Below are 110178 nucleotides of genomic sequence, written 5' to 3' on the forward strand. Positions count from 1 at the left end.
CTTGTCCCACCAGATGGTGCTTTCGGTGGCGGCATCGCGCACAATGAACTTGTCGTTGGCGGAGCGGCCGGTGTGCTTGCCGGTTTTCACCACCAGCGCGCCATGTTCGGACAGCAGGCCTTCGCCGCGCTGCACGGCCAGCTCGACGAGGGCGCCGGTGAGCAGATTCCAGTGGAGATTGGCGGGCGTGTCATAGCCCTGGGCCGCAAGGCTATGGCTGGAAATCACGGTCGACGGCACGGCTATTCTCCTTAATCGGGGCCCCCACGCCCCACCCGCGGCTGTGCGCTGCGCATAACCCACGCATACGTATTCGTCAAAAGCGGCGATGCCATCCTTTCGGACAGGGCAGCCATGCAGCGCATGCAGGAGCAGCCTGTGGGCAACCGGGGCGCACCCCTTGCCAGCGGGGCGCGCGCGTTCCACATAGGCGGGCGATGGACAGCACCGCGCCGCCCGCCCCGACGATCGCCCTGGTGGATGATGACCGCAACATCCTCACCTCGGTATCGATTGCGCTTCAGGCCGAAGGCTTTGCCGTGCGGCTGTATTCCGATGGTGACAGCGCGTTGAAGGCGCTGCTGGAAAACCAGCCCGACCTGGTGGTGCTGGACATCAAGATGCCGCGCATGGACGGGATGGAGGTGCTGCGCCGGTTGCGCGAAAAGGTGCAGGTGCCGGTGATTTTCCTGACCAGCAAGGACACCGAGATTGACGAGGCGCTGGGCCTGGCCATGGGCGCCGATGATTATATTGGCAAGCCGTTCAGCCAGCGCCTGCTGATCGAACGCATCCGCGCCGTGCTGCGCCGCACAGCCAACCGCCGAGCCGCCGAGGAGCAGCCCGATCAGCCGGCCGCCGAGCCCATCGTGCGCGGCCGCCTGACCATGGACCCCGCCCGCCACCGCGTGTTCTGGGATGGCGGCGATGGCCGGCGCGGCGATGTGGCATTGACGGTGACCGAATTCATGATCCTGGAAACGCTGGCCAGCCGGCCCGGCTTTGTGAAATCGCGCGACCAGCTGATGGATGCGGCCTATTCCCACGATGTCTATGTGGATGACCGCACCATCGACAGCCACATCAAGCGGCTCAGGAAGAAGTTCCGCGTGGTGGACCATCAGTTCAAGGCGATCGAGACGCTGTATGGCGTCGGCTACCGTTTCAACGAGGAATAGCCGCGCCGAGGAAGCGGTGCAGGAATGGCGCCGCAACCTGGGCTTTGGCAGCTTGCGGGCCCGCATCTTTGCGGTGAACGTGGTGGCGGTGATCGTGCTGGCGATCATGCTGCTGTATCTGGACAATGTGCGATACCGGCTGCTGGCCGAACGCAGCGATGCGCTGGCCAACGAGGCGGCAGCGGTGGCGCATCTGCTGGCTGACCGGCCGCCCCCGGAACAGGCGGCGGCGGTGGCCGGCATGGGCCTGGCGCGCGGCGCGCGGCTGCGCCTCTATGATGGCGGTGGCCTGGCTGTGGCCGACAATTGGCAGAGCCCGAAAAACCCGCGCTTCGTCGTGGAGGACCCGGCCGCCTATGGCTGGCGGCGGGCGGCGGCCAAGCTGATCGACAGGGCGCTGGATGCGGTGCTGGGCTTTCGCGATCTGCCGGCCTATGCCGAACCGGCGCCGGGCCGGGCCGGAGACCGGGCGGCGCGCTGGCGCGAGGTGGCGCGGGCGCAGGCCGCCGGCCAGCCGGTGACCGATCTGCGGCGCGCGCGCGATGGCACGCTGATCGTGTCGGCCGCGGCGCCACTGGCCAGTGGCGAAACGGTGTTGCTGATCGATTCGGCAGAGGATCTGGCCGAGCTGCTGCGGCGCGAGCGGCTGACATCGGGCTGGCTGCTGTTGAGCGTGACGGGGTTGACCCTGTTCCTTTCGGTGTTTCTGGCCCGCACCATCGTGCGGCCGCTGCGCCTGCTGGCGGTGGCGGCGCATCGGGTGCGGCTGGGCCGCAGCCGCGAGGTGGTGGTGCCGCGCCTGCCCGACCGTCGGGACGAGATCGGCGCGTTGGCGCGGGCGATTTCCGACATGTCCATCGCGCTGCGCGGCCAGATCGATGCGACCGAAGCCTTTGCCGCCGATGTGGCGCACGAGCTGAAGAATCCGCTCGCCTCGCTGCGTTCGGCGGTGGAGGTGCTGGAACAGGTGGAGCAGCCCGAACTGCGCGCCCAGTTGCTGGCGGTGATCCGCGACGATGTTGCCCGCATCGACCGGTTGATCACCGACATCGCCGATGCCAGCCGGCTGGATGCCGAACTGTCGCGCACCGGGTTTCAGCCGGTGGACCTGGCGCGGCTGTGCAGCGGGCTGGTGCAGGCCTATGGCGTGGCCGGCCTGCCGCGCGGCGTGGCTGTGGCGCTGGCCCCGGTGCCGGCGCGGCTGCCGGCGATCGAGGGCGATGCCGCCCGCCTGGCCCAGGTGCTGCGCAACCTTATCGACAATGCCATCAGCTTTTCGCCCGACGCAGGCCAAGTGAGCATCGCGCTGGCCGCAGCCGGGGACCGGGTCGAGGTGACGGTGGCCGATCAGGGCCCCGGTGTGCCGGCCGCCAACCGCAGTGACATTTTCCGCCGTTTCTATTCGGAGCGGCCGGGGCATGAGGATTTTGGCCGGCACAGCGGCCTGGGCCTGTCGATCGCGGCGGCCATTGTGGCGGCGCATGGCGGCAGCATAAGCGTCGAGGATGCGCCGGGTGGCGGCGCGCTGTTCCGTCTGGGCTTGCCGGCGGCATGACGGGCGCGGCCACCATTCATGCCACGGCGGTGGCGCTGAACGGGCGCGCCGTGCTGTTGCTGGGCCCGGCGGGCAGCGGCAAATCCGATCTGGCGCTGCGGCTGGTGGCGGCCGGCTGGACGTTGGTGGCCGATGACCGGGTGGTGTTGAGCCGCGATGGCGAGGCCCTGATCGCCAGTGCGCCGGCGCGGCTGGCCGGCCTGATCGAAGTGCGCGGTGTTGGCATCGTGCCGGAGGCGACCCAGCCGGCACCGGCGGCGCTGGCGCTGGATCTTGGCCGGCCGGCGGAGCGGTTGCCTGCGGCGGACTGGGCGGAATATCTGGGCGTGGCGGTGCCATTGCTGGCCTTTGATCCCTTTGGCGCATCGGCGCCGGAACGGGCAGCCCGGGCCTTGGCGAATCATGGCCTGGCTGGCAGCAGTGCAGCGGTGCAACCGATCCTGATCGTTACCGGCCTGTCGGGTGCCGGCAAATCCACCGTGCTGAAGGCGCTGGAGGATGCCGGACATGAAGTTGTCGACAATCTGCCCATTGGCCTCCTGGATGGGTTGCTGGCGGCCGCCGCGCTGCGACCGATCGCACTGGGGCTGGACAGCCGCACCCGCGCCTTTGATGCCAAGGCGTTGAGTGCCCGGGTGGCGGCGCTGCGCGACACCGGGCGCGATGTGCGGCTGGTCTACCTGGACTGTGCCGATGATGTATTGATCCGGCGCTTTTCCGAAACCCGGCGGCGGCATCCGCTGGCGCAGGACCGGCCGGCCATTGATGGCATCCGGGCGGAGCGCGACCTGTTGGGCGCTTTGAAGCGCAGCGCTGACCTGGTGATTGATTCGTCGGACCTGTCGGTGACCGATCTGCGCGCCCGGGTGACGGAGCGCTTTGGTGGGGGCTTTTCGCCGGGGCTGACGGTGACGGTGATGAGCTTTGGCTTTTCCACCGGCCTGCCGCGTGAGGCCGATCTGGTGTTTGACATGCGCTTTCTGGCCAATCCGCATTGGGATGCCGCGTTGCGGCCGCTGACCGGGGAAGATGCGGCGGTGGCGGCTTATGTGGCGGCTGATCCGCTTTATGCCGGCACGCTGGACCGGATCGACGATCTGATCCAGAGCCTGCTGCCAGGCTATGCCCGGGAGGGGAAATCCTATCTCACCATCGCCATCGGCTGCACCGGTGGGCGGCACCGCAGCGTGGCGGTGGCGCGGGCGCTGGCAGCGCGGCTGGCGGATGCCGGGCAGACCGTGGCGCTGGTGCACCGGGACATCGCAAAACAGGGGGGTGATGCCGCCGTGGTGGCAGGCCCCCCATTGACAGACTCAGGCAAAGCGGGTGAGGCCAGCAACCAATGATCGGATTGGTTTTGGTGACGCACGGCAATCTTGCCGTGGAGTTCAAGGCGGCGATGGAGCATGTCGTCGGCCCGCAGACGTGCGTGCAGACGATCTGCATCGCGGCCGAGGATGACATGGAGCTGCGCCGGGCCGACATTGCCGCGGCGGTGAAGGCCTGCAACAGCGGCAGCGGCGTGATCATCCTGACCGACATGTTTGGCGGCACGCCATCGAACCTGGCCATTTCCCTGCTGGGGCCGCAGGTGGAGGTGATCGCCGGGGTGAATTTGCCGATGCTGATCAAGCTGGCGAGCGTGCGCAAGAGCTGCACGGTGGAGGCGGCGGTTCAGGCCGCCCAGGATGCCGGGCGTAAATATATCGCGGTCGCCAGCCGCATGCTGGGCGAAGCGGCTTGAGCGCGACCGCCGGGCCCGTGAAGGTTCCGATCACCAACCGGCGCGGGCTGCACGCGCGCGCCAGTGCAAAATTTGTCACCCTGGCATCGGGTTTTGATGCCGAGGTGGTGGTGAGCCACGATGGCTCTGATGTGACCGGCACATCGATCATGGGCCTGATGATGCTGGCAGCAGCGATGGGTGACGAGATCGAGATCAGCGCCACCGGCCCGCAGGCTGAGGATGCGGTGGCCAAGCTGGCCGGGCTGGTGCTGGACAAGTTTGGCGAGGATTGAGTTTTCCGGCCAGCCGGGCAAAGTCAGCCCCATGCGCCGGATCCTGCTGCTCACCGCCCTGATTGCCACCTCTGCTTTGGCCAAGCCGGATGCCGACACCAGCGCCTGGTTGGCGCGGACGGCGGAACTGTCGAGCGATGCGATGGAGGGCCGCGATGCCGGCAGCTCTGGCCATGCCCGCGCCATTGCGCTGGTGGAGAGCTGGTTCAAGCGGGCGAAGCTGCAACCGGCGGGTGAGAATGGCACATACCGCCAGATGGTGCCGCTGCACGAGGTGCAGGTGACGGCGGCCAGCATGCGGGTGGTGCAGCCCGACGGCAGCGCTATGCCGCTGAAATTCCTGCACGAGGTGACGCCGCGCGCTGCCGTTGATCTGCCGGCCCGCCTGTCGGCCCCGATGCGTTTTGCCGGCTATTGCAGCAAGGCGGAGGCCGGGCCGGAGCTGAAGGGCAAGATCGCCATCTGTTACGGAAGCCGGCGCACGGGCCGGGCCGCGGCGGCGGAGCGGCTGGCAGCGGTGACGGCCGCGGGCGCGGTCGCGGTGCTGACCATCGATGATGTCGGGTTCAATATCGAGCCGCCGCGCTGGCCCGATGCCTATGCGCGCAGCGTGGCGCATGACGGCGCGCCGCTGCCCAGCGGCCTGCCGCAGTTTCGCGTGAACGGCGCGGCGCTGGCGACGCTGATCGCCGGCACCGGCCGGCTGGCGTCGACCATCCTGACCGAGGGCACCTACCACCGCGATCTCGACCGTTTCGATGTGCCCGGCCGGTTCGAGGCCAACCTGACCACGGCGACCCGGCGCTTTGCATCCGAACAGCTGATCGCGCGCTTGCCCGGCACCGACAAGGCCAAGGCGGGCGAGCATCTGCTGCTCGGCGCCCATATCGATGGTTATGGCTTTGGCGAGCCGGTGAACGGCGATGCGTTGTACAATGGCGCGCTGGACGATGCGGCCTATGTCGCGTTGCTGGCGCAGCTGGCGGAACGGCGCCGGGGCAAGGGCTATGCCCGGCCGATCCTGTTTGCGGTGTGGACGGCGGAGGAGAAGGGCCTGTTGGGCGCGCGCTGGTGGCTGCAGCATCCGACCGTGCCCAAGGGCGAGGTGGCCGGCGTGATCAACCTGGATCAGTTGCGGCCGCTGTTCCCGTTGAAGGCGCTGACCATGCACAGCAAGGAGCCGACGACGCTGGCCGAAGCTGCCAAGCAGGTGGCGCAGGGGTTGAAGATCCAGATCCGCCCCGACCTTGAGCCGGAGCGCAACCTCATTCGCCGGGTGGACAGCTGGCCGTTCATGGAGGCCGGCATTCCGGGGTTGAACTTCGTGTTCGCTTACGACCCGCGCACCGAGGAGGAACGGATTTACCGGGACTGGTATCAGCGCCGCTATCACCGGCCGCAGGATGACATGACGACGCCGATGGACCTGACCGCGGCGCGCGATTTCAACCGGTTTTTCTATGCGCTGGTGGAGCGGGTGGCCAATGATCCGGTGCCGCCAGCCTTCACGGTGGCGCCGCGCTGAGGCGGGATCAATCCAGCTTCAGGCCATGTTTGGTCAGCAGCGGCGTCTGGGCGATGGTGAAGGCGAAGATGGCGACGGTGACGCCCCAGACCTTGAAGCTGAGCCAGTCGTCATAGCTGAGGAAGCGGCGCGCGGCTTCGTTGGCGGCGAGCAGGGCGAGGAAGAACAGGGCCCAGTTGCGGGTGAGCAGCCGCCAGCCGCGATCCGTGAGGCCGGGCAGCGCGTCGCCCATCACCAGCTGCAGGGTGGGCCGCCCGGTGAGCAGGCCGCCAAGCAGCAGGGCGGCGAACACGCCATAGATGATGGTGGGCTTCAGCTGGATGAACGCCTTGTCCTGCAGCCAGATGGTGAGGCCGCCGAACAGCACGACGATCACCGTGGTGAAGATCATTGCGGGCGGCAGATGCCGGGTCTTGGCCCAGTGCCACAGCGCGGCGATCAGGCTGGCAACGATGAACACGCCGGTGCCGATCATGGCGCTGGCCATGTCGGCGTCGCGCAGGCCGGGCAGCTGCCCGCGTTCAAACATCGCCTTGCCGGCCTTGCTGGCGGCAAAGAACAGCAGCAGCGGGCCAAAATTCACAGCCAGATTGCTGGAGGTGGACAGTTGCGGACGATCGGCAGGGGGCATGATCCGCGCCATAGCCTGAATTGCCGGGCTTGCCCAGTTGCGGGCGGCAGGGCCGGCGGTTAAGCCTGACCGGGTGAGCGAAGCGCTTGAAATCACCGATCTGGCCTGCCGGCGTGGCGGGCGGATGCTGTTTGAGGGGGTTTCGGCCCGCGTGGCGCCCGGCGGCGCACTGCTGCTGGTCGGGCCCAACGGCACCGGAAAATCATCGCTGTTGCGGCTGCTGGCCGGGCTGTTGCCGGCGGCGGCCGGCAGTGTGGCTTTTGCTGGCCGGCGCGCCTTTGCCGGGCACGAGGTGGCGTTGAAACCGCGCCAGAGCCTGGGTGCGGAACTTAGCCACTGGGCGCGGCTGGATGGCGGGCTGCCGCGGCTGCCGGCGGCGCTGGAGGCGATGAACCTCGCGGCGCTGGTGGATGTGCCGTGCCGCATGCTGTCATCCGGGCAGAAGCGGCGGGCGGCGATTGCCCGGGTGATTGCCGCCGGCGCGGAGCTGTGGCTGCTGGATGAACCGACGGCGGGGCTGGACACGGCGTCGGCCGGGCTGCTGGCGCGGGCGATGGCGGCGCACCGGGCGGCGGGCGGCCTGGTGGTGGCGGCGGTGCATGGCGATATCGGCCTGGATGATGCCGCAACGCTGAGGCTCGGCTGATGCTGTGGGCCTTGTTCCGCCGCGATCTGCTGCTGATCGCCCGGTCGCCGGCGATCTGGCTGCCGGTGATGTTCTTCGTGCTGGTGGCGGCGCTGTTCCCCTTTGCCGTGGGGCCGGATGCGCGGCTGCTGGCCCGCATCGCGCCGGGGATCATCTGGGTGGCGGCGCTGCTGGCCAGCCTGTTGCCGGTGGAGACATTGCTGGCCCCCGACGTGGAGGATGGCAGCATCGATCAGCTGATCGCCCGCGGCATCGCGCTGGAACTGGTGTGCGCCGCCCGCATCGCCGCGCACTGGCTTGGCTTTGCCGTGCCGTTGCTGGCGGCGCTGCCGGTGGCCGGCGTGCTGCTGGGCCTGGATGCGGCGACCGGTCTGCGGCTGGGGCTGGCCTTGCTGCTTGGCACGCCGGCGCTGGCCAGCCTGGCGGTGGTGGCCGCCGCATTGACCGCCGGGTTGAAGGGTGGCGGGGCGCTCGCCGGGCTGATCGTGTTGCCACTAGCGTTGCCGGTGCTGATCTTTGGCGTGGGCAGCGATGTGGCTGGCGCCTTCCGCCTGCTCGGTGCGGCCAGCCTGGTGGCGCTGGCGGTGGGGCCCTTTGCGGCGGCGGCGGCGCTGAAGCCGGACTGAGCCGGCACCATTGTTATGGCCGCAGGCTTCATGCACTATTGATTGCGAAATTGCTGCGAGGGTTCAGTGATGATTCGAATTTTGCCAGCGGCTGGACTGTTGGCGCTGGCGCTTGCCACGGCCGCCTGCGGCGCAAAGAAGGCCGAAGAGAAGGAGGCTGCGCCCGGCGTGCCGACGCTGGCCAAGCCCAACACGATCGGCCGCGATTTCACCAATCTGCCGCCGCTGCCGCCGCCGGACACCGGGCCGGCCAAGCCGGAGGATCAGCCGGCCAAGCCCGCTGGCTGAGGCGGTTCAGAACGGCCCGTTCAACTCGACAATGGCGCGGTTGAGCATGGCGGCGAAGCTGACCCAGGCCCAATAGGGCAGCAGCAGCAGCGCCGCCGGGCGGGAAAAGCGCCAGAGCACGAAGCACAGGATGCCGATGCTGCTCCACAGCACGCCCACTTCCAGCGCGGCATAATCCGGCCGGTGCAGGCGGAAGAACAGGAAGCTCCAGAGCAGGTTGAGAAAGCCGTTGAGGGCAAACAGGCCAATCACCGATTCGGCCTGGGAGCGGGTGCGCGCCGCCAGCCAGGCAGTGGCGCCCGACATGGTGCACAGACCAAAGATCAGCGTCCACGCCGGGCCGAACAGCCAGGTGGGCGGCGCCCAGTCCGGCTGTTTCAGTGCCATGTACCAGGGGCCGATATCGGTGATGGTGGCGCCGACCGCGGCCGTGAAGCTGGCCGCCACTGCCGCAACCGCAGCGGGCAGCACCCACGCCTGTTCCGACAATCGCGCCATCATGCCTCCCCTTTTGCCGGGGCGGCGCGGCCGGGGTGTCAGACCTGCGCGCGCTTGCCGGCGGTGTTGCCTTCGCGGATGCCGCCACCCGACAGGATGCCCGTCACCAACTGCACCGAATCCTTCAGGAAGATGCGGACATGGGCAAGCGGTTTCCGCTTGACCAGTTCCTTGTTCATATAGGCTTCCCAGGTCAATTCCTGGATGTCCTTGTCCATGCACAGCTTGACGAATTTCTCGCGCATGGTGTCGGACCGGTACCACCACCATTGCATGATGCCGAGCACGGTGAACACGGTGCCATGGCCCTTGAGGAAGCGCTTGCGGGCCAGCGCCAGTTTGGAGGCATCGCCGGTCTTCACCGCTTCGGCGGCGGCGCGGGCGGCCTCACGCCCGGCGGTCATGGCATAGAAAATGCCTTCGCCGCTGGCCGGGGCGACGGTGCCGGCGGCGTCACCGGCCACCACGACATCCTTGCCATTGTCCCACTTCTTGCGCGGGCGCAGCGGGATGGGGGCGCCTTCAACGCGCACGGTCTTGCACGTGTCTTCGGCCATGCCCAGTTCGTCGCGCAGCTTGGCGACGGCCTTTCTGAGTTCAAAGCCCTGTACAGCGCTGCCGGTGCCGATGCTGGTCTTGGAGCCGTGCGGGAACACCCAGGCATAGAAATCCGGGCTGTGCTTGCCCTGGTAGAAGACATCGCAGCGATTGCCTTCAAAGCCCTTGAATCCTTCAGGCGGGCTTTCGACCACCTCGTGATAGGCGGCGACGAAGGGCAGCTTCTCATCGGGCAGGGCAGCGCGGGCAACGGCCGAGTTGCAGCCGTCGCAGCCGATCAGAATCCTGGTCTTCACCTTCACCGGGTCGCTGCCGCGCGGGGCGCCCTTGGGCCGGTAGCAGACGATGGCGGTGCCATCGGCATCGCGTTCCAGCGCCTCGAACGTGCCGTCGCGGCGATCGGCGCCGTTCTTCGCGGCGCGGGCGCGCAGCCATTCGTCGAACACGTCGCGATCGACCATGCCGACCCAGCCGCCTTCGCCCACCGGCATGTCGACCTTGTTGTCCTTGGGGCTGATCATGCGGGCGCTGTTGGCCGTGGTGCAGAGCAGATCCAGCGGCACGTCGAAATCCTTGAGCAGGCGCGGCGGCACGGCGCCGCCGCACGGCTTGATGCGGCCCATGCGGTCGAGCAGCATGACCTTGAAACCCTGCAAGGCCAGATCATTGGCCGCCGTGGCGCCCGACGGGCCGCCGCCCACCACCACCATGTCGAACATCTCGGTCATGCCATTGCCTCCTGCGTGTTCGGCCTGCCCGCCTGGTTTGCCATGCTGTCGTTGAGTTTCAGGGCGATGAGCGCTGCGATGATGAACAGCCCGCCTTCGACCCAGAACACCAGTTCAAAGGCCTGGCCGGTGCTGGCCACCAGCTTGCGCAACGTGTCCACCGCCAGCGCGCCAACAAAGCCGCCAATGCCGAAGGCAGCAGCCTGCGACGCGCCCCACAGGCCCATGCGGATGCCTTCGTGGCCCGGCCCGCCGCGCCCGGCGAGTTCCAGCATCGAACCGATCGCGGCGACCGCAAACATGCCATTGGCAAAGCCGAGCAGGCCGACATTGAGGCTGAGCGGCCAGCCGGGGCCGGCGCGGGCGGCGAGCGCCAGGCTGGCCAGCGCCAGGCCGGAGGCGAGGCAGCCGCCGACGATCCAGCGCTTGAGTTTCAGGCCCTGGCGGCCGCCAAAGGCATGGCCGCCGACGCCGACCAGGATCATGCCGGCCAGCACGCCCTGGTGCTGCACGCCCGACAGGCTGGTGGATTGGCCGGGCGTCATGTTGAAGACGAGGCCGGCGAAGGGCTCGAGGATGAGATCCTGCATCGAATAGGCCAGCATCGAGAAGAAGACGAAGATGCTGAACAACCGGGTGAGGGGATCGCCCCAGATGGCGGCGATGGCCTCGCCAAAGGGGGCAGCCTCGCGCTTTTCCTCAGCCATCGGCGTGCCTTCGACGCCCCAGACGGCAAGGCAGGTGAGGGTGAAGGCGACCGCCACGACGCCGGCCGCGACCGTCAGCAGCCGTTCCGGTGTGAAGGGATCGAGCAGGGCACCGGCGGTGCCGGCCGAAATGACGATGCCGATGATCATCATGATCCAGGTGAGGCTGGCAGCGGCGGGGCGGCGGGCTTCCGCGGTGCGGGTGGCGAGCAGGGCGAGCAGCGAGGTGCCGGCCGCACCGACGCCGATGCCGATCATGGCATAAGCGAGCACCAGCGCCGCCAGTGCCGGCCCGAACGGGCCACCAAGTTGGGTGGTGGTGAAGGTGGCGAGCAGGCCGCCGGCGCCCAGCACCGCCATGCCGCCGATGATCCACGGCGTGCGGCGCCAGCCGGCATCGCTGCCATGGCCCCATTTCGGGCGGGACAGCTGCACGCCATAATGGAAGGCGACCAGCCCGGCCGGCAGCGCAGCGGCAGTGGCATATTCCACCACCATGATGCGGTTGAGCAGGCTGGAGGCCAGCATGACGATGGCGCCCAGCGCGCTCTGGACGAGGCCGAGGCGGGCGATGCCTGCCCAGGAAAGCGGTTGCATCACACGATCACCGACAGGCCAAAGGCGGATGTGAGCATGCCCAGCACATAGAGGGTGGTGCCGGTGGCGTTGTAGAAGGGGGCGTTGGCGGCCGGCGCGGCGAGCACGCGCTGCATCAGCACCACCTGCATGCTGAGCGAGAAGGCAACCATGGCGGCGGGCCAGGCGAGGCCCCAGCGGGCGAGCAGGATGATCACCACCACCTGCGGCAGCGCCATGGTCCAGCAGGCGATTTCGGCGGCGTTGCGCTCGCCGAGTTGCACCGGCAGGCTGTTGACGCCGGATTGGGCATCACCCTTCACCGCCTTGAAATCATTGAGCACCATGATGCCGTGGGCGCCGAGCGCATACATGCACAGCACCCAGATGATGCGGCTATCGGGCACGCCGCCGGCCATCACGGCGGCCCCGGTGAACCAGCTGACGCCTTCATAGGCGGCGGCGCAGACCAGCGGGCCGAGCCAGCCTTCGGCCTTGAAGCGCAGCGGCGGCGCCGAATAGGCCCAGGCCATGGCGACCCCGACGATGGTGGCGATGCCGACCACCGGGCCGATGATGAAGCCGATGGCGAGGCTGATGATGCTGCCCAGGATGGCGATGTAGAGGCCCCAGCGGCCGGGGATGCGGCCCGACGGGATCGGGCGTTGCGGTTCGTTGATGGCATCGACATGGCGATCGAACCAGTCGTTGATGGCCTGGCTGTTGCCGCAGACCAGCGGGCCGGCGAGCAGCATGCCGGCAATCAGAAAGCCAACGCGGTCGGCCAGCGGCACGCCCGAGGAGACGACGCCGCACATGAAGGCCCACATTGGCGGAAACCAGGTGACGGGTTTCAACAGCTCGAGCACGGCGCGCGGGCGCGGAAGCCCGGTGGCGGGCAGCACGGCATCGGCACGCGGCGGGGGGACATGTTCCATGCTGTAAACTAGTCTTGACGCCGCCGGGGCGTCAACGCCGCGAGACACTTGGGCCGGCGCGCGCCACCTTTTGCCGCGCCGGGATCAGCCGCCCGAACTGTCGTTATTGTCGTTGCTGCTGTCGTTGTCGCCCAGGTTGCCGAGGCCGTGGCGGTGGAGCTTGGAATAGAGGCTTTGCCGCGACAGGCCGAGGATTTCGGCGGCCGAGGCGCGGTTGTCGTCGGTGTAGTTGAGCGCGGCTTCGATACAGAGCCGTTCGATGAGATCGGTGGATTCGCGCACGATGTCCTTCAGGGAGACGCGGCCAACCAGATCGGTGAGCTGGCTCATCGGCAGGGACGCGCCGGCGGCCTGGGCGGCATCGCGGCTGGCCGGGCGGATCGAGAAGCCGTGACGCAGCTGGCCGATCTCGCTGGAGGACACGGCGGAGACTTCAACGGCCTCTCCCTCGCTGCTGGCCGGATCACCGGCGCCCGAACGCACGATGGTGGCAAAGCCGCGCACGGTGCCATGATCGCGCAGGGCGATGGTGAGCACGCCCAGATCGATGCCGGGGCGGCCGAGATAGCGGCTGATCGGCTGGCCGACGAGATCGGCGGCGCGGGCGAGGCCGACCAGATCGAGGAAGGCGCCGTTGCCGGCGATGATGTCGAAATTGTCGTCGGTCAGCACGAACGCATCGGGCATCCGCTCCATGGCATCGGCCAACGGCTCACTGGCGGCCGGCGCGGCAAGGTCGAGCGGGGTCAGCCGGATGAGCAGCCGGTTGTCGCGGTCCTGCCGGAACAGGCTGGCGCTCATGGCAAAGCTCTGGCCGCCGGCAAGGCGCAGGCGGGCGGGGTGGCGCTGCTCGCTGGCGGTGAGCGCGCCGAGGACAGCGATGGTGCCATCATGATCGTCGGGATGGACGAGGGCAGCGAAATTCTGGCCGTCCAGCGCGTGGGCGGTGAGGCCGGTGGCGCGGCGGGCGGCGGCATTGGCCTCCAGCACACGGCGGCTGGCGGCGTCGATGATGAAGATCGGCTCGGCCGCGGTGTCGAACAGCAGGCGGTGGCGGGTTTCCAGCTGGCGCAGGCGCATCGAATCGCGCTCCATCGCCTGCTGGGCGCGCACCAGCCGCTGCTGCAGGCTGGCAGCGACGCGCTGATCCCGGGCGATGGCGAGACGGCGGTTGCCGGGCAGCGGCAGGGTGAGCCACTTCATCGGCAGCTCGCCTTCGCTGCCGTGATGATTGGCCTCGCGCCAGCGCGGCGCGATGGCATCGTTCATCAGGGCATCGATCTTGCCCTGGCTGTCGGGCAGGGCGGTGGCGCGCCAATCATCGCCTTCCCAGCCAGCCACTTCGGCCGGATCAATATCGCCGCTGCCAACATGCACCTGATCGATGCGGCCGGCAGCGCTGATCACCAGCACCAGATCGGCGGCGGCGAGCAGGGCAGCCAGCGCGCTGTCGGGTCGGCTGGCGACCAGGGCCGCCAGATCAATTGCCCCATCGCTGGGCAGGGCACTGATATTGTTATAATTTCTTGCATCCATGCCGTATTACTCCGGCCCCCAGTTCATCCCTGCCGCCCTCATGCTGTCGCCACCACCGCCCGCACTGGCGGTTGGCCCGCCAGGTGCAGTTCCGCCAGTGCCACCGCATGCGCCGCATCGCGGGCGGCGCCGTCTGCCCCGATCCGGCGCGCCACCGCCGCTTCGCCCGCCACCGCCGGGCCACCGACCAGCACCAGGATCGGCCGCCCGGCCGCCCGGCGCAGCGCCGCGATGGTGCGCGTCAGGCCGGCGAGCACGCGCTGGCTGCCCGCCGACAGGCCAATCAGGTCAAACCCCTCGCGCGCCACCAGGCTGACCAGCGCATCCTCATCCAGCGCCGGGCCGGAGTGGGTGGCCCAGCCGGCGCGGCGGAAGGCATCCTCGACGATCATGGCGCCCAGCACATGCTGTTCGCCCGGCGCCGGCAGGATCAGGGCGTGACGCTGCATCGCGGCGGGAGCGGCGCCGCCGGGGTGGCGGGCCGACAGGGCGTGCACCAGCATCTGGCAGCGCCACAGGCCCATGGTGACGTCCACGAAATCAATGTCATCGGCCAGCCACCAATCGCCGAGCAGGCGGGCGGCGGGGCCGATCAGGTCTTCCATCAGCGCCTGCGGGGCATGGCCCTTGGCTTCCAGCGCCTCGATCTCCTCCACCAGCACGGCGGCATCATCATCCAGCAGGGCCCGCGCCAGCCGCGCCACCAACCCGGCCGGAAGGCGCACGCCGTCGCTGTTGGCCTGGGCCTGGCCGTGGCCGGCGAGCAGGCGGGGAATGATGTCCGCCTCGATCAGGCGGGCGAGGGCGGAAGCATCGGGCTGGGCGGTGCCGGGCGCAGCGGAATCGCCGCCGTTGCCGCCAAATGCAGCACGCCGGGCGCGATTCCAGCCCTTGGTGGCGGCGCTGGTCGCGTCCGCCACAATGTCCATCATGGACGTCATCACCTGTTCCCGTCGCCCTAGAGGCGGCGGCTCCCACGTCTGCCGGTTGGTTTTGTTCCACCTGTCGCGACAGACTGACACAGGCTAGGCCACTCCTGACCGGCTGGCAACCGCCTGATGTGGGCATTTCACGATGATTTCGCAGCCGCGTTGCTGCGGCGCAACGCAAGCCGGGCTGACGGGGCCTGTCGCGCCCGTCGCGGCATCGGCGCTGACAAGCCGGCATGACAGCCGGGGCGCAATCCCGGTTGACACCTAGGGGGGTGGTGATAGGGAAAATTGCGTAGCATTTGAGGGGTAAGGGGTTTGTCAGCAGCAGCGTCAGACGTGGTGTCGGCGACCGGGGAGCGGCCGCTTTACACGCCTGAGGAACGCGTCCGCCGTGACAGCACGAAATGGACCCTGGTGCAGGGCCTGCTGGCTCCGGTGCAATTCCTGATCTTCGGTGTCAGCCTGTATCTGGTGATTGATTACCTCAACACCGGCAACAATTATGAATGGGCGATCTGGTCGGTGGTGATCAAGACGATCGCGCTCTACACGATCATGATCACCGGCGCGATCTGGGAAAAGGTCGTCTTTGGCCAGTATCTTTTTCACGAGAGCTTTTTCTGGGAAGATGTGTTCTCGATGCTGGTGATCATCCTGCACACGCTGTATTTGGTGGGACTGTTCACGGGCATTGCCGATGATGGCGTGCTGTTCGGCACGGCGCTGGCTGCCTATGTCGCCTATGTCATCAACGCTGCCCAGTTCGTGTGGAAATTGCGGCAGGCCCGGCTGTCGTCGCAGCCGGCCGCGCAGGCCGTGCACGCCGCCGACTCGGATGTGATGGCCGGCGCCCATCCGGTGGCCCAGGCGGCATGAGCGGGGCTGGCCCCAACGCCTGTGCCGCGCCCCCCGTGGGGGCTGACGGCATTTTGCGCGAACGGGGCCAGCGCGAGGTGTTCTGCGGGTTGACCGGGATCATCTGGCTGCACCGCAAGATCCAGGATGCGTTTTTCCTGGTGGTGGGCAGCCGCACCTGCGCCCATCTGCTGCAATCGGCGGCGGGGGTGATGGTGTTTGCCGAACCGCGCTTTGGCACAGCCATCATTGAGGAAAAGGATCTGGCTGGCCTGGCCGATGCCAATGAGGAGCTGGACCGGGTGGTGACCCGCCTGCTCGCGCGCCGGCCTGACATCCGCATGCTGTTCCTGGTCGGCTCCTGCCCGTCCGAGGTGATCAAGCTGGACCTGAGCCGCGCGGCGCAGCGGCTGAACCAGCGTTTTGCGCCCAATTGCCATGTGCTCAATTATTCCGGTTCGGGCATCGAGACGACCTTCACGCAGGGTGAGGATGCCTGCCTCGCCGCGCTGGTGCCGGAATTGCCGTTCAGCGACGCCAGGCAGCTGATGGTGGTGGGCAGCCTGCCCGATGTGGTGGAAGACCAGTTCCTGCGGCTGTTCGCCGATCTGGGCATCGAGAAGGTGGTGAGCCTGCCGGCCCGCCGTGCCGGGGCGATGCCGGGCGTGGGGCCCAACACCCGCTATCTGCTGGCGCAGCCGTTCCTGGCCGAAACCGGCACCGCGCTTGACAAGCGGGGGGCGGTGCATCTGCCGGCGCTGTTCCCGTTTGGCGCCGAAGGCACCACGGCCTGGCTGCATGCGGCGGCCCAGGCCTTTGGCGTGAGCGAGGACCGGTTCGAGATGGTGACGGCGCCGCCGCGCGAGCGGGCGCGCAAGGCGCTGGCCGCGCACCGGGGCAAGTTGGCCGGCAAGCGCATCTTCTTCCTGCCCGACAGCCAGCTGGAGGTGCCGCTGGCGCGCTTCCTGGCCGGCGAGCTGGGCATGGGGCTGGTGGAGGTTGGCACCCCCTATCTCCACAAGGGCCATTTGATCGATGAACTGGCCGCCCTGCCGCCCGGCACGCTGATTTCGGAAGGCCAGGATGTGGAAAAGCAGCTTGACCGTGTGCAGGCCAGCCGTCCGGATCTGACCGTGTGCGGGCTGGGCCTGGCCAATCCGCTGGAAAAGACCGGGCTTTCGACCAAGTGGGCGATCGAACTCGTGTTCTCGCCCATCCATGGCTATGAACAGGCGGGCGATCTGGCTGAGCTGTTTGCCCGGCCGCTGAACCGCCGTGATCTGTTGCGAGTGTAGCGGCCATGCAGCTGACCGTCTGGACGTATGAAGGCCCGCCCCATGTCGGGGCGATGCGGGTCGCAACCGGCATGAAGGGGCTGCATTATGTGCTGCATGCCCCGCAGGGCGACACCTATGCCGATCTGCTGTTCACCATGATCGAGCGGCGGGATCATCGCCCGCCGGTGACCTATACCACCTTCCAGGCCCGCGATCTGGGCAAGGACACGGCCGAGCTGTTCAAGACGGCGGCACGCGAAGCCTATGACCGGTTCCAGCCGCAGGCGATGATCGTCGGCGCCAGCTGCACCGCCGAGCTGATCCAGGATGATCCGGCCGGGCTGGCCGAGACCATGGGCCTGGCCTGCCCGGTGATTCCGCTGGAGCTGCCGAGTTACAGCCGCAAGGAAAACTGGGGCGCGTCGGAAACCTTCTATCAGCTGGTGCGCGGCCTGGCGGACAAGGAGCGGCGGCCGCCGCCGGCGGTGGGCGAGGCTGGACCGCGCCGGCCGCGCGCCAATATCCTGGGCCCCACCGCGCTGGGCTTCCGCCACCGTGATGATGTGGTGGAGATCAGCCGGCTGCTGGGCCAGCTGGGCATTGATGTGAATGTGGTGGCGCCGATGGGCGCGACGCCGGCGGATCTGGTGCGGCTGGGCGAGGCGGATTTCAACATCTGCCTTTATCCCGAAATCGCTGCCCAGGCCTGCAGCTGGCTGGAGCGGACGTTCCGCCAGAAGACGGTAAAGACCGTGCCGATCGGCGTGAACGCCACGCGCGAATTTGTCTCCGAAGTCTGCCAGGTGGCCGGGGTGATGATGCCGGGCGCGGTGGACCAGGGCCGTATGGGCTGGTGGTCGCGGTCGGTGGACTCCACCTATCTGACCGGCAAACGCGTGTTCATCTTTGGCGATGCCACCCATGCCGTCGCCGCCGCCCGCGTGGCCAGCGAGGAGCTGGGCTTCAAGGTGGTGGGCCTGGGGTGTTACAACCGCGAATTCGCCCGCGAGATCCGCGCCGCCGCCGAGAAATATGGCGTCGATCCGCTGATCACCGACGATTATCTGGTGGTGGAGGAGGCGATCGAGGCCGCCGCGCCGGAACTGGTGCTGGGCACGCAGATGGAGCGGCACATCGCCAAGCGCCTGCGTCTGCCGTGCGCGGTGATTTCGGCTCCGGTGCATGTGCAGGATTTCCCGGCGCGTTACAGCCCGCAGATGGGGTTTGAAGGCGCCAATGTGCTGTTCGACACCTGGGTGCATCCGCTGGTGATGGGCCTGGAGGAACATCTGTTGACGATGTTCCGCGAGGATTTCGAATTTTCTGACGCGGCCGGGCCCAGCCATCTTGGCCATGCATCGGCGGCGCATGCGCCAGGGCCGGCCATGGCCGAAGCGGCGGCCCCGGCTGCTGCTGCGCCCTCGGTTGCTGTGGCGGCAGAGGGCGCGCCTGCGACACCGCAGCCCGGGGGCTGGACCGACGAAGCCCTTGCCGAATTGGGCAAAATCCCGTTTTTCGTGCGCGGCAAAGCCCGCCGCAACACCGAACGCTATGCCGCCGAGCATGGCGTTGCCACCATCACCCGCGAGACCTTGTACGAGGCCAAAGCCCATTATGCGCGCTGATACCCCGCCTTCCAAGCAGGACCGGCCCGATCATTGCCATGTCGTGATCGTCACGCTCGACAACCATCTGTCGGGCGCGATCGATCGGGCCCGGGCGCGTTTCCAGAAGCTGGGGCTGCCGGTGTCCATCGGGTTCCACGCCGCGGCCGATTGGGACAAGCCGGGCAAGCTGGAGATGACCCGCGCCGACATCGCCCGGGCCGACATCGTGGTTGTCACCATGCTGTTCCTTGATGAGCAGATCCGCATGATCAAGGACGCGCTGACGGCGCGCCGCGAGGAATGCGACGCGATGGTGTGCCTGATGAGCCAATCCGACGTCGTGAAGATGACGCGGATGGGCGATTATCGCATGGATGTGCCGCCCAAGGGCCCGCTGGGCTGGCTCAAGAAGCTGCGCGGCAGTTCCAAGGATGGTGCCGCCAACAGCGGTGCGGCCCAGCTGGCGGTGCTGCGCCGCCTGCCCAAGCTGTTGAAGTTCGTGCCGGGCACGGCGCAGGATGTGCGCGCCTATTTCCTGACGCTGCAATATTGGCTGTCGGGCAGTGACGACAATGCCTTCCAGATGGTGCAGGCGCTGGTGGACCGTTATGCCGACGGCCCGCGCAAGGCGTTGCGCGGCAAGGCGAAGATCGAGCCGCCGCAGGAATATCCGGACGTGGGGGTGTATCACCCCGATTTGCCGCAGCGCATGTCGGAAAAGCTGACCGATCTGCCGTGGAAGAAAGACGCCGTGGGCACGGTCGGCGTGCTGATGCTGCGCTCTTACGTGCTGGGCAAGGATGCCAATCATTATGATGGTGTGATCCGGGCGCTGGAAGCGCGCGGATTGAACGTGATTCCGGCCTTTGCCGGCGGGCTGGATCAGCGCCCGGCGATCGAGGCGCTGATGATGAAGGACGGCAAGGCGACCGTCGATGCCGTCATCAACCTGACCGGCTTCAGCCTGGTCGGTGGCCCGGCCTACAGCGATGCCAAGGCGGCCGAGGAAATCCTGACCAAGCTGGATCGGCCTTATATTGCGGCGCATCCGGTGGAGTTCCAGACGCTGCAGCAATGGGGCGCCAACCGCCAGGGCCTGCTGCCGCTGGAAGCGACGATCATGATCGCCATTCCGGAACTGGATGGCGGCACGCAGCCGATGGTGTTTGGCGGCCGCAGCGATGCCAATGGCGAGGCCTGCACCGGTTGTGAGCGCAAGTGCAGCTGGGCGCCGTCGGACGGGGTGCGCGCCATGCAGTCCTGCCCGGAACGGGCCGAGGCGCTGGCCGACAAGATGTTGAAGCTGGTGCAGTTGCGCCGGGCGGCCAAAAAGGATCGCAAGCTGGCCGTCGTGCTGTTCAACTTCCCGCCCAATGGCGGTGCGGCGGGCACGGCGCAGTTCCTGGCGGTGTTCGATTCGCTGCACCGCACGCTGAAGCGGCTGAAGGCCGAAGGTTATGACGTCGAGGTGCCGGCCGATGCCGATGCGGTGCGCGAACGCGTGCTGAACGGCAATGCCATGCAATATGGCCAGGAAGCCAATGTGCACGCCTTTGTGCCGGCCGACCGCATTGTCGCCACCGAGCCTTATCTGAAGGAAATCGAGGCGGAGTGGGGCCCGGCACCGGGCAAGTTCCAGTCCGACGGTCGCAACGTGCTGATCACCGGCGCGCAGTTCGGCAATGTCTTTGTCGGCATCCAGCCGGCCAATGGCTATGAAAGCGACCCGATGCGGTTGCTGTTCGATGGCCGCTTTGCGCCGACCCATGCGTTCATGGCGTTCTATCGCTGGATCCGGAATGATTTCGGCGCCCATGCCGTGGTCCATTGGGGCACGCACGGCAGCCTGGAGTTCATGCCCGGCAAGCAGACCGGGATGACGATGAGCTGCTGGCCGGAGCGGATCATCCAGGACCTGCCCAACATCTATCTTTATGCTGCCAACAACCCGTCGGAAGGTGTGCTGGCCAAGCGGCGCTCGGGCGCGACGCTCGTGTCCTATCTCACCCCGGCGCTCACCAATTCGGGCCTGTACAAGGGCCTGTCGGACATCAAGGCCAGTGTGGACCGCTGGCGCTCGACCGAGCCGGGCAGCCCGGAGCTGCCGGGGCTGGAGGAGATCATCCGCGAGCAGGCCGAGGCGATGGACCTCGATGGCAGCGATGTTTCAAAGCTGGCGGCCAAGCTGTATGAGATCGAGCAGGAGCTGATCCCGCAGGGCCTGCACGTGTTTGGCGAGGCGGAGAGCGAGGAGGCGCGCATCGACATGCTGTTCGCCTGTGCCAGCGCGCGCGGTGAGAGCATTGATCGCGACACGATCGAGAAACTGATCAAGGGCCGCATCGTGCCCAACACGCCGGTGCTCCGCGAACTGGCCAACATCAACGCGGCGTTGATGACCAACCACGAGATGGATGGCCTGATCCGCGCGCTCGACGGCCGCTATATCCAGCCGGTGGCGGGTGGCGACATCCTGCGCGATCCGGAAATCCTGCCCACCGGGCGCAACATCCACGGCTTTGACCCGTTCCGCCTGCCCTCGGCCTATGCCTGCAAGGACGGCGCGGCGCAGGCGCAGCGCATCCTGGACCGCGCCATGGAAGATGCCGGCAAGCTGCCGGAAACCGTGGCCATGGTGCTGTGGGGCACGGACAATCTGAAGAGCGAGGGCGCGCAGGTGGCGCAGGCCATGGCGCTGATGGGCGCCAAGCCACGCTTTGACAGCTATAACCGCCTGTCGGGCGCGGAACTGATCCCGCTGGAGCAGCTGGGCCGGCCGCGCATCGACGTGCTGGTGACCATGTCGGGCGTGTTCCGCGATCTGCTGCCGCTGCAGACCAAGATGCTGGCCGAAGCCGCGCTGCTCGCCTCCGAAGCGGATGAGCCGCTGGAGATGAACTATATCCGCAAGCACAGCCTGGCCTATCTGGAAGAGCATGGCTGTGACATGGCAACGGCATCCCTGCGCGTCTATTCCAACGCTGAAGGGGCTTATGGCGCCAACGTCAACCTGCTGATCGACAGCGCCAACTGGACCGATCCCAACGAGCTGGCCGACTGTTATGAAAAGCAGAAGGGCTATGCCTATGGCGTGGATGGCAAGCCCAAGCGCCAGCCTGGCCTGCTGGCCAGCGCGCTGAAGACGGTGGATTGCGCTTATCAGAACCTGGAATCGGTTGAGCTGGGCATCACCACCATCGACCAATATGTCGACACGCTGGGCGGCATCAGCCGCGCCGTGACGCGCGCCAAGGGTGAGGCGGCGCCGGTCTACATCGGTGACCAGACGCAAGGCAGCGGCAAGGTGCGCAGCCTGCAGGAGCAGGTGGCGCTGGAAACCCGCACCCGCACGCTCAATCCGGTGTGGATCGAGGCGCAGCTGAAATATGGCTATGAAGGCGTGCGCCAAGTGGAAGCGGCGGTGACGACGACCACTGGCTGGTCGGCCACCACCGGCCAGGTTGATCCCTGGGTCTATCAGCGCATCACCGAAACCTATGTGCTGGATGACGCCATGCGCCAGCGCATCGCCGAAATGAACCCGCGTGCTGCGGCCAAGATCGCCAACCGGTTGATCGAAGCGGCCGACCGCCAGTTCTGGCAGCCGGATGCGGAAACGCTGGCTGCACTTTATGCCGCCACTGATGCCATTGAGGATCAGTTGGAAGGTGTCGCCCCGGCTGGATCCATGGCCGCCTGAAGGAGTCTGCCCACATGACCCTCATCATCGACAAGACCAAGCGCCCCGGACCCGGTGACGGCGAAGGCAGCGTGCAGGTCAGGCTCGACCCGAGCCAGAAGATCGAGGGCGCCAAGGTGTTCGCCGTCTATGGCAAGGGCGGCATCGGCAAGTCCACCACCTCGTCAAACCTGTCGGCGGCCTTCTCGCTGCTGGGCAAGCGGGTGCTGCAGATTGGCTGCGACCCCAAGCATGACAGCACCTTCACGCTGACCAAGAAGCTGATGCCCACCGTGATCGACGTGCTGGAACAACATGAATTCCATCATGAGGAGCTGCGGCCCGAGGACTATATGTTCGAAGGCTATAACGGCGTGATGTGCGTGGAGGCGGGCGGCCCGCCGGCCGGCACCGGCTGTGGCGGCTATGTCGTGGGCCAGACGGTGAAGCTGTTGAAGCAGCATCATCTGCTGGAAGACACGGATGTGGTGATCTTTGACGTGCTTGGCGACGTGGTGTGTGGCGGCTTTGCCGCGCCGCTGCAGCATGCCGAACGCGCCATCGTGGTGACCGCCAATGATTTCGACAGCATCTTCGCGATGAACCGCATCATGGCCGCGATCCAGGCCAAGGCGAAGAATTACGAGGTGCGGCTGGCCGGCTGCATTGCCAACCGTTCGGCCAACACCGACGAGATTGACCGTTTCTGCGGCGCCACCGGCATCGAGCGGCTGGCGCATCTGCCCGACCTGGATGCCATCCGCCGCAGCCGGCTGAAGAAGTGCACCATTTTCGAGATGGGTGACGAGCCGGAGATCATCGCGGCGCAGAATGAGTACAAGCGGCTCGCCGCCCTGTTGTGGGCTGGTGTGGAGCCGTGCAACGCGCATCCGATGAAGGATCGCGACATTTTCGATTTCCTGGGTTTCGAATGAACGCACACACGCCCAAGCATGCCCCCGGTTGGGAAACCAAGCGGGCGAAGCTGGAACATTATTTCGACCGCACCGCGCTGGACGCCTGGGCGGCGATGACCAGCGACGCGCCGGTTTCGAAGATCCGTGCCACGGTGCGGGCCGGGCGCGACGAGATGCGCAATACGCTGCTGGACTGGCTGCCGCAGGATTTGCGCGGCCGGCGCATTCTGGATGCCGGGTGCGGCACCGGCATGCTGGCCATTGAAGCGGCGCGCCGCGGTGCCGAGGTGGTGGGCATTGATGTGTCGCCACAGCTGATCGAGATTGGCAAGCAGCGGCTGCCGGACGATGTGAAGGGCCGCATCAGCCTGCATGCCGGCGACATGCTCGACCCATCTTACGGCCAGTTCGATCATATCGTCTCGATGGACGTGCTGATCCATTATGAGAGTGACCAGATCGCAGCGGCCACGGCCCGGCTGGCCGAGCGCGCCAATCATTCGTTGCTGTTCACCTTTGCGCCGGGCACGCCGTTGCTGCGCACCGCGCGCGCCATCGGGCAGTTTTTCCCGAAGAGCGACCGGTCACCCAGCATCATTCCGGTGGCGCATGATCTGTTGAAATCGCGCCTGTCGCGCAGCGTGCCGCATGCCAAATTGGGCCGCGACCGCCGGGTGAGCCGGGGTTTTTACACCAGCCACGCCCAGGAGGTGCTGCTGGGATGAGCCGTGCTGCCGCCTGCGGCATCTGGCCACAGGGTGTGGCCAAGGGCCGGGCACAGGCGCAGGGCAGCAGGGGGAATTTGCCGAGACTGGCAGGAAACATTGCGTTTCTGTCATGCTCTGCACTAACAGGTCTGGCGAAGCGCATGTTATGGGCTTTGTCAGGGAATCGCAGGGCCATCCCGCAGGCGCGGCGGGTGCTGGCCATGATGATCGCGCCGGTTCGCCGCGGCCATGCGCCGGTCGTGGCGGGCTTTGGTTCTTGAGGGGAGACGCCTCGCATGTCGAATGTTCACCTGGTTGGCGGCCTGGATATCGCCGAACTGACCTTCTTTGCCTTCTTCCTCTTCTTCCTGGGCCTGGTGTGGTACCTGCGCGGGGAAGATCGCCGCGAAGGCTATCCGGTTGAGGATGATCTGACCGGTGCCGCCCATGGTGGCGTGGAAACCGATGCGCTGTTCTTCAAGCCGGCGAAGACCTTCAAGCTGCCGCACGGCCTGGGCGAGGTGACCACCCCGACCGCCAATGCCCGCGATCCGCTGCCGACGAATGTGCTGCCGCGCGCCTGGGCCGGTGAACCGCTGGACGTGACCGGTGACAAGCTGACCTCGGGCGTGGGCCCGGCCTCGATCGCGCAGCGCGCCGATCGGCCCGACCTCGACATGCACGGCCAGCCGCGCATCGTGCCGACCCGCGTGATCAGCCACCCGGTGACCGTGCACGAGAATGACGTGAACCCGGTGGGCCTGGTGGTCTATGGCCTCGACGGCGCTGCGGCCGGCACGGTGAAGGACCTGTGGATGGACCGCGCCGAATCCTGCCTGCGCTATATGGAAGTGGAGCTGACCGCTGGCGGCACCATCCTGATGCCGATCACCATGTCGCGCGTGACCCGCGCTGGCGTGATGACCGATGCCATCACCGCCGCGCAGATCGCCGGCGTGCCGCGCACCAAGAGCGCCGACCAGGTGACCCTGCTCGAGGAAGAGAAGATCACCGCCTATTTTGGCGCCGGTTATCTGTGGGCGACCCCCGATCGGGCCGAACCGCTGATCTGATCCGGTTTCCGGCTGCGATAAGGGTCTCGCGGCCGGCACGGAACGGAAACGGACGGAGCTGCTTGTGTCGATGGAGTATGAAGACGAACCGATCCCCGGCCTGCCGGGGCGGTTGCCGCCGGGGGAGGAGATCCTTTGGCAAGGCACGCCGGATTGGCGGGGCGTGGCGCGTGGCGTCTTCCACACGCGCCTGGTTGCCGCCTGGTTCGTGTTTGTTGCCAGCCTGGCGTTTCTGGCTGGCGGCACCGGCCTGAAGGGTGCGGGCATCACGCTGGCTGTGGCGGTGCTGGGCCTGGCCATATTGGGTGTGCTGGCGCGGGCGCAGGCGATGTCGACGATCTACACGCTGACCAACAAGCGCGTTGTGCTCCGCTTTGGCGTGGCGCTGCCGAAGTGCGTGAACGTGCCGCTGTCGCTGGTGGGCAAGGCCGATGTGAAGCCGGCTGGCAATGGCCTTGTGGACGTGTCGCTCACGCCCACCGTGCGCTTCCCGCTCGCCTATCTGCAGATGTGGCCGCATGTGCGGCCGTGGAAGTTTGGATCGCCGCAGCCAATGCTGCGCGCCGTGCCAGATGCGTTTCTGCCGCTGCTGGCCGATGCGCTGGCGAAGGCTGATCCGGCGCGCGCCACTGGGGTTAACCCGGATGCCGCCAACGCTGGCGCCATGCTAGGGGCTGCGGCATGAGCGGGGAGTTCACCAACGAGCGTTTTCCCAAATCGGCCCTCTATGCGGCCGGGGCGCTGATTGGTGTGTCGATCCTGACCGTGGGCAGCATCCGGGCCGGTTTGCTGCCGGCGCCGGAAACTGCGCCGCAATCGCGCGAGCGCCGGCAGGTGGCGATCGTGGCGACCCGGGATTTCCGTTTCGAGGACCGGGCCGATGGCGCGCTGCTGGTCTATGACATTGCTGCCAGCAAGCTGGTCTTCGTCTTTCCGGCCGGCAGCAACACCGGCTTCATCCGCGGCGTGATGCGCGGCCTGATGCGGGAACGCCGCCTGCACGAAGTGGCGCGCACCGGCCCGGTGACGGTGGCGCAATGGGCGGATGGCGCGCTGACGCTGACCGATCAATCAACCGGGCGCATCATTGAGCTGGGCAGCTTTGGCCACACCAACCGGGCCGCCTTTGCCCAGTTGCTTGTGCCTTATGCTCCCGGTGGCCCCGGCGTGCCGGAACAGCCGATCGTGGCAGCCATTCCGGCAGCCAATTCGGCCTCGCCGTTTTTCGGTGGGGCCTGAGCCATGGGCCTGTTCACCCGCGACCGGTTTGACACCAAGTGCACGATCGAGATCGAGCACACGTTCGACAATCTGCATGCGCATGTCGAACTGGATGGCGACATTGAACTGGGCCCGGGTGACCAGGTGAAGGTGCATGGTGCCGCCGTGAAGCTGCCTTTTGGCGAGCGGTTGACCCTGCGCCGCGACGTGACGGTGTGGAAAGCCACCCCCTTTGAGCGGCTGTGGACCAAGTTGAAGGCCCAGCTGGAACTGACCGAATTGTACGAAATCACCTTCAGCTCGGAGAAGCCGTGATGAACGCCGTGACCCCGATCAGCGCCGGTGGCGCCGTGGAGATCACCAAGGAAGACGCGATGGCCATCGCCCGTCAGGAGACGGTGCTGAGCCCGCGTTTCTACACGACCGATTATGATGCGATGGACCGTATCGACGTGTCCCGCGTGCGCGCCGAGTGGGACAGCCTGATCGCCGAGATGCAGGCTGATCCCAACAAGAAGCATTTCAAGCGGACGCCGGAATTTGATGGCGTGATCGCGGCGATGGACCCGGAGCTGAAGCCGGAGTTCATCGATTTTCTGGTCTCGTCGATGACGTCGGAATTTTCCGGCTGCATTCTTTATGCCGAAATCACCAAGCGCATGAAGAACCCGGATGCCAAGGCGCTGTTCAAGCTGATGGCCCGCGATGAAAGCCGCCATGCCGGTTTCATCAATGACAGCCTGAAGGATGCCGGCATCGGCATCGATCTGGGTTTTCTGACCAAGACCAAGAAATATACCTATTTCCGGCCGAAGTTCATCTTCTACGCCACCTATCTGTCGGAAAAGATTGGCTACGCCCGCTATATCACCATCCACCGCCACCTGGAGCAGCATCCGGAGCGGCGGTTCCACCCGATCTTCAAGTGGTTCCAGGAATGGTGCAACGACGAGTTCCGCCATGGCGAAGCCTTCGCGCTGCTGATGCGGTCTGACCCCAAGCTCACCTCGGGGCTCAACGTGCTGTGGATCCGCTTCTTCCTGAACGCGGTCTATGCCACCATGTATGTGCGCGATCACAAGCGGCCGGCGCTGTACAAGCATTTCGGCATCAACCCGACCGATTTCGGCTTCAAGGTGTTCCGCATCACCACCGATATCACCCAGCAGGTGTTTCCGATCGGCCTGCAGACCGATGCACCGAGCTATCGCGCGCTGCTGGAAACCATGCGCACCACCAGCGACGCCATCGACGCGGCGGTGGCGCAGGGTGGCGTGGTTGGCACCATCAAGCGCATTGGCCTGTCACTGAAGGCGGCGGTGACCTTCGCCCGTCTCTATCTCCACCCGGTGGACAAGATGGAGGTGACCCCCAACGTGCGCATGGCGCCGGTTTGGTAAGCCAGCGGGCGTAGCCGTGAGCGAGTTTGCGCTGCCTCTGCTGTTTGCGACCGTGCTGTGGTTTGTCGCCACCGGCTTCGTGCTGTGGCTCGACAAATTGCCCAGCCACACCTGGCCGGTGAGCATCACCATGGCCACGGTGGCCTCGGGCTTTGCCATGGGCGGCATCATTGCGACCGCCGAAGAGACCAGCCCGTGGGCGGCCTATGTCGCCTTTGCGTGTGCGCTGGTGCTGTGGGGCTGGCACGAATTGTCGTTCCTGATGGGCTTTGTGACCGGCCCGAACCGTGAGCCGTGCCCCCCGGGTGCGCGCGGCTGGCAGCGGTTCCGCCTGGCGGCGGCAACGCTGATCTATCATGAAGTGGCGATGTTCCTGTGCCTGATCGCTTTGGCCGCAGCGACGTGGGGCAAGGCGAACCAGACGGCGACCCTGACCTTCCTGCTGCTGTTCGTCATGCGCCTGTCGGCCAAGTTCAACATCTTTGCCGGGGTGCCGCATCTTTCGACCGAAATGATGCCGGATCACATGCGCTATCTCGCCAGCTATTTCCGCATCGCGCCGCCGCGCTGGTTCTTTGTTGCCTCGGTGTCGGGCATTGCCGTGCTGGCGGCCTGGCTGGCCGATCAGGCGTTGAGCAGCCGCGATGGCATCGCCACCGGCTATGCGCTGGCCTTTGCCCTGGTGGCGTTGGCGTTCCTCGAGCATGGCTTCCTGGTGGTGCCCTGGCAGGACACGGCCATGTTCCGCTGGGCCATCCCCGAACATCTGCGCCAGCCGGCGCGGCCGACTGTCAGCCCAGCGATGACAGAATCCAGCAATGTGTCAGGCCAGACTGACACGAATCCGCTTGCGGTGCGACAAAACGCCGTGCAATGAACGGCGCCGGGAGAAGATGAATGAACTTTGAAGCTCATTTCCAGGCGGCGCTGGACGGCTTGAAAGAACGCGGCAACTACCGCGTGTTTGCCGAGCTGCAGCGGCGGCGGGGCGACTATCCCCACGCCACGCGCTACCTGCCCGATGGCAGCACCCAGGATGTCACCGTGTGGTGCTCCAACGATTATCTCGGCATGGGCCAGCACCCGGATGTGCTGACCGCCATGCATGAGGAGCTGGACCGTTCCGGCGCTGGTTCGGGCGGCACCCGCAATATTTCCGGCACCATGCACGTGCATCGCCTGCTCGAAAGCGAACTGGCCGATCTGCACGGCAAGGAAGCTGCGCTGCTGTTCAACTCCGGCTACATGTCGAACTGGGCGGCGCTGTCGACGCTGGCCAGCAAGATCCCGGGCTGCGTGGTGTTTTCCGACGCGCTGAACCATGCATCGATGATCGAAGGCATTCGCCACAGCCGCGCGAAGTTCCATGTCTTCAAGCACAATGACGTTGAGGATCTCGACCGGCTGCTGAGTCAATATGGCCCGGACGTGCCGAAGCTGGTGGCGTTCGAGAGCGTCTATTCGATGGATGGCGATATCGCCCCCATCAAGGAAATCTGCGACGTCGCCGACAAGCATGGCGCCATGACCTATATCGACGAAGTGCACGCCGTGGGCATGTATGGCCCGCGCGGTGGCGGCGTTGCCGAGCGTGAGGGCCTGATGGGCCGGCTGACGGTGATCGAAGGCACACTAGCCAAGGCCTATGGCGTGGTGGGCGGCTATATCGCTGGCTCGAAGGCGCTGTGCGATTTCGTGCGCAGCTTTGCCTCGGGCTTCATCTTCTCGACCGCGCTGCCGCCGGCCATTGCCGCTGGTGCGCTGGCCTCGGTCAAGCATCTGAAAGAAAGCCCGTTCGAGCGCAAGCGCCAGCAGGAGCGGGTGCAGAAGGTGCGCGCCGCGCTGCGCGCCACCGGCATCCCGCAGATGGAAAACCCCAGCCACATCATCCCGGTGATGGTGGGCGATGCCAAGAAGGCCAAGATGATCAGCGACTGGCTGATGGAGCATCATGGCATCTATGTGCAGCCGATCAATTATCCGACCGTTCCGGTGGGCACCGAGCGGCTGCGCATCACGCCCGGCCCGGTGCATTCGGACGATGATATCGACCGGTTGGTGAAGGCGCTGTCCGACATCTGGGGCCAATGCGCCCTGCATCGCGTGGAAGCGGCGGCCTGAAATCGGCCTATCCGGTGACACGAAACGGCCCGGCGGTGACACCGTCGGGCTTTTTCGTGGCGGCAATGCGCTGCTTGTCTGCCGTTCCGGGACAGGTTACGGCGCGTTCATGTTGACCCTGCAGGAGCGCCGTCTTGGCCCTTGATGCCCTGTTGCAGCCCGTGGTGCTGTTTTTCCTGCTCGGCGCGCTGGCGGCGTTTGCGCGGTCTGACCTGGCGATTCCGGAGGCGGTGGCCAAGGGCATCTCGCTCTATCTGATGATGTCGATCGGCCTGCGGGGCGGCGGCGAGGTGGCCGAAACCGGCTTCACGCACGACATGCTGTTGGCGGGCGGTGCCGGCCTGGCCTTGAGTTTCTTGCTGCCGTTGCCGGCCTTCTGGTTGCTGCGGACGGCCGGCAAGCTGGACCGAACCAACGCTGCGGCGGTGGCGGCGCATTATGGCTCGGTCAGCGTGGTCACCTTTGCCACGGGCAGCGAGATCCTGCGCCATGCCGGCATGGCACCCGCCGGGTTCATGGTCGCGGTGCTGGCGGTGATGGAAACGCCGGCGATCATCACCGGCCTGCTGCTGGCGCGCGCCCAGGGCAAGGACAGTCTGGCCCCGCGCGGCGGCCTGCTGCACGAAACCTTCCTCAACGGCTCGGTGATCCTGCTGCTCGGCAGTTTCCTCATTGGACTGGTGGCGGGCAAGGGCGGCATGGCGCCGATTGCGCCGGTGTTCGATGTGCCGTTTCGTGGCATGTTGTGCATCTTCCTGCTCGACATGGGCCTGATCGCCGCCCGGCGCCTGATGGACCGGCGGGCGCTCACCGTCCGCACGGCCGCGCTGGCGCTGCTGCTGCCGCTGCTGAACGGCAGTCTGGGCGTTATCCTCGGGGTCGAGCTTGGGCTTGATGCCGGGTCGGCGGCCGCGCTCGGCATCCTGGCCGGTTCTGCCTCCTACATTGCCGTGCCGGCGGTCATGCGCCTGGCGCTGCCCGCTGCCGATCCCGGGCTCTATCTTGGCATGAGCCTGGCCGTGACCTTTCCGTTCAACCTCACCATCGGCATCGGCTATTATGGCTGGGTGGCCGCCCATGTCTGGCCGCTGATCCGGGGATAAGAGAGCAGGGATGACCATCACCACCCATCGCCGCCGCATCGAGGTGCTGGCCGACGAGCCGCTGATCCCGGTGATCATCCGCCTCGCGGCCGAGGCCGGGATCATCCATTACACCTTGTTGCCAACGTTGGGCGGGGCCGGCGCGCATGGCCGCTGGCGGGATGACCAATTGTCGGGCGCGACCGCCAAGGTGATGTTTCTGGCCATCACCGGGCCGGAGCATGCCGATGCCTTCATCGACCGGCTGGCGCCGCTGCTCGAAAGCCATCACCTGATGCTGATGAGCAGCGATGTGGAAGTGGTGCGCAGCCGCAAGTTTGATTGATGCAGTGTTGCCATCCGGCAACGTCTTGAAAGTGCAAAACATCTGACATGGCTGTGCCATCGTGGCGGCATCTGCCTGCAACATTCTCCTGTGAAGGGGCAGCGTCCTTTCCATTGGAGACTGTTCATGAATCTGTCTGCCCTGCGCCTGGCCCTGCTGGCCAGCACCCTTGTCGCCGTGCCGGCCCTGGCTGCCATGCCGGCCGATGCCGCCGCCGATCCTGCAGCCGACGTTGCCGCCGCTGAAGACGCCGAGATTGTGGTCTATGGCAAAGGCGAGGTGCGCCAGGTCACCGAGATCAAAGCCGAGGACATCAAGCTGACCGTGGCCGGCGCCAGCCCGTTCGTGGCCATCCAAAAGCTGCCGGGTGTCAATTTCCAGTCCGCGGATCCGTTTGGCGTCTATGAATGGTCCACCCGTATCACGTTGCGCGGCTTCAACCAGAACCAGCTCGGCTTCACGCTGGACGGCGTGCCGCTGGGCGACATGAGCTATGGCAACACCAACGGCCTGCACATCAGCCGCGCCATCATCGCTGACAATATCGGCAGCACCCGCGTTTCGCAGGGCGCCGGCGCGCTCGGCACTGCCTCCACCTCCAACCTGGGTGGCACGATCGAATTCCGCAGCCGTGACCCGCAGAAGGAATTGGGTGTGGCCGGCAACGCCACCTATGGCAGCAACAACACCTGGCGCCTGTTCGGCACGCTCGACACCGGCGACCAGGGTGGCGTCTCGGCCTATGTCAGCGCCGCCCACATAAGCGCCGACAAGTGGAAGGGTTTTGGCGTGCAGCGTTCGACGCAGGTCAATGCCAAGGCGGTGGCCGAGCTGGGCGGCGATACAACGCTCACCGCCTTCGTCAACTTCAGCGACCGCAAGGAAAATGACTATCAGGACCTGAGCCTCGGCCAGATCAGCCGGCTGGGCTATAACTGGGACAATATCTCCAACGATTGGCCGCTGGCTGTGCGCATCGCGACGATCGGCGCCAACCGCGGCGAGACCGGCGTGGTGGTCGCGCCGAATACGCTCGGCACCACCTATCCCGGTGCCATCACCAGCGTTGACGATGCCTATTATGATGCCGGCGGCCTGCGCCGCGACTGGCTGACTGGTGCCCGCCTGGCCGGCTCCCTGGCCAGCAACGTCAAGGCCGGCATCCAGACCTATTATCACACCAACAAGGGCCAGGGTTCGTGGATCACGCCCTATGTTGCCAGCCCCGGCGGCGTGCCGCTGAGTTTTCGCACCACCGAATACAGCATTTCGCGCTGGGGTGTGCTGGCCGATCTGACGGCTGCGCTGGGCGATCACACCGTGCGTGCCAATCTCTGGTATGAAAACAACGATTTCGAGCAGGCCCGCCGCTTCTACACCATGGGCAGCAGCGCCACCGTGCCGGCGACCAATGCGTTGACCTACCAGTCCAACCCGTTCTTCACCCAGTGGAACAACGCCTACAACACCAAGACCTTCCAGTTCGCGCTGCAGGACCAGTGGAATGTGACCGATGCGCTGTCGATCAGCCTTGGTTTCAAGGGCCAGAGCGTGAAGCTTTCGGCCAGCGCGATCAACCCGGTGCCGGGCCCGCTCGCGCTTGGCAAGATCGACGCTGAAGACCTGTTCCTGCCGCAGGCCGGCATCCTCTACAAGCTGGGCGGTGGCACCGAGCTGTTCGCCAGCTTCACCCAGAACCAGCGCGCCTTCACCGCCGCGGCCACCAGCGGCCCGTTCGCCACCTCGGCGGCCGGTTTCGCGGTGATCAGCAGCAGCCTGAAGCCGGAAAAGACCAACAGCTATGAAGCCGGCGTGCGTTTCGGCGAAGGCGCGCTGCGCGGTGTGGCGGCGCTCTACCTCGTCGATTTCTCCAACCGCATTCTCGCCATCCCGCAGGGGCCGGGCATCGTCGGCAATGCCGCGCTGCTCTCCAACGTTGGCAAGGTGCGCTCGATCGGCGCGGAACTGGGGCTGCAGTGGCAGCCGGTGAAATGTTTCACGGTTACCGCCAGCTATGCCTATAACGAAACGACCTATCGTAACGACGTCATCAACGGCCAGGGCACGGTGATCCAGGCGATCAAGGGCAAGACCGTGCCCGACGCGCCGCGCAGCATCGCCAACCTGGAACTCGCCTATGATGATGGCGGCTTCTATGCCCGCGCCAACGCCAATGCGATGAGCAAGCGCTATTTCACCTACTCCAATGACAAGTTCGTGGATGGGCGCGTGCTGGTCGATGCCAAGATCGGCTATCGGATCCAGAGCGAAAATCGCTGGCTGAATGGCCTGGCGGTCGAAGCGTCGGCCACCAACCTGTTCGACAAGCAATATGTTGCCACGATCGGCTCCAACGGCTTTGGCTTTGCCGGCGACAACCAGACCCTGCTGACCGGCGCGCCGCAGCAGTTCTTCGTCACCCTGCGCAAGGATCTCTGAGGCCCGCTCCGCAGCGAAGACCCCGCGGTGCCCGCACGGCACCGCGGGGTCTTCATGCCCGGGCGGCATTGCAGCAGGCCGCGACACGGCGACCGGCTTGCAGCGCCGCGCACCGCCGCTTAAGGCAGCGCGCATGGCAAACCCGGCTCGCATTCCCTTCCCGTTCACTGCCATCGTCGGCCAGTCCGAGATGAAGCAGGCCCTGCTCCTCGCTGCGGTCGAGCCGCGACTGGGCGGCGTGATGGTGTTTGGCGACCGCGGCACCGGCAAATCCACCGCTGTGCGCGCGCTCGCCGGCCTGTTGCCGCCGATGAAGGTGGTGCCGGGCTGCCGCTATTTCTGCGCGCCCGATGACCGCAGCCCCTGCATCGAGGGCTGCCGCGACAAGGCCGGCAAGCGCACCGAAGAGGCCAATGTGCCGTTCGTCGATCTGCCGCTGGGTGCGACGGAAGACCGGGTGGTTGGCAGCCTTGATCTGGAGCGCGCGCTGGCGACCGGCGAGAAGCGCTTCGAGCCCGGCCTGCTGGCCAAGGCCAATCGCGGTTTCCTTTATATCGACGAGATCAACCTGCTGGAGGATCATCTGGTTGATCTGCTGCTCGATGTGGCGGTTTCCGGGACCAATGTCGTCGAGCGCGAGGGCCTGTCGATCCGCCACCCGGCCCGCTTCATCCTGGTGGGCAGCGGCAACCCGGAAGAGGGCGAGCTGCGCCCGCAGCTGCTCGACCGCTTTGGCCTGTCGGTTGACGTGCGCACACCGACTGACATGGGCGACCGCATCGAGATCGTGAAGCGCTGTGACCGGTTTGACCGTGATCCGGCCGCCTTTGTCGCCGAGTTTCAGAACAGCGAGCAGGCCACGCTGGAGGCCATTGCCAAGGCGCGCAAACTCCTGCCCAAGGTGCAGGTCGCCGACGAGATGCTGGGCCTGGGTGCGCAGCTGTGCTCAGCGGTGGGGGCTGATGGCCTGCGCGGGGAATTGACCCTGCTGCGCGCCGCCCGCGCCCAGGCCGCGCTCGCGGGCAAGAAGGAGGTGAAGCCGCATCATGTTGCCGAGGTGGCGACCATGGCGCTGCGCCATCGCCTGCGCCGCAACGTGCTGGATGACACCGGTTCGACCAGCCGCATCGCCCGCGCCATCGCGGAGCTGATCCCGGCATGACGCCCGATGGGGCGGCGGCAGAGGAGGCGTCGGGCGAGCGCTGGGCGCTGGCGCTGAGCGCCATCGACATATTGGTCGCGGCCGGCAATGCGATTGGCGGCATATTGTTGCGCGCCCGGCCCGGCCCGGTGCGCGATGCTTGGTCCGACGCGCTGAATCTGGTGATCCCCACCCGGCGGCTGCCGGCCAGCGCCGATGCCGAGGCGCTGGATGGCGGGTTGGACCTGACGGCGACGCTGGCCAGCGGCAAGCCGGTGCAGCGCGCCGGCATCCTGGCCGATGCGGCCGGCAAGATATTGGTGGTGCCGATGGCGGAGCGGCTGAATCCGGCGCTGGCCGCCCGGCTGGCGACCGCGATTGACGAAGGCTGCCCGCCGCTGGTGCTGTTTGACGAGGGCGATCCCGACGATCCGGAGCGGGAGCGGGTGCCGCAGGGCCTGGCCGAGCGGTTGGCCATCCACATCGATTTGAACAGCGTGCGCCTGCCCATGGCGGAGCTGGTGGCGGGCGAGGCACCGCCGCCGCCGCTGGAAATGCTGGCCGAGCCCGGCGCCATCGCCAAGGACCCGGAAACCGCGCTGGCGGTGGGCGCAGCGGCGCTTGGCATCGCCTCCATCCGCGCGCCGATCATGGCGGTGCGGGTGGCACGCGCCCATGCCCGGGCCGACGAGCGGCCGGACGCCATCGAGCAGCTGCGTGAGGCTGACATGGCCGCTGCCGGCGCGCTGGTGCTGGGGCCGCGCGCCACCCGCCTGCCGCCGCCGCCGGAAGAGGAAGAGCCGCCGCCGCCAGACGAGCAGCCACCGGACGAGCCGCCGCCCGAAGATCCGCCACCCCCGCCGCCGCCATCGGATGACACGCCCGGCGATGATCAGGAACAGCCGGAACCGCCACCCGTGGACCCGACTGACATGATCCTGGATGCGGCGCAGACGGCGCTGCCGCCGGGCCTTTTGGATGCGTTGGCGGCCGGCACCATCAACAAGGCACCCAAGGCCAGCGGATCATCCGGCGCCAAGCAGAAGAGCATCACCAGCGGCCGCCCGGCCGGGGTGCGGCCCGGCATGCCGGGCCGCGGAGCGCGGCTGGCCCTGATTGAAACCATCAAGACGGCAGCGCCCTGGCAGAAGATCCGCCCGGTGCGCGACGATGGCCGGCTGGCGATCCGGGTGGAGGATCTGCGCATCCGCCGCTTCATCGCGCAGACGCAATCCACCACCATCTTTGCCGTGGATGCCAGCGGGTCCGCCGCGTTCGCGCGCCTGGCCGAAGCCAAGGGGGCTGTCGAACTGCTGCTGGCTGAAGCCTATGTGAAGCGGGCCGAGGTGGCGCTGGTGGCATTTCGCGGCACGGAGGCGGCGTTGGCGCTGCCGCCCACCCGCAGCCTGCCGCGCGCCAAGAAGGAGCTGGCAGGCCTGGCCGGTGGCGGCGGCACGCCGATTGCCTCTGGCCTCGATCTCGCCCGCAAGGTGGCGGAAGGCGAAAAGGGCCGGGGCCGCAGCCCGCTGGTGGTGGTGTTGACCGATGGCCGCGCCAATGTGGGCGGCGGCGATGGCGTGAGCCCGCAGGAGGCGGCGCTGGCCAGCGCCCGCGCCTATCGCGCCAATGCCATCCCGGCGGTGTTCATCGATTGCTCGCCGCGCCCGCGTCCGCAGGGGGCCGAACTGGCGGCAGCGATGGGCGCGCGGCTGGTGACCTTGCCGCGGGTGGATGCAAAATCGGTGGTGGCGGCGGTGAAGGCCGCATCGGCAGGGACGATCTGATGCGTTGGGATGTTGATTCGGCCCATGTGCCACACCGCGACTGGAGCCGTTTTGTGACGGCCGGCGGATTGAAGTGGCATGTGCAGGAAGCCGGCCCCGCCGATGCACCGGTGCTGCTGCTGATCCATGGCACCGGGGCGACCACACACAGCTTTGCCGGGCTGGCGCCGCTGCTGGCCGAGCGTTTCCGGGTGATCATTCCTGATCTGCCCGGCCATGGCTTTACCCAGAAGTTGAACGCGCCCGATCCTGATGCGGTGGCCAAGGCCATGGCAGCGCTTGTGACCGAACTGGGGGTGCGGCCGGCGATCATCCTGGGCCACAGCGTGGGCGCGGCGATTGCCTTCATGATGGTGGCGCGCGGGCTGGTGGCGCCGCAGGTGGTGGTGTCGCTGGGCGGGGCGCTGTTGCCCTTTGCCGGTGTGGGCAAGGTGTATCCGGGCCTGGCCAAGGCGCTGTTCGTCAATCCGTTCATGCCGGCCTTCTTCAGCTTCACGACGCGCTTCCAATCGATGACCGACCTGTTGGCCCGCTGGACCGGCTCCCGCTCCACCCGCGAACAGGTGGCGCATTATGAGCGGCTGTTCCGCAATTCGTCCCACACCGGCGGGGCGCTGGCGCTGATGGCGCATTGGGATCTGGACACGATCGAGCGCAGCATTGCCCATGTGAAATGCCCGGTGCTGCTGCTGCATGGGGAACGCGACCAGACGGTGCCGCCATCGACCAGCCACACGGTGGAGCGGCGGCTGGCCAGCCACGGCGTGACGGTGGTGCACCGCGCGCTGCCGGGCCTGGGCCATCTGGCGCATGAGGAATCGCCCGGGGTGCATGCCCAGGCGGTGATCGAGTTCGCGCAGGGGCTGGGTGTGCTCAGCGCCCCCTGAACACGGGGCTGCGCTTTTCAACGAAGGCCTTGGCGGCGTCCTTGTGATCGTCGGTCAGGCCGCAATGGACATGGTGGGTGGCTTCGAGATCGAGGCAATCATCCATGTCGCCGCCGGAAAAGGCGCGGTTGAGATTTTCCTTCATGTAGGCCAGCGCCACGCGCGGACCGTTGGCGAGGCGGGTGGCCAGCGCCTGAGCCTCGGCCGGCAGGGCATCGGCCGGCACCACACGGTTGGCCAGCCCCAGCCGCTGTGCTTCGGCGGCATCCACCCGATCTGACAGGAAATAGAGTTCGCGGGCCTTGGCAGCGCCAACCAAACGGGTGAGGAAATAGGTGCCGCCATAGTCGCCGGAAAAGCCGACTTTGGCGAAGGCGGTGGTGAGGAAGGCCGTATCGGCCATCACCCTTAGGTCGCAGGCCAGCGCGATGGACAGGCCGGCCCCAGCCGCCGCGCCCGGAATGGCGGCGATGGTGGGCTTGGGCATGGCGTGCAGCCGGCCGGAAATGGCGCGCTGGTTGCGGCGTTGGCGGGCGATGGCCTGATCGATGGGCTCAGGCTCCCCACTTTCATTGCGGGCGGCCATGCCCTTCACGTCGCCACCGGCGCAAAAGGCCCCGCCGGCCCCGGTGATGACGATGGCGCCGATGGCGGGATCAGCCTCGGCCTGTTCCAACAGGCGGGCCAGCGCATCGAGCATGGCGCGTGACAGGGCGTTGCGGGCAGCGGGCCGATTGAGGGTGAGGGTGAGAACGCCCCCCTCCACCGCTGCGATCAGATCATCGGTTTCGGGGGCATAGGCGCTCATCAGCCATCCTCGGGCAACAGGTCGATGCCGCAAGCATGCGCTGGCGCGGCAAGGCCCGCAACCCTGATTGCCGACAGGCCTTCGCCGCGATCGTCTGTCACTGGACCGATGTCGATGCGGCCATGATCAAGGCTGATGGTGAACAGATCGCCGTGTCGTTCCGATGGGCGGGCAAGCAGCGCGCTCCAGCGGCCGGCGAGGGCCACGGGATCATCGGCGGCCAGCAGGGCCCCGGTGATGGCCAGATCCGGCCGGCAGGCGCGCTGCCAATCGGGGCCAGCCCAGGCATAGCTGCCCAGCATGGCCGGGTTTGGGCCGTGGCGATCGATCGAGAGCAGGCAACCGCCGGTGTCGCGCGGGTGCAGGTGCAGGGCGGTGGCCTGTTGGCCGTGCAGATCCACGGACAGATCTTCGACAATGCGGGTGCCCAGCATGGTCATCCGCAGCCGCACAACGGTGATGTCGTCCGTGTCGACGATCAGCATATATCCGGTGGGGCCACCACGGCGATCAAGATAGCGGCCAGCGGTGGTGCCGGGGCGCGTCGGGGCAAGCGCCTCCAGAAAGGTGCCGCCAAGCGCCCAGAGCGCATTTTCCAGGCCATATTTGCCCACGCCGGGATCACGGTAGCAAACCTCTGCCCCCAAGATCCGTGTGAAATCCGCCACTTGCGGGGCCAATTCACTGGCCACCACGGCAACCTGGCGCAAGCGCAGCACGACCCTCTCCAATCCGGTGATTGTTTCCCTCGCAACGCGCCTTACGCAGGACGGGCACACTGCCCTCATGGGGGATGATCATGAGCCTGGATGGCATCGATGTCAGCCGCTTGAATCGCAACTTGCTGATTCGGCTGAACCGACCGGAGCGGCTGAATGCCTATACCGATTCCATGGGCCGGGCGCTGGCGCGTGCAGTGCGCGCCGCCAGCCAGGATGATGATGTGCGCGCCATCATCATCACCGGGGCGGGCCGGGCCTTTTGCGCCGGTGCTGATGTGTCGGCCGGCGCCGACAGTTTCGACATGGCGGGGGATGGTGCCGGCAATTTCGGCTCTGGTCGCGGCGGCCGGCACGACAGCTTCATCCATGCCCTGTTTGACAGCACCAAGCCGGTGATTGCCGCCATCAATGGGCCGGCCGTGGGCGTGGGCATCACCCTGACCTTGCCCTGCGATGTGCGCATCGCGGCCGAGGGGGCGAAGATCGGCTTTGTCTTTGCCCGGCGTGGGCTGGTGCCAGAAGCCGGCAGCGCCTGGTTCCTGCCGCGCCTGGTTGGTCTGCCCCAGGCCTTGCGCTGGTGCCTGTCGGGCCGGCTGATCAGCGCCGAAGAGGCCTTGGCCGGCGGTCTGGTGAGCGAGGTGGTGCCGGCCCACGCGTTGCTGGAACGGGCGCAGGCCATTGCCGCCGAAATGACCGAGGGCACGGCCCCGGTGGCCGTCGCCATGGCGCGGGCCATGTTGTGGCGGCTGGGCAGCACGGCCAGCCCGGATGATGCGCTGAAGGTGGATGCCGCGTTCAACATGGCGCTGGGCGGCGGGCCGGATGTGAAGGAAGGCGTGGCCGCCTTTCTGGAAAAGCGCCCGCCCGATTTTCCCGGCCGCGTGAGCCGTGATCTGCCGCCGGGTTTCCCGTGGTGGGATGATTGACGCCGCCCGGCGGTGCTGCCACGCTTTGGGCATGAAATCTTTGGGGAATGATCGCATGAAGACCATCCGTTGGGCCGGTGCCGGCCTGCTTGCGCTTGCCAGTGCCGCTGCCATCGCCAGCCCGCAGCGCTTGCTGCAATCGCCGGTGATGAGCGCCACGCATCTGGCCTTTGTGTCCGGCGGCGATATCTGGGTGGCGCCCAAGGCCGGCGGCAAGGCGGTGCGCATCACCACCGGCATTGGCATCGAACAGGCGCCGAGCTTCTCGCCCGATGGCCAGACCATCGCGTTTACCGGCGAATATGATGGCAACACCGATGTGTTCACCGTTCCGGTGGCCGGCGGGGTGCCCAAGCGCATCACCTTCCACCCTGCGGCTGACAATGCCGTGGGCTGGAGCCCGGATGGCGCGAAACTGATCTTCCGGTCCAACCGCGATTCGGCCAGCCGTTACACAAGACTGTGGCAGGTGAATGCCGGTGGCGGGGCGGCCACCGCGCTGCCCTTGCCGATGGCCGCGGCCGGCATGATGGCGCCCGATGGCAAGTCCATCGCCTACAACCCGCTGGAGCCGGGCTTTTCCTTCAACCACACCCGCTACACCGCCTGGGGCAATTATCGCGGCGGGCTGACCGGGGCGGTGTGGATCACCCAGCTGGACGGGCTGAAAACCCAGAAGGTGCCGCAGGATGGCGGCGCGGATTTCTCGCCGGTGTGGCTGGGCGGCCAGGTCTATTTCCTGTCGGGCCGCAAGGGGCCGGTGAGCGTGTATCGCTTTGATCCCGCTTCGGGCCAGACGGCGCTCGTTTGGCAGAACCGCGGGCCCGATATCCGCAGCCTGTCGACCGACGGCAAGGCGCTGGTGTTTGACCGGCTGGGCACGATCTTCACGCTGGTGCCGGGCGAGGAGCCCAAGGCGATCAGCATCGATCTGGATGGCGACATGCCTGATGTGCGGCCGCGGGTTGCCAATGTGGGCAGCGAGGTGCGCACCGCTGCCATCTCCCCCACCGGCCTCAGGGTGGCGGTGGAGGCGCATGGCGAGATCATGACGCTGCCGGTGAAGGAGGGGATCACCCGCACCATCACCGCCACCGCCGGCACCATGGAGCGCACCCCGGTGTGGAGCCCCGATGGCCAGTCCATCGCCTATTTCAGCGATGAAGGCGGGCTGTATGCCCTCCACGTCGCCAGCCAGCAGGGCGCCGGGAAGGCGGTGAAGAAATATGCCCTGGCGCCTGAGCCGGCCTATTATTTCAGCCCGAAATGGTCGCCCGATGGCAAGCGCATCGCCATGCAGGACAATCGGCTGAACACCTGGATCCTGGAGCTGGCGACCGGCAAGCTGACAGCAGCTGGCCCGGTGGATGAATATGGCGGCTTTTCCGCCGGATCGAGCGGCATGGCCTGGTCGCCCGATTCGGCCTGGTTCGTCTATGCCCGCACCAGCGGCAATCATTTCCCGGTGCTGATGCTGCACGAGGTGGCGACCGGGAAGGTGACCCAGATCACCGATGCCATGGCGATGGCCAGCGAGCCGGCGTTCGACCGCGATGGCAAATATCTTTATTTCCTGGCCAGCAACAACGCCGGCGGCACCATCTATCCGCTTGATATGTCGAGCGATGTTTATCAGCCGACGCGCAGCGTGTGGGCGATTGCCCTGAACGCCGGCACCGCTTCGCCGCTGGCGCCGGAACTGGGCGACGAGAAGGCCCCACCGCCGCCGGCCGCGCCGGAAAAGGCCGATGCGAAAAAGCCCGCCAAGCCTGCCGCCGCGCCGGCCACCCCGGCCATCAAGATCGATCTGGCCGGCCTGACGCTGGATCAGATCGCCCGGCGCATGGTGGCACTGCCGCTGCCGGCTGCCGATTATCGCAATCTCGAAGCCGGCAAGGGCGGGGTGCTCTGGCTGCTCAAGGCCAATGAAGCGCTCGACATCGATGCCGATGAGGCACCGGGCGCGTCGCTGATCCGCTGGACGCTGGAGGGCAAGAAGAGCGAGACCCTGTTCGACAAGGCGCAGGGCTTCGAACTTTCCGCCGATGGCAACAAGCTGCTGGTGCGCACCGCCGGGGGCAATGGTAGCTGGCTGGTCGCCGATGCCACCAAGCCGATCAAGCCCAGCGACCCGGATGTGAAGCTGAAGACCGAAGGCCTGATGGCCCGCATCGATCCGGCCGCCGAATGGGCCCAGATGTATCGCGAGATCTGGCGGGTGCAGCGCGCCTATTTCTATGATCCCAATTTCCACGGCTATGATGTGAACGGCGCCGAAAAGGCGCTGGCGGCCTATCTGCCCGGCATCCAGTCCCGCGGCGATCTCAACTATCTGTTCCACGAAGCGCTGACCGGCTTTTCCATCGGCCATCTGCGCGGCGGCGGCGGCACCATCCCGGCGGCGAAGCGCGTGCCGGGCGGCCTGCTGGGCGCGGATTACACCATCAAGGATGGCCGCTGGTGCCTGGCGCGCATCCACGATGGCGGCACCTGGACGCCGGACATCAAGGCCCCGCTCGCCCGCCCCGGCCTGGATGTGAAGGTGGGCGATTGCATCACCGCCATCAATGGCACCGAGGTGCGCGGCGACGAGGATATCCAGCGCCACCTGGAAGGCACGGCCGACAGCGCGGTGATCCTCACCATCGCCCGTGCTGGCCAGCCGGCCCGCGACGTGACCGTGGTGCCGATTGCCAGCGAGGCGCGGCTGCGCAACCTCACCTGGATCGAGGACAACCGCCGCCGGGTGGACCAATTGTCGGGCGGCAAGCTTGGCTATGTCTATCTGCCCAACACCGGCGGCGGCGGCTTCACCAGCTTCAACCGCTATTATTTCGCGCAGACCGACCGGCAGGGCATGGTGATCGATGATCGCTTCAACGGCGGCGGCCAGGCGGCGGATTACATGATCGAGGTGATGAACCGCCGCCTGATCAGCTGGTGGCAACCACGCTATGGCCGGATCGACCGCACGCCATCGGCCGCCGTGCTGGGGCCCAAGGTGATGCTGATCAACGAAGGCTCGGCCAGTGGGGGGGACATGCTGCCGTGGATGTTCCGCGATTTCAAACTGGGGCCGCTGGTGGGCAAGCGCACCTGGGGCGGCCTGGTCGGCATCGGCGGCATCCCGCCGCTGATGGACGGCGGCAATCTCACCAGCCCTTCCGTCGGCTTCTTCTCGCCCCAGGGCGAATGGGCGGTGGAAAATATCGGCGTGCCGCCCGACGTGGAGGTGGACCAGGATCCCGACAAGGTGATGGCCGGCGGCGACCCGCAGCTGGAAAAGGCCGTGGCGCTGGCGCTGGACGCGCTGGCCAAGAACCCGCCGCCACAACCCAAGCGCCCGCCCTTCCCGCTCTATGGGCCGGACGGACCCATTCGGCGCTGAGATGGAGATCCCGGTTGAATATTACGGCCTGATCGAAGGCGGGGTCAGCCTGTTCGCCGTCCTCGCCTTCGCCGGCTGGCAATTGTGGTCCCTGCGGGAAAAACCGGGCGACACGCCGGACGCGGGGGATGACGACGCGCCCAAGGGCGGTTGAATTTTGACACAATTGACGGATTCGCCGGGATTCAGGATTGTTTTTGCTGGCCTTTGCGGCGGCCGGGGCGCGATTCGCCATGTCCTGCCGGTCATGATGCGACACATGTGACGTATCGCGCGCCCGTGGCGCGGCTGGTGGTGGTGCTGGCGGTGGAAAGAGCGGGGTCAGTGTAACCCCATTTGCCCTGTGTAGGACAGGGCGGCGTGCCGAGGGCGGCAGAAGAAGGGGAAGCCTCCGGCGGCAAGGGGCGAGGCCCCTTGACCCGTTCGTCTCAGCGCAGCCCTGCCGGTGCGTGCCGCCGCTCTCTTCAACCCCACGTCACCCCGGACTTGATCCGGGGTTCGGCTTCCTTCCCCTCCTCCCGCCCTCGCGGCACAGAGAACAGCCAAACCCCGGATCAAGTCCGGGGTGACGGGCTTGGGGGCGTGGCTGGTATCACTCGCCGCAGAGCCGCTCGTGCACACCCGCCCTACCCGCACCCATGCCGCCGAATTACGCGAAATCGAAAGCCTGTGGGGCGCGGCCGAAGGCACCGAAGCCGGCGACCGGCTCGACGTGCTGGTGACGCTGGTGGCAGTCTATGAAGCCCGCTGCTGGCCGATTGATCCTCTCGATCCGGTGCAAGCCATCGGAGCCACCATGGGCATGGATGGCCACACCCGCGTCGCTCTGGCAGCGACTGCGAGTTAATCCCATTCCACAGAAATCTTAGCTGTAGAACAGTCGTAAACTATCACTGCTTCTTCTAAAGAGGTCGCGCGGAATATCTCTAAATCATTGATTATGTTGAATTTATTGCTAAAGAGTCAAGATCGTCATATTACATTTCTTGTCGGTCCTGGAGTTTAAAATTGACATATTTTTGAGCAGATGATCTCATTATGCGTAAATCATAAGGAGTAGCTTCCAATGGCTGCCCATTTCCGCGCCAAAATGTCGCTGATATTGCTAATCGTTTTGACGGGCGCCGCAGTGCCTCAGGTTATTGGCGAGTGGCCGACTCCGTCAAAAACAGTCAATTCTGGTGGAAAATTTTGGGATCAAAATTACAATGACGGGGTTGATAAAAAATACTGGGCTCAGCACATTGGAGTTGATCTGAAAGCCTCCACAAAGGACAACGTCTATAGCCCAGTAGAAGGGTATGTAATATTTAATAATACTAGAGACTATGGAGTTACGCAAGGAAAGGCATATTTGATAATTAAGGACATTTCTACTGGATGGGAGCATGTAATCGGACATATTAGGAGCAGTTATCCTACATGTGCGCCATCACATTATCCCAAGAAATGTAGCCAGAAATCGCGGGTTTACAAAAACGTCTCTTATCTCGGTTACCCGGCTCCAAGAGATGAATTTCCTGTTCATATTCACTGGGGTTTGAATAAGAACGGAGTTGCGAAGGCAATGGGATTTTTTACAGGCGCCCAATGGAAGAAAGCTAGTGGCAAACAATGGGGTTGGGGGCGTGCGCCATTTGAAGCGGAAAAATCAATGGCCTGCGGTCTGGGTTGGGCTGACCCGACAAATTACGGCAGATGTTAGTGCGGAAATGCTAATGCATTAACTCTTTTTGATAACATTTTCTGTCTCGGACGCACTATCAGATGCGATCAAGCTGCCGTCTTGCTTACCCTCAAACCTTCCGCGGCATCCGCCACGGCAGCATCCACTGCACCGCGCCCGTCGCGAAGCGTTTCATGTTGAGCGATTCGTGCACGGCGACCACGTCTTCGCCCCAGAGGCGGGTGGCCAGGGCGGTGCGGCTGTAGAAGGGGGTGTCTTCCCAGGTGGCGCGGATGCGGGCGGTGTAGCCGGCGTCGGCGCGGGTCATGCGGTCGAGGCGCCAGGCGGTTTTGGGGAGGACGACGGGGGCCGGCATTTCCATCACTTCGGCCTGGCCGTCGGGCGTGATCCTGAGGGCCATGCCGAAGTCGCTGCCGTCGGCGAGCTGGCCTTCGTACATCACGGCGGTGGAGCCATCCTTCAGGTGGGCGCGGCTCCATTGCCAGTCGGCAAAGCCGTCTTCCAGGGATTCGCTGCCGTGGTTGGCATCGAGATAGCCGGTGCCGGACCATTTGATGGCGGGATCGGTGAAATTGGCTTCGACGCGGCTGCATGGGGCCAGCGGTTCCCAGACGTGGCGGCCGCCGGGATCGAGGCGGAAGCGGCGCTGGCCATAGACCATCGGCGTCACGCGGACTTGGCCGCGCACGTTCAGCGGCAGCACGGCGCCATGCTCCTCGATATCGATGACGAGCGTCTGCCCATCCCAGCGCACCTGGCTGGGGCCGATGCGCAGCGTGTGGCGGTCGCGCCAGAGGGCGCCCTGGCCGCGCTCCGTCATCGTCCAGCGGCGGGCGCCCTTGCCATAGAGGGCGACGTTGAGGCTGACATGATCTTCCGGGGCCTGGCGGCCGGCGGCCTTGTAATAGGGGGAGAAGACCGAGCCGATGAAGGCAATGATCGTCAGCCCATAGTTTCCGCAGTCGCTTTCGGCGTCGACATACCACCAGCGGTAGCCATGGGCAGGAACGTTCTGGTCGAAGCGCGGGCCTTGAGGATCGCTGCGCTCGCCAAGCGGCCGGACAAGGCCGCCATCGGCACGCCCGCCCCCGGGTGCGCGCTGCCCGATGCGACCCACAGTCCGGGCAGCTTCGTCTTGCTGCCAGGCCGGCGGAAGCTGGCCTGCCACCCGTGCGAGGCCCGACCATAGAGGGCCCCACCGCTCGAAGGGAAAAGTGCCTCGAACATCTTCGGGCCGACCGGATGCATCGCGTGCGGTTTCAGATTCAGCCCGCAGCGGGCCAGAACGGCCAGGGTTGCTGTCTGACATTGGGCCATCTCCTCGTCGGTTGGGGGTGCCCCGTCGCCTGTGGGTGGGGCATTGACGATCAACTGGAAGCGCTCAAGCCCCGGCGGGGGCGGCGTGATGCCGCGGTCTTGCGCGCAGATGTAGATGCTGGGCTCCACCGGCAGGCGGCGTTCACCGAATATTTGCCGGAATTCGGCAGCATAGTCGGTGGAGAAGAAGACATTGTGCCGGTCCATCTCGAAGCCGCTGGCCTCTGCCGTCATCATGGTGACGAGGGCGGAGAGCGAGCGTTCGTGGGGCTTGACGCCGGTGACGGCGCGGGATGCGGCGGGGCCGAAGCGGCCATCGGCAATCGCGGAAATGTCGCTGTTGGAGAGGACATCGCCGGCCGGGATCTCCTCCCCGCTGGCCAGCTTCACTCCGGCAGCGCGGCCGTTTCGCACCAGGATTTCGGACACATGGGCGTTATAGTGGAATTTGGCGCCGAGCCGGGTGGCCAGCGCCGCCATCTGGCGCGCCACCTCGTGCATGCCGCCATCAACCAGCCAGACGCCGCGCGCTTCGAGGTGGGCGATGAGCATCAGGGTGGCGGTGGCCTTGAAGGGATCGGCGCCGGTGTAGGTGGCGTAGCGGCCATAGAGCTGGCGCAAGCGGGGATCGCGGAAATAGCCGCCCAGTGCGCCCCACAGCGTGGCGAACGGGTTGATCGCGAACATCTCGTGCAGGTGGAAGGGGGCATATTTCAGCGTGAGGCCGAGCGGGCCCATCGCCGGACTTTCCATGAAGCGGGTTTCCAGCGCGCGGAAGATGCGGGCGGCCTCGGCCTGGAAGCGGGTCCAGCCCGCTGCCTCGGCGGGGCCGGCGAACCGGGCGACGGCATCGCGGCTGCGGGCGTGATCGGCCCAGAGATCGAGGGTGGAGCCATCAGCCCAGGCATGGCGGGCGAGGCGTTCGGACTGAACAAGGGTGAGATGATCGTCCAGCCGGGCGCCGGCATCGGCGAACAGCCTCTCGAACACCGGGCGGTGGGTGAAGACGGTGGGGCCGGCATCAATGGCATAACCGCCAACATCGACGGTGCGCAGCTTGCCGCCGGGGTGGGCCATGCGCTCGACAATGGTCACAGGCAGGCCGCGCGCCGCCAGCAGCACGGCGGCGCTGAGGCCGCCCATGCCGGCTCCGATGATGACAATGCCGTTCTCGCCTGCCAAAGCCCGTATCCGAATCAATCCTGCCGGGCGGTGGGGAGGCCATGGCCAAACCCGACCGTCAAGGTCATGATTGACCTTTGGACAGTGACTGTCCACATGTTTTGACACTATCGGGCGTAACGATGACGACAGGTGGGGGCGAAAAGGGTCGACAGAGCCTGCGGTTGCGCTGGCTGAATGCGCGCAACCGGATGCTGGCCAGCCCGGCGTTCCAGCGCTTTGCCATGCGCAACATCTTCTTCCGGCGGACGGCGCGTTATCATGCCAACAGCATGTTTGCCGTGATCACCGGCTTTGTGCAGACCAAGGCGTTGACGGCGGCGGTGGATGCCGGGTTGATCCGCCGGCTGGCGCAAGGGCCGGCGACGACGGCCGATCTGGCGGCGGTTTCGGGGCTGGAGTTGAAGGCGCTGCAGCGGCTGCTGGGGGCGGCCAAGGCGATCGATCTGGTGGAGCTGGCCGAGGATGACCTGTGGGTGCTGGGCCAGCGCGGGGCGGCGCTGTCGACCAACCAGGGTGCGCTGGCCATGATCGAGCATCACAAGATTTTCTATGATGATCTGGCCGATCCCATCGCCATGCTGAAAGGTGGGCGCGGGCAGGGCAAGCTGGCGGCGTTCTGGACCTATGCCCCGGCCGCCGGCCAGGGGCAGCCGGCCACCGCCGATGATGCCAGCTGGCAGGGCGGTGGTGATGGGGCCGTGGCGCCCTATTCTGCGCTGATGGCGGCCAGCCAGCCGATGGTGGCCGAACAGGTGCTGGATGCCTATGATTTCCGCAGGCACCAGTGTTTGATGGATGTGGGCGGCGGCCATGGCGCCTTTCTGGCCGAGGTGGCCGGGCGACATCCGGGGCTGGCGATGAAGCTGTTTGATCTGCCGGCGGTGGTGGAGGGGGCGAAGGCCAAGCTGGCGGCGCGCGGGCTCAGCCATGTGGCGCTGCACGGCGGCAGTTTCCGCGATGATCCGCTGCCGCAGGGCGCTGATGTGATCAGCCTGGTGCGCATCTGCCATGATCATGATGATGCCGTGGTGCGGGCGCTGCTGAAGAAGGCGCATGCCGCGCTGCCGCCGGGCGGGCGGCTGCTGATTGCCGAGCCGATGGCCGGCACGCCGGGGGCCGAGGTGATGGGCGATGCCTATTTCGGCCTCTATCTGTGGGCGATGGGATCCGGCCGTCCGCGCACCGCGGCGGATTATCTGGCGCTGCTGGCCCAGGCCGGCTTTGCCACGGCGCGGGAGGTGAAGACGGCGCTGCCGATGGTCACGCGGCTGGTGGTGGCGGAGCGCTGAGGCGGTCCGGCGGGCGAAATCGGACTGACTTCGTCCAATTTTTTTCTTCCCGTATCGTCAAGCGCGCTTTACAGGCGAGTGTCGGGTTGGATAAACGGGCCGGCAGACGGAGCAGCGCCACGGGCAGGGGTGGCTGTGTGCCGATGAGGGGTTGATTGCATGGAAACGATGGCCGTGGTTGTGGAGGCGCCGGAACAGGTGACACTGCGCGCGCTCGCCCTCACGCCGCCGGGTGATGATGATGTGGTGGTGCGGATCGATTGGTCCGGCATCTCCATGGGCACCGAAAAGCTGATGTACAACGGCACGATGCCGATGTTCCCCGGCATGGGCTATCCGCTGGTTCCCGGCTATGAGGCGGTGGGCACGGTGGTGGATGCCGGCACCAACCAGAAGGCCATGATCGGCACCAGCGTGTTCGTGCCGGGTTCGTCGAAATTCGAAGGTGCGCGCGGGCTGTTTGGCGGCCAGGCGCGCACGTTGATCACCGGCGCGGCGCGGGTGATTCCGGTGCCGGCCGGCTGGGATGAAAAGGCCGTGATGATGAGCCTGCTCGCCACCGCGCAGCATGCGGTGGTGGGAGGCGAAATGCCGGATCTGATCATCGGCCATGGCGTGCTGGGTCGGCTGCTGGCGCGCATCGCGCTGGCCGCCGGCGTGGAGCCGGTGGTGTGGGAAATCAATGAGGCCCGCATGAGCGGGGCCGAGGGTTATCGGGTCATCAGGCCCGAGACCGACGAGCGGCGGGATTACCGCTCGATCTACGACGCGAGCGGTGACCATCGCATTCTCGACCAGGCCGTCATGCACATGGCGCGCGGGGGCGAGATCGTGCTGGCCGGCTTCTACAGCGAGCCGCTCTCGTTCCAATTCGCGCCCGCGTTCCGCCGCGAAGCGCGCATCCGCATCGCCACAGAGTTCCAGCCTGACGACCTCGCGACTTCGCTCGCGCTGGTGGGCAGCGGTAGGCTGTCGCTCGAGGGCCTTGTGACGCACAAGGTTCCGGCCACTGAAGCGCCGACCGCTTATGGTCAGGCCTTTTCGGACCCCAATTGTCTCAAGATGGTCTTCGACTGGAGAGATATCGCATGAGCATCAATCAACTTCTCGATCAGGTTGCCGCCCTTCGTGAGGAGGCCGCCATCGAGCCCGATCCGGTGCACACCGGTGAAGTCACCAAGGAAACGCAGATCATCGCCATTTATGGCAAGGGCGGTTCGGGCAAGAGCTTCGCGCTCGCCAACCTGTCCTACATGATGGCGCAGCAGGGCAAGCGCGTGCTGCTGATCGGTTGCGATCCCAAGAGCGACACCACCAGCCTGTTGTTTGGCGGCAAGGCGACGCCGACCATCATCGAGACCAGCTCCAAGAAGAAGCTGACCGGCGAGGAGCTGACCATCGAGGATGTCTGCTTCCAGCGCGACGGCGTGTTCGCCATGGAACTGGGCGGCCCGGAAGTGGGCCGTGGCTGCGGCGGCCGCGGCATCATCCATGGTTTCGAGACGATCGAAAAGCTGGGCTTCCACGATTGGGGCTTCGACTATGTGCTGCTCGACTTCCTGGGCGACGTTGTCTGCGGCGGCTTTGGCCTGCCGATCGCGCGTGACATGTGCCAGAAGGTGATCGTGGTCGGTTCGAACGACCTGCAGTCGCTCTATGTCGCGAACAATGTCTGCAAGGCGGTGGAATATTTCCGCAAGATGGGCGGCAATGTCGGCGTGGCGGGCATCCTGATCAACAAGGATGACGGCACCGGCGAAGCCCAGGCCTTTGCCAAGGCGGTGGGGATTCCCGTGCTGGCCAGCATCCCGGCGCACGAGGAAATCCGCCGCAAGTCGGCAAATTACCAGATCATCGGCACGCCCGATGGCCCGTGGGGCCCGCTGTTTGCCGAACTGGCCCAGAATGTCGAAACCGCGCCGCCGGTGCGCCCGACCCCGCTGGATCAGGATGGCCTGCTCGGCCTGTTCAAGCCGGAAGACACCGGCGGCAACTTCACCCTGAAGCCGGCGACCCAGGCCGACATGCGCGGCGGCGTCTATGAGACCAAGCCGAGCCTGGAAGTGGTGTACGACAATGTCTGAGGAACTGGCTGCTCCGCCGGCCGAAGGTGCCGGCTGCCACGCCGGCGCCGACACGATGCGCGAGGCTGCGGCCAAGGCCGGCAAGTCCGAGGTGCTCGACCGTTATGCGGCCGATTATCCCAAGGGCCCGCACGACCAGCCGCAGTCCATGTGCCCGGCCTTCGGCTCGTTGCGCGTTGGCCTGCGCATGCGCCGCACCGCCACCATCCTGTCGGGCTCGGCCTGCTGTGTTTATGGCCTCACCTTCACGTCGCACTTCTATGGGGCGCGGCGCACGGTGGGTTATGTGCCGTTCAATTCGGAAACGCTGGTCACCGGCAAGCTGTTCGAAGATATCCGCGACGCCGTGCACGCGCAGGCCGATCCGGAGAAATATGACACGATCGTGGTGACCAACCTGTGCGTGCCGACCGCTTCGGGCGTGCCGCTGCAGCTGTTGCCCGACACGATCAACGGCGTGCGCATCATCGGCATCGACGTGCCCGGCTTTGGCGTGCCAACCCATGCCGAAGCCAAGGACGTGCTGGCCGGCGCCATGCTGAAATATGCCCGTGAAGAGGTGATGGCCGGCCCGGTCGCGGCACCCGCCGTGATGCCCGACAAGCCGACCGTGACCCTGCTGGGCGAAATGTTCCCGGCCGACCCGGTGGGCATTGCCATGCTGCTGGAACCGCTGGGCCTGACCACCGGCCCGGTGGTGCCGACCCGCGAATGGCGTGAGCTTTATGCCGCGCTGGCCTCGCCAGTGGTGGCAGCGATCCACCCCTTCTACACCGCCGCCGTGCGCGAATTCGAAGCCGCCGGCCGCACCGTGGTCGGCTCCGCCCCGGTGGGCCGCGATGGCACCGCCGCCTGGCTGGCCGCGATTGGCGATGCCTTTGGCCTGCCCGCCGACAAGGTTGCGGCTGCGCAGAACAAGTGGCTGCCGGCGATCAGCGGCGCGCTGTCGGCGATGCCGATCAAGGGCCGCATCACCGTGTCGGGCTATGAAGGCTCCGAACTGCTGGTGGCGCGTCTGCTGGTCGAATCGGGCGCCGAAGTCCCCTATGTCGGCACTGCCTGCCCGCGCACCCGCTGGTCTGATCCGGACCGTGAATGGCTGGAAGCCCGCGGCACCCGCATCCAGTATCGTGCCAGCCTGGAGCAGGACATTGCGGCGGTGGAGGAATTCCAGCCCGACCTGTCGATCGGCACGACGCCGGTGGTGCAGCACGCCAAGACGCGCGCCATCCCCGGCCTCTATTTCACCAACCTCATCTCGGCCCGTCCGCTGATGGGCCCGGCTGGCGCTGGCAGCCTGGCGCAGGTGATCAACGGCGCGCTCCGCAACAAGAGCCGCTTTGATGCGATGAAGGGCTTCTTCAACGGTGTGGGCGAAGGCCATGCCGCCGGCATCTGGGAAGATGTTCCCAGGGACCGGCCGGAGTTCAAGAAGAAGTTTGCCGCCAAGATGATCGCCGCTGCCAAGGCGGAAGAAGCGGTGGGGAACTGAGATGCTGGTTTTGGACCATGACCGCGCCGGCGGTTACTGGGGCGCGGTGTACAGCTTCACCTCGGTGAAGGGGTTGCAGGTGGTGATCGACGGCCCGGTGGGCTGCGAGAATCTCCCCGTGACCTCGGTGCTGCACTATACCGATGGCCTGCCGCCGCACGAGCTGCCCATCGTCGTCACCGGCCTTGCCGAAGAGGAACTGGGCAAGACCGGCACCGAAGGCGCGATGAAGCGGGCGTGGAAGACGCTGGACCCGGCGTTGCCGTCGGTCGTCGTCACCGGCTCCATTGCCGAGATGATCGGCGGTGGCGTGACGCCGGAAGGCACCAGCATCCAGCGCTTCCTGCCGCGCACCATCGATGAGGACCAGTGGCAATCGGCCGACCGCGCCCTGACCTGGCTGTGGAAGGAGTTCGGGCCGAAGAAGATGCCGGCGCCCAAGGTGCGGAAAGAGGGCGAGAAGCCGCTCGTCAACATCATCGGGCCGCAATATGGCACCTTCAACATGCCGTCGGACCTGGCGGAGATCCGCCGCCTGATCGAAGGCATCGGCTGCGAGGTGAACATGGTGTTCCCGCTGGGGACGCACCTGGCCGACATCCGCCGTCTCGCCGATGCATCCGTGAACGTGTGCATGTATCGCGAATGGGGCCGCAACCTGTGCGAAGCGCTGGAGCGCCCCTATCTGCAGGCGCCGATCGGGCTGAACAGCACCACCGCCTTCCTGGAAAAGCTGGGCGAGCTGACGGGCGTGGACCCGCAGCCGTTCATTGAAAAGGAAAAGCACACCACGCTGAAGCCGCTGTGGGATCTGTGGCGGTCGGTGACGCAGGATTTCTTTGCCACCGCCAGCTTCGGTATTGTCGCGACGGAAACCTATACCCGTGGTATGAAGGTGTTCCTGGAAGACGATATGGGGATGCCGTGCGTGTTCGCATACCAGCGCAACGCCGGGGTGAAGCCAGACAATGAGGCGGTGCGCGAATCGATCCGCACCACCAGCCCGCTGATCGTGTTCGGCAGCTACAACGAGCGCATGTACATGGCGGAAACCAACAGCCGCTCCATCTACATCAACGCCAGCTTCCCCGGAGCCGCCATCCGGCGCCACACCGGCACGCCCTTCATGGGCTATTCCGGCTGCACCTGGATCATGCAGGAAGTGTGCAACGCGCTGTTCGATGCGCTGTTCTTCATCCTGCCACTGTCCACCCAGATGGACAGGGCCGATGCAACGCCGTCGCGTCTGCTGGAAGCGGTGATGTGGGCCGATGACGCCCGCTCGGAGCTGGACCGGATTGTCGAGAAGGAGCCGGTTCTGGTGCGCATTTCGGCCGCCAAGCGCCTGCGCGATGCGGCCGAACGGGCGACGCGCGACGCTGGCGAGAAGCTGGTGACGCTGGACCGTCTGCACGCCGCCGTCCGCCTTTATGAAACGCAGGCGGCCTGAGCTGTGATTTCCCTCTTTTCACATGGTTACAAAATTGCCATGGAGGGTTTCGGAGGAATTTGGCTTGACGGACGCCTGTCCAGAGAGCTTGACAGTCTTTGCGGTGGAATCATCCTACGCCGCGAAGCCGCCGGTCGGGCGAGGCCATAACGGCCCCGTGCGGCGGAACCATCGGAGGAAAAGGCATGAGTGACAACAAGATTGGTCCGGGTACCTACCTGACCGACGCCGAAGCGAAGGAGTTCCACCGGGGCTTCGTCGTGTCGATGGCGTTCTTCGTGATCGTGGCCGTGATCGCCCACTGGCTGGTGTGGGTGTGGCGCCCGTGGCTGGGTTCGAAGCGCGCGTTCGCTGCGACCGAGATCCACCAGATCCAGCAGGCCGACGCCGCCAGCGTCGCTGCGCCCCGGGCTTAAGGAGCGACGACAATGTGGAAGATCTGGCAGACCTTCAATCCGCAGCGCATCTGCACTGCCTTGGCCGTGTTCCTTTTCACGCTGGCCATCCTGATCCACTTCATCCTGCTCAGCACCGACCGCTACAACTGGCTGGACGGCGCCGAGCCGAAGTCGGCGGCGGCCGTCACGGAAGCGTCCCAGGCCGCCTGACATCCGTCAGGCTGCCCGGACTGCTCCGGTCAAGCGCGCGATGGGCGGGCTGGCTCCGCCACCCGCCCATCCGCACCCTTGCAACGGGCCCGTTCCGGTGATCACGGCGGCAATCGCCCTGATCAGCGGTTACCTGGGGGAGGTGCGCCATGGCAGTGTTGAGTTTTGAACGCAAATATCGAGTCCGGGGAGGCACGCTGATTGGCGGCGATCTCTTCGACTTCTGGATTGGTCCTTTCTACGTCGGGTTCTTCGGGGTCACGACGATCTTTTTCGCTGCCCTGGGTACGGCACTGATCCTGTACGGAGCCGCCATCGGCCCGACCTGGAACCCGTGGCTTATCAACATCGCGCCGCCTGATATTTCCTATGGGCTGGCGCTGGCGCCGCTGAAGCAGGGCGGGTTGTGGCAGATCATCACGATCTGCGCGCTCGGGGCCTTCATCAGCTGGGCGCTGCGCGAGGTGGAAATCTGCCGCAAGCTGGGCATGGGTTACCATGTGCCGGCCGCCTTCGGCATGGCCATCCTGGCCTACACCACGCTGGTCGTGTTCCGCCCGCTGCTGATGGGTGCCTGGGGCTATGGTTTCCCCTACGGCATCTTCCCGCACCTCGATTGGGTGTCGAACACCGGCTATCAATATCTGCACTTCCACTACAACCCGGCCCACATGCTGGCGGTGAGCTTCTTCTTCACCACCACGCTGGCGCTCGGCCTGCACGGCGCCCTGGTGCTGTCGGCCGTGAACCCGGCCAAGGGTGAGACGGTGAAGTCGCCGGAATATGAAGATACGTTCTTCCGCGATCTGATCGGCTATTCGGTCGGCACGCTGGGCATCCACCGTGTGGGCCTGCTGCTGGCCATGAACGCCGGCTTCTGGAGCGCGGTGTGCATCATCATCTCGGGTCCCTTCTGGTCGCGTGGCTGGCCGGAGTGGTGGACCTGGTGGCTCAACCTGCCGATCTGGCGTTGAGGACGGACACGCACCATGGCTTATCAGAATCTCTTCACGCAGGTTCAGCTCCGCGGTGAGCTGGAAGCCGGCGTCCCGCTGGGTCCCAACAACGACTCGCGTTTTGGTCCGTTCGGCACGTCGTGGCTGATGGGCAAGCTGGGCGGCGCCCAGATTGGTCCCGTCTATCTCGGCACGCTGGGTGTGGCCTCGCTGCTCTGCGGCTTCATCGCGATCGAGATCATGGGCCTGAACATGGCGGCCTCGGTGAACTGGGATCCGGTTCAGTTCGTCCGCCAGCTGTTCTGGCTCAGCCTTGAACCGCCGCCCGCCAAATATGGCTTCACCTTCAACGTGCCGCTGAACGAAGGCGGCTGGTGGATCGCCGCCGGTGGCTTCCTCACCGCCTCGATCCTGCTGTGGTGGGCCCGCACCTATGTCCGCGCCAAGGAGCTGGGCATGGGCACGCACGTGGCCTGGGCCTTTGCCTCGGCCATCTGGCTCTATCTGGTACTCGGCTTCATCCGCCCGATGATGATGGGCAGCTGGGCCGAAGCGGTGCCGTTCGGCATCTTCCCGCACCTGGATTGGACGGCCGCCTTCTCGATCCGATACGGCAACCTGTTCTACAACCCGTTCCACGCGCTCAGCATTGCGTTCCTTTATGGTTCGACCCTGCTGTTCGCCATGCACGGCGCCACCATTCTGGCCGTTGGCCGCTATGGCGGTGAGCGCGAAATCGAGCAGATCACCGATCGCGGCACTGCTTCGGAGCGCGCGGCCCTGTTCTGGCGCTGGACCATGGGCTGGAACGCCACGATGGAATCCATCCACCGCTGGGCCTGGTGGTTCGCGGTGCTGACCACCCTGACCGGTGGCATCGGCATCCTTCTCACCGGCACGGTTGTCGACAACTGGTATCTGTGGGCTGTGCAGCACGGCTTCGCGCTGGAATATCCCGCCACCGGTGTTGTTGATCCCGCCACTCTTCCGGGAGCGCCGCAATGAACAGGCTGAACAAGCTGGTTGCCATCGCCCTGCCCGCCCTGCTGCTGGCCGGCTGCGAACTCGGCAAGAAGGAGCAGCAGCAGATCGGCTATCGCGGGACCGCGATGGTGCAGATCAACGATCCGGACTCCAAGGCCAAGGTGGGTGAGATCCCCGCCCCGCCCTATGAGCTTACCGCCGAGATGATCGGTGGCCAGAAGGCGAGCACGGCTTACGAGAACGTCCAGGTTCTGGGCGACACCTCCGTGGACGAGTTCAACTATCTGATGCAGGCCATGACGACCTGGATCGCGCCGGATGGTTCGAACATCAAGGATGCCGGCTGCACCTATTGCCACAACCCGGAAAACATGGCCTCGGATGAGAAATACACCAAGGTCGTGGCGCGCAAGATGTTGCTGATGACGCGCAACATCAATGCCAACTGGCGTCCGCACTTTGCCAACAATTATGGCGAGACCGCGGGCCAGGAAAATGCCGGCGTGACCTGCTGGACCTGCCACCGCGGCAACCCGGTGCCGGTCAACAACTGGTCGACCGCGGTTCCGGACCCGGCCAAGATCACCGGCAACAAGCATGGCGGCAACACGCCGGCGGCTTCGGTGGCCTATGCCAGCCTGAACTATGATCCGTTCACCGGCTATCTGGCGGGCAAGGACAATATCCGCGTTGGCGGCAAGGCCTTCCCGACCGCTGGCAGCAACGCCGCGATCCAGACCACCGAAAAGACCTATGGCCTGATGATGCACATGAGCCAGGGTCTGGGTGTGAACTGCACCTTCTGCCACAACTCGAACAATTTCGCGAAGTGGTCGGACAGTCGCGCCCAGCGTGTGAACGCCTGGTACGGCATCCGCATGGTGCGTGACATCAACAACAATTACATCAGCGCGCTGGGCGATGTGTGGCCGGCCAACCGGCGTGGCCCGCACGGTGATCCGTACAAGGTCAACTGCGCCACCTGCCACCAGGGCGTGAACCGTCCGCTGGGCGGCTACAAGATGCTGAAGGATTATCCGACGCTGAAGGGCGCGGCTCCGGCTCCGGTCGTGGCGGCAACCCCGGCGCCGGCCGAAACGGCGGTGGTTGACCCGGAAGCCATGATGGCGGCCGCTCCGCCGGCGGGTGGTGCCTCCCGTCCGCGGGTTACCAACGGCGGTTGATTTCAGCCCACTGGCATCGAAAACAGGCTCGGCAGCATCCGCTGCCGGGCCTTTTTCTTTGCCCTCGGCGCAGTCTGTCGCACTCAATAGTCCCAGCTTGGCCTGTCTTGGGCCCGTGATAGCGTGACAGCGATCGGCCTGCCGGGGAGGGCGGCCATGGGGAGACGACAATGACCGATCGTGTGGACGTCCTGATCGTCGGCGCCGGCTTTTCCGGCATGTACATGGCCCTGAAGGCGCGTGAGCAGGGCCTGAGCCATCAGGTGATCGAGGCCGGCAGCGGCGTGGGCGGCACCTGGTACTGGAACCGCTATCCGGGTGCCCGTGTCGACATCCAGAGCCTGGAATATAGTTTCGGCTTTGATGAAAAGCTGGAACAGGAATGGCGTTGGACCGAGCGCTATGCGCCGCAGCCGGAACTGCTGGCCTATGCCAATCATGTCGCCGATCGCTTTGCCCTGCGCGATGCCATCCGTTTCAACACGCGTGTCACCGCCGCGCACTGGGATGCCGCTGCTGATGGCTGGAATGTCACGCTCGACAGCGGCGAGGTGATCCCCGCGCGCTTTGTCGTGCTGGCGACCGGCTGCCTGTCGGTGCCGACCGATGTGACCTTTGCCGGCCTCAGCGATTATCAGGGCACCATCTACCGCACCTCGCGCTGGCCGCATGAGGGGGTGGATTTCAGCGGCCAGCGGGTCGGCATCATCGGCACCGGATCATCGGCCATCCAATCCATCCCGATCATCGCAGAAACCGCAGCGCATCTGACCGTGTTCCAGCGCACGCCCAATTACAGCATGCCGGCGCATAACGGCCCGATCCCGGAGGCGGACTGGCAGGAATGGCTGGCGGACCCCCGCGCCTATCGGGCGCGCAGCCGGGCCACGGTGGGCGGCTTCTGGAACGAGGCGCGGGAGGATGCGATTGCCATCCACACCCCGCCCGACGAGATCAAGGCGGAGCTGGAGCGGCGCTGGGCCTGGGGCGGCTTCCGCATCCTGTCCGGCTTTGCCGACCAGGGCATCGATCCGGCCGCCAACAAGATCATTGCCGATTTCGTCGCCGCCAAGATCCGGGAACAGGTGAAGGACCCCAAGGTCGCCGAACTGCTCACCCCGAAGGATCACCCGTTCGGCACCAAGCGCCCCTGTGTCGACACCGGTTATTACGCCACCTACAACCGCGACAATGTCGAGCTGGTTGATCTGCGCGCCGACCCGCTGGAGACCTTCACCGCCACCGGCATCAAGACCGCCAATCGGAGCTTTGATTTCGACGCCGTGGTGCTGGCCACCGGCTTTGACGCCATGACCGGCGCCATCGAGCGCATCGACATCCGCGGTGTGAACGGCGAGACCATCAAGGAGCATTGGGCCGCCGGGCCGGAAACCTATCTGGGCCTGATGGTTGCCGGTTTCCCCAATCTGTTCATGATCACCGGGCCGGGCAGCCCGTCGGTGCTGACCAACATGATCCACAGCATCGAACAACATGTCGAATATGTCGCCAGCATCATCGCCGATCTGAACGCCAACCAGGCCGGCCGCATCGAGGCGACCCGCGAGGCGGAGCAATTGTGGACCGACCATTGCGACCAGACCGCCGCCATGACCCTGCTGCCCCAGGCCAACAGCTGGTACATGGGCGCCAACGTGCCCGGCAAACCGCGCCGCTTCATGGCCTATGCCGGCGGCCTGCACACCTATACCGACATCTGCAACGCCGTGCGCGACAAGGGCTGGGAAGGCTTCCGCATCGCGCGTGGTGACCAGGTGCTGCACGACAGCGCCACCTTCACCTCCTACCCGCCACCGCCGGAGAATATGGCGCCGCACCTGCTGGAGATGGCGACCGGGCGGGTGATGGCCTGGATGCAGGAGCATGGGCGGGTGTGACGACTGATCCTCCCCAAACTTGTTTGGGGAGGTGGCGTGCGGAACGCGCGACGGAGGGGCGCGCGCTGGCCCCTCCACCATGCTGCGCATGGTCCCCCTCCCCAATCAGAGATTGGGGAGGACCTGACATTGCTCAGGCCCGCGCGGTGCCGGCGCTGGCCCACAGCCGCGCGATGACGCCGGCGAGCGTGGGGTGGTTGCCGCCGTGATAGGCATTGCCGGCCGGCAATTCGGCGGCGAGGCGGCGATGGGCTTCCGGCAGGGCATGATAGGGCAGGCCGGGCAGCAGATGGTGCAGCGCATGGTAACGCAGGCCCACTGGCGCCCAGAGTTCGGGCAGCAGCGCCGGCGGCGGCACGTTCACGCTGTCCAGATACTGGCCGGTGATGGTCATCACCTTGCCGTCATTCTCCCACAGATGCGCGGCGAGCGTGCGGATCTGGTTGATGGTCATGCTGGCCGACAGCACGGCGAGCCAGATGCCGAAGGCGCGGAGCGGGATGAGGCCGGCGACGACACCGGCCAGCACGGCGAGCACGAAGACGGAAGTCGCCGCCTCCATGATGTTCCAGCGGGCGGCGTGCGGCCCCACCGGGGCATCGCGGCGGAAGTCCGGGTTGATCGACAGCGCGGAGAAGCGGGCACGGACGAAGGCACGCACCGGCGGCAGCAGCGACAGCGGCGCCAGCAGGCCCCAGCGGATGAGGAGGCCAATCGGCCCGAGGGCAGCCACCGCCACGAACAGCGGCACGCTCAGCTTGGGCTTCAGCGCGAGGGCCATATATTCGGGATCGCGCACCGTGCCATAGCGGTTGCGGGCGTGGTGGAGATTGTGGACGCCTTCATACATGAAGCTGGGGATCATCAGCGGAATGCCGGCGATCAGGTTCCAGCCCAGGCGATAGCCGGGCACGCTGTCGTCCTTCATGTGGGTGATTTCGTGGATGAAGCTGCCCAAGCGATAGAGCGCCAGCACGGCGACAATGGCCAGCGCTGCGGTGGCGGCCACGGGCAGGCCGGGCAACAGGATCAGCGCCGCGAGAGCGCCCCAGCCAAATGTGGCGCTGGCCAGCGTGTCCGCCCAATAGATGGCGGGCTTGTAAGCGCCCAGCTCGCGGCCCAGCGTGGCAGCGAGCTTGATCATCGCCACGTCCTCGCCAGCCATCGACCCGGCATTCTCACGCGGGGCGGCGGATTCGGAAACACGGGCGGCAGTCTTGAGGCTCATGGCACCGGTTATGGCAGAGGATTGCGACCGGTTAAGGGCAGAAAGCGGGCAGGGCTAGTCCGGGATTTGCCGCAGTTGGTGAACTGCCCAACAAACCCGAGGTCATGCTGAACTTGTTTCAGCATCCATGGGAGTGCGCCCCAGAATGCGTGCCTTGCGTGGCACGCACCCATGGATGCTGAAACAAGTTCAGCATGACAAGGGTTGGAAGACGGTCGTGCCCTTCTCAGATCGTCCGCGCCACCACCAGCTTCATGATCTCGCTGGTGCCGCCGTAGATCCGCTGCACGCGGGCGTCGCGCCACAGGCGGGCGATGGGATATTCGTTCATGTAACCGGCGCCGCCGTGCAGCTGCAGCGCCTCGTCGCACACGCGGCCCTGCAGCTCGGTGTGCCACAGCTTGGCGGCGCTGGCTTCGGCGGCGGTCAGCGTGCCTTCGATTAGTTTCTGGAGGCCCCAGTCGATATGGGCCCAGCCGACTTGCAGTTCGGTCTTCAGCCCGGCCAGCACGAACTGGGTGTTCTGGAAATCCCAAACGGTCTTGCCGAAGGCCTTGCGATCCTTGACGAACTTCACCGCCTCATCAAAGGCGCGCTGGGCGCCGGCCTGGGCGGAGATGGCGATGGACAGACGCTCCTGCGGCAGCTGGCTCATCAGATAGATGAAGCCCTTGTTCTCCTCGCCGAGGCAGTTGGTCATCGGCACGCGGACATCGTTGAAGAAGAGTTCCGAGGTGTCGGCGCTGTTCTGGCCGATCTTGTCGAGGTTGCGGCCGCGGCTGAAGCCCTCGCGGTCAGCCTCCACCAGGATGAGGCTAGTGCCCTTGGCGCCGGCGTCGGGATCGGTCTTGGCGACGACGATGATCAGATCGGCGTTCTGGCCGTTGGTGATATAGGTCTTGCTGCCGTTGATGACATAATGGTTGCCATCCTTCTTCGCCGTGGTGCGCACGCCCTGCAGGTCGGAACCGGCGCCGGGTTCGGTCATGGCGATGGCAGTGATCAGCTCGCCGCTGATCATCTTGGGCAGATATTTCTGCTTCTGCTCTTCGGAGCCATAGGCGACGAGATAATCGGCAATGATGTCGGATTGCAGGGTGATGCCGGCCGACGAGCCGGCATAGCTCAGTTCCTCGTCAACGATGGCGTTGTAGCGGAAATCGAGGCCGAGGCCGCCATAGGCTTCCGGCACGGTGGGGCAGAGCAGGCCGGCCTCGCCGCAGGCGCGCCAGAATTTGCGATCGACAATGCCCTCTTCCTCATAGCGGTCGAGGTTGGGGATCAGTTCCTTTTCGAAGACCTTGCGCACCGTGTCGCGAAAGGCGACCTCGTCGGGGCCAAAGACATTGCGGTGGGCAGTTTCGAGCATGGTTGATCCCTTTCGGCAAACAGATGACACGCCATGTATGTGGCGACACTGCCGGGCCCGTCACCTGTCTTGCAAGAGAGGGCGGCAGGGTGCCACAGTGTGGCCATGACCATCGCCCTCACCGCCCTGATGTTCGCTGCCGCTGTGCCGGCCACCCCGCCACCGGTTGCGCCGGCCGAGCAGCGCTTTGCCATCGGCACCACCGGCATCATCCTGCCGACGCCGCCCGGCTATTGCGTGCCGCAGGGCAATGCCGAAGCGGCAATTGCCATGGTCAACGCGGCGGACACGATGAACGACACGCCGGCGGCGCTGGTGTCGTGCCGGCCCGGCGTGCAGCCGCTGGCGGACTATTATCTGTTCAAGAGCCCCAAGCAGGCGGTGGCGGCCGAACTGTCCCGCCCGGTGCTGCTGGCCGGGCTGGGGCCGGCGTTCAAGGCGCTGGACATGAACCAGGTGATGGACAAGGTGAAATCATCACTGAAGGACGGGTTTGGCGATGCCATCACCATTGGCGAAGGCAGCATGGCCCCGGCCGGGCAGGATGGGGTGTGCGGTTACCTGTTGGGCAGCTTCACCGTTGCCGCCGCCGGGCAGCAGGAACGGCTGGTGGTTGCGCTGTGCGTGACGACGATCAAGCGCAAGGTGATCAACATCAACCATTATGAGCCGGCAGCAGCCGGGCGCAGCCAGGCCCAGATGCTGGCCGATGTGCGCGCCGTGGCCGACCGGATGATCGCGGCCAACGAGAAATAGGGCGGTTTTCGGCCCGCATTTGGCTGCTTGGCGCGGCCTGTCAGCCGGCGTAGCATTTGGCTGTTCCATTGGGGGAGGACGGGATGAAGCGCGTGATGCTGATGGCGGCCATGGCCCTGGGCGTGATCACCCTGCCAGCGAAGGCGGCCGATCCGGCCGGACCGGCGCGGGCGGTGATCGAGACATTCGTTGCCGGGTTCAATGATCCGTCGCTGCTGGAGGCGGCCAAGGCCACCCATGTTGCCAGCCCGGTGATCATCGATGAGCCGCCGCCGTTCCTGTGGACCGGCAAGGACGCGATGAACAATTGGCTCGCCGATCAGCACAAGGAAGCGCTGGCGATGGGCCGCAGCGAGGAGAAGGTGACGCTGGGCCGCACGCAGCGGGCCGAGATCAGCGGCACCAACGCCTATGTGATCGTGGGCGCGACCTACAGCTATGTTGAAAAGGGCGTGCCCAAGGCCGAGCCGTCGCGGATGACGTTCGTGTTGAAGAAGCTGGCCAGTGGCTGGAAGATCGCAGCGTGGACCTGGACGGGGCCGCGCGGCATCCCGGTGAAGGTTCAGGCCCCCGCTGCCCCGTAACGCCCGCCATTCACCCGATTGCCGGCCCGGCCGGCGCCGCCAAGGTTGTTGCCCATGATGTTGAACCGCGCCCTGATTGCCGTCCTGCTCGCCACCACCGTTGCCGCTCCGGCGCTGGCGCTGGATGATCCCTGGATGAAGCGGGCTGAAGCCGTGCTGAAGCGCCAGCCGGTGATCGATGGCCATAATGACTGGCCGGGCGCGCTGCGCGGCAGCTTTGGCGAAGGCTGGTGGGCGCAGGATCTCAAGGCCGACTCTCGCGACTTCAAGCGGCCGTTGATGACGGACATTCCCCGCCTGCACCAGGGCCGCGTGGGTGGGCAATTCTGGTCGGTCTATGTGTCGGCCAATGTCACCGGGCCGGCAGCGGTGAAGCAGACGCTGGAACAGATCGACATCGTGCGCGGTTTCGTGGCGAAATATCCTGACGATTTCGCGCTGGCCAGCACGGCGGCCGATATCCGCCGCATCCAGAAGACCGGCAAGGTTGCCAGCCTGATGGGGGTGGAGGGTGGCAGCCAGATCGACAATTCGCTGCCCGTGCTGCGCATGTATCACGCACTGGGCGTGCGTTACATGACGCTCACCCACGTGAAGCACAATGACTGGGCCGACAGCGCCAACGAGCCGGCGCGGCCGCAGCCGTTGAGCGATTATGGTAAGGCGGTGGTTCACGAGATGAACCGGATCGGCATGCTGGTTGATCTGTCGCACGTTTCGCCGGGCACGATGAAGGCGGTGCTCGGCGTGGCGAAGGCGCCGGTGATCTTCTCCCACTCCTCGGCCCGCGGCATTGCCGATCATGTGCGCAACGTGCCCGATGATGTGTTGCCGCTGGTGGCGGCCAATGGCGGGGTGGTGATGGCCACCTATGTGCCCGGCTTCATCAACGGCGCCCGCCAAGCGTGGGAGGCGGCGCGCAGCGGCGAACGCGCCCGGCTGGCCGCCCTCTATATCGGTGATCTGGCGCGCCAGGGTGCCGCCATGGCGGAATGGGATGCGAAGAACCCGCGGCCGGAGGTGGGCATCAAGGATGTGGCCGATCATATCCAGCATCTGGTCAAGCTGGCCGGCATCGATCATGTCGGCATCGGCGGCGACCTGGATGGCATTGATTCCACCCCGACCGGCCTTGAAGGCGTGGAAACCTATCCGGCGCTGATCGCCGAGCTGCTGCGCCGGGGCCTGAGCGAGGCCGATTGCGAGAAGATCGCCGGCGGCAATCTGCTGCGCGTGCTGGAGGCGGCGGAGAAGGTGGCGGCCGGCCTGGCGGGCGAGACGCCGCCGGATGTGAAGCCCTGACCCACGCCGGTCCTGGCCCGGCGCCGGGAATCGCTTGCAATCGCCACTGCCTTGCCGCATAGGCGCCGCTTCACCGTGCCGGGGCAGCCTGTGCGCGGTGAATGACGCCAGCCGGAGGGGCGTGGGCATGGGGCCCCGTCAACGATCGGCACAGGAGAGTGATATGCCGTTTTACGAGCATGTCTTCCTTGCGCGCCAAGACCTGACCGCTGCTCAGGTTGAGACGCTGACGGAAGGCTTCACCAAGGTTCTCGCCGAAGGCAAGGGCCGGGTGGAAAACAGCGAATACTGGGGCCTGCGCACGCTGGCCTATCGCATCGCCAAGAATCGCAAGGCCCATTATGTGATGCTCAACATCGACGCCCCGGCCGCTGCCGTGGCCGAGCTGGAGCGCCAGGTTGGCCTCAACGAAGACATCATCCGCTTCATGACCGTGCGGGTTGATGCCCTGTCCACCGAACCGTCGGCGATGACCCGCCGTGGTGACCGCGCCGAGCGTGGTGACCGCGAAGCTGGCCGTGATGGCGGCCGTGAAGGTGCTGGGGCCCGCGAAGGCCGGCCCGAGCGTCCGCGCCGCGAACCGCGCGCTGCCGCGTAAGGAGAGGCCAAGATGGGACGTCCGTTTTTCCGCCGCCGCAAGTCGTGCCCCTTCTCGGGCCCGAATGCCCCCGCCATCGATTACAAGGATGTGCGTCTGCTGCAGGGCTTTGTCTCTGAGCGTGGCAAGATCGTGCCGGCACGCATCACCGCCGTTTCGGCCAAGAAGCAGCGCGAGCTGGCCAAGGCCATCAAGCGCGCCCGTCACCTGGGCCTGCTGCCCTATCTGGTCAAGTAAGGAGCAGCTGCCATGCAAGTGATCCTGCTCGAACGCGTTGAAAAGCTTGGCCACATTGGCGACATCGTCAATGTGAAGCCGGGTTTTGCCCGCAACTTCCTGCTGCCGCGCGGCAAGGCGCTGCGCGCCACCGAAGCCAACAAGGCCCGGTTTGAAGCCGACCGCGCCCGCATCGAGGCGGACAACGCCAAGCGCCGCGACATCGCCCGCGCCGAAGCCCGCGAGATCGAAGGCGCCAGCGTGGTGATGATCCGCGCTGCCTCCGGCACTGGCCAGCTTTATGGTTCGGTCGCCGCCCGCGACCTGGCCGAAGCGCTCACCCACGGTGGCCACAAGGCCCACAAGAACCAGATCGTGCTGGACAAGCCGATCAAGACCCTGGGCGTGCACGACGTGAAGGTCGCGCTGCACCCGGAAGTCGTGGTGATGGTGAAGGTCAACATCGCCCGTTCGGCCGAAGAAGCCGAACTGCAGGCCAAGGGCGTCGATGTGACCGCCACGGCCGAGCGCGAGGAATCGGGCTTCACCGAGGCCTTTGATCCGAACGCCGAACCGGGCACCCTGCCGACCGACGAAGCCGCCGAAGGCTGATCCGGTTTGCACGTTGGAAAAACGGGGCCGCTGGCACATGCCGGCGGCCCCTTTTTCTTGCCCGCAGCGCGGCCACAGCCTATGAGCGCCAGCATGACCGAAACGCCTGAAACCGCCCCCGCTGCCGACACGCCGCCCGATCGCCTGTCGGTGAACCCGCGCAGCGACCATTATGACTGGGATCTGCTGAGCCGCGGCGTGGGCATCAAGTTCAACGGCACCGAGCGCACCAATGTCGAGGAATATTGCATTTCCGAAGGCTGGATCCGTGTCGCCGCCGGCAAGAGCCTGGACCGCAAGGGCAATCCGCTGACCATCAAGCTCAATGGCACGGTCGAGGCCTGGTTCAAGAGCTGAACCACCGCTTGCATGATTGCCGGCTTGGCCTGAAAAACAGCCATGGCCGATCTGTTCGCCAGTGATGATCCCGCTGCCGGCACCGCGCCGCTGGCTGAGCGGTTGCGCCCGCGCAGCCTGGCGGAGGTGGTGGGCCAGGCCGCGCTCACCGGGCCGGATGGCGCCATCACCCGCATGGTGGCATCGGGCAGCCTTTCCAGCCTGATCCTGTGGGGCCCGCCCGGCACCGGCAAGACCACCGTTGCCCGCCTGCTGGCCGATGCGGTCGGCATGCGCTTTGTCGCCATCTCGGCGGTGTTTGCCGGGGTGGCCGATCTGAAGAAATTGTTTGGCGATGCCCGCGAGGCGGCCCGTGCCGGCCAGCGCACGCTGTTGTTCGTGGACGAGATCCACCGTTTCAACCGGGCGCAGCAGGATGGATTCCTGGGGCCGATGGAGGATGGCACCATCACCCTGGTGGGCGCGACCACGGAAAATCCCAGTTTCGAACTGAATGCCGCCATCCTCTCACGGGCGCGCGTGCTGATCGTCAAGCGGCTGGACGAGGCGGCGCTGGCCGAGCTGCTCATCCGGGCCGAAGCATTGGCCGGGCGCGTGCTCCCGGTGACGGAGGATGCCCGCGCTGCCCTGATTGCGTCGGCCGATGGTGATGGCCGCTTCCTCCTCGGCCAGGCCGAAACCCTGCTGGCTTTGGGCGATGTTGCAGCGATGGACCCGGCGGCGCTGGCCGCGTTCCTGCACCGCCGCATGCCGGTGTATGACAAGGACCGCGAGGGCCATTATGGCCTGATCTCGGCCCTGCACAAAAGCTTGCGCGGTTCTGATCCCGATGCTGCGCTTTATTGGCTGGCGCGCATGCTGGTGGCCGGGGAAGAGCCGCTCTATGTGCTGCGCCGGCTGGTGCGCTTTGCCAGCGAGGATGTGGGCCTGGCTGACAGCAATGCCCTGCGCGTCTGCCTTGATGCCAAGGATGCATATGATTTCCTGGGCTCGCCGGAAGGCGAGCTGGCGATTGTGCACGCCTGCCTCTATCTGGCGACGGCACCCAAATCCAACGCGGCCTATGTTGCGCAGAAGGCGGCGATGAAGCTGGCCAGCAGCACCGGCTCGCTCACGCCGCCAGCCCATATCCTCAACGCGCCGACGCGGCTGATGAAAGACCTGGGCTATGGCCAGGGCTATGCCTATGACCATGACGCGCCGGATGGTTTTTCGGGGCAGAATTATTGGCCGGATGGCATGGCGGCGGCCACGCTTTACACCCCGTCCCCACGCGGGTTCGAGGCGCGCATTGCCGAGCGGTTGGCGGAGTGGAACCGGCGCCGGGCAGCGCTGCGGGGCGGCGCATGACCTGGGATGAGGTGGTGGCCCTGGCGCTGGCGCTGCCCGGCGCCACGCGCGGCACCAGCTATGGCCGCGATGCCGTGCTGGTGCGCGGCAAGATGTTCGTGGTGACGGGCAAGGAGCCTGACCATATCGTGCTGCGCGCCGGCCTGGATGAAGTGGAGATGCTGATCGCCACCGATCCCGGCTGTTTTTACCAGACCCCGCATTATGTCGGCTGGCCGGCGGTGCTGACCCGGTTGGCGGCGGCCGATCCGGAGCGGATTGCCGTGCTGCTGGAACGCGCCTGGGCCGGCCATGCCTCGGCCGCGCAGCGCAAGGCGCGGGGCCTGTGAGATTCACCCGTTTTGTCGGCATCGATTGGTCGGGCGCCAAGGGGGTTCGGCATCCGTCGGTGCAGGTGGCGCTGTGTGAAGCGGGAGACGGCCCGCCCGCATTGGTGCTGCCGCCATCGGGGGTGTGGTCGCGCGCCGGCGTGCTTGACTGGCTGGGCGGCCTGTCGGGCGATGTGCTGGTGGGCATGGATGCCGGCTTTGGCTTTGCCACGGTGCCGCCCTTTGGCCAGCCGGCCCGCGACCTGTGGGCCGAGGTGGAGGCGGTGTGCGCCGGTGAGGACGATCTGGGCGGGCATGGCTTTGTTCAGCATCGGCGCGGCGCCTTCTGGCTGGGCAAGGATGACGGCCCGCGCCATTTGCGGGCTCATTTGCGGGTGACGGAGCAGGTCTATCGCGACAGCGGACTGGGCGTGCCGACATCGAATTTCGTGCTGCTGGGCGCCGCCCAGGTGGGCAAGGCGACGTTGACGGCGATGCGGTTGCTGCACCGTCTGCAATGGCCAGTGTGGCCGTTTGATCCTCTGCCCACGACGGGCCCGCTGATCCTGGAGATTTATGCCCAGGCCTTTGCCCGGCTGGGCGGTTTTCGCGGCAAGTTGCGCGATGTCGCCAGCTTGAACGCGGCGCTGGCCCGCCATGGCAGCCGGCCCATGCCGGGCGGCTTTCCGGCGGCGTTTCCCGACCATGTTGGCGATGCCATCGTGACCGCCGCTGGCCTGCGCGCCATTGCCCATCAGCCGCACTGGTGGCAGCCGTCGGCGCTGACGCCGGCCATCGCCGTCAGTGAAGGCTGGACGTTCGGGGTGGCTTGAGCCGGCGCTGCCGGTTGAGGATCAGGATGCTGAACAGGGCACAGACGGCAATGACGAACAGGCCGGCATCATAGCCGCCGGTTGCATCGCGGCTGACGCCAAACGCGCTGGTGCCAAGGAAGCTGCCGAACTGGCCGAAGCTGTTGACCGCGGCGATGCCCACCGCCCGGTGGCGTTCGTGCAGCTGTTCCGACACCAGCGCCCAGAACACCGTGTGGGAAGGCAGGTTGAACGCCGCAATCACCAGCGCCGCCGCCATGGCCAGGGCGGGCGACAGGTGCAGCGCCAGCACGACGAAGGCCAGGCCGACCAGCGCCCAGGGCACCAGCACATGCCAAAAGCGTTCCTGCCGGCGATCGCTGTGCCAGCCCAGCACCAGCAGCACCAGCGCCCCGGTGATCCCGCCAAGCGTGACCAGTTGCCCGACGGCGGCGGTGTCCAGCCCGGTCTGTTCCCCCAGAACCTGCGGCATCGAATAGAGATAGGCATTGACCGGGCCAGCGATCAGCAGCCAGGCGCAGCCGAGACCGAGGATGGTCGGGTCGGCGAGGGCGCGCAGCAGGCTGCCGTGCTGGGGGCCGTTGATGGCAGCGGCATCCGTGGCGAGCGCGCCGGTGAGCCAGGATTTTTCGGCCTGGTTCAGCCAGGAAACCTGGTCCGGGCGATCGGGCAGCCAGCGCCAGATGACCAGGCCAGTGATGATGGCCGGCCCGGCCTCCAGCAGCAGCAGCCATTGCCAGCCGGCAAGGCCCAGCGTGCCATCCAGCCGGAGCAGCGGCGCCGACACCAGGCCCAGCACCGCCTGGGAGGCCGGCTGCGCAATGTAGAAGCGGCTGACCACGCGGCCCCGCCACTGCGCCGGAAACCACAGGCTGGCATAGAAGAGGATGGCCGGGAAAAAGCCGGCTTCGGCGGCCCCCAGCAGGAAGCGCAGGACATAATATTCCAGCGGTGTCGTCACCAACATCTGGGCGGCCGAAATCAGGCCCCAGCTGATCATGATGCGCGTGACCCAACGGCGCGTGCCAAAGCGCATCATCAGCATGTTGGACGGCACTTCCAGCAGGGCATAGCTGACGAAGAACAGCCCGCCGGCAAAGCCATAGACGCTGGCCGTGAAGCCGAGATCGCGGTTCATGGTCTCGGCGGCAAAGCTGATGTTGATGCGATCGATGATGGCGATGAGATAGGCGGTGAACAGCAGCGGCAGCAGCCGCCACTGGGCGCGCTGCATCACCCGGTCTGGCAGGCCGGGATCGGCGGGATCAGATGCCATGCGTGGCCGGAATGGGCGAAGGCGGGCCATCGGGCATGGCAAGCAGTTCCGCCTCGCTGGCGCCGGCTTCGGCGCGGGCCAGCAGCACATCGGGATCCCAGCTGACCCCCACCGGGTTGGCGGCCATCGCCGGGCCGGCCATGAAGGCGTTGGCTTCTGCCACGGTCAACGCGTCGGCCTGGAATTCCATGCGATTGCCATCCGGATCGGCATAGTAGAGCGACAGGGTGGGGCCATGATGCACCGGCCAATAGGGCAGGATATCGTGCGCCTTCAACCGCTTGTAAGTGGCCAGTAGATCATGGGCGCTGGCAAAGGTCCAGGCGACATGGTTGACGCCAATCTCCCCCTTCGAGCCGGCGTTGGCCGCGCCGGGGCGCAGCAGCTCCAGGTTGGCGAAGGCGAAACGATGATGCTCGTCATCGAAGGTGAGGAAGGCCAGCGCCGGATCGCGGTGGACGACATGGGCCTGGAACACGGTTTCATACCAGCGGATCATGCGATGATATTGGCGCGTCTGATAAACGACATGCGCCAGCGTGCGCGGTTTCGACATGTGGCCCCCCAATGCAATCGGTGGCCATGCTGCGCCGCGGCAGCGCGATTGGCAATATCCGGCCGATGCCGCTATGGGGATGGCGATGAACCCCGGTTTCAATCATCTGTTGCTGGTCGCCGTGGGCGGCGGGCTTGGCACGGCGTTGCGCTTTGGCGTCGGCCGCTGGGCAATTGCGCTGATGGGACCGGGTTTTCCGTTCGGCACCTTTGCCGTCAACATCATCGGCGGGTTTGCCATGGGGTTGCTGGCCGGGTGGCTGGCACGCTTTGGGGAGGGCGGCGAGGAATTGCGCCTGCTGCTGGGCGTGGGCGTGCTGGGCGGTTTCACCACCTTTTCGGCATTCAGCCTTGAGGTTTTCAACATGATCAGCCGCGCCGAAGTGGCGCTGGCGGCGGCCTATGCGATATCGAGCGTGGCGGGCAGCGTGCTCGCCGTGCTGGCCGGCGTGTGGCTGATGCGGAGTTTCGCCTGATGCCAACTGCCACCATCGCCGAGGATGACGACGGCATCCGGCTGGACCGCTGGTTCCAGCGCCATGCCAAGGAGATCAGCTTCAACATTGTGTCGCGCTGGTCAAAGACCGGGGCGGTGCGGCTGGACGGGGCCAAGGCCGGGCCCGGAGACCGGATCAAGGCCGGGCAGGTGCTGGAATGGCCGGCCGAACTGCCGGTGCCAGCGGCCAGCCGCCCGGCGGAGAAGCAGCGCGCGCCGCTGACCCATGAAGAGATTGAGTATATGCGCAGCCTGGTCATCCACCGCGATGCCCATGCCATCGTGATCAACAAGCCGCCGGGTCTGGCGACGCAGGGCGGCACCAAGCAGCTGACCAGCGTTGATGCCCTGCTGGATGCGCTGCAATTTGATGCGCCGTCGCGGCCGCGGCTGGTGCACCGGCTGGACAAGGACACGTCGGGCGTGTTGCTGCTGGCGCGCACGGCCAAGGCGGCGGCGCATTTTTCCAAATCATTTCAGGGGCGTGACGCGCGCAAATATTATTGGGCGCTCACCGTGGGCGTGCCGAAGGTGGCGGCTGGCACCATAGATGCGCCGATTGCCAAGCAGCCCGGCACCGGCGGCGAGAAGATGCATGTTGACCCCGAAGGCGGGCAGAGTGCCAAAACCCGTTATCGCGTGATCGATCGGGCGGCGGCACGGGCGGCCTGGGTGGAGTTCCAGCCGCTGACAGGGCGCACCCACCAGATCCGCGTGCATGCCGCTGCCATCGGCCATCCCCTTGTGGGCGATGGCAAATATGGCGGCAAGGAGGCGTTTCTGACTGGCGGGATCAGCCGCAAGATGCACCTGCACAGCCGGCGGCTGGTGATCGATCTGCCCGGTGGCGGCACGCTGGATATTGCGGCCGAGTTGCCGGATCACATGGCGGAAAGCTGGGCAATGCTGGGCTTTGACATGGCGCTGGGCGCACCGTGGGAGGAGCCGCCGCCACCGCCGGCGCCGAAGAAGAGCCGGCGCCTGTCGAGCACCGCCAGCGGCAACCGGCGCGGGGAGCGGCGCGGCCGGGCGGCGGAACCGAAGCGCAAATGACTATGGCCGGGCCCATCAGAGCCCGGCCATCACATTGAAACAGCAGCCAAAATCAGGGGCGGCCTGGACGGACGCCACCGGGACGCATGGCGGACGGGCGGCCAACGCGGTTCAGCAGGCGCTGCGGGCCGGTGGTGGTGATGTTGCGCGTCACCTGGCCATTGGCGGCGCGGGTGGCGGTGAGATTGCGGCTCGCCACGGTTTCGCCGGCGGCATTGGTGAGGGCGCGGTTGGCGGTGATTGTGCCATCGGCGCGGCTGACATTGCCGTTCAAGGTCAATGTGTTGCCCTGCGGACCGGTGATGGTGCCGGTTTCGGTGAAGCCGGTTTCGGTGCGGGTGCGGGTGATCTCGCTGCTGCTGGTCTTGCCGTCGAAGCCGGTGCGGCTGGTGGCGGTGGTGACGCTGCCATCGGTGCGGGTGCGTTCGATGCTGTTTGTCATCGTGGCACCGTCGCTCTTGCGGGTCACTTCGACGGTGCGGGCAAAGCTGCCGGCGTCGGGGTCGCGGGTCACGGTCACGGTGCCGCTCACCTTGGCGTTGTCGATCGTCTTGGTTGTGGTGCCGGCGGCAGGCGCGGTTTGTGCTGCGGCGGGCAGGGCCATCATCAGGGCGACGGCCGAGACAAGCATCTGGATACGCATGAGAAATACTCCCTCTTCTGGCGTCCGGGCGGCGGTTCGCTGCCTCATCGGGCTTAACGCGGCGGGGTGGGAAACTCCTTCGCGGGGTCAGGGCCGGCGCCCGCCGGCACGGGCGGCACGGGCGGCGCGCAGGGCCTGGAGGGCGCGCAGCTGGCGGGCCTGATCGGGGGTGAGGCTGCCATTCTGCCGGGCCTGGCGCAGCGCCTGCAGTGCGGCGGCGCGTTCGGCGGCGGTGGCGGGCAGCGTGGCGGCCGGGCCGGTGCGCGTGGCCGTTTCCGGTACATCGGTGACCGCATCCGGCCCAGCGGTGACCGCCGGCGGCGCAGTGGTGACCGCATCCGGCAGGGCCAGTACGGTGACAGGTGGCGAGACGATTTGGACCTGCCGCGCCTGTGGTTCGGGCAGGCGTTCAGCCCGGATTGCAGCGCGAATGGCGGTTGGCACGGGGCGTGCCGGCGCAGCTGGCGGCCGGCTGGCGAGCGGGGCTGGCGGCGCGATGGTGGGCATGGTGGCTGGCGCGGCCGGGGCGGGCAGTTCGGCCTGCAGGCGCGCGGGTGGCGGCGCAGGGGTCGCAAGGGCCGGCGGTGCGGCGGTAGGGGCTTGCGGCGCCGGGTGGGGCCGGGCGGCGGTTCGGGCAGTTGGCTGTGGCTGCCGGGCGGGGGCTGGCGCGACGCCCAGCTGCTGCAACAGCGGGGCCAGGATCGGCGCGAGCCGGGGCACGTCCACCAGCCCGGCGGCGACGGCGCTGCCGATGGCAAGGCTGGCAGCGATGGCAATCGCCGGGCGCAGCCAGCGGCGGCGGGCGGGGCGCAGCATCGTCGGCGGGGGCAGCGGCACCGGATCGGCCGGCAGGGCGGCCATGATGCGATCGCACAGGCCGGCGGGCAGTGGCGGGGTGGTGCTGGCGGCGCCGAGCAGGCGGCCGAGATCCGCATCGGAAATGGCGGGGGTGAAGCTCATGCCAAGTCTCCCGGCAGATCGGCGGCGGAAAGGCCGGCCGCCGCCATCACGCCCTTCAGCGCGGCGCGGGCGCGGATCAGCAGCGATTCGAATGCCTTGGGGCTGAGGCTGAGGGTTTCGGCGGCCATGGGTCCGGTCAATCCTTCCCAATAGGTGAGCACGATGGCGGCGCGTTGCCGTTCGGGCAGGGCGGCAACGCACAGCTGGATGCGGCGGGCGATATCAGCCTCTGCCAGCACGGCATCGGCCAGTGGCGCCGGATCGGGATCATCCGGCAGATCGGCCATCGGTTGCGGCCGTTTGCGGCGGCTGCGATCGATGGCGAGGTTGGTCACCACCCGGGTGAGAAAGGCGGCCACCCCCGATTGCCCGGCCTGCCAGCGCGGCGCCTGGGCCCACAGCCGGGCAAAGCCTTCCTGCACCAGATCCTCCGCATCGCCGGCATCGCCGGCCAGGCGAAAGGCCAGCCGCCAGGCCGCGCTGCCGTGGCGTTCGAACAGCCGGGCGAAGGCCGCGCGGCTGCCGGCCGCCACCGCCGCCATCAGGGCATCATCGCCAAGGCCGGGATCGTCCAGCCGCTCCATCAACACCAGGCGCGCCCTTTCCTGCCGGCTGCCATTGGCCATAACGCGGCGGCGGCGGCGATCCCTTCGCGGCCAGCGGAAAATTTGCGGTGCCGCGAAGGAGGCGCGGCGGTTGCTGCGTTAAAAGCATGCGCAGTCTATTTTGCAATTGGGGAGTGAGACCGATGTTGAGGCAGATCATGCTGGCCGCCGTGCTGCTGGCCGGGGCCAGTGCCGCCGCCGCGCAGGACGGCAGCGCCACGCAAGCGGCCGACAGCGAGCGGCCGTGGACCCTGTCCCTGTTGGGTGGCATCACCGCGGTGCAGGCCCAGGCCGATCAGCCGTTCGCCAGCTTGGGGATTGCCCGCAGTTTCGGCAACAGCTGGGTAAAGGGCGAGGTCACCTATGTCGGCAGCGGCGATGCACGGGCGCTGACCATCCCGGCCGACACCTGGATCGGCGGGCTTTCGGCCGGCACCTATGTCGGCAATCTCGGGCTGGAAGGCCATGTCTCGCTGGGCAGCCGCAAGTTCGATGCCAGCAGCTTCCGCACCCAGGCCGGGGTGCCGATCAGCGTTGGCCGGTCGGGCAGCCTGTTCGGCCTTGGCGGTTCGGTCAGCTATGATGTCGCCCTGGGCGATCGGCTGTTCCTCACCCCTTATGCCGGTGTGGATTACAACCAGATCGATTTCGCCGTGGCTCTGACCGGGCCGACCGGCCGGCCGATCTCGAGCCAGTCGCAATCGGCGGACGGGGTGACCGGATCGGCCGGCGCAGCGCTGACCTGGATGTTTGCCAACGACGGCGGCAGCTTTGGTGTCAACGCCGCATTCAACGCGGCCAGCAACATTGCGGCCGTGGCCCAGGTCGGGACGGGCCAGCGCACGGCGGCCGGCACGCCGCGCTTCGTCGATGCGCCCAAGACCAGCGGCAGCTGGGGCGAACTGGGCGCGACGTTGAGTTTCAATGCGTCAAAGGCGGTGGCCATCGATCTCAGCGTGATCCGGACGATCAGCTTCCCCTTTGGCGACACCACGGCCGGGATTGCCGGCCTGCGGTTCCGATTCTGATTGGATCCTGATCCTAGGTCAGCTCGCCGCGCGGCTTGCCGGTGGCGCGGCGGCGGCGGGCGTCGGTGCGCCGGGTGATGGCCTTGCGCAGAGCGGTGGTCAGCTTCATGCCGAAGCTGCGCACCGGCTGATCCTTGCTGATCAGGGCCTGGAAACCACTGTCGCGCAACAGATTCTGGGTGAGACGCCCGGCCGCCGAGGCATTGGGGCTGGTGCCAATCATCGCTGGCGATTGCGGCATGGCGGTGATGCGGCGGGCGAGTTCCAGCGCGGTGATCGCCGGCGTTTCGACATCGATGATCACGGCATCAAATTGCGCGGCTTGCGCCATGTCCCAGCCATCGTTGCAGTTGCTGCTGAGGGTGACGCGGTGGCCGAGGTGGTGGAGCCGGCGTTCAATGGCACCACGAAAGGCCGGGTCAGGATCGACCACCAGTATGTGCAGGGTGATGCCCGCCAGCTCGGGCAGTCCGGCAATGGCGGCTTCCACGCGGTCGGTACCCGCCGGGCCGTCGCCTGAAATGGTGCCAACGCTCTTCACTGCACAATCGCTGGCAGGGTGAACAATGTCATCAATGCAAAGGAACAAAAAATGCCAGTCGCGTGTATGCGCTGCTGCGGTTTACCGGCAATTGGCCAATGTAAACGCGCACAACGAACCACCGGACCAAATATGGTACCAGAACCGACCAACGCCAACATCCCTCGCGCTGCTGGGTTATGACGCTCTGTCGCAATTTGCAATCATTTTCTTGTTAATAAAGGCTTTATTTTGATGGTCTTGCCGGGCATATATTTTGCCCTGTTGGTCATTGACGTCACATGCGGTGGGGCCGCAGTGCGCTGCGCGGCTGCCTGCCCGGAACCGGGATCACGATGGAACGCGTGGTTTGATTGCGTTCCAGCCAAGAGTGCTGGCACCGCCGGCCGGATGGATGATGCGGCTGAGACCTGTTCCGGCCAATCGGAATCAGCGGCACCGCCGTGCCGCCGGAAACTGCGCTATTTGGGCAGACAGGCTTCTGCCGAGGTGCCCGCCGCTTGCGCTGCCGTGATGCAGGCTTTCAGCGCCACCAGCTTTTCCTGCTGGGCAATCTGGGCCTGCTGGGCGGCGGCCAAGCCTTTCTCCTTGTCGGATACATTGATCTTGAGGCTGATGATCTCGGCCGGCACCGATATCACAGCTTTCAGCAACTTGATCGGCAGCCGGACGATTTCAAGCACTTCACTGGGCCGGGAGGCATTCCAGGTGGTGATGGCGCCGTTGCTGAACGTGACGTCGTCAACAGTCTTCACAAAGGCGGAGGACCGCATCGGGATATAGGAAATCGGGCCGAGCTGCGGGATCATGGCAACGGCGGCATCAACCGGGTCACCGCCCTGTTTCAGGATCACGGTGACCGGCACAGCGGAACGGTAGAACAGGGCGCCGGCGCTGCCCTGGGTGGTGAAGGGTGCCGCGTTGCCGCAATTGCCTGCCACGGCACAGGCTGGCCCGCGCTGGCCGGCGTTGCGCAATTCGATTGCGAGATCAAAACCGGCTCGTTGCAGCAGCGCGTTGATGTGGTTCGGGCCAGGCGCGCCCAGCGGAACATCGGGATCGAATGTCAGAGGATCAAACTGGTAAACGAACTTCTTGACCGGCTGGTCGCAATTGGGTGCCACGTCAGCCTTGTTCACACTGGCAAGCTTGGCCGGCGTGCCGCCGAAACCGGCGATGGCACCGGCCAGTTCCACGATGATATCGCCCGTGCGGTCGGCCGCGACGACATTGCTGCTGGAGAGCAGCCCATCGGCAGTGACGCCCAGCTTGCCATCATCATCGCGCAGGATGTTGTGGGCAAAGCGGGCGGAAAATCGCCAGTCATGATCGGCCACAGCCGGCAGCAGTTCCAGCTTGCTGTCATAGGTTGCGACACATGCGCCGCCTGAACCGGTGATGCGCAGCAGTTCCGCATTGGCCAGATCAAGCGCGGCCTTGGCCTTTTCCAGCGCGGCCGCCTTGAGCAATTTTGTGCCGGCAGCCGTGGCGCGCGCAGCTTCCGCCGCCTCCCACGCCTTGGTGCCCGCTGCCAGGGTTGCCAGCAGCGCCTCCTGTTGTTTGAGCGCCTTGCCGGCATCGCTGTCTTCGGTGGTGGCGGTCTCCAGCGCCTTTGTCGCAGCGACGACCTTCTTCTGGGCATCCTCAAGCTTGATAATCCGGCGCTCGGCCGTGATCTTGATTTCGCGCCGGGGCAGAAAATAGCTGACACCGCGCATCACATCGGCCGGCTTTGCCGGCGGGTCGCTTCGGACCGTTGCGCAACTGGCAAGTGCCAGAGAAAGCCCAAGCATGGTTGCTGCCCGCTGCATGATATGCTCCCCATGATCACAGCAATGCTGGAACGGATATTCCAGCACGACTTGTCCATATCGAAGAATAGCATGAACGAAGTAGGACCCAGATAATAATCTACTGTGAATAAGGTGTGATTTTTTTGGAAAGCTTCCATTCGCAATCTGGTTGTGACTGACCATGAACAAAAGGGGCCGCGCTTCGGGTGAAGCGCGGCCCCTCTTGCTTGGCCTTGTGGCGGACGGGTTTAGTCGTCGTTGCCGGTCAGGAAGCTGGGCAGCCCGCCGGCGTCGCCGTCGCCACCCTTATCGCCGCGGTCATCACGGTCGCGGCGGCCTTCGCCCCTGGGGCCACGGTCGCCATCGCGGCGGGGGCCACGGTCACGGCCACCATCACGGCGGCGGTCGCCGTCACGGCCCCGGTCGCCTCTGGGCCCGCGGTCGCGGTCACCGCCTTCGCGCGGTTCCCGCGGCGGGCGGGTGTCCGGCAGTTCCTCGCCGGTTTCCTGATCGACGAGGCGCATGGACAGCTTGACCTTGCCGCGATCATCGACGCCGATGACCTTGACCTTGACCTGCTGGCCTTCGCTCAGCACGTCCTTCACGTTGGCCACACGCTCGTTCTTGATTTCCGAGATGTGAACCAGGCCGTCCTTGGCGCCCATGAAGTTCACGAAGGCGCCGAAATCGACCATCGAGACGACCTTGCCGGTGTAGATCTTGCCCACTTCCGGTTCGGCGACGATGCCGATGATCCAGTTCCTGGCGGCTTCGATCTGGGCCGGGTCGGAGCTGGCGATCTTGACGGTGCCGTCATCCTCGATGTCGACCTTGGCGCCGGTGGTGGCGACGATCTCGCGGATCACCTTGCCGCCGGTGCCGATGATGTCGCGGATCTTGTCCTTCGGCACGCTCATCGTTTCGATGCGCGGGGCGTGGGCGGACATGCTCTCGCGGGCGCCGGACAGGGCCTTGGCCATTTCGCCGAGGATGTGGGCGCGGCCGTCCTTGGCCTGGGCCAGGGCGACGCGCATGATTTCCTCGGTGATGCCGGCGACCTTGATGTCCATCTGCAGCGAGGTGACGCCTTCCGACGTGCCGGCCACCTTGAAGTCCATGTCACCCAGGTGATCTTCGTCACCCAGGATGTCGCTGATCACCGCGAAATCCTTGCCTTCGAGGATCAGGCCCATGGCGATGCCGGCGCAGGGGCGCTTCAGCGGCACGCCGGCGTCCATCAGGGCGAGGCTGCCGCCGCACACCGTGGCCATCGACGAGGAGCCGTTGGACTCGGTGATGTCGGACAGCACGCGGATGGTGTAGGGGAACTCTTCCTTCGACGGCAGCAGCGGGTGCAGGGCGCGCCACGCCAGCTTGCCGTGGCCGATCTCGCGGCGGCCCGGCGCGCCGAAGCGGCCGACTTCGCCGACCGAATAGGGCGGGAAGTTGTAGTGCAGCATGAAGCGTTCGTAGCGCAGGCCATCGAGGCCATCGATCATCTGTTCGGCGTCGGCGGTGCCGAGCGTGGTGGTGACGATCGACTGGGTTTCGCCGCGGGTGAACAGCGCCGAACCATGGGTGCGCGGCAGGAAGCCGACCATGGCTTCGATCGGGCGCACCGTCTTGGTGTCGCGGCCGTCGATGCGGCGGCCTTCCTTCAGGATGGCGCCGCGCACGATATCGGCTTCAAGCTTCTTGAACAGCTTGATGGCCTTCATCTGCTCCTGCGCCGTAGCCTCGGCGAAGGCGGCCTTGGCCTTGTCCTTGGCAGCGGCGAGCGCGGCCTGGCGGGCGGACTTGGCCGTAAGGCGATAGGCGGCGTCGATATCCTTGCCCACGGCCTTCTTGAGCGTGGCCAGCATCGCCTTGTCGTCGGTGACGGCCAGATCCCAGGGATCCTTGGCAGCCTTTTCGGCGAGGCGGATGATGGCATCGATGACCGGCTGGATGCTGCGGTGGGCGAACATCACGCCGTTCAGCATTTCCTCTTCCGACAGCTCCTTGGCTTCGGATTCGACCATCATCACCGCATCGGAGGTGCCGGCAACGACGAGATCGAGGCTGCCTTCCTTCACCTGGGTCTTGGTGGGGTTGAGGATATATTCGCCATCCATGTAGCCGACACGGGCAGCGCCGATCGGGCCCATGAAGGGCACGCCCGACAGGGTGAGGGCGGCAGAGGCGGCGACCATGGCGAGGATATCGGCCTCGGCTTCGCCGTCATAGCTCAGCACCTGGGCGATGACGTTGATTTCGTTGTAGAAACCTTCGGGGAACAGCGGACGGACCGGACGGTCGATCAGGCGGCTGGTGAGCGTTTCATGCTCGGTCGCGCCGCGTTCGCGCTTGAAGAAGCCGCCGGGGATGCGGCCGGCAGCGGAGTATTTTTCCTGATAGTGAACGGTGAGCGGGAAGAAATCCTGCCCTTCCTTCACCGACTTGGCGGCGGTCACGGCGCAGAGCACCACGGTTTCGCCCAGGGTGGCCAGCACGGCGGCATCGGCCTGGCGGGCAATGCGGCCGGTTTCCAGGGTCAGCGTGCGGCCGCCCCAGTTGATTTCTTCCTTGTGGATCGTGAACATTCTCGTCTTTCCCAGGCGGGCCGGCCCCATTGCCGGTCGCCACAGCAGTGTGTGCCGCCGTTCGTGGCGGCGCCGGCCGGGGGCGCTCATTCGCTCCGGGCCGGATAAACGAACGGCCCCGCTGTGGGGGCCGTTCGGGAGGCTGGGTTACTTGCGCAGACCCAGCTTGGTGATCAGCGCGGTGTAACGCGCTGCATCCTTCTTCTTCAGATAATCCAGCAGCGAGCGGCGCTTGTTGACCAGCACGAGCAGGCCGCGACGCGAGTGGTTGTCCTTCGCGTGGGTCTTGAAATGCTCGGTCAGGTTGGCGATGCGCTCCGACAGGATGGCGACCTGGACTTCCGGCGAACCGGTGTCGTTGGCGGCGCGGGCGTTGCTGCTGATGATTTCAGCCTTCTTTTCGGCGGTCACCGACATCGTGTCACTCCTTCATAAGGTTGAACCCGCGCAGCACCCGCACCTCGCCCTGATGGGCCTCGACAAGCGCCACGGGAACAGAGCCGAGGGCTGCGAGATGGGTGCCGTTGCTGGCTGGATGCCCGAGAAGCTTGCGCCCTTGTTTGAGCGCCGCCGCCTCCTCTGGCGTGATGGCGAGAGCCGGGATGTCGTCCAGCCCTGTCATCAGCGGCAAGATTGCCTGTTCAAGCTCGGCCCCCTGCACCAGTTCGGCCAATTTGTCCAGCGATATCGCCTGGGCGAGGGTGAACGGGCCGGATTGGGTGCGGCGCAGCATGGTGACATGGCCGACCGTGCCGAGTGCCAGCGCGATGTCGCGCGCGAGGGAGCGGATGTAGCTGCCCTTGGAGACGCGGGTCGACAGGGTGGCGCTGGTCGGGGTGCTGGCAGTGAGGGTCAGGCTGTGGACGGTGATGCGCCGGGTGGCGAGGCTGACCTCGTGGCCGGCGCGGGCCAGGGCATAGGCACGCTGGCCATCGATCTTCAATGCCGAATAGGCCGGTGGCACCTGGTCCTGCTCCCCGGTGAAGCGCGGCAGCATGGTGGTGACCTGCTCAGCGGTGGGGCGCACATCGCTGGTGGCGACCACATCCCCTTCGGCATCGAGCGTGCTGGTCTGGCTGCCAAATTCCACCGTGAAATCATAGGCCTTGGCGGCATCGAGCATGCGGCCGGCCAATTTGGTCGCTTCCCCCAGCGCGATCGGCAGCACGCCGGTGGCGAGCGGATCCAATGTGCCGCCATGGCCGATGCGCGGCGCCTTCAGGCCAGCGGCGCGCAGGATGCGCTTCACCGCCGCCACGCCCTGCGCGCTGGTCAGGCCGAGCGGCTTGTCGAGGATGATCCAGCCGTTGAGGCCAGCGTCATTCGCCGTCATCGTCCTCGACACTGTCGGCCAGGCTTTTCCACGGGCGGGCGCCGGGCTTGTCGGTGAGATCGCGGGCGATGCTGGGGCGGCGCAGGACTTCGTCGATGCGGGCACCGGCATCGAAGCTCTCGTCACGCCGGAACGACAGGTCGGGCGTGTATTTGGTGGCGAGCCGGCGAGCGACTTCGCCCCGCAGGAAGCGGGCATGGCTGCCCAGCGCCTTGACCACGGCCTCATCATCGCCGTTCGAGGCCTTCACGAACACGGTGGCGTGCCTGAGATCGGGCGTCACCCGCACTTCGGACACGGAGACGATGGTGCGGCTGATCAGATCATCGCGCAGATCGCCGCGGCTGAGGATTTCGGCCAGTGCGTGGCGCACCTGCTCGCCAATACGTTGCAGGCGGATCGGGCGGCCCTGGGCATCAGGGGTGGAACGGGGCATGGGCAATATCCTTACCCTATCTGAGGCCGCGGCAAAGCCGCGGCTGACGTCGAACGGGTTCGGCGGGCCCAATGCCCGCCGGCCCGCCGGCCGGCTTTGCGCGAGTCCGCGCATTTGGCTGCGCCAGATGCGCTGGCCGCGCTACAGTGAGCGGTCCTTCATCTCGACTTCGTAGGTCTCGATGATGTCGCCGGCCTTCACATCGGACGAATCGGCCAGCGTGATGCCGCATTCCAGACCAACCTTGACCTCGGCCACATCCTCCTTGAAGCGGCGCAGCGAGGCGATGGAGCCGGTGTAGATGATGACATCGTCGCGCATGACGCGGGCACGCAGGGCCTTCTTGATATAGCCTTCGGTGACGCGCAGACCGGCGGCCTTGCCGGTCTTGCCGGCCTGGAACACTTCCAGCACCTGGGCGCGGCCCACAACGGTTTCGAAGGCTTCGGGGCCGAGCTGGCCGGCCATGCCCGCCTTCACGTCGTCGATCAGATCATAGATGACGTCGTAATATTTCAGCGCCACGCCATCACGCTGGGCGATTTCGCGGGCCTTGGCATTGGCGCGGACGTTGAAGCCGATCACCGGCGCGCCCGAGGCCTTGGCCAGGGTGACATCGCTTTCGGTGATGCCGCCGGTGCTGGCCAGCAGCACCTTGGCGCGGATCTGCTCGTTGCCCACCTTGGAGACGGCGCCGGCAATCGCTTCGGCCGAGCCTTGCGTGTCTGCCTTGATGACCAGCGGGAAGTCCTGCACCTTCTTGGCGCGCAGCACCGAGAACATGTCTTCCAGATTGGCCGGGCCGTTGCCGGCGGTGCGCTTGGCGGTGGCGAGGCCGACGCGATATTCCGCGACTTCGCGGGCGCGGGCTTCGTTTTCCACCACGGTGACGACATCACCGGCCTGCGGCACGCCGCCCAGGCCGAGCACTTCCACCGCCATCGACGGGCTGGCTTCCTTGACCTGCACGCCCTTGTCGTCGGTCATGGCGCGCACGCGGCCCCATTCCTGGCCCATCACGAAGATGTCACCCCGCTTCAGGGTGCCGCGACGCACCAGCACGGTGGCGAGCGGGCCCTTGCCCTTGTCGAGCTTGGCTTCGATCACCGTGCCTTCGGCGGCGCGATCCGGGTTGGCCTTGAATTCGGAGATTTCGGCCAGCAGCAGGATCTTTTCCAGCAGCTCATCAAGGCCGGTCTTCTTCACGGCCGAGATTTCGACGTCCATCACCTCGCCGCCCATTTCTTCCACCTGCACATCATGCTGGAGGAGGGCGGTGCGGATGCGGGCGGCATCGGCGCCGGGCTTGTCCATCTTGTTGATGGCGACAATCATCGGCACGCCGGCAGCCTTGGTGTGCTGAATGGCTTCGATGGTTTGCGGCATGATGCCATCATCCCAGGCCACCACCAGCACGACGATATCGGTGATGCTGGCACCGCGGGCGCGCATCGAGGTGAAAGCCTCGTGGCCCGGCGTGTCGAGGAAGGTGATCTTCTGCTTGTCCTTCGTCGTCACCTGATAGGCGCCGATGTGCTGGGTGATGCCGCCGGCTTCGCCCTTCACCACGTTGGAACCGCGCAGCGCATCCAAGAGGCTGGTCTTGCCGTGATCGACATGGCCCATGATGGTGACGACCGGCGGACGGGTGACCAGATCCTCCTCCACGTCGGCTTCGCCAACCATGCCCTTTTCAACGTCGCTGGCCGAAACGCGCACGATGTTGTGGCCGAATTCGGTCAGCACCAGTTCGGCGGTGTCCTGATCGATTTCCTCGTGGGCGGCGGTGGGCACGCCCATGCGGGCCAGCAGGCGCACCACATTGTTGGTGCGTTCGGCCATGCGGTTGGCCAGTTCCTGCACGGTGATCGTGTCGGGCACGGTGACATCGCGCACCTGCTTGGCCTGGCTGCCCAGGCGGCCACGTTCCTTTTCGCGGGCGCGGCGCAGCGCGGCGAGGCTGCGCACGCGGGTGTTGCCCTCGTCATCCAGCGCGCGGGTGACGGTGAGCTTGCCCGACTTGCGGCGGTCATCGCCGCCCTTCAGCCGCGACGGCTTGGGGGCTTCCGGCTTGCGGCCGGGGATGATGCGCACGCGCATCGAATCATCATCATCGTCGGCGATGTCGGTCGGGATGACGAGACCATCGGCTTCCGGCACCGGATCGGGGCGGGTGGCCAGCTCCTCGGCTGCCAGGCGCTTTTCCTCGATGCGGCGACGCTCTTCCTCTTCGCGCTGGGCGCGCTCCAGCTCTTCGCGGATGCGGGCTTCTTCCAGCAGGCGCAGCCGCTCTTCCTCGGCCTGGCGCTGATACATGGCGGCCAGTTCGGCGGGCGTCATGCGGCGGCCACCGGCGGCGGGCGCTGCGGGACGCGGCGGCGGGGCAGCCGGGCGCTGGGCCGGACGGGCGGCGGTGGGCGCAGCCGGCTTGGCCGGTGCGGGCGCCGGCTTGGGTTCGGCCCTGGCTTCGGTTGGGGCTTCAACCGGGGCCGGAGCCGGGGCTTCGGCGGCCTTGGCCTCGGGCGGTTTGGAATCGGGACGGGGCGGCGGCGCCTGGCGTTCCACCGGGCGGAACATCACCGGCGGCGGCATCTGCGGGCGCGGTGCGGCCGGCGCGGTTTCAGCCGGCGGCGTGCTGGCCGTCGGGGCCGGGGCCGGGGCGGGTGCAGCCGGGGCCGTCGGGCGCGGTGCGTCCGGGGCGCGGGCGGCAGGGGTGGGGGCGGCAGGGGTGGGGGCGGGCGCCGGTGCCGGCGTCGGTTCCGGTGCCGGGGCGGGGGTTTCGCCCGGACGGTGCAGCACGCGCGTGCGCTTCACCTCGACCACCACCTGCTTGGTGCGGCCGTGGCTGAACTGCTGCTTGACCTTGCCGACCTCGACCGACTTGTTCAGGCCGAGGGGGGCACGCATGCCCAGTTTGGGTTTGTTGTCGTCACTCATAATCCGCCGCCTAATGCCTTTCGGCGGCGTTCAGGGCAACCATTGTTGCACTGTCTGCCGCGTCATTCGTCGTTTCTTCGCCCACAAATCCGGCCAGCCGCACTGCGTCGGCCAGCACGCGCGCCGCCGCACCCGCATCGGTGAGGCCCATGTGCACCACATTGTCCCGGCCCAGCGCTGCCGACAGGGCCTCGCGCCCGATTGCCAGCCGCTGGTGCGGAATATCTTCGCCCAGGGATTCGCCAACCGCACGCGCCATGCCGTCCAGCCGGTCGGTGCCGTCGGGGCGGGCATCGCCGGCGTGCAGCACGGCGAACACCTTGCCCTTGGCCAAGGCTTCCCGCACGCGGTCGCCGCCCAGAATCAGGGTGCCGGCGCGCTTTTCCAGGCCCAGCCGGTTCAGCAGCCGCTGTTCCAGCCCGCGGACGATCCGGCCTTCCAGATCGTCGGGCAGGCTGAAATTGTTGGCCTTGAAGGCGCGGGCCAGCGCGCCGCGCAGCCGGCCCTTTGCGGCCACGCTGGCAAACAGGCTGCGATCGGCACTGATCCAGGCGCCGCGGCCGGGCAGACGTTCCGACCAGTCGGCCGCAACCTGGCCATCGGGGCCCAGCGCCAGCCGGATGAGGCCGCTGCGCGGGGCAGACTCCCCCGTCAGGATGCAGCGGCGCTGGCTGCCATCCTTTTCTGTGTCCGGGGCCGTCCCGTTCAGGCCATCATTGGTTTCCATCCGCCGACGCGTCCTCCTCATCGGCAAACCAGTGCGCGCGTGCGGCCATGATGATGCGGTTGCCATCCTCTTCGGACAGGGCGAATTCCTTGAGCATGCCCGAGCGACCAACCAGTTCGTCGGTGGCGAGATCGCCCAGATCGTCGAGCGTCTTGACGCCCTTCTTGCCCAGCACCACCAGCATGGCTTCGGTCAGGCCATCGATGCCGGCCAGATCGTCCGAAACGCCCAGCGCCTGCCGTTCCTCGCGGGCGGCGGCTTCGCGGCGGTCCAGCGCCTCGATGGCGCGATTCTGCAGTTCGGTGGCCAGATCATCGTCAAAGCCTTCGATGCTGGCCAGTTCGGCCAGCTCGACATAGGCGACCTCTTCCAGTTCGGAGAAGCCTTCTGCGACCAGCAGCTGGGCCAGGGTTTCATCGACATCCAGCTCGTTCTGGAACAATTCGGACTTCTCGACGAATTCCTTCTGCCGGCGCTCGCTTTCGTCGGCTTCGGTCATGATGTCGATCTGCTTGCCGGTCAGCGCCGAGGCGAGACGGACATTCTGACCGCGGCGGCCGATGGCGAGGCTGAGCTGATCGTCGGGGACGACGACATCGATGCGGCCTTCTTCCTCGTCCAGCACCACCTTCGACACTTCCGCCGGCTGCAGCGCGTTGACGACGAAGGTGGCGGTGTCGGGCGACCAGGGGATGATGTCGATCTTTTCGCCCTGCAGTTCCTGCACGACGGCCTGCACGCGGCTGCCCTTCATGCCGACGCAGGCGCCAACCGGATCGATGGACGAATCGCGGCTGATCACGCCGATCTTGGCGCGGCTGCCCGGATCGCGGGCCACGGCCTTGATCTCGATGATGCCGTCATAGATTTCCGGCACTTCCTGGGCGAACAGCTTCTTCATGTAATCGCCGTGGGCGCGGGACAGGAAGATCTGCGGGCCGCGCGGTTCACGGCGGACAGAGAGGATCAGGCTGCGCACGCGGTCACCGGGCTTCAGCACTTCGCGCGGGATTTGCTGGTCGCGGCGGATGACGCCCTCGGCCTTGCCCAGATCGACGACGACATGGCCGAACTCGGCGCGCTTGACGACGCCGGTGATGATCTCGCCCTGGCGGTCCTTGAATTCCTCGAACTGGCGCTCACGCTCGGCATCGCGCACCTTCTGCACGATCACCTGCTTGGCGCCCTGGGCAGCGATGCGGCCGAATTCGACGGGGGGCAGCGGATCGACGACAAAGCTGCCCATTTCGGCCGACTTGTCCTTCTTCAGCGCGTCCTTCAGGCTGATCTGCTTGAAGAAATCCTCGGGCTCCTCGACCACTTCCAGCACGCGCCACAGGCGGGTTTCGCCGGACTTGGGATCGATCTTGGCGCGAATGTCGTTCTCGGCACCGTAACGGGCGCGGGCGGCGCGCTGGATGGCGTCTTCCATCGCCTCGATCACGATGGCGCGATCGATCGACTTCTCGCGCGCCACGGCATCAGCGATGGCCAGAAGTTCGGCGCGGTTGGCGGTTGCTGCAGTTGCCATCTCAATCCTCCGAAGGGTCGTTGTCGGGGGTTTCATTGTCATTGTCGGCGGGATCGCCGGTTTCGATGATCTCGTCGGCGCCGGTGGGGTCGAGCGGGCGGCTTTCCTTGATCAGCCGATCGGTCAGCACCAGCTTAGCACCCTTGATATGGTCAAGCGGCAGCCGCAGCGTGACGCCATCCCTGGTGGTGACCAGGGCGTCGTCGCCGTCGAGCCCGGCGATGTCGCCCACCACGCGGGCGCGGCCATCCACCTTGGGCTCCAGCTTCAGCTTGACCTCGTGGCCGGTCCAGGCCTGCCAGTCCTTGTGGCGGGTCAGCGGCCGGTCGATGCCGGGGGAGGAGACTTCGAGGGCATATTCGCCACTGATCGGATCGGCTTCATCCAGCGGCAGATCGAGCGCGCGGCTGAGCTTGGTGCATTGATCGATGGTGAGCTGCCCGGTGGCGGGATCTTCGGCCATCACCTGGAGGGTGAGGCTGCCCGGCTGGCCCGACAGCTGGATGCGCACCAGATCCAGCCCCATTGCCGCCACCACGGGGGCAATGATGGCATGAAGCCGGGCATCAAGATCGGTCGGGGCCAAAAAGTCTCTCCTGTGCTGCGCTGGCCAAAGGGCTTTGCCGCCGCGCAGCGGGGCCGCGCAGCCTGCAAACCATCAGCCATGCAGGAACGACGCTGCATATAGGCGAGAAGCCGCCAGCCGGCAAGGGCCGGTGAATCACCAGTGCTGTTAACTGTTTTTTGATTTTTGTATTCAGCTTTCTTGCGGTATCTGGCGGGCAACATCACCAATCCCCCTGTCAACCGAGGTCACATGCGCCTTGCCTTCGCTCTTGTTGTCCTGGCCGGTCTGGTTGCCGTGCAGCCGGCGCGCGCCGCCACCGTGTTCATCAACGATCCGGGGGTGACGGTCACCAGCATCGGCAATCTGGTGATGGGGGCGAAATATCGCGTGTCGCCAACCAATTTCGATCTGTCGCTCGATTCGGGGGGTGGCACCCAGAATGTGCCGGGTGGTGCCAATTTCATTTCGACCAACCTCGGCAATCTGGCGGCGCTGAACAATGTCAGCTTTGATTTCACCCTGCGCAACATCGTTGGCCAGGGGATGATCTTCAGCGTGACCAGCCCGGCCAATGTCACCCGCACGCTGGCCTGGGGCAGTTTTGCCCCCGCGCTGTCGCCGGCGCCCACGGCGAGCGCGGCCCAGCTGCGCGCCGCTGCCGCCACCGGGCAGACGCCGGGCACGCTGCTGAGCCCCGGCCAGCTGACGATGAACGCGCTGCATCTGGAGGTGTCGAGCCGGGTGCGACCGCTGACGGCGCCAAACAATTATGCCCCGGTGGTCAGCCTGTCCAACCTGACGTTCAGCGCCACGGGCGCGACCGTGCGTGGCAGCATGATTGCGGCACAGACGGTGACGCCGTCCACCAATCTCGCCAACCCGAATTTTGCCGAGGTCGGCCCCGGCTTTGCCTCGCAATGGCTGGTGACGACCGGGGATTTCTGGGATTTCAACTGGGCGCTGTCGGGCAAGGTCAAGGCGCAGGTGAACAACATCACCGGTAACATCGGCCAGATTGACGAGTGGGTGAAATTCGGTGTGTCGGGCAAGCAGGTGGTTTATGCCGGCGGCGTGCCGGAACCGCAGAGCTGGGCGATGATGATCACCGGCTTTGGCCTGGTGGGTGCGGCCATGCGCCGTCGCCGGGCGCTGCCGGCCTGAACGCTGCGCCCCTTAACAAGAGCGAACCGGTCGCCTATAGGGGGCCGGTCAACTTCAGTTTCGGGGCATTCACATGGCTGCTATCCTGGGCAAATTGTCCAACGCGCTGCTGATCGGGCTTCTGGCCATGGTCGGCGTCATCATCGCTTTCCACCATGGCATGATTGCTGAAGACGCCAGCGGCTGGGTGCTGGGCTTCATGCGCGTCATCCATGTCTGGGCCGGCATCCTGTGGATCGGCCTGCTGTACTATTTCAACTTCGTGCAGATCCCGACCATGCCGAGCGTGCCGGCCGAACTGAAGCCGGGCGTGACCAAATATATCGCGCCCAAGGCGCTGCTCTATTTCCGCCACGGCTCGCTGCTCACCGTGCTGGCCGGCATCGGCCTGTCGGGCGCCAATCTGGTGGGTGCGCTCACCTTCCAGGAAGGCCTGCGGGTGATTGGCCTGGGCATGTGGCTGGGCCTGATCATGGCGTTCAATGTGTGGTTCCTGATCTGGCCGAACCAGAAGATCGCGCTGGGCATCGTGGATGGCACGCCGGAACAGAAGGCCAAGGCCGGCACCACGGCGATGATCTTCAGCCGCACCAACTTCCTGCTGTCGTTCCCCATGCTCTATTGCATGATCGCGCAGCACGCGATTGGCGCTGCCTGATCCACAGGGGCAGGATTGAGAAAGGCCGGACTGCGCCAAGCAGGCCGGCCTTTTCCTTTGTTAGGCGATGCGTTTTTCGTTCAGGCGATTCGGGGGCGCAGCGGCTGGCCATCCGTGGGCGCGCATTCCGGCAGCTCGGCATAGCGCACGCGGCGGCCATTGCGGCTGATCCAGACGCGCAGCGAGGCGACGTCGGGGCAGGGCTTGAAGCGCCAGCGATATTCCCAGCCATCGGCCCAGAGCCGGCCTTCGCGCGCGGCGAATTCGCTTTTGGGATGGCCGGTGCGGGCGTGATAATCGCGCGCCATGCGTTCGGCGATGCCGGCGGCGGTTTCGGCATCGATTTCCCGATCATAGAGGCCAAGCGCCAGTGCCGCGCCCAACAGGGCGGCGATGCTGATCAGGATGGCGCGGCGGCGGGTCACGTGGCAACCTTGATGCACGAGTGGCGCAGCCGTTGGAAGGGGGCGCTGCCGTTGTTGACAAGCGAAAGGGCTTAATCTATCGCCGCGCCTTCGCTTGGGCCGGGATCAGCAGTGATTCTGGCACGGCTCACATTGAAACTTATAGTTGCAAGGCTGAAGACATGTTCGCAGTGGTGCGCACCGGCGGCAAGCAGTACCGGGTCGCTGACGGTGACAAGATCATCGTCGAAAAGATCGAAGGGGATGCTGGCACGGCCGTGACCCTGGAAACCCTGATGACCGGCGAAGGCGCCGCTGTCACCATGGGCGGCGCCGTGACCGCAGAGATCGTGGCCCAGACCAAGGGTGACAAGGTGATCGTGTTCAAGAAGCGCCGTCGCCACAATTATCGCCGCCGCAACGGCCACCGCCAGAATCTGACGGTGCTGAAGATCACTTCGGTCGCCTGATTGCGCGCCCCGGAACAAGGATAACCCACCATGGCTCACAAGAAGGCAGGCGGCAGTTCGAAGAACGGTCGCGATTCAGAAAGCAAGCGCCTTGGCGTCAAGCGCTTTGGCGGCCAGGCCGTGAACGCCGGCACCATCATCATCCGCCAGCGTGGCACCCCCACGCACCCGGGCCGCAACGTCGGCATCGGCAAGGATCACACCCTGTTCGCCCTGGCCACCGGCACCGTGGTGTTCCACACCGGCAAGCTGGGCCGCAAATATGTTTCGGTTGATCCGGTTGCGGAACCGCTGGCGGCTGAATAAGCCCGGCCCCATCCGTTCGGATATCTGAAAAGGGGAGCTGGGCGACCGGCTCCCCTTTTTGCATTGGAAAACCCCCATGCAGTTTCTCGATCAGGCCAAGATCTTCATTGCCTCCGGTGCCGGCGGTGATGGGGCCGTGTCGTTCCGGCGCGAGAAATATGTGGAATATGGCGGGCCCGATGGCGGCGATGGCGGCAAGGGTGGCGACATCATCTTTGAATGTGTCGATGGCCTCAACACCCTGATTGATTTTCGCTACACCCAGCATTTCAAGGCCAAGCGCGGTTCGCATGGCATGGGCCGCAACCGCACCGGCCCCGGCGGCGATGATCTGCTGATCCAGGTGCCGGTGGGCACGCAGATCCTGGCCGATGACGAGGAGCGCACGCTGATCGCCGACATGACCCGCGTGGGCGAGCGCGTGGTGCTGTTGAAGGGTGGTGACGGCGGCAAGGGCAATGACCATTACAAGACCAGCACCAACCGCGCGCCGCGCCAGTTCCAGCCCGGCTTTCCGGGGCGGGACATGTGGGTGTGGCTGCGGCTGAAGCTGCTGGCCGATGTCGGCCTGGTGGGCCAGCCCAATGCCGGCAAATCCAGCCTGATCAACGCCATTTCCAACACCAAGGCCAAGGTGGGCAATTATGCCTTCACCACGCTGAAGCCGCAGCTCGGCGTGGTTGCCCACAAGGGGCAGGAGCTGGTGATGGCCGATATTCCCGGCCTGATCGCCGGGGCGGCCGAAGGCGTGGGCATTGGTGACCGGTTCCTGGGCCATATCGAGCGTTGCCGCGTGCTGCTGCACCTGGTGGATGCCAGCCAGCCCGGCCCGGTGGAGATCTGGCGCACGGTGCGTGAGGAGCTGGCGGCCTATGGCGGCGGGCTGGAGGACAAGCCGGAGATACTCGCGCTGTCGAAGACCGATCTGGTCACCCCGCAGGCGCTCGCCGCCAAGAAGCGGGCGCTGGAACAGGCCAGCGGTGCCACCGTGCATGTGATCAGCGCCGCGACCCGGGCCGGCGTGGACGGCGTGCTCGACAAGCTGATGGAGATGGCCGGCCGGGCGCAGGCGATGAAGCAGGCGGCAAAGGGCGGAGATCAGCCGTGGTCGCCGCTCTGACCGAAACCCCCGCTGCTGCCTTTGATCCCGCCCGCTGCCCGCGGCTGGTGGTGAAGATCGGATCGTCGCTGCTGGTGGATGGCGCCGGCCAGGTGCGGGAACATTGGCTGGCCGGGGTGGTGGCCGATCTGGCGGCGCGGCGCCACGCCGGGCAGCAGATCGTGATCGTGTCATCCGGGGCGATTGCGCTGGGCGCGCGCCGGCTGGGGCTGGACAAGGGCGGCCGCGCCAGCCTGGAAGACGCGCAGGCCGCTGCCGCTGTGGGCCAGGTGGCGCTGGCCGGGGTGTGGCAGCAGTTGCTGGGCGCAGCCGGGCTGACGGCGGCGCAGGTGCTGTTGACGCTGGGCGATCTGGAAGACCGGCGGCGCTATCTGAACGTGGCGGCGACGATCGCGCGCCTGCTCGATCTGGGCGCGGTGCCGGTGCTCAATGAGAATGACACGGTGGCGACTGCCGAAATCCGTTATGGCGACAATGACCGGCTGGCGGCGCGGGCGGCGCAGGCGGCCGGCGCGACCGGCGTGATCCTGCTGTCGGACGTGGATGGGCTCTACACCGCCAATCCGGCCAGCGACCCGACGGCGCAGCGGCTCCCCGTGGTGCGGGCATTGACGCCGGAGATCATGGCGATGGCCACCGGCGAAACGCGATCGGGCATGGGTTCGGGCGGCATGGCGGCGAAGCTGCTGGCGGCGCGCATGGCGGGCGCGGCGGGCATATCGCTGGCCATTTGTGATGGCCGGGTCGACCGGCCGCTCCAGCATTTTGCGCAAAGCGGCGGCGGCACCCTGTTCCTGCCGCCGCGCAACGCCCGTGGGCGCAAGGCCTGGCTGGCCGGGCGCATCACCGTGGCGGGCACGCTGCACGTGGATGCCGGGGCGGCGGCGGCGCTGAAGCGCGGTGCCTCGCTGCTGGCAGCCGGGGTGACGACCGTGGACGGCAAGTTCCGGCGCGGCGATGTGGTGGCCATTGTTGGCCCGGCTGGGGAATTGCTGGGCCGCGGGCTGGCCGGTTATGATGCCGATGATGCGATGGCCATCCGCGGCCGGCGCAACGATGAACAGGCCGGCCTGTTGGGCTATGCCCCGCGGGCGGCCCTGGTGCATGCCGATCATCTGGTGCTGATATGAGCCTGATTCACGACATGGCCAATGCGGGGCGGGCGGCGCTGCCGGCGCTGGCGGCGGCGACGACGGCGCAGAAGGCCGAAGCCATCCGGGTGGCGGCGGCCGCGATCCGGGCGCGCAGCGCTGACCTGCTGGCCGCCAATGCTGCCGATGTGGCGGCCGGGCAGGCGGTTGGCCTGTCGGCCGCGCTGGTGGACCGGCTGGCCCTGGATGGCGCCCGCGTTCAGGGGATTGCCGCCGGGCTGGACACGGTGGCCGGCCTGACCGATCCGGTGGGCGAGGTGATTGCGCGCTGGTCGCGGCCCAATGGCCTGCAATTTGAACGGGTGCGGGTGCCGCTGGGGGTGATCGGCATCATCTATGAAAGCCGGCCAGGGGTGACGGCCGATGCCGCCGCCCTGTGCCTGATGGCCGGCAATGCCTGCCTGTTGCGCGGTGGCAGCGAGGCGGCGCGCTCGAACGCGGTGCTGCTCGATTGCATGGCGCAGGGGCTTGGCTCGGCCGGACTGCCGGCGGCGACCGTGCAAATGGTGCCGGCTGGCGACCGGGCGCTGGTGGGCGACATGCTGGGCGCCCATGGCCTGATTGACGTGATCATCCCGCGCGGCGGCAAGGGCCTGGTGGCCCGTGTGCAGGCCGAGGCGAAGGTGCCGGTGCTGGCGCATCTGGATGGCATCAACCATGTCTATGTCGATGCCAGCGCCGATCCCGATCAGGCGGTGGCCATCGTGGTGAACAGCAAGCTGCGGCGCACGGCGGTGTGCGGGGCGATGGAGACGCTGCTGATCGACGCGGCGGCGCCGGTTGCCTTGAAGCGCCGGCTGGTGGCGGCGCTGCTTGATGATGATTGCGAGGTGCGCGGGTGTGCCGCCGTGCAGGCCCTGGATGCGCGCGTGGTGGCGGCCCGGCCGGAGGATTGGGACACGGAATATCTGGACGCCATCGCCAGCGTGGCCGAAGTTGCCGGGGTGGAGGGCGCCATCGCCCATATCGCCGCCCATGGCAGCCAGCATACCGAAAGCGTGATCGCGCAGGATCAGGCGGTGGCCGAGCGGTTCCTGGCCCGGGTCGATGCGGCCATCGTGCTGCACAACGCCTCCACCCAGTTTGCCGATGGCGGTGAGTTCGGCTTTGGCGCGGAGATCGGGATCGCCACCGGGCGGCTGCACGCCCGCGGGCCGGTGGCGCTGGAAGGGCTGACCATCTTCAAGACCATCGTGCGCGGCACCGGGCAAGTGCGCCCCTGATGGCCCGCATCGGCCTGTTGGGCGGCAGCTTCAACCCGGCGCATGGGGCGCACCGGCACATCAGCCTGGTGGCGCTGGCGCAGTTGCAGCTGGATCAGGTGTGGTGGCTGGTGTCGCCCTTGAACCCGTTGAAATCGGCCGCGGGCATGGCGGCGCTGCCGCTGCGGGTGGCGCGGGCGCGGGCCGTGGCGCGGCATCCGCGCATAAGGGTGAGCGCGCTGGAGGCCGCGCTGGGCACGCGCTTTGCCGTCGATACGGTGGCGGCCCTGAAGCGGCGGTTTCCGCAGCATGATTTCGTGTGGATCGGCGGCGGGGACATATTGGCCGAACTGCACCGCTGGCGGCGCTGGCGGGCGTTTTTGCGGGCGGTGCCGCTGGCCGTGGTGCCGCGCCCCGGTGTGTCGTTGCGGGCCGCCGCGGCGCTGAAATGGGCCGGCTGGTCGTCGGTGGCGCCCCGGCGCTGGACGGATGCGCCGCGCCCGGCGATAATAAGGCTTCATTCCCGGCTGCGGCCGGAATCGGCAACCGCCATCCGCGCTGCCGATCCCGGCTGGGCCACGAACCAAGGACCAACGCTTGACCGCAACTGACCGCGTGGACGAACTCCACGCCATGATCATGAAAAGCCTGGACGATGACCAGGCTGTCGATCCTGTTTCCATCAGCCTCGCCGGCAAGACCAGCATTGCCGATTACATGGTGATCGCCAGCGGCCGCTCGGGCCGGCAGGTGGCATCGATGGCAACCAAGATTGCCGAGAAACTGAAGGCCGATTTCGGCCGCAGCGCCCGCGTGCAGGGCCTGCCGGCAGCCGATTGGGTGCTGATCGATTGCGGGGACATCATTGTCCATATCTTCCGCCCGGATGTGCGCAGCTTCTACAATCTGGAGAAGATGTGGGGCCTGGACGAAGCGCCCAACCCGTCGCCGGCCTTTGCGCCCGTCACCGGGCCGCTGGGCAGCCCGCGCTGACCCTTGAAGCTGCACATCATCGCCCGGGGCCGCATCGGCCAATCGCCTGAGGGCGAGCTGGTGCAGCGCTATGCCCAGCGGCTGAAGGGCCGGCTGGCGGTGACCGAGATTGGCGACACGACCGCTTGGCCGGCCTTTGCCGGTGGCCGCACCGTTGTGCTGGACGAGCGCGGCCGCGACCTGCCGTCGGCTGATCTGGCGGCGCTGCTGGGCCGCTGGCGCGATGACGGCGCGCGCGAGGTGCGCTTCCTGATTGGTGCCGCCGATGGCCATGATGATGCCACCCGCGCCGGGGCCGATCTGCTGCTGGGCTTTGGCCGGGCGACCTGGCCGCATATGCTGGTGCGCGCCATGCTGGCCGAGCAGGTTTATCGCGCGCTTTCCATAATGGATGGGCATCCCTACCACCGGGCCTAGCGCCTGCCCTTGGTTCACCCGGCCGCAAGGCCGCAGGGAGTAGCGCTGGGCCAAGCATCTGCTATTCTGCGCCGCATATCGCCTGCGAGTCCGTTCACGATGACGAAATATTGGAAGATTGCCCTGCCATTGGCCGCCCTGGTGCTGGTGCCGGGCTATGCCGCAGTCGAAGCGGCGGCAGAGTCGGACAGTTATCAGGATCTGAAGACGCTGGTGGACGTGCTGGAACGGGTGCGTGTCACTTATGTGGACCAGGTTGATGAAAAGACCCTGATCCGCGGCGCCATCAACGGCATGCTGTCCAGCCTTGATCCCCACTCGTCCTATCTGGATGGCCGGGATTTCGCCAATCTGAAGCAGACGACCGATGGCGAGTATAGCGGCCTGGGGCTGACGGTGACGGCGGAGGATGGCGTGGTGAAGGTGGTGACCCCCACCGATGACACGCCGGCGGCGCTGGCCGGTATCAAGGCCGGCGATTACATCACCCATCTGGATGACGAGCTGATCTATGGCACGTCGCTGAATGATGCGGTGGACAAGATGCGCGGCCAGCCCGGCACCAAGATCAAGGTGACGGTGGTGCGGCAGGGCGAGCCCAAGCCGCTGGAATTCACCCTCACCCGCGCGGTTGTGGTGATCAAGCCGGTGAAGTGGGAGGTGCGCGGCCAGGTTGGCATGATCCGCATCACCACCTTCAACAGCAAGACCGGCGATGCAACCCGCGCCGCTGTGGAGGGCATCCGCGCCAAGCTGGGCGAGAATGTCGCCGGCTATGTGATCGATCTGCGCTCCAACCCCGGCGGCCTTCTGGACGAGGCGATCAAGGTTTCGGACGTGTTCCTGGAAAGCGGCGAGGTGGTTTCGGAACGCCGCCGCGCCAAGAATGATGTTGACCATTATTATGCCAAGCCCGGCGACCTGACCCAGGGCAAACCAGTGGTGGTGCTGGTGGACGAAGGCACGGCGAGCGCGGCCGAGATCGTTGCCGGTGCCCTCCAGGATCATCGCCGCGCCATCGTTCTGGGGCAGCGCAGCTTTGGCAAGGGCAGTGTGCAGACCGTGTATCCACTGTCGGCCGAGACGGCGCTGCGGTTGACGACGGCGCGCTATTTCACCCCGTCGGGCCGCAGCGTGCAGGAAAATGGCATCGATCCCGATATCGTGGTGCCGCAGCTTTCCGATCCGCGGGTGGCGGAACGCAAGCCGCTACGCGAGGCCGATCTGAAGAAGCATCTGATCAACGAGGTGAAGGACAGCACCAATCTGTTGGTCGAGCAGGACAGTGCGCCCGATCCGCGTTTTGTTGCCAAGGCGGACGAGCTGAAGGCTAAGGGCGTGCTGGATTATCAGATGGATTATGCCCTGCGGCTGGTCGGCCGGCTGGTGCCGCCCACGGTGGCGCCGGTGCAGGTGGCCGGTACCGCGCCGCGCACGGCGAGCCGTTGATTGCAGCTGTCACACGCACAGGCTAAGCCCCCACCACTGCCTCATGCCAAGGATCGCCCGTGCTGCGCCGCCTCTATGACTGGACTTTGGCCAAGGCCGCCGGGCCGGGGGCCGAACGCTGGCTGATCGCCATCAGCTTTGCCGACAGCAGCTTCTTTCCGGTGCCGCCGGATGTGATGCAGATCCCGATGTCGATCGCCCGGCCCGAACGGGCGATCCGATATGCGGCCGTGTCCACCGTCGCCTCGGTGGCCGGGGCGCTGCTCGGCTACACGATCGGCGCGCTGCTCTATCAGGCCATCGGCGTGCCGCTGCTGCATTTCTATGGCTATGAAGACAAGTTTGTGGCCTTTGCCGCCTCCATCAAGGCCAATGGTTTCCTGTGGATGCTGGCCTTTGCCTTTCTGCCCATCCCCTACAAGGTGGCGACCATTGCCGCCGGATCGGTGGGCCTGTCCATCCCGGTGCTGATCGCCGCCTCGATCCTGGGCCGGGGCGGGCGGTTTTTCCTGGTAGCGCTGGTGCTGCGCCGCTTTGGCGCCAAGGCGCAGGAGCTGATCGACCGCTATTTCAACGCCCTGGCGTTGACGGCGACGGCGCTGTTTGTCGGCGGGTTCGTGGTGGTGAAATATGCGTTCTGAACGGGCCGGCGCGATTCTGATCCTGGCGGGCAGCCTGGCGTTGCTGTGTGGCGCCTTTGCCTTTCAATATATCGGCGGCCTGGCGCCGTGCGAGATGTGCTGGTGGCAACGCTGGGCATTGATGGCCACGGCGGCCGTGGCGGCGCTGGCGCTGCTGCTGCCGCTGCACTGGCTGGCGCTGATCGGCTTGCTGGGCAATGCCGGCATCGCGCTGTTCCACGCCGGGGTGGAACAGAAATGGTGGCAGGGCCTGACCCGCTGCACCGCGCCGCCCACGGTGGGCGATGCCAAGGCGATGCTGGCCGATCTCCTGTCGCAGCCGCTGGTGCGCTGCGACGCCATACCCTGGCAGATGTTCGGGATTTCCATGGCAGGATGGAACTTCCTCGTTTCCCTGATGCTTGCTGGAGTGGCCGCATGGCTGATGCTGAAACCCCGCGCCTGAAGCGCCACCTGCCCGGTGACCGCCGGCCCGACACGCGCGCAATGATCCGGGTGGACCAGGCCGGTGAACATGGTGCGGCGCGCATCTATGCCGGACAGCTGGCGGTGATGGGCGGGCGCCACCGCGATGCCGGCGAAATCCGCCACATGGCCGCCCAGGAACAGCGCCATCTGGACGGCATGAACCGCATCATGGCGGCGCGCGGCGTGCGCCCGACGTTGCTGGGGCCGTTCTGGCATGTCGCCGGCTTTGCGCTGGGCGCCGGCACCGCCCTGTTGGGCCCCAAGGCGGCGATGGCCTGCACCGAAGCGGTCGAAACCGTGATCGACCAGCATTATGGCGAGCAGACCGAAGCGCTGGCCGACGGCAGCGACCCGGAATTGCAGGCGATGATCGATGATTATCGCGCCGATGAGGTGGCGCACCGCGATGCCGCGGCCGCACACACCGGCGGCGGGGCGTTTCCGGTGATGGAAACACTGATCCGTGCCGGCTGCCGCACCGCCATCGCGCTGGCGAAACGGATTTAATTCCGGATCTGCTTGCGCAGGCGATAGCGGCCGTTCTCGAAGCGGTCGAACATCTGCACCACGCCGGGGTGGCTCACCGGATCGCCATCGCCATCCGGCAGCAGATTCTGCTGGCTGACATAGGCGACATAGGTGGATTCCTCGTTCTCGGCGAACAGGTGATAGAAGGGCTGGTTCTTGCGCGGTCGGATCTCTTCCGGGATCGATTGCCACCATTCTTCGGTGTTGTTGAATTCGGGATCGACATCGAAAATCACGCCGCGGAACGGGAACACGCGGTGGCGCACCACATCACCGATGGTGAAGCTGGCGGGGGTGGGGGCGTCTTCGGCTTGGGTTGTTGGTTCGGTCATGTTGGTCACAGGTTGCAAATGGGCGGGTTGCCGCAATCTTGCAATATAGGGCGGCTGGCGGCGGGATGAAGGGGCGCCCCTGTCGCGGGGCCGTTTATCGGGCTTGGCAGCGCCTATCCCCTTCGCTATAGCCGCGACGTCGACTGGCCCGTTGGGGTTTCGCACCGCGGAGAGGTGGCAGAGTGGTCGAATGTACCGCACTCGAAATGCGGCGTGGGTGCAAGCTCACCGTGGGTTCGAATCCCACCCTCTCCGCCATTTGCCTGGCAATTTGAGCGAACCCATTGGTGGCCGATCTGGCGTGTGCCACGGCGGGGGGTCCGAATCCCACCCGCTCCACCATTTGCGCTTCATTCAAACCAGAAACTGCCGGTTCGCTGGTCACAGTTGCGACAGGATTGTCTTGTCGGTGATCTTGCTTTCGTCGGCCAGCAGGAAGGCCTTGGCGAGGATGATGGACACCAGATTGTCGCCGGCAAAGGGCAGGGCGAGGTTGCGGGCTTCGGGTGGGGCGCCGTCGGGAACGATGCACAGATAGCGGTTGCCGGGCAGGATCTGGATGTTCGACGATCCGAAGTGGATGGCATAGCGGTGCCGCTTGCCGGTGACGATCAGCGCCTTGTCGCCCACCTCCAGCTGGGCGGCGATGGCCAGCCGCGGGGCGATGCGGGCGATGAGATCGCGGCGCATGGCGGCGGTCTGGTTGAGATCGCCAAAGGCCCAATCCTGCCAATATTGGCCAAAGCGGCCGTTGGGGCCGCCATCCGTCCAGTTGGGATCGTTGGCGACGCTGGTGACGGCGACAAACAGATCGCAATCGCGCATCACTTCCGACAGCAGCAGCGGATCGATCTGGGCAAGCGGTACCGGCTGCCCTTGGGCATTGACGAACCGCAGCTGATCGGTGGCGACATGCAGCGACACGCCACTGGCGGCCATCTGATCGGTCAACATCGCTTCGACCTGATATTGCGCGGTGAGGCCGTGGGCGGGGACATGGCGTTCGGGGATGTTCCAGCCATCCCAGCCGCCCATCAGGCCATAGCGCCAGCCGCGGGCCTGGCAGAGCGCGCGGAACTGGTGCTGGCGCAGAACATGGGCAGCAAAGCGGTTGGAATAGATATTGGTCGCGCGCTCCGCATCGGTGAGCACATAGATTTCGCGGTGGGCCTGGCGGATCGGCTGGGTGAGGCCGGCAGCGATGATGCGCTCCCGCCAGGCCAGCACGGTGGCGGGCGGGCTGAGCAACGGGTGCCACAGCCGCACGCGGGCATCGGCGGGCGGGGTGAAGTCGCTGCCGTCCAGCGTTTCCAGCCGGTTGTCGCGGGGCAGCACGATGGTGCCGCCAATGTCCCACAGCAGCGCTTCCACGATTGGGCGGCGCAGCCGGTGGCCGAGATAATGCGCCTGCCAATCGGCCAATGCCCAGTCGCGCCGCTCGACCCAGCTTGCTTCGAGCCGCAGCACCTGGCCGGCGCGCGCCGCCTCGATATCGGCCAGCGCCTTGCGGATGGCGGCGAGATCGGCCTTGTGGCCGGTGCGCACCGCTGCCGGCACCGCCTTCAGCGGCTTGCCGGTGGCATCCTGCCAGTCGAGGCTGGTGTCGGCGGCGGTGAGTGTGATGGTGGCCGTGAAGCCTGCGATCTGCTCGACCCTGAGGCCAGCGTCATCCAGGCCGTGATCGGGCAGGCCGATGTCTTCCAGGGCCGCGATGCTCTGGCCGCTGCTGTCGGCCAGCGCCGCCAGCCGTTTGGCGATCTGGGCCTGCGCTGATGGATATTTGATCTTCGCCTGCAGCCGGAACAGCTCGGCCGCCGCATGCGGGCCGTCCGCCATTGCCGACAGCGCCCACAGGCAGGCGTTGCCCAGGCTGACCGAGCGGGCGCCCTGGTTCGGGACCTTGCGGAAGCACAGCTCGGCAAAGCGGCCAACCGGGCCGGCCAGTTCGGCATGATCCAGCTGCGGGGTGAGCCAGATCAGGCCCTTCAGAATGTCGAGACTGTCGTCGACACGGCCGGGATCGGGCACTACCTCGGCAAGCAGGCCGATGACCAGCGCGCTGAGCTGCGCGGGATCAAGCCCGGCCAGCACCGCCGTGCCCGTTGCCTGCCATTTGCTGCTGGGCTGGCCCTTGGCCGCGCTGCTGGCGCAATGGAGCGCCAGCGCCTGCCATTGCGGCTGCTCGCTGGTGGCCCGCGCTGCCATCAGGGACTGCCAGTGCTCCGCGAACCGGCCGGCGGGCAGTTTCGGCGTGTCGGTGGTGCCATCGAGCAGCTGGTCGATGCGGTCAGCGATCTCGCGCGTGACCTTGCTGGGGCTGCCGCCATAGGCGCCGCGGTTGGCCATTGCCCGCAGGGTGCGCAGCACGTCGCGCAGCCCGGCATCAAGCGGCGCCTTTTTCACGTGGCGCTCGACCGCGCCCAGCATGGCGCGGCCAGGCAGGCCCATTTCCAGGCCATAACGCTGTTTGGACCAGGCGGTGAGCAGCGTGGTCAGCACGTCGGCGGAGAAGGGCAGATCGCGCCGGACGATCTGGCCGATTATCGTGTTGCGCAGCGCCTCCACATGATAACTGTCGCCGGCATAGACCGTTACATCATCCCGAGCCGGATTGACGGCGGCCAGCATGACCGCAATCTGCAGTTCGGGCGGATCATCCTTCAGCGCCAGCCAGCGCGGCGAGAACGACAACTTCTTCGGCCATTGGTTGGGTTCGCCGATAGCCTGCTTGCAGATCGTCTTGACGATGCGCTGCCCTTCCGTTTCGGTCGGCAGATCGTTCGTTTTCGGGGCGCCAGCTGACGAAGGGGCAACACCCATCAAGCCCCGTAGTGTGTCCAGTATCGACATCAGCCGCCCTTCAGCGGCGACAGGTGCAGGAAGATGACCTCGCTGGTTTCGCCCAGCCCGACCTCGTCATCCAGCCCGTCCAGCTGCACCTCGTCGACCAGCAGGATGAAACGGCGTTGTTCGAAGGCGGCGCAGGCGCGCGTCGTTTCGGCGGCCGCGTCGATGCGGCGCGGGCGGCGGTGGGCGAACAGCGGGTTGAGCGCCGTTTCCGCCGGCGCGGGCGCGACCAGGAAGGAGCGGGTCGCCAGCGATGCCTCTTCGCGGGCCGTCAGCAGCGCCACCTCCTGCGCCACCCGCTCGGTGATGATGGCGCGGGCGCTGGTCCGCTGGCTGACCAGCCGCAACTGGCCGGCGGCACGCCGCTCCGCCACCGGGCGGCCAAAATCCTCGTCAAGCACTGTCAGCACGGCGGCCATGATCTTCCCCCGATATCAGGGCGCCATTCATGCCAGCCGTGGGGATGAATGCAAGTCAGGCCAGCAGCTCGACATCCCAATAGAGGTAATCGCGCCAGGTTTCGTGGCAATGGTGCGGCGGGAAGGCGCGGCCGTTGGATTGGAGTTCGTGGGTGTGCGGCTGGTGCGGGCGTGTGTGCAGGTGCATATGTGCTTCGGCCGGGGTGCGGCCGCCCTTTTTCAGGTTGCACGGCGCGCAGGCGGTGGTGACATTTTCCCAGGTGGTGCGGCCGCCATAGGCGCGCGGAATGACATGATCGAAGGTGAGCTCGCCGCCAGGCACGCCGCAATATTGGCAGGTGAAGCGATCGCGCAGGAACAGGTTGAAGCGGGTGAAGGCCGGGTGGCTGGCCGGGCGCACATATTGCCGGAGCGCGATGACCGAGGGCAGCTTCATGCGCAGCGAGGGCGAGGCGATTTCCCGGTCATATTCGGCGATGATGTCGACCCGTTCCAGAAAGGCGGCCTTGATCGCGGTTTGCCACGGCCACAGCGACAGCGGGAAATAGGACAGCGGGGTATAATCGGCGTTGAGCACCAGCGCCGGGCAGGCCTCTGGCGAGACGAGATGGGGTGCGGTGACGAATTTTTCCTCGATGAGGTCTGTCGTCAGCATCGGCCGTGCCCTCCCTGAGCAAGGGAGTGGCCAATCCGTGTCACGGGCCCAGTCGCACAAGGGGCGGATTGCCCCCAGGGCCGCAATCGGGCGGCCACTTCCGTGATGGGGCCATCTTTACAACAGATTGTGTGTCAGGCCAATGACAGCCCATCATCTTGGTGTGGAAACTGTGGATAAGTCTGTCGCCAGTCGCTTTGCGCCGTCGCCCACCGGGCTGCTGCACCGCGGCCACGCCCTGTCGGCGGTGACGGCGTGGCGGCTGGCACGGGCGGCTGGCGGCCGGTTCGTGCTGCGCATCGAGGATATCGACACCACCCGCTGCCGGCCGGAATTTGAAGCAGCCATTTTGGACGACCTGGCCTGGCTGGGGCTGGATTGGGACGGGCCGGTGTGGCGCCAGTCGGAACGGGGGCCGGTCTATGCCGCCGCGCTGGAACGGCTGGTGGCGCAGGGCGTGGCCTATCCCTGTTTCTGCACGCGCAGCGACATTGCGGCGGCGGCCAGCGCCCCGCATGGGCCGGAGGGGCCGGTGTATCCTGGCACCTGCCGGCGGCTGGACGCGGCCACGCGTGCCGCCCGGTTGGCAACCGAAAGGCCGGCCTGGCGGCTGGATGTCGCGGCCGCGCTCGCTATTACCGGGCCCTTGCGCTGGCATGATGCGCGTGAAGGCTGGCAGGCGGCCGATGCGGCGGCGGGAGGCGATATCGTCATCGGCCGGCGCGACATCGGCACGGCCTATGCCCTTGCCGTGGTGGTGGATGATGCCGCGCAAGGGATCAGCGACGTGGTGCGCGGGGTGGATCTGTTTGCCGCCACCCACTGCCAAGTGCTGCTGCAGGCGCTGCTGGGCCTGCCCACCCCGCGTTATCACCATCACCGCCTGTTGACCGGCCCGGATGGGCGGCGGCTGGCCAAACGCGATGCTGGCGAAACCCTGGCAGCGCTGCGCGCGGGCGGGTTGACAGCCCGGGAGCTGCTGGCCAGTTTGTGACCCTGTGTCTAAATAACAATAGTAAAATCAGGGATTTGTTGATGAGAAAATTGATTTGCGGGCTGGCTGTGCTGGCCCTGGCCGCTGCGGCCCCGGCGGCGGCGCAGCGCTATTTTGTGACGGTCAGCGGCGGGTTGGTGGTCGCCCCGTCGGCCAATCCGATTCCGGAACTGGCGCAGTTTGCGGGCCAGAGCTTCTTTGCTTCCTTCGTGATCAATGGCCAGCCGTCGGTCTTCACCGCTTCTGGCCCGATTGGCGGGCAGGGCGAAAGCGGCTTCTGGAGTGGCGCGGTCGAAGGTGGGCTGGTGGCGATCTTTGCGCCGGGCGGTGCGATCACCTTCACCCAGAAGGCCAGCGATCCCGGCAATCTGTTCTTGGTCAACAATGGCGGCGTGCCTGGCAATGCCAACCGGCGCACCGATCAGGTTGGGATTTCGGCCGGGGTCACCAGTTTTGATGCCAATGGCCCGGTGCTGCCCTATGATTTTGCCAACAGTGTGGGCTTTGCCGGGCTGCCTTCGGACGTGTTTCTGGGCGCGTTGACCTTTTCGCGCAGTGAAAACAGCGATCTGCCGGCGCTGCCGGGCCTGTTGACCGATCTGTCGGCGCCGGATTTCGGCGCCATGCTGCAGCAGCCGGGATCAACGCCGTTCCTGTCGCTGCGCTTCCGCCGCGGCACGGCGAGCAACCAGACCCAGCTGCTGGCGCTGCCGGCGCAATCGCTGACCAGCACCGCCCTCAGCTACACGGTCACGCCGCTGCCAGGCGGCGTGCCGGAACCGGCCGGCTGGCTGATGCTGATCATCGGCTTTGGCGCCACCGGCACCGCGCTGCGCCGCCGGGCCGCTCGCGATATGGCGGCAGCCTGATCGGGGCAGCGGCATTTGTCCAATCAGCCTGTCAGGCCCATGTCGAAATGGGCTGACAGGTCTGGTCTGTCGCAGGGGCTTGCTGCCGCACCCCCCTTTCGCAGGCGAGAAAGACTGATACACCCATTGACCATGCAATCCGCGCTCGTCTTCTTCATGGTCGCTTCCGCTGTCGCGACGCTTGCGGTGCTGGCCCGCGGCATCATCATCATGGCGCGCGGCCAGGATATCACCGGGGAACAGTCCAACCGGATGATGAGCCTGCGCGTGGCGCTGCAGGCGCTGGCCATCGTGTTTGTGATCATCCTGTTCCTGATCAACCGCCCGGGTTGAGGGCGCCGCCATGGTCAAACTGAACCGCATCTACACCCGCACCGGGGATGATGGCTCCACTGGCCTGGTGGATGGCAGCCGTGTGTCCAAGGCCAGCCACCGCCCGGTGGTGATGGGCAGTGTGGACGAAGCCAATGCCGCGATCGGACTTGCCCGGCTGCATGTGACCCCGGCCACCGACTCGTTGCTGTCGCGCATCCAGAATGATCTGTTTGACCTGGGCGCCGATGTGGCGACGCCGGAGGGCATTGACGGCGCCCTGCGCATCGTGCCGGCGCAGGTGGACTGGCTGGAAAGCCAGATCGATGCCGCCAACGACCGACTGGCGCCGCTGACCAGCTTCATCCTGCCGGCCGGCAGCGCGGCGGGTGCCCATCTGCACCTGGCGCGCACCATCGTGCGCCGGGCCGAACGCGATGCGGTCGCCGCCGGTGATGAGATGTCCGGCCCGGCGCGGCAGTATCTCAATCGGCTTTCCGATCTGCTGTTCGTGCTGGCGCGGCTGGAAAATGCACCGGAACAGGGTGGTTCGGGCGATGTGCTGTGGGTGCCCGGCGCAAATCGCTGAGCGGCTGAAACAGTCAACATTGCTGGCCAAGCACAAATGTCATTCACGTCATTGATGTAAATTTAACCTTTTGATTTCACATTTGGGCAGCCGGAAGCGCTGCCATGCGCCTCCGGCGCGATGACACCGGGGGACCATGATGACCAAGACGAAACTTCCTGCGCTGCGGGCGGCCGTGGCGTTGGCTGCAATCGCCGCTGTGGCTTTGCCGGGCGCGGCCCATGCCAGTGCCGCTGTCCAGACTGTCAACACCACGCTGCTCAACAGCATCCGCGCCACCGCGGCGACCACGCCGCCGCCGCGCGCGTCGCGCGCGATCGCGATGGTGGGCATTGCCATGTTCGATGCGGTGAACGCCGGCTCTCACATGGGTTATCAGGGTTACAGCTATGCCGGCGGGCCTGTGACCGGTGTGCAGCGCGACGCGCTGGCCATTGCGGCCGGTTACACGATGATGGGCCATTTGTTCCCAACGCTGTCGGCCAGCCTGACGGTGGACATGAACAACAAGCTGAATGCGCTGTCGATCAGCAACGGCCAGCGGGCGGCCAGCCTGGCGCTTGGCAGCAGCATCGCCACCAGCTTCTTCAACGCGCGGTCGGCAGACGGTTCTGCCACGGCCCAGGTGCCGTACACGCCGGGCAGCAATCCGGGCGATTTCCAGCCGACCCAGCCAAGCAACCCGGTGCTGCCGCTGTGGGGCACTGTGACGACCTTTGCCGCCATGAACGCCAGCCAGTTCGGCAATGGCCCGCCGCTGGCGCTGGGCTCGCCGGAATGGATCGCCGATTACAACCAGGTCAAGGCGCTGGGTTGTTCCACCTGCGGCACGCCGGAACAGCAGCTGATCGCGCGTTTCTGGGCCGATGGTGGTGGCACATTCACGCCGCCGGGGCATTGGGTGCAGATTGCCAATGGCTTCATGACGGGCCTGTCGACCCTGGAAGCGGCGCGGCTCACGGCCCTGCTCGGCATGTCCGTTGCTGATGCCGGGATCACCGCCTGGAATGACAAATACACCTACAACACCTGGCGTCCGGTCACGGCGATCAACAACTGCACGGTGGCGACCTGCGGCGTGGATGGCGAGCCGGGCTGGACCCCGCTGTTGAGCACGCCCAACTTCCCGTCCTATGTGTCAGGCCATTCCAGCTTTTCCGGCAGTGCCGCCGGGGCGCTGGCGGCATTTTTCGGCAATGACAATCTGGCATTCTGCACCGGTTCCGATCCGGCCTCGGCTGTTCCGGGTGAGAACCGCTGCTTCGCCAGCTTCTCGGCCGCTGCCGCTGAAGCCGGGATCAGTCGCATTTATGGCGGCATCCATTATGAGGATGACAACGGCAAGGCGGTCACCAACTCCAAGGCGCTGGGCCAATATGTCGTCAACACCCAGTTGACCCGGGTTGGCGCCGTGCCGGAACCGGCAAGCTGGGCCATGCTGATTGCCGGCTTTGGCCTGGTGGGGGCCATTGCGCGTCGCCGTCGCGCTGCCACGGCCTGATTTTCCCGACCTGGCGGCCCGGTGTGCGACCCGCACCGGGCCGCCCTTTTTTGCCAGGCGGGTGCGGCCGGTTGACGTTAACGTCAACTTGGCCCTTGACCCTGTGGGCGGCATCGGCCAAGTGCAGTGGCAATTCCAGTGCAACCTTGGGAAAGGCTGGCCATGAAGGTGCTTGTCCCCGTCAAACGGGTGGTTGATTACAACGTCAAGGTGCGGGTGAAGTCGGATCAGACCGGCGTCGAGCTCGCCAACATCAAGATGAGCATGAACCCCTTCGACGAAATCGCCGTCGAAGAGGCCATCCGCCTGAAGGAAAAGGGCATCGCCACCGAGGTGGTGGTCGTCTCCATCGGGGTGCAGCAGTGCACCGAAACGCTGCGCACCGCGCTGGCCATGGGCGCCGATCGCGGCATCCTGGTGCAGACCGACGTGACGACCGAATCGCTGGCCGTTGCCAAGGTGCTGGCGAAGATCGCCGCCGAGGAAACCCCCGGCCTGATCATCCTGGGCAAGCAGGCGATTGACGATGACGCCAACCAGACCGGCCAGATGCTGGCCGGCCTGCTCGGCTGGCCGCAGGGCACCTTTGCCTCCAAGGTCGATCCGCAGGGCGACACGGTGAACGTGACCCGCGAAATCGATGGCGGCCTGGAAACCGTGGCGCTGAAGCTGCCGGCGATCGTGACGACCGATCTGCGTCTGAACGAGCCGCGCTATGCGTCGCTGCCCAACATCATGAAGGCGAAATCCAAGCCGATCGCCAACAAGACGCCGGCCGATTACGGCGTGGACATGACCCCGCGCCTGACCACCCTGAAGGTGACCGAGCCGGCCAAGCGCCAGGCGGGCATCAAGGTGAAGTCGGTGGATGAGCTGGTTGCGAAGCTGAAGGAAATGGGAGCCGTCGCATGAGCACGCTGGTTTTGGCTGAACATGACAACAGCGAACTGAAGGATGCCACCCTGGCGGCCGTCACGGCGGCTGGCCAGCTTGGCGGCGATGTGCATGTGCTGGTGGCCGGTTCCGGCTGCGGCGCGGTGGCCGATGCTGCGGCCAAGGTGGCCGGTGTGGCCAAGGTGCTGGTCGCAGACGACGCGGCCTATGGCGCCGCGCTGCCGGAAAATGTCGCCCCGCTCGTCGCTGGCCTGATGGCCGGTTATGATGCCTTCGTGGCGCCGGCGACCAGCCGCGGCAAGAATATCGCCCCGCGCGTGGCCGCCGCCCTGGATGTGGCGCAGATTTCCGAAATCCTGTCGGTGGAAGGGCCGGACACCTTCACCCGCCCGATCTATGCCGGCAACGCCATTGCCACCGTGAAGTCGGCCGATGCCAAGAAGGTGATCACCGTGCGCGGCACTGCCTTTGCCAAGGCTGCGACCTCGGGCGGCAGCGCTGCGGTTGAAGCCGTTGGCGGCGCCGGTGATGCCGGCACGTCGAGCTTTGTCGGCGCCGAGCTGACCAAGTCGGCCCGCCCCGAACTGACGGCGGCCAAGATCATCGTGTCGGGCGGCCGCGCGCTGGGTTCGTCGGAAAAGTTCCACGAATATATTGATCCGCTGGCCGACAAACTGGGTGCCGCCGTCGGCGCCAGCCGCGCCGCGGTGGACGCCGGCTATGCGCCCAATGATTATCAGGTTGGCCAGACCGGCAAGATCGTCGCGCCGGAACTTTATGTGGCCGTGGGCATCTCGGGTGCCATCCAGCACCTAGCCGGCATGAAGGACAGCAAGATCATCGTCGCCATCAACAAGGACGAGGAAGCCCCGATCTTCCAGGTTGCCGATGTGGGCCTGGTGGGCGATCTGTTCACCGTGGTGCCGGAACTGGCCGGCAAGCTGTAAGCAGCGGCCAAGCAACCGAAATCAGGGCCACTGCCGCGCCGGCAGTGGCCCTTTTTCGTATCAGGCAGCGAGGGTGAGCGGACGGCTGCGCCGCCGGGCAACAAGCCCGACCATGCCAAAGCCGAGGATGAGGAGTGCCCAGCCCTTCGGCTCCGGCACCGCTGCGATCTTCACATTGTCTATCACCGCGCCGTAGGGACCGTCGGTGCGGCCGATGAACGAGAAGTTCTGGTCCTCGGCAACCGCAACGAAGGTGACGAAGCGACGGAGCCAGCCCATGTTGGTGGGCGAATTGGCCGCCGTCACGTCGACGGTGAAGTTGGTCACCTGCGCGCCGGACGTGCTGGTGCCGAAGCCATAGGTGGCCGGACCGCCGAGCGGATTGCCTGCCACATCGAAACCGACACGATAGGTACGGCCGACGGTGAGGCCGGTGAGGCGCTGAAAGATCTGGCCGCGATCGGTCGAGGCCAGTTCCACCGAGCGCAGGCCCTTGGAGGCCCGCCACAGGCTGGCGGCCCAGTCGACCCCGAGCGGGCCGACCTGCCAGCCAGTGATATCGGTGCTGGGGGCGGTGAGTTCATCGAACGGGGCACCGGTGAAGTTACCGGTTTCGAAACTGCCGTTTACAAAGCTGACGGCGGCAGCGGGCTGTGCGGCGAGGGCGACGAGCCCAGCGACGAGAAATCTGAACATGATACGCTACTCCACAACAACAGGGGGAAGTCCCCCGTGTCATGTCCTGCAAATATCATGCCACAGCGAATTTCGACGCCGTCGAAGAGAGGAATCCTGTTACAATATTGTGACTGTAAACTC

General features: G+C 66.3%; 113 protein-coding genes, 1 tRNA gene and 2 pseudogenes (1 of these 116 cut by a window edge). 81 read left to right on the top strand and 35 right to left on the bottom strand.

Going from position 1 to position 110178, the window contains the following annotated elements; translation table 11 throughout:
• On the bottom strand, positions 1 to 240 hold the beginning of the coding sequence (locus AC6BOR_RS10840) for a phosphoenolpyruvate carboxykinase (protein ID WP_498058454.1). The gene continues 1362 nt to the left of window position 1, outside the view; 240 of the gene's 1602 nt are visible here — the first part of the coding sequence; the start codon lies at positions 238 to 240; the stop codon falls past the left edge of the window.
• A gap of 197 nt (positions 241 to 437) precedes the next feature.
• On the opposite strand from AC6BOR_RS10840, the gene AC6BOR_RS10845 reads away from it, so the two are divergent.
• The 6 genes from AC6BOR_RS10845 to AC6BOR_RS10870 are packed head-to-tail and all read left to right on the top strand — an operon-like array spanning position 438 to position 6277.
• A complete protein-coding gene (locus AC6BOR_RS10845) occupies positions 438 to 1178 on the top strand; it encodes a response regulator transcription factor (protein ID WP_498058455.1) in 741 nt (246 codons plus the stop codon).
• A 16-nt stretch (positions 1179 to 1194) separates the two neighbouring features.
• On the top strand, positions 1195 to 2733 hold the full coding sequence (locus AC6BOR_RS10850) for a sensor histidine kinase (protein WP_498058456.1): 1539 nt from the start codon (positions 1195 to 1197) through the stop codon (positions 2731 to 2733).
• Entirely contained in the window at positions 2730 to 4079 is a 1350-nt protein-coding gene (rapZ, locus tag AC6BOR_RS10855) for an RNase adapter RapZ (protein WP_498058457.1), read from the top strand. The genes AC6BOR_RS10850 and rapZ overlap by 4 nt, the downstream gene beginning before the upstream one ends.
• Positions 4076 to 4477, top strand: coding sequence for a PTS sugar transporter subunit IIA (locus tag AC6BOR_RS10860; protein WP_498058458.1), 402 nt, complete (start codon positions 4076 to 4078; stop codon positions 4475 to 4477). The genes rapZ and AC6BOR_RS10860 overlap by 4 nt, the downstream gene beginning before the upstream one ends.
• A gap of 17 nt (positions 4478 to 4494) precedes the next feature.
• Positions 4495 to 4752 carry an HPr family phosphocarrier protein gene (locus tag AC6BOR_RS10865; protein ID WP_498058459.1) on the top strand — a complete coding sequence of 86 codons (258 nt, stop codon included), beginning with the start codon at positions 4495 to 4497 and terminating at the stop codon, positions 4750 to 4752.
• 31 nt (positions 4753 to 4783) lie between these two features.
• On the top strand, positions 4784 to 6277 hold the full coding sequence (locus AC6BOR_RS10870) for a M28 family peptidase (RefSeq protein WP_498058460.1): 1494 nt from the start codon (positions 4784 to 4786) through the stop codon (positions 6275 to 6277).
• A gap of 7 nt (positions 6278 to 6284) precedes the next feature.
• On the opposite strand, the gene AC6BOR_RS10875 is transcribed toward AC6BOR_RS10870, so the two are convergent.
• A complete protein-coding gene (locus tag AC6BOR_RS10875) occupies positions 6285 to 6908 on the bottom strand; it encodes an inner membrane-spanning protein YciB (RefSeq protein ID WP_498058461.1) in 624 nt (207 codons plus the stop codon).
• Between the two features lie 73 nt (positions 6909 to 6981).
• Between AC6BOR_RS10875 and ccmA the strand changes: the two genes are divergently transcribed.
• From ccmA to AC6BOR_RS10890, 3 genes are all read left to right on the top strand, one after another.
• On the top strand, positions 6982 to 7554 hold the full coding sequence (ccmA, locus tag AC6BOR_RS10880; RefSeq protein WP_498058462.1) for a heme ABC exporter ATP-binding protein CcmA: 573 nt from the start codon (positions 6982 to 6984) through the stop codon (positions 7552 to 7554).
• Positions 7554 to 8180 carry a heme exporter protein CcmB gene (ccmB, locus tag AC6BOR_RS10885; protein ID WP_498058463.1) on the top strand — a complete coding sequence of 209 codons (627 nt, stop codon included), beginning with the start codon at positions 7554 to 7556 and terminating at the stop codon, positions 8178 to 8180. Before ccmA ends, ccmB begins: the two co-directional genes overlap by 1 nt.
• Before the next feature lie 99 nt (positions 8181 to 8279).
• A complete protein-coding gene (locus AC6BOR_RS10890; protein ID WP_498058464.1) occupies positions 8280 to 8468 on the top strand; it encodes a hypothetical protein in 189 nt (62 codons plus the stop codon).
• A gap of 6 nt (positions 8469 to 8474) precedes the next feature.
• On the opposite strand, the gene AC6BOR_RS10895 is transcribed toward AC6BOR_RS10890, so the two are convergent.
• The 6 genes from AC6BOR_RS10895 to AC6BOR_RS10920 all read right to left on the bottom strand — a co-directional run bounded on the left by AC6BOR_RS10895 (position 8475) and on the right by AC6BOR_RS10920 (position 14950).
• Positions 8475 to 8969, bottom strand: a complete 495-nt coding sequence (locus AC6BOR_RS10895; protein WP_094473316.1) for a TspO/MBR family protein — start codon at positions 8967 to 8969, stop codon at positions 8475 to 8477.
• A 35-nt stretch (positions 8970 to 9004) separates the two neighbouring features.
• Complete coding sequence (locus AC6BOR_RS10900) at positions 9005 to 10252, bottom strand: geranylgeranyl diphosphate reductase (protein ID WP_498058465.1); 1248 nt, start codon at positions 10250 to 10252, stop codon at positions 9005 to 9007.
• On the bottom strand, positions 10249 to 11556 hold the full coding sequence (locus tag AC6BOR_RS10905; RefSeq protein ID WP_498058466.1) for a BCD family MFS transporter: 1308 nt from the start codon (positions 11554 to 11556) through the stop codon (positions 10249 to 10251). Before AC6BOR_RS10905 ends, AC6BOR_RS10900 begins: the two co-directional genes overlap by 4 nt.
• Positions 11556 to 12473: a chlorophyll synthase ChlG gene (chlG, locus tag AC6BOR_RS10910; RefSeq protein WP_498058467.1), complete on the bottom strand. Its 918-nt coding sequence runs from the start codon at positions 12471 to 12473 to the stop codon at positions 11556 to 11558. The genes AC6BOR_RS10905 and chlG overlap by 1 nt, the downstream gene beginning before the upstream one ends.
• 84 nt (positions 12474 to 12557) lie before the next feature.
• Positions 12558 to 14009, bottom strand: a complete 1452-nt coding sequence (ppsR, locus tag AC6BOR_RS10915) for a transcriptional regulator PpsR (RefSeq protein ID WP_498058468.1) — start codon at positions 14007 to 14009, stop codon at positions 12558 to 12560.
• Positions 14010 to 14047: 38 nt separating this feature from the next.
• Positions 14048 to 14950: a cobalamin B12-binding domain-containing protein gene (locus AC6BOR_RS10920; protein ID WP_498058469.1), complete on the bottom strand. Its 903-nt coding sequence runs from the start codon at positions 14948 to 14950 to the stop codon at positions 14048 to 14050.
• Between the two features lie 327 nt (positions 14951 to 15277).
• Between AC6BOR_RS10920 and bchF the strand changes: the two genes are divergently transcribed.
• From bchF to bchO, 20 genes are all read left to right on the top strand, one after another.
• Positions 15278 to 15817, top strand: a complete 540-nt coding sequence (gene bchF, locus AC6BOR_RS10925; protein ID WP_498058470.1) for a 2-vinyl bacteriochlorophyllide hydratase — start codon at positions 15278 to 15280, stop codon at positions 15815 to 15817.
• Positions 15814 to 17091: a ferredoxin:protochlorophyllide reductase (ATP-dependent) subunit N gene (locus tag AC6BOR_RS10930; RefSeq protein WP_498058471.1), complete on the top strand. Its 1278-nt coding sequence runs from the start codon at positions 15814 to 15816 to the stop codon at positions 17089 to 17091. Before bchF ends, AC6BOR_RS10930 begins: the two co-directional genes overlap by 4 nt.
• 5 nt (positions 17092 to 17096) lie before the next feature.
• Positions 17097 to 18698: a ferredoxin:protochlorophyllide reductase (ATP-dependent) subunit B gene (bchB, locus tag AC6BOR_RS10935; protein WP_498058472.1), complete on the top strand. Its 1602-nt coding sequence runs from the start codon at positions 17097 to 17099 to the stop codon at positions 18696 to 18698.
• The gene (locus AC6BOR_RS10940; protein WP_498058473.1) at positions 18688 to 22380 is read left to right on the top strand and encodes a magnesium chelatase subunit H; all 3693 of its coding nucleotides are present in this window, start codon (positions 18688 to 18690) and stop codon (positions 22378 to 22380) included. The genes bchB and AC6BOR_RS10940 overlap by 11 nt, the downstream gene beginning before the upstream one ends.
• A 14-nt stretch (positions 22381 to 22394) precedes the next feature.
• Positions 22395 to 23294, top strand: a complete 900-nt coding sequence (gene bchL, locus AC6BOR_RS10945) for a ferredoxin:protochlorophyllide reductase (ATP-dependent) iron-sulfur ATP-binding protein (RefSeq protein ID WP_086115629.1) — start codon at positions 22395 to 22397, stop codon at positions 23292 to 23294.
• Complete coding sequence (gene bchM / locus AC6BOR_RS10950; protein ID WP_498058474.1) at positions 23291 to 24001, top strand: magnesium protoporphyrin IX methyltransferase; 711 nt, start codon at positions 23291 to 23293, stop codon at positions 23999 to 24001. The genes bchL and bchM overlap by 4 nt, the downstream gene beginning before the upstream one ends.
• Entirely contained in the window at positions 23998 to 24264 is a 267-nt protein-coding gene (locus tag AC6BOR_RS10955) for a hypothetical protein (protein WP_498058475.1), read from the top strand. Before bchM ends, AC6BOR_RS10955 begins: the two co-directional genes overlap by 4 nt.
• Positions 24265 to 24279: 15 nt before the next feature.
• Positions 24280 to 25056: a photosynthetic reaction center subunit H gene (puhA, locus tag AC6BOR_RS10960; protein WP_086115631.1), complete on the top strand. Its 777-nt coding sequence runs from the start codon at positions 24280 to 24282 to the stop codon at positions 25054 to 25056.
• A gap of 70 nt (positions 25057 to 25126) precedes the next feature.
• Positions 25127 to 25741 carry a photosynthetic complex putative assembly protein PuhB gene (puhB, locus tag AC6BOR_RS10965; RefSeq protein ID WP_498060651.1) on the top strand — a complete coding sequence of 205 codons (615 nt, stop codon included), beginning with the start codon at positions 25127 to 25129 and terminating at the stop codon, positions 25739 to 25741.
• A complete protein-coding gene (gene puhC / locus AC6BOR_RS10970) occupies positions 25738 to 26295 on the top strand; it encodes a photosynthetic complex assembly protein PuhC (RefSeq protein ID WP_498058476.1) in 558 nt (185 codons plus the stop codon). Before puhB ends, puhC begins: the two co-directional genes overlap by 4 nt.
• A 3-nt stretch (positions 26296 to 26298) precedes the next feature.
• On the top strand, positions 26299 to 26592 hold the full coding sequence (locus AC6BOR_RS10975) for an O2-dependent cyclase accessory protein (RefSeq protein ID WP_086115634.1): 294 nt from the start codon (positions 26299 to 26301) through the stop codon (positions 26590 to 26592).
• Positions 26592 to 27677, top strand: a complete 1086-nt coding sequence (gene acsF, locus AC6BOR_RS10980; protein WP_498058477.1) for a magnesium-protoporphyrin IX monomethyl ester (oxidative) cyclase — start codon at positions 26592 to 26594, stop codon at positions 27675 to 27677. The genes AC6BOR_RS10975 and acsF overlap by 1 nt, the downstream gene beginning before the upstream one ends.
• 16 nt (positions 27678 to 27693) lie before the next feature.
• Complete coding sequence (puhE, locus tag AC6BOR_RS10985; RefSeq protein WP_498058478.1) at positions 27694 to 28554, top strand: putative photosynthetic complex assembly protein PuhE; 861 nt, start codon at positions 27694 to 27696, stop codon at positions 28552 to 28554.
• A 20-nt stretch (positions 28555 to 28574) separates the two neighbouring features.
• A complete protein-coding gene (hemA, locus tag AC6BOR_RS10990; RefSeq protein ID WP_086115636.1) occupies positions 28575 to 29798 on the top strand; it encodes a 5-aminolevulinate synthase in 1224 nt (407 codons plus the stop codon).
• 134 nt (positions 29799 to 29932) lie between these two features.
• Complete coding sequence (locus AC6BOR_RS10995) at positions 29933 to 30901, top strand: sodium-dependent bicarbonate transport family permease (protein ID WP_498058479.1); 969 nt, start codon at positions 29933 to 29935, stop codon at positions 30899 to 30901.
• A 10-nt stretch (positions 30902 to 30911) separates the two neighbouring features.
• On the top strand, positions 30912 to 31226 hold the full coding sequence (locus AC6BOR_RS11000) for a P-II family nitrogen regulator (protein WP_498058480.1): 315 nt from the start codon (positions 30912 to 30914) through the stop codon (positions 31224 to 31226).
• Between the two features lie 126 nt (positions 31227 to 31352).
• Positions 31353 to 33665, top strand: coding sequence for a TonB-dependent receptor (locus tag AC6BOR_RS11005; RefSeq protein ID WP_498058481.1), 2313 nt, complete (start codon positions 31353 to 31355; stop codon positions 33663 to 33665).
• 133 nt (positions 33666 to 33798) lie between these two features.
• A complete protein-coding gene (bchI, locus tag AC6BOR_RS11010; RefSeq protein WP_498058482.1) occupies positions 33799 to 34827 on the top strand; it encodes a magnesium chelatase ATPase subunit I in 1029 nt (342 codons plus the stop codon).
• Positions 34824 to 36590, top strand: coding sequence for a magnesium chelatase subunit D (locus AC6BOR_RS11015; RefSeq protein ID WP_498058483.1), 1767 nt, complete (start codon positions 34824 to 34826; stop codon positions 36588 to 36590). Before bchI ends, AC6BOR_RS11015 begins: the two co-directional genes overlap by 4 nt.
• Entirely contained in the window at positions 36590 to 37477 is an 888-nt protein-coding gene (bchO, locus tag AC6BOR_RS11020) for an alpha/beta fold hydrolase BchO (protein ID WP_498058484.1), read from the top strand. The genes AC6BOR_RS11015 and bchO overlap by 1 nt, the downstream gene beginning before the upstream one ends.
• Here bchO and AC6BOR_RS11025 read toward each other — a convergent pair.
• On the bottom strand, positions 37464 to 38285 hold the full coding sequence (locus AC6BOR_RS11025; RefSeq protein WP_498058485.1) for an enoyl-CoA hydratase-related protein: 822 nt from the start codon (positions 38283 to 38285) through the stop codon (positions 37464 to 37466). The genes bchO and AC6BOR_RS11025 overlap by 14 nt on opposite strands.
• Positions 38285 to 39004 carry a VOC family protein gene (locus AC6BOR_RS11030; protein WP_498058486.1) on the bottom strand — a complete coding sequence of 240 codons (720 nt, stop codon included), beginning with the start codon at positions 39002 to 39004 and terminating at the stop codon, positions 38285 to 38287. Before AC6BOR_RS11030 ends, AC6BOR_RS11025 begins: the two co-directional genes overlap by 1 nt.
• Positions 39005 to 39084: 80 nt before the next feature.
• Between AC6BOR_RS11030 and AC6BOR_RS11035 the strand changes: the two genes are divergently transcribed.
• From AC6BOR_RS11035 to AC6BOR_RS11055, 5 genes are all read left to right on the top strand, one after another.
• A complete protein-coding gene (locus AC6BOR_RS11035; RefSeq protein WP_498058487.1) occupies positions 39085 to 39933 on the top strand; it encodes an enoyl-CoA hydratase-related protein in 849 nt (282 codons plus the stop codon).
• Positions 39934 to 39964: 31 nt separating this feature from the next.
• A complete protein-coding gene (locus AC6BOR_RS11040; protein WP_498058488.1) occupies positions 39965 to 43321 on the top strand; it encodes a S41 family peptidase in 3357 nt (1118 codons plus the stop codon).
• A 1-nt stretch (position 43322) separates the two neighbouring features.
• Complete coding sequence (locus AC6BOR_RS11045; protein ID WP_498058489.1) at positions 43323 to 43475, top strand: hypothetical protein; 153 nt, start codon at positions 43323 to 43325, stop codon at positions 43473 to 43475.
• A gap of 459 nt (positions 43476 to 43934) precedes the next feature.
• Positions 43935 to 44168 (top strand): hypothetical protein, encoded by a 234-nt coding sequence (locus AC6BOR_RS11050; RefSeq protein ID WP_498058490.1) that lies wholly within the window; start codon positions 43935 to 43937, stop codon positions 44166 to 44168.
• Positions 44169 to 44387: 219 nt separating this feature from the next.
• Positions 44388 to 45026: a M23 family metallopeptidase gene (locus AC6BOR_RS11055; RefSeq protein ID WP_498058491.1), complete on the top strand. Its 639-nt coding sequence runs from the start codon at positions 44388 to 44390 to the stop codon at positions 45024 to 45026.
• A 91-nt stretch (positions 45027 to 45117) separates the two neighbouring features.
• On the opposite strand, the gene AC6BOR_RS11060 is transcribed toward AC6BOR_RS11055, so the two are convergent.
• Together AC6BOR_RS11060 and crtD are read right to left on the bottom strand one after the other, a co-directional pair.
• The gene (locus AC6BOR_RS11060; RefSeq protein ID WP_498060652.1) at positions 45118 to 45954 is read right to left on the bottom strand and encodes a carotenoid 1,2-hydratase family protein; all 837 of its coding nucleotides are present in this window, start codon (positions 45952 to 45954) and stop codon (positions 45118 to 45120) included.
• Positions 45951 to 47525, bottom strand: coding sequence for a 1-hydroxycarotenoid 3,4-desaturase CrtD (gene crtD, locus AC6BOR_RS11065; protein WP_498058492.1), 1575 nt, complete (start codon positions 47523 to 47525; stop codon positions 45951 to 45953). Before crtD ends, AC6BOR_RS11060 begins: the two co-directional genes overlap by 4 nt.
• 104 nt (positions 47526 to 47629) lie before the next feature.
• Between crtD and AC6BOR_RS11070 the strand changes: the two genes are divergently transcribed.
• The 11 genes from AC6BOR_RS11070 (at position 47630) to AC6BOR_RS11120 (ending at position 59455) form a co-directional block, all read left to right on the top strand.
• Positions 47630 to 48799 carry a methyltransferase gene (locus tag AC6BOR_RS11070; protein ID WP_498058493.1) on the top strand — a complete coding sequence of 390 codons (1170 nt, stop codon included), beginning with the start codon at positions 47630 to 47632 and terminating at the stop codon, positions 48797 to 48799.
• 159 nt (positions 48800 to 48958) lie between these two features.
• Complete coding sequence (bchC, locus tag AC6BOR_RS11075; protein ID WP_498058494.1) at positions 48959 to 49891, top strand: chlorophyll synthesis pathway protein BchC; 933 nt, start codon at positions 48959 to 48961, stop codon at positions 49889 to 49891.
• On the top strand, positions 49888 to 50883 hold the full coding sequence (locus tag AC6BOR_RS11080; protein WP_086115654.1) for a chlorophyllide a reductase iron protein subunit X: 996 nt from the start codon (positions 49888 to 49890) through the stop codon (positions 50881 to 50883). The genes bchC and AC6BOR_RS11080 overlap by 4 nt, the downstream gene beginning before the upstream one ends.
• Positions 50876 to 52375: a chlorophyllide a reductase subunit Y gene (bchY, locus tag AC6BOR_RS11085; protein WP_498058495.1), complete on the top strand. Its 1500-nt coding sequence runs from the start codon at positions 50876 to 50878 to the stop codon at positions 52373 to 52375. The genes AC6BOR_RS11080 and bchY overlap by 8 nt, the downstream gene beginning before the upstream one ends.
• Before the next feature lies 1 nt (position 52376).
• On the top strand, positions 52377 to 53825 hold the full coding sequence (bchZ, locus tag AC6BOR_RS11090) for a chlorophyllide a reductase subunit Z (protein WP_086115656.1): 1449 nt from the start codon (positions 52377 to 52379) through the stop codon (positions 53823 to 53825).
• Positions 53826 to 54010: 185 nt separating this feature from the next.
• Positions 54011 to 54241, top strand: a complete 231-nt coding sequence (pufB, locus tag AC6BOR_RS11095; protein ID WP_086115657.1) for a light-harvesting antenna LH1, beta subunit — start codon at positions 54011 to 54013, stop codon at positions 54239 to 54241.
• Between the two features lie 12 nt (positions 54242 to 54253).
• Positions 54254 to 54433 carry a light-harvesting antenna LH1, alpha subunit gene (gene pufA / locus AC6BOR_RS11100; RefSeq protein WP_086115658.1) on the top strand — a complete coding sequence of 60 codons (180 nt, stop codon included), beginning with the start codon at positions 54254 to 54256 and terminating at the stop codon, positions 54431 to 54433.
• Positions 54434 to 54582: 149 nt separating this feature from the next.
• Positions 54583 to 55407: a photosynthetic reaction center subunit L gene (gene pufL, locus AC6BOR_RS11105; RefSeq protein WP_498058496.1), complete on the top strand. Its 825-nt coding sequence runs from the start codon at positions 54583 to 54585 to the stop codon at positions 55405 to 55407.
• Between the two features lie 15 nt (positions 55408 to 55422).
• A complete protein-coding gene (gene pufM, locus AC6BOR_RS11110) occupies positions 55423 to 56394 on the top strand; it encodes a photosynthetic reaction center subunit M (protein WP_086115660.1) in 972 nt (323 codons plus the stop codon).
• Positions 56391 to 57557, top strand: a complete 1167-nt coding sequence (gene pufC, locus AC6BOR_RS11115; RefSeq protein WP_498058497.1) for a photosynthetic reaction center cytochrome PufC — start codon at positions 56391 to 56393, stop codon at positions 57555 to 57557. Before pufM ends, pufC begins: the two co-directional genes overlap by 4 nt.
• 170 nt (positions 57558 to 57727) lie before the next feature.
• Positions 57728 to 59455 (top strand): flavin-containing monooxygenase, encoded by a 1728-nt coding sequence (locus AC6BOR_RS11120; protein ID WP_498058498.1) that lies wholly within the window; start codon positions 57728 to 57730, stop codon positions 59453 to 59455.
• Between the two features lie 133 nt (positions 59456 to 59588).
• Here AC6BOR_RS11120 and AC6BOR_RS11125 read toward each other — a convergent pair whose 3' ends face one another.
• Entirely contained in the window at positions 59589 to 60683 is a 1095-nt protein-coding gene (locus AC6BOR_RS11125) for a fatty acid desaturase family protein (RefSeq protein WP_498058499.1), read from the bottom strand.
• Positions 60684 to 60909: 226 nt separating this feature from the next.
• Positions 60910 to 62052 (bottom strand): acyl-CoA dehydrogenase family protein, encoded by a 1143-nt coding sequence (locus tag AC6BOR_RS11130; protein WP_498058500.1) that lies wholly within the window; start codon positions 62050 to 62052, stop codon positions 60910 to 60912.
• Positions 62053 to 62157: 105 nt separating this feature from the next.
• Here AC6BOR_RS11130 and AC6BOR_RS11135 point away from each other — a divergent pair, with 105 nt between their 5' ends.
• The 10 genes from AC6BOR_RS11135 (at position 62158) to AC6BOR_RS11180 (ending at position 68968) form a co-directional block, all read left to right on the top strand.
• The gene (locus tag AC6BOR_RS11135; RefSeq protein WP_498058501.1) at positions 62158 to 62808 is read left to right on the top strand and encodes a hypothetical protein; all 651 of its coding nucleotides are present in this window, start codon (positions 62158 to 62160) and stop codon (positions 62806 to 62808) included.
• Positions 62809 to 62891: 83 nt separating this feature from the next.
• Positions 62892 to 63392 (top strand): Cif family virulence factor, encoded by a 501-nt coding sequence (locus tag AC6BOR_RS11140; protein WP_498058502.1) that lies wholly within the window; start codon positions 62892 to 62894, stop codon positions 63390 to 63392.
• A 57-nt stretch (positions 63393 to 63449) separates the two neighbouring features.
• Positions 63450 to 64694 (top strand): dipeptidase, encoded by a 1245-nt coding sequence (locus AC6BOR_RS11145; protein WP_498060653.1) that lies wholly within the window; start codon positions 63450 to 63452, stop codon positions 64692 to 64694.
• A gap of 163 nt (positions 64695 to 64857) precedes the next feature.
• On the top strand, positions 64858 to 65292 hold the full coding sequence (gene rpsF, locus AC6BOR_RS11150) for a 30S ribosomal protein S6 (RefSeq protein ID WP_498058503.1): 435 nt from the start codon (positions 64858 to 64860) through the stop codon (positions 65290 to 65292).
• Positions 65293 to 65304: 12 nt separating this feature from the next.
• Positions 65305 to 65529 carry a 30S ribosomal protein S18 gene (gene rpsR, locus AC6BOR_RS11155; RefSeq protein ID WP_086115670.1) on the top strand — a complete coding sequence of 75 codons (225 nt, stop codon included), beginning with the start codon at positions 65305 to 65307 and terminating at the stop codon, positions 65527 to 65529.
• Between the two features lie 12 nt (positions 65530 to 65541).
• On the top strand, positions 65542 to 66120 hold the full coding sequence (rplI, locus tag AC6BOR_RS11160; protein WP_086115671.1) for a 50S ribosomal protein L9: 579 nt from the start codon (positions 65542 to 65544) through the stop codon (positions 66118 to 66120).
• Positions 66121 to 66213: 93 nt separating this feature from the next.
• Entirely contained in the window at positions 66214 to 66477 is a 264-nt protein-coding gene (locus AC6BOR_RS11165; RefSeq protein ID WP_086116176.1) for a DUF3297 family protein, read from the top strand.
• Between the two features lie 42 nt (positions 66478 to 66519).
• Complete coding sequence (locus AC6BOR_RS11170) at positions 66520 to 67827, top strand: replication-associated recombination protein A (protein ID WP_498058504.1); 1308 nt, start codon at positions 66520 to 66522, stop codon at positions 67825 to 67827.
• A complete protein-coding gene (locus AC6BOR_RS11175; RefSeq protein WP_498058505.1) occupies positions 67824 to 68156 on the top strand; it encodes an MmcQ/YjbR family DNA-binding protein in 333 nt (110 codons plus the stop codon). Before AC6BOR_RS11170 ends, AC6BOR_RS11175 begins: the two co-directional genes overlap by 4 nt.
• Positions 68153 to 68968, top strand: a complete 816-nt coding sequence (locus AC6BOR_RS11180) for a hypothetical protein (RefSeq protein WP_498058506.1) — start codon at positions 68153 to 68155, stop codon at positions 68966 to 68968. The genes AC6BOR_RS11175 and AC6BOR_RS11180 overlap by 4 nt, the downstream gene beginning before the upstream one ends.
• On the opposite strand, the gene AC6BOR_RS11185 is transcribed toward AC6BOR_RS11180, so the two are convergent.
• Both AC6BOR_RS11185 and AC6BOR_RS11190 read right to left on the bottom strand, forming a co-directional pair.
• Positions 68937 to 70244, bottom strand: a complete 1308-nt coding sequence (locus tag AC6BOR_RS11185; protein WP_498058507.1) for an MFS transporter — start codon at positions 70242 to 70244, stop codon at positions 68937 to 68939. The genes AC6BOR_RS11180 and AC6BOR_RS11185 overlap by 32 nt on opposite strands.
• Positions 70234 to 70800, bottom strand: a complete 567-nt coding sequence (locus AC6BOR_RS11190; RefSeq protein WP_498058508.1) for a VOC family protein — start codon at positions 70798 to 70800, stop codon at positions 70234 to 70236. The genes AC6BOR_RS11185 and AC6BOR_RS11190 overlap by 11 nt, the downstream gene beginning before the upstream one ends.
• 79 nt (positions 70801 to 70879) lie before the next feature.
• Here AC6BOR_RS11190 and crcB point away from each other — a divergent pair, with 79 nt between their 5' ends.
• Together crcB and AC6BOR_RS11200 are read left to right on the top strand one after the other, a co-directional pair.
• Entirely contained in the window at positions 70880 to 71275 is a 396-nt protein-coding gene (gene crcB / locus AC6BOR_RS11195) for a fluoride efflux transporter CrcB (RefSeq protein ID WP_086115679.1), read from the top strand.
• Complete coding sequence (locus AC6BOR_RS11200; protein ID WP_498058509.1) at positions 71275 to 72348, top strand: RluA family pseudouridine synthase; 1074 nt, start codon at positions 71275 to 71277, stop codon at positions 72346 to 72348. The genes crcB and AC6BOR_RS11200 overlap by 1 nt, the downstream gene beginning before the upstream one ends.
• Positions 72349 to 72400: 52 nt before the next feature.
• On the opposite strand, the gene AC6BOR_RS11205 is transcribed toward AC6BOR_RS11200, so the two are convergent.
• From AC6BOR_RS11205 to AC6BOR_RS11215, 3 genes are all read right to left on the bottom strand, one after another.
• Entirely contained in the window at positions 72401 to 72991 is a 591-nt protein-coding gene (locus AC6BOR_RS11205) for a hypothetical protein (RefSeq protein ID WP_498058510.1), read from the bottom strand.
• Between the two features lie 87 nt (positions 72992 to 73078).
• On the bottom strand, positions 73079 to 73951 hold the full coding sequence (locus AC6BOR_RS11210; protein WP_498058511.1) for a hypothetical protein: 873 nt from the start codon (positions 73949 to 73951) through the stop codon (positions 73079 to 73081).
• Positions 73948 to 74535, bottom strand: a complete 588-nt coding sequence (locus tag AC6BOR_RS11215; RefSeq protein WP_498058512.1) for a sigma-70 family RNA polymerase sigma factor — start codon at positions 74533 to 74535, stop codon at positions 73948 to 73950. The genes AC6BOR_RS11210 and AC6BOR_RS11215 overlap by 4 nt, the downstream gene beginning before the upstream one ends.
• Positions 74536 to 74699: 164 nt before the next feature.
• Here AC6BOR_RS11215 and AC6BOR_RS11220 point away from each other — a divergent pair, with 164 nt between their 5' ends.
• Complete coding sequence (locus AC6BOR_RS11220) at positions 74700 to 75584, top strand: autotransporter outer membrane beta-barrel domain-containing protein (RefSeq protein ID WP_498058513.1); 885 nt, start codon at positions 74700 to 74702, stop codon at positions 75582 to 75584.
• Positions 75585 to 75597: 13 nt separating this feature from the next.
• Here AC6BOR_RS11220 and AC6BOR_RS11225 read toward each other — a convergent pair whose 3' ends face one another.
• From AC6BOR_RS11225 to AC6BOR_RS11270, 10 genes are all read right to left on the bottom strand, one after another.
• Positions 75598 to 76125: a response regulator gene (locus AC6BOR_RS11225; protein WP_498058514.1), complete on the bottom strand. Its 528-nt coding sequence runs from the start codon at positions 76123 to 76125 to the stop codon at positions 75598 to 75600.
• A gap of 461 nt (positions 76126 to 76586) precedes the next feature.
• Positions 76587 to 78107: a hypothetical protein gene (locus AC6BOR_RS11230; protein WP_498058515.1), complete on the bottom strand. Its 1521-nt coding sequence runs from the start codon at positions 78105 to 78107 to the stop codon at positions 76587 to 76589.
• Between the two features lie 59 nt (positions 78108 to 78166).
• Positions 78167 to 80500, bottom strand: coding sequence for a polyribonucleotide nucleotidyltransferase (pnp, locus tag AC6BOR_RS11235; RefSeq protein WP_498058516.1), 2334 nt, complete (start codon positions 80498 to 80500; stop codon positions 78167 to 78169).
• A 147-nt stretch (positions 80501 to 80647) separates the two neighbouring features.
• Entirely contained in the window at positions 80648 to 80917 is a 270-nt protein-coding gene (rpsO, locus tag AC6BOR_RS11240) for a 30S ribosomal protein S15 (protein ID WP_086115687.1), read from the bottom strand.
• Between the two features lie 4 nt (positions 80918 to 80921).
• Positions 80922 to 81833 (bottom strand): tRNA pseudouridine(55) synthase TruB, encoded by a 912-nt coding sequence (gene truB, locus AC6BOR_RS11245; RefSeq protein ID WP_498058517.1) that lies wholly within the window; start codon positions 81831 to 81833, stop codon positions 80922 to 80924.
• Positions 81820 to 82269 carry a 30S ribosome-binding factor RbfA gene (gene rbfA / locus AC6BOR_RS11250; RefSeq protein ID WP_086115689.1) on the bottom strand — a complete coding sequence of 150 codons (450 nt, stop codon included), beginning with the start codon at positions 82267 to 82269 and terminating at the stop codon, positions 81820 to 81822. Before rbfA ends, truB begins: the two co-directional genes overlap by 14 nt.
• 141 nt (positions 82270 to 82410) lie before the next feature.
• Positions 82411 to 85206: a translation initiation factor IF-2 gene (infB, locus tag AC6BOR_RS11255; RefSeq protein WP_498058518.1), complete on the bottom strand. Its 2796-nt coding sequence runs from the start codon at positions 85204 to 85206 to the stop codon at positions 82411 to 82413.
• Positions 85207 to 85216: 10 nt separating this feature from the next.
• Positions 85217 to 85933, bottom strand: coding sequence for a DUF448 domain-containing protein (locus tag AC6BOR_RS11260; RefSeq protein WP_498058519.1), 717 nt, complete (start codon positions 85931 to 85933; stop codon positions 85217 to 85219).
• Entirely contained in the window at positions 85920 to 87464 is a 1545-nt protein-coding gene (gene nusA / locus AC6BOR_RS11265) for a transcription termination factor NusA (protein ID WP_498058520.1), read from the bottom strand. The genes AC6BOR_RS11260 and nusA overlap by 14 nt, the downstream gene beginning before the upstream one ends.
• A 1-nt stretch (position 87465) precedes the next feature.
• Positions 87466 to 88050 carry an LSm family protein gene (locus AC6BOR_RS11270; RefSeq protein WP_086115693.1) on the bottom strand — a complete coding sequence of 195 codons (585 nt, stop codon included), beginning with the start codon at positions 88048 to 88050 and terminating at the stop codon, positions 87466 to 87468.
• Between the two features lie 231 nt (positions 88051 to 88281).
• On the opposite strand from AC6BOR_RS11270, the gene AC6BOR_RS11275 reads away from it, so the two are divergent.
• Complete coding sequence (locus tag AC6BOR_RS11275; RefSeq protein WP_498058521.1) at positions 88282 to 89193, top strand: PEPxxWA-CTERM sorting domain-containing protein; 912 nt, start codon at positions 88282 to 88284, stop codon at positions 89191 to 89193.
• Between the two features lie 73 nt (positions 89194 to 89266).
• A complete protein-coding gene (locus tag AC6BOR_RS11280; RefSeq protein WP_498058522.1) occupies positions 89267 to 89851 on the top strand; it encodes a urate hydroxylase PuuD in 585 nt (194 codons plus the stop codon).
• 80 nt (positions 89852 to 89931) lie between these two features.
• Here AC6BOR_RS11280 and AC6BOR_RS11285 read toward each other — a convergent pair whose 3' ends face one another.
• On the bottom strand, positions 89932 to 90276 hold the full coding sequence (locus tag AC6BOR_RS11285) for a hypothetical protein (RefSeq protein ID WP_498058523.1): 345 nt from the start codon (positions 90274 to 90276) through the stop codon (positions 89932 to 89934).
• 161 nt (positions 90277 to 90437) lie between these two features.
• Here AC6BOR_RS11285 and rplU point away from each other — a divergent pair, with 161 nt between their 5' ends.
• From rplU to AC6BOR_RS11345, 12 genes are all read left to right on the top strand, one after another.
• Positions 90438 to 90725, top strand: coding sequence for a 50S ribosomal protein L21 (rplU, locus tag AC6BOR_RS11290; RefSeq protein ID WP_086115697.1), 288 nt, complete (start codon positions 90438 to 90440; stop codon positions 90723 to 90725).
• A gap of 30 nt (positions 90726 to 90755) precedes the next feature.
• Positions 90756 to 91031: a 50S ribosomal protein L27 gene (gene rpmA / locus AC6BOR_RS11295; protein ID WP_086115698.1), complete on the top strand. Its 276-nt coding sequence runs from the start codon at positions 90756 to 90758 to the stop codon at positions 91029 to 91031.
• Between the two features lie 76 nt (positions 91032 to 91107).
• Positions 91108 to 92151 (top strand): GTPase ObgE, encoded by a 1044-nt coding sequence (gene obgE, locus AC6BOR_RS11300; RefSeq protein WP_498058524.1) that lies wholly within the window; start codon positions 91108 to 91110, stop codon positions 92149 to 92151.
• Complete coding sequence (gene proB, locus AC6BOR_RS11305; RefSeq protein WP_498058525.1) at positions 92136 to 93281, top strand: glutamate 5-kinase; 1146 nt, start codon at positions 92136 to 92138, stop codon at positions 93279 to 93281. Before obgE ends, proB begins: the two co-directional genes overlap by 16 nt.
• Positions 93278 to 94525 carry a glutamate-5-semialdehyde dehydrogenase gene (locus AC6BOR_RS11310; protein WP_498058526.1) on the top strand — a complete coding sequence of 416 codons (1248 nt, stop codon included), beginning with the start codon at positions 93278 to 93280 and terminating at the stop codon, positions 94523 to 94525. The genes proB and AC6BOR_RS11310 overlap by 4 nt, the downstream gene beginning before the upstream one ends.
• Positions 94525 to 95115 carry a nicotinate-nucleotide adenylyltransferase gene (locus AC6BOR_RS11315; RefSeq protein ID WP_498058527.1) on the top strand — a complete coding sequence of 197 codons (591 nt, stop codon included), beginning with the start codon at positions 94525 to 94527 and terminating at the stop codon, positions 95113 to 95115. The genes AC6BOR_RS11310 and AC6BOR_RS11315 overlap by 1 nt, the downstream gene beginning before the upstream one ends.
• Positions 95102 to 95497: a ribosome silencing factor gene (rsfS, locus tag AC6BOR_RS11320; protein WP_498058528.1), complete on the top strand. Its 396-nt coding sequence runs from the start codon at positions 95102 to 95104 to the stop codon at positions 95495 to 95497. Before AC6BOR_RS11315 ends, rsfS begins: the two co-directional genes overlap by 14 nt.
• Positions 95498 to 95500: 3 nt before the next feature.
• Positions 95501 to 95914: a 23S rRNA (pseudouridine(1915)-N(3))-methyltransferase RlmH gene (locus tag AC6BOR_RS11325; RefSeq protein WP_498058529.1), complete on the top strand. Its 414-nt coding sequence runs from the start codon at positions 95501 to 95503 to the stop codon at positions 95912 to 95914.
• Positions 95915 to 96013: 99 nt separating this feature from the next.
• Positions 96014 to 97363, top strand: coding sequence for a S41 family peptidase (locus AC6BOR_RS11330; protein WP_498058530.1), 1350 nt, complete (start codon positions 96014 to 96016; stop codon positions 97361 to 97363).
• Between the two features lie 59 nt (positions 97364 to 97422).
• On the top strand, positions 97423 to 98004 hold the full coding sequence (locus tag AC6BOR_RS11335; RefSeq protein WP_498058531.1) for a YqaA family protein: 582 nt from the start codon (positions 97423 to 97425) through the stop codon (positions 98002 to 98004).
• Entirely contained in the window at positions 97994 to 98449 is a 456-nt protein-coding gene (locus AC6BOR_RS11340; RefSeq protein WP_498058532.1) for a disulfide bond formation protein B, read from the top strand. The genes AC6BOR_RS11335 and AC6BOR_RS11340 overlap by 11 nt, the downstream gene beginning before the upstream one ends.
• Entirely contained in the window at positions 98422 to 98979 is a 558-nt protein-coding gene (locus tag AC6BOR_RS11345) for a demethoxyubiquinone hydroxylase family protein (RefSeq protein WP_498058533.1), read from the top strand. The genes AC6BOR_RS11340 and AC6BOR_RS11345 overlap by 28 nt, the downstream gene beginning before the upstream one ends.
• On the opposite strand, the gene hspQ is transcribed toward AC6BOR_RS11345, so the two are convergent.
• Positions 98976 to 99332 carry a heat shock protein HspQ gene (gene hspQ, locus AC6BOR_RS11350; RefSeq protein ID WP_086116177.1) on the bottom strand — a complete coding sequence of 119 codons (357 nt, stop codon included), beginning with the start codon at positions 99330 to 99332 and terminating at the stop codon, positions 98976 to 98978. The genes AC6BOR_RS11345 and hspQ overlap by 4 nt on opposite strands.
• A gap of 168 nt (positions 99333 to 99500) precedes the next feature.
• Here hspQ and AC6BOR_RS11355 point away from each other — a divergent pair.
• Positions 99501 to 99590 (top strand) — tRNA-Ser (locus AC6BOR_RS11355).
• 123 nt (positions 99591 to 99713) lie between these two features.
• On the opposite strand, the gene AC6BOR_RS11360 is transcribed toward AC6BOR_RS11355, so the two are convergent.
• From AC6BOR_RS11360 to AC6BOR_RS11370, 3 genes are read right to left on the bottom strand one after another with little or no spacing between them, the layout of a single operon-like run.
• Entirely contained in the window at positions 99714 to 102152 is a 2439-nt protein-coding gene (locus AC6BOR_RS11360) for a DUF4132 domain-containing protein (RefSeq protein ID WP_498058534.1), read from the bottom strand.
• A 29-nt stretch (positions 102153 to 102181) separates the two neighbouring features.
• Positions 102182 to 102598 carry a hypothetical protein gene (locus AC6BOR_RS11365; RefSeq protein WP_498058535.1) on the bottom strand — a complete coding sequence of 139 codons (417 nt, stop codon included), beginning with the start codon at positions 102596 to 102598 and terminating at the stop codon, positions 102182 to 102184.
• Between the two features lie 55 nt (positions 102599 to 102653).
• On the bottom strand, positions 102654 to 103253 hold the full coding sequence (locus tag AC6BOR_RS11370; protein WP_498058536.1) for an HNH endonuclease: 600 nt from the start codon (positions 103251 to 103253) through the stop codon (positions 102654 to 102656).
• 142 nt (positions 103254 to 103395) lie between these two features.
• Between AC6BOR_RS11370 and gluQRS the strand changes: the two genes are divergently transcribed.
• From gluQRS to AC6BOR_RS11410, 8 genes and pseudogenes are all read left to right on the top strand, one after another.
• Positions 103396 to 104247, top strand: a complete 852-nt coding sequence (gene gluQRS, locus AC6BOR_RS11375; protein WP_498058537.1) for a tRNA glutamyl-Q(34) synthetase GluQRS — start codon at positions 103396 to 103398, stop codon at positions 104245 to 104247.
• A 41-nt stretch (positions 104248 to 104288) separates the two neighbouring features.
• Entirely contained in the window at positions 104289 to 105116 is an 828-nt protein-coding gene (locus AC6BOR_RS11380) for a PEPxxWA-CTERM sorting domain-containing protein (RefSeq protein ID WP_498058538.1), read from the top strand.
• 132 nt (positions 105117 to 105248) lie between these two features.
• Complete coding sequence (locus AC6BOR_RS11385; protein ID WP_094472457.1) at positions 105249 to 105449, top strand: twin transmembrane helix small protein; 201 nt, start codon at positions 105249 to 105251, stop codon at positions 105447 to 105449.
• 10 nt (positions 105450 to 105459) lie between these two features.
• On the top strand, positions 105460 to 106017 hold the full coding sequence (locus AC6BOR_RS11390; RefSeq protein WP_498058539.1) for a cob(I)yrinic acid a,c-diamide adenosyltransferase: 558 nt from the start codon (positions 105460 to 105462) through the stop codon (positions 106015 to 106017).
• A gap of 922 nt (positions 106018 to 106939) precedes the next feature.
• Positions 106940 to 107395 (top strand): annotated as a pseudogene (locus AC6BOR_RS11395) (phosphatase PAP2 family protein); the annotation flags it as partial.
• Between the two features lie 27 nt (positions 107396 to 107422).
• Positions 107423 to 107518, top strand: a pseudogene (locus tag AC6BOR_RS11400) (PEPxxWA-CTERM sorting domain-containing protein); the annotation flags it as partial.
• Positions 107519 to 107680: 162 nt separating this feature from the next.
• Positions 107681 to 108430, top strand: coding sequence for an electron transfer flavoprotein subunit beta/FixA family protein (locus AC6BOR_RS11405; protein ID WP_498058540.1), 750 nt, complete (start codon positions 107681 to 107683; stop codon positions 108428 to 108430).
• Entirely contained in the window at positions 108427 to 109359 is a 933-nt protein-coding gene (locus AC6BOR_RS11410) for an electron transfer flavoprotein subunit alpha/FixB family protein (protein ID WP_086115720.1), read from the top strand. The genes AC6BOR_RS11405 and AC6BOR_RS11410 overlap by 4 nt, the downstream gene beginning before the upstream one ends.
• Positions 109360 to 109419: 60 nt before the next feature.
• Here AC6BOR_RS11410 and AC6BOR_RS11415 read toward each other — a convergent pair whose 3' ends face one another.
• Positions 109420 to 110055 (bottom strand): DUF642 domain-containing protein, encoded by a 636-nt coding sequence (locus AC6BOR_RS11415; protein ID WP_498058541.1) that lies wholly within the window; start codon positions 110053 to 110055, stop codon positions 109420 to 109422.
• Positions 110056 to 110178 lie beyond the last annotated feature (123 nt).

This window comes from Sandarakinorhabdus sp. FBCC-B8862 (genome assembly GCF_059745315.1).

Excerpts from the sequence above, each read along its gene's own strand:
- AC6BOR_RS10845 (WP_498058455.1), top strand. The coding sequence starts at position 438 with ATGGACAGCACCGCGCCGCCCGCCCCGACGATCGCCCTGGTGGATGAT.
- rapZ (WP_498058457.1), top strand. The coding sequence starts at position 2,730 with ATGACGGGCGCGGCCACCATTCATGCCACGGCGGTGGCGCTGAACGGG.
- AC6BOR_RS10860 (WP_498058458.1), top strand. The coding sequence starts at position 4,076 with ATGATCGGATTGGTTTTGGTGACGCACGGCAATCTTGCCGTGGAGTTC.
- AC6BOR_RS10870 (WP_498058460.1), top strand. The coding sequence starts at position 4,784 with ATGCGCCGGATCCTGCTGCTCACCGCCCTGATTGCCACCTCTGCTTTG.
- AC6BOR_RS10875 (WP_498058461.1), bottom strand. The coding sequence starts at position 6,908 with ATGCCCCCTGCCGATCGTCCGCAACTGTCCACCTCCAGCAATCTGGCT.
- ccmB (WP_498058463.1), top strand. The coding sequence starts at position 7,554 with ATGCTGTGGGCCTTGTTCCGCCGCGATCTGCTGCTGATCGCCCGGTCG.
- AC6BOR_RS10895 (WP_094473316.1), bottom strand. The coding sequence starts at position 8,969 with ATGATGGCGCGATTGTCGGAACAGGCGTGGGTGCTGCCCGCTGCGGTT.
- AC6BOR_RS10900 (WP_498058465.1), bottom strand. The coding sequence starts at position 10,252 with ATGACCGAGATGTTCGACATGGTGGTGGTGGGCGGCGGCCCGTCGGGC.
- AC6BOR_RS10905 (WP_498058466.1), bottom strand. The coding sequence starts at position 11,556 with ATGCAACCGCTTTCCTGGGCAGGCATCGCCCGCCTCGGCCTCGTCCAG.
- chlG (WP_498058467.1), bottom strand. The coding sequence starts at position 12,473 with ATGGAACATGTCCCCCCGCCGCGTGCCGATGCCGTGCTGCCCGCCACC.
- ppsR (WP_498058468.1), bottom strand. The coding sequence starts at position 14,009 with ATGGATGCAAGAAATTATAACAATATCAGTGCCCTGCCCAGCGATGGG.
- AC6BOR_RS10920 (WP_498058469.1), bottom strand. The coding sequence starts at position 14,950 with ATGACGTCCATGATGGACATTGTGGCGGACGCGACCAGCGCCGCCACC.
- AC6BOR_RS10930 (WP_498058471.1), top strand. The coding sequence starts at position 15,814 with ATGAGCGGGGCTGGCCCCAACGCCTGTGCCGCGCCCCCCGTGGGGGCT.
- bchB (WP_498058472.1), top strand. The coding sequence starts at position 17,097 with ATGCAGCTGACCGTCTGGACGTATGAAGGCCCGCCCCATGTCGGGGCG.
- AC6BOR_RS10940 (WP_498058473.1), top strand. The coding sequence starts at position 18,688 with ATGCGCGCTGATACCCCGCCTTCCAAGCAGGACCGGCCCGATCATTGC.
- bchL (WP_086115629.1), top strand. The coding sequence starts at position 22,395 with ATGACCCTCATCATCGACAAGACCAAGCGCCCCGGACCCGGTGACGGC.
- bchM (WP_498058474.1), top strand. The coding sequence starts at position 23,291 with ATGAACGCACACACGCCCAAGCATGCCCCCGGTTGGGAAACCAAGCGG.
- AC6BOR_RS10955 (WP_498058475.1), top strand. The coding sequence starts at position 23,998 with ATGAGCCGTGCTGCCGCCTGCGGCATCTGGCCACAGGGTGTGGCCAAG.
- puhA (WP_086115631.1), top strand. The coding sequence starts at position 24,280 with ATGTCGAATGTTCACCTGGTTGGCGGCCTGGATATCGCCGAACTGACC.
- puhB (WP_498060651.1), top strand. The coding sequence starts at position 25,127 with ATGGAGTATGAAGACGAACCGATCCCCGGCCTGCCGGGGCGGTTGCCG.
- puhC (WP_498058476.1), top strand. The coding sequence starts at position 25,738 with ATGAGCGGGGAGTTCACCAACGAGCGTTTTCCCAAATCGGCCCTCTAT.
- AC6BOR_RS10975 (WP_086115634.1), top strand. The coding sequence starts at position 26,299 with ATGGGCCTGTTCACCCGCGACCGGTTTGACACCAAGTGCACGATCGAG.
- acsF (WP_498058477.1), top strand. The coding sequence starts at position 26,592 with ATGAACGCCGTGACCCCGATCAGCGCCGGTGGCGCCGTGGAGATCACC.
- hemA (WP_086115636.1), top strand. The coding sequence starts at position 28,575 with ATGAACTTTGAAGCTCATTTCCAGGCGGCGCTGGACGGCTTGAAAGAA.
- AC6BOR_RS11000 (WP_498058480.1), top strand. The coding sequence starts at position 30,912 with ATGACCATCACCACCCATCGCCGCCGCATCGAGGTGCTGGCCGACGAG.
- AC6BOR_RS11005 (WP_498058481.1), top strand. The coding sequence starts at position 31,353 with ATGAATCTGTCTGCCCTGCGCCTGGCCCTGCTGGCCAGCACCCTTGTC.
- bchI (WP_498058482.1), top strand. The coding sequence starts at position 33,799 with ATGGCAAACCCGGCTCGCATTCCCTTCCCGTTCACTGCCATCGTCGGC.
- AC6BOR_RS11015 (WP_498058483.1), top strand. The coding sequence starts at position 34,824 with ATGACGCCCGATGGGGCGGCGGCAGAGGAGGCGTCGGGCGAGCGCTGG.
- bchO (WP_498058484.1), top strand. The coding sequence starts at position 36,590 with ATGCGTTGGGATGTTGATTCGGCCCATGTGCCACACCGCGACTGGAGC.
- AC6BOR_RS11025 (WP_498058485.1), bottom strand. The coding sequence starts at position 38,285 with ATGAGCGCCTATGCCCCCGAAACCGATGATCTGATCGCAGCGGTGGAG.
- AC6BOR_RS11035 (WP_498058487.1), top strand. The coding sequence starts at position 39,085 with ATGAGCCTGGATGGCATCGATGTCAGCCGCTTGAATCGCAACTTGCTG.
- AC6BOR_RS11040 (WP_498058488.1), top strand. The coding sequence starts at position 39,965 with ATGAAATCTTTGGGGAATGATCGCATGAAGACCATCCGTTGGGCCGGT.
- AC6BOR_RS11045 (WP_498058489.1), top strand. The coding sequence starts at position 43,323 with ATGGAGATCCCGGTTGAATATTACGGCCTGATCGAAGGCGGGGTCAGC.
- AC6BOR_RS11055 (WP_498058491.1), top strand. The coding sequence starts at position 44,388 with ATGGCTGCCCATTTCCGCGCCAAAATGTCGCTGATATTGCTAATCGTT.
- AC6BOR_RS11070 (WP_498058493.1), top strand. The coding sequence starts at position 47,630 with ATGACGACAGGTGGGGGCGAAAAGGGTCGACAGAGCCTGCGGTTGCGC.
- bchC (WP_498058494.1), top strand. The coding sequence starts at position 48,959 with ATGGAAACGATGGCCGTGGTTGTGGAGGCGCCGGAACAGGTGACACTG.
- AC6BOR_RS11080 (WP_086115654.1), top strand. The coding sequence starts at position 49,888 with ATGAGCATCAATCAACTTCTCGATCAGGTTGCCGCCCTTCGTGAGGAG.
- bchY (WP_498058495.1), top strand. The coding sequence starts at position 50,876 with ATGTCTGAGGAACTGGCTGCTCCGCCGGCCGAAGGTGCCGGCTGCCAC.
- bchZ (WP_086115656.1), top strand. The coding sequence starts at position 52,377 with ATGCTGGTTTTGGACCATGACCGCGCCGGCGGTTACTGGGGCGCGGTG.
- pufB (WP_086115657.1), top strand. The coding sequence starts at position 54,011 with ATGAGTGACAACAAGATTGGTCCGGGTACCTACCTGACCGACGCCGAA.
- pufA (WP_086115658.1), top strand. The coding sequence starts at position 54,254 with ATGTGGAAGATCTGGCAGACCTTCAATCCGCAGCGCATCTGCACTGCC.
- pufL (WP_498058496.1), top strand. The coding sequence starts at position 54,583 with ATGGCAGTGTTGAGTTTTGAACGCAAATATCGAGTCCGGGGAGGCACG.
- pufM (WP_086115660.1), top strand. The coding sequence starts at position 55,423 with ATGGCTTATCAGAATCTCTTCACGCAGGTTCAGCTCCGCGGTGAGCTG.
- pufC (WP_498058497.1), top strand. The coding sequence starts at position 56,391 with ATGAACAGGCTGAACAAGCTGGTTGCCATCGCCCTGCCCGCCCTGCTG.
- AC6BOR_RS11120 (WP_498058498.1), top strand. The coding sequence starts at position 57,728 with ATGACCGATCGTGTGGACGTCCTGATCGTCGGCGCCGGCTTTTCCGGC.
- AC6BOR_RS11125 (WP_498058499.1), bottom strand. The coding sequence starts at position 60,683 with ATGAGCCTCAAGACTGCCGCCCGTGTTTCCGAATCCGCCGCCCCGCGT.
- AC6BOR_RS11130 (WP_498058500.1), bottom strand. The coding sequence starts at position 62,052 with ATGCTCGAAACTGCCCACCGCAATGTCTTTGGCCCCGACGAGGTCGCC.
- AC6BOR_RS11135 (WP_498058501.1), top strand. The coding sequence starts at position 62,158 with ATGACCATCGCCCTCACCGCCCTGATGTTCGCTGCCGCTGTGCCGGCC.
- AC6BOR_RS11140 (WP_498058502.1), top strand. The coding sequence starts at position 62,892 with ATGAAGCGCGTGATGCTGATGGCGGCCATGGCCCTGGGCGTGATCACC.
- AC6BOR_RS11145 (WP_498060653.1), top strand. The coding sequence starts at position 63,450 with ATGTTGAACCGCGCCCTGATTGCCGTCCTGCTCGCCACCACCGTTGCC.
- rpsF (WP_498058503.1), top strand. The coding sequence starts at position 64,858 with ATGCCGTTTTACGAGCATGTCTTCCTTGCGCGCCAAGACCTGACCGCT.
- rpsR (WP_086115670.1), top strand. The coding sequence starts at position 65,305 with ATGGGACGTCCGTTTTTCCGCCGCCGCAAGTCGTGCCCCTTCTCGGGC.
- rplI (WP_086115671.1), top strand. The coding sequence starts at position 65,542 with ATGCAAGTGATCCTGCTCGAACGCGTTGAAAAGCTTGGCCACATTGGC.
- AC6BOR_RS11165 (WP_086116176.1), top strand. The coding sequence starts at position 66,214 with ATGACCGAAACGCCTGAAACCGCCCCCGCTGCCGACACGCCGCCCGAT.
- AC6BOR_RS11170 (WP_498058504.1), top strand. The coding sequence starts at position 66,520 with ATGGCCGATCTGTTCGCCAGTGATGATCCCGCTGCCGGCACCGCGCCG.
- AC6BOR_RS11175 (WP_498058505.1), top strand. The coding sequence starts at position 67,824 with ATGACCTGGGATGAGGTGGTGGCCCTGGCGCTGGCGCTGCCCGGCGCC.
- AC6BOR_RS11185 (WP_498058507.1), bottom strand. The coding sequence starts at position 70,244 with ATGGCATCTGATCCCGCCGATCCCGGCCTGCCAGACCGGGTGATGCAG.
- AC6BOR_RS11190 (WP_498058508.1), bottom strand. The coding sequence starts at position 70,800 with ATGTCGAAACCGCGCACGCTGGCGCATGTCGTTTATCAGACGCGCCAA.
- crcB (WP_086115679.1), top strand. The coding sequence starts at position 70,880 with ATGGCGATGAACCCCGGTTTCAATCATCTGTTGCTGGTCGCCGTGGGC.
- AC6BOR_RS11200 (WP_498058509.1), top strand. The coding sequence starts at position 71,275 with ATGCCAACTGCCACCATCGCCGAGGATGACGACGGCATCCGGCTGGAC.
- AC6BOR_RS11205 (WP_498058510.1), bottom strand. The coding sequence starts at position 72,991 with ATGCGTATCCAGATGCTTGTCTCGGCCGTCGCCCTGATGATGGCCCTG.
- AC6BOR_RS11210 (WP_498058511.1), bottom strand. The coding sequence starts at position 73,951 with ATGAGCTTCACCCCCGCCATTTCCGATGCGGATCTCGGCCGCCTGCTC.
- AC6BOR_RS11215 (WP_498058512.1), bottom strand. The coding sequence starts at position 74,535 with ATGGAGCGGCTGGACGATCCCGGCCTTGGCGATGATGCCCTGATGGCG.
- AC6BOR_RS11220 (WP_498058513.1), top strand. The coding sequence starts at position 74,700 with ATGTTGAGGCAGATCATGCTGGCCGCCGTGCTGCTGGCCGGGGCCAGT.
- pnp (WP_498058516.1), bottom strand. The coding sequence starts at position 80,500 with ATGTTCACGATCCACAAGGAAGAAATCAACTGGGGCGGCCGCACGCTG.
- rpsO (WP_086115687.1), bottom strand. The coding sequence starts at position 80,917 with ATGTCGGTGACCGCCGAAAAGAAGGCTGAAATCATCAGCAGCAACGCC.
- truB (WP_498058517.1), bottom strand. The coding sequence starts at position 81,833 with ATGACGGCGAATGACGCTGGCCTCAACGGCTGGATCATCCTCGACAAG.
- rbfA (WP_086115689.1), bottom strand. The coding sequence starts at position 82,269 with ATGCCCCGTTCCACCCCTGATGCCCAGGGCCGCCCGATCCGCCTGCAA.
- infB (WP_498058518.1), bottom strand. The coding sequence starts at position 85,206 with ATGAGTGACGACAACAAACCCAAACTGGGCATGCGTGCCCCCCTCGGC.
- AC6BOR_RS11260 (WP_498058519.1), bottom strand. The coding sequence starts at position 85,933 with ATGGAAACCAATGATGGCCTGAACGGGACGGCCCCGGACACAGAAAAG.
- nusA (WP_498058520.1), bottom strand. The coding sequence starts at position 87,464 with ATGGCAACTGCAGCAACCGCCAACCGCGCCGAACTTCTGGCCATCGCT.
- AC6BOR_RS11275 (WP_498058521.1), top strand. The coding sequence starts at position 88,282 with ATGCGCCTTGCCTTCGCTCTTGTTGTCCTGGCCGGTCTGGTTGCCGTG.
- AC6BOR_RS11280 (WP_498058522.1), top strand. The coding sequence starts at position 89,267 with ATGGCTGCTATCCTGGGCAAATTGTCCAACGCGCTGCTGATCGGGCTT.
- rplU (WP_086115697.1), top strand. The coding sequence starts at position 90,438 with ATGTTCGCAGTGGTGCGCACCGGCGGCAAGCAGTACCGGGTCGCTGAC.
- rpmA (WP_086115698.1), top strand. The coding sequence starts at position 90,756 with ATGGCTCACAAGAAGGCAGGCGGCAGTTCGAAGAACGGTCGCGATTCA.
- obgE (WP_498058524.1), top strand. The coding sequence starts at position 91,108 with ATGCAGTTTCTCGATCAGGCCAAGATCTTCATTGCCTCCGGTGCCGGC.
- AC6BOR_RS11310 (WP_498058526.1), top strand. The coding sequence starts at position 93,278 with ATGAGCCTGATTCACGACATGGCCAATGCGGGGCGGGCGGCGCTGCCG.
- AC6BOR_RS11315 (WP_498058527.1), top strand. The coding sequence starts at position 94,525 with ATGGCCCGCATCGGCCTGTTGGGCGGCAGCTTCAACCCGGCGCATGGG.
- AC6BOR_RS11330 (WP_498058530.1), top strand. The coding sequence starts at position 96,014 with ATGACGAAATATTGGAAGATTGCCCTGCCATTGGCCGCCCTGGTGCTG.
- AC6BOR_RS11340 (WP_498058532.1), top strand. The coding sequence starts at position 97,994 with ATGCGTTCTGAACGGGCCGGCGCGATTCTGATCCTGGCGGGCAGCCTG.
- AC6BOR_RS11345 (WP_498058533.1), top strand. The coding sequence starts at position 98,422 with ATGGCTGATGCTGAAACCCCGCGCCTGAAGCGCCACCTGCCCGGTGAC.
- hspQ (WP_086116177.1), bottom strand. The coding sequence starts at position 99,332 with ATGACCGAACCAACAACCCAAGCCGAAGACGCCCCCACCCCCGCCAGC.
- AC6BOR_RS11360 (WP_498058534.1), bottom strand. The coding sequence starts at position 102,152 with ATGGGTGTTGCCCCTTCGTCAGCTGGCGCCCCGAAAACGAACGATCTG.
- AC6BOR_RS11365 (WP_498058535.1), bottom strand. The coding sequence starts at position 102,598 with ATGGCCGCCGTGCTGACAGTGCTTGACGAGGATTTTGGCCGCCCGGTG.
- AC6BOR_RS11370 (WP_498058536.1), bottom strand. The coding sequence starts at position 103,253 with ATGCTGACGACAGACCTCATCGAGGAAAAATTCGTCACCGCACCCCAT.
- gluQRS (WP_498058537.1), top strand. The coding sequence starts at position 103,396 with ATGACAGCCCATCATCTTGGTGTGGAAACTGTGGATAAGTCTGTCGCC.
- AC6BOR_RS11380 (WP_498058538.1), top strand. The coding sequence starts at position 104,289 with ATGAGAAAATTGATTTGCGGGCTGGCTGTGCTGGCCCTGGCCGCTGCG.
- AC6BOR_RS11385 (WP_094472457.1), top strand. The coding sequence starts at position 105,249 with ATGCAATCCGCGCTCGTCTTCTTCATGGTCGCTTCCGCTGTCGCGACG.
- AC6BOR_RS11390 (WP_498058539.1), top strand. The coding sequence starts at position 105,460 with ATGGTCAAACTGAACCGCATCTACACCCGCACCGGGGATGATGGCTCC.
- AC6BOR_RS11405 (WP_498058540.1), top strand. The coding sequence starts at position 107,681 with ATGAAGGTGCTTGTCCCCGTCAAACGGGTGGTTGATTACAACGTCAAG.
- AC6BOR_RS11410 (WP_086115720.1), top strand. The coding sequence starts at position 108,427 with ATGAGCACGCTGGTTTTGGCTGAACATGACAACAGCGAACTGAAGGAT.
- AC6BOR_RS11415 (WP_498058541.1), bottom strand. The coding sequence starts at position 110,055 with ATGTTCAGATTTCTCGTCGCTGGGCTCGTCGCCCTCGCCGCACAGCCC.